Source organism: Streptomyces sp. R302 (assembly GCF_012927245.1).
GTDB lineage: Bacteria > Actinomycetota > Actinomycetes > Streptomycetales > Streptomycetaceae > Streptomyces.
This window is the reverse complement of the sequence record NZ_JABBGE010000001.1, coordinates 808699-921088: the sequence shown is the minus strand read 5'-3', so window position 1 is coordinate 921088 and position 112390 is coordinate 808699. Positions and strand designations below refer to the sequence as shown.

The 112390-nt window shown below is 72.9% G+C and carries 97 protein-coding genes and 2 pseudogenes (2 of these 99 running past the window's edge); 49 read left to right on the top strand and 50 right to left on the bottom strand.

What is annotated here, in order from left to right:
* From HHL19_RS04245 to HHL19_RS04235, 3 genes are all read right to left on the bottom strand, one after another.
* On the bottom strand, nucleotides 1–504 hold the 5' portion of the coding sequence (locus tag HHL19_RS04245; RefSeq protein ID WP_169085601.1) for a Rieske 2Fe-2S domain-containing protein. The gene continues 549 nt to the left of window position 1, outside the view; 504 of the gene's 1053 nt are visible here — the first part of the coding sequence; it begins with the start codon at nucleotides 502–504; the stop codon falls past the left edge of the window.
* Complete coding sequence (locus HHL19_RS04240) at nucleotides 501–1310, bottom strand: c-type cytochrome (RefSeq protein ID WP_169085599.1); 810 nt, start codon at nucleotides 1308–1310, stop codon at nucleotides 501–503. Before HHL19_RS04240 ends, HHL19_RS04245 begins: the two co-directional genes overlap by 4 nt.
* Nucleotides 1311–1384: 74 nt before the next feature.
* Nucleotides 1385–2005 carry a heme-copper oxidase subunit III gene (locus HHL19_RS04235; protein ID WP_169085597.1) on the bottom strand — a complete coding sequence of 207 codons (621 nt, stop codon included), beginning with the start codon at nucleotides 2003–2005 and terminating at the stop codon, nucleotides 1385–1387.
* A gap of 202 nt (nucleotides 2006–2207) precedes the next feature.
* Between HHL19_RS04235 and HHL19_RS04230 the strand changes: the two genes are divergently transcribed.
* Nucleotides 2208–2609: a response regulator transcription factor gene (locus HHL19_RS04230; protein ID WP_169085595.1), complete on the top strand. Its 402-nt coding sequence runs from the start codon at nucleotides 2208–2210 to the stop codon at nucleotides 2607–2609.
* Nucleotides 2610–2615: 6 nt separating this feature from the next.
* On the opposite strand, the gene HHL19_RS04225 is transcribed toward HHL19_RS04230, so the two are convergent.
* The 4 genes from HHL19_RS04225 to coxB all read right to left on the bottom strand — a co-directional run bounded on the left by HHL19_RS04225 (nucleotide 2616) and on the right by coxB (nucleotide 7075).
* The gene (locus HHL19_RS04225; RefSeq protein ID WP_169085593.1) at nucleotides 2616–3869 is read right to left on the bottom strand and encodes an Ig-like domain-containing protein; all 1254 of its coding nucleotides are present in this window, start codon (nucleotides 3867–3869) and stop codon (nucleotides 2616–2618) included.
* 115 nt (nucleotides 3870–3984) lie between these two features.
* Nucleotides 3985–4383 (bottom strand): cytochrome c oxidase subunit 4, encoded by a 399-nt coding sequence (locus HHL19_RS04220; protein ID WP_169085591.1) that lies wholly within the window; start codon nucleotides 4381–4383, stop codon nucleotides 3985–3987.
* On the bottom strand, nucleotides 4380–6113 hold the full coding sequence (gene ctaD / locus HHL19_RS04215) for a cytochrome c oxidase subunit I (protein WP_169085589.1): 1734 nt from the start codon (nucleotides 6111–6113) through the stop codon (nucleotides 4380–4382). Before ctaD ends, HHL19_RS04220 begins: the two co-directional genes overlap by 4 nt.
* Entirely contained in the window at nucleotides 6110–7075 is a 966-nt protein-coding gene (gene coxB, locus HHL19_RS04210; protein WP_169085587.1) for a cytochrome c oxidase subunit II, read from the bottom strand. The genes ctaD and coxB overlap by 4 nt, the downstream gene beginning before the upstream one ends.
* Nucleotides 7076–7409: 334 nt before the next feature.
* On the opposite strand from coxB, the gene HHL19_RS04205 reads away from it, so the two are divergent.
* The gene (locus HHL19_RS04205; protein ID WP_169085585.1) at nucleotides 7410–8792 is read left to right on the top strand and encodes a cysteine desulfurase/sulfurtransferase TusA family protein; all 1383 of its coding nucleotides are present in this window, start codon (nucleotides 7410–7412) and stop codon (nucleotides 8790–8792) included.
* 406 nt (nucleotides 8793–9198) lie between these two features.
* On the opposite strand, the gene HHL19_RS04200 is transcribed toward HHL19_RS04205, so the two are convergent.
* A complete protein-coding gene (locus HHL19_RS04200; protein WP_169085583.1) occupies nucleotides 9199–10173 on the bottom strand; it encodes a carbohydrate kinase family protein in 975 nt (324 codons plus the stop codon).
* Nucleotides 10174–10306: 133 nt separating this feature from the next.
* Here HHL19_RS04200 and HHL19_RS04195 point away from each other — a divergent pair, with 133 nt between their 5' ends.
* Together HHL19_RS04195 and HHL19_RS04190 are read left to right on the top strand one after the other, a co-directional pair.
* Nucleotides 10307–10513 carry a hypothetical protein gene (locus HHL19_RS04195; protein ID WP_169085581.1) on the top strand — a complete coding sequence of 69 codons (207 nt, stop codon included), beginning with the start codon at nucleotides 10307–10309 and terminating at the stop codon, nucleotides 10511–10513.
* Nucleotides 10514–10580: 67 nt separating this feature from the next.
* Nucleotides 10581–12035 carry a hypothetical protein gene (locus HHL19_RS04190; protein ID WP_169085579.1) on the top strand — a complete coding sequence of 485 codons (1455 nt, stop codon included), beginning with the start codon at nucleotides 10581–10583 and terminating at the stop codon, nucleotides 12033–12035.
* A gap of 79 nt (nucleotides 12036–12114) precedes the next feature.
* Here the strand turns inward: HHL19_RS04190 and erpA are convergent, their stop codons facing one another.
* Complete coding sequence (gene erpA, locus HHL19_RS04185; RefSeq protein ID WP_169085577.1) at nucleotides 12115–12471, bottom strand: iron-sulfur cluster insertion protein ErpA; 357 nt, start codon at nucleotides 12469–12471, stop codon at nucleotides 12115–12117.
* A gap of 246 nt (nucleotides 12472–12717) precedes the next feature.
* Between erpA and nadA the strand changes: the two genes are divergently transcribed.
* Complete coding sequence (gene nadA, locus HHL19_RS04180) at nucleotides 12718–13902, top strand: quinolinate synthase NadA (RefSeq protein ID WP_169085574.1); 1185 nt, start codon at nucleotides 12718–12720, stop codon at nucleotides 13900–13902.
* A gap of 67 nt (nucleotides 13903–13969) precedes the next feature.
* On the opposite strand, the gene HHL19_RS04175 is transcribed toward nadA, so the two are convergent.
* The 5 genes from HHL19_RS04175 to HHL19_RS04155 all read right to left on the bottom strand — a co-directional run bounded on the left by HHL19_RS04175 (nucleotide 13970) and on the right by HHL19_RS04155 (nucleotide 20417).
* Nucleotides 13970–17092 (bottom strand): efflux RND transporter permease subunit, encoded by a 3123-nt coding sequence (locus HHL19_RS04175; protein WP_169085572.1) that lies wholly within the window; start codon nucleotides 17090–17092, stop codon nucleotides 13970–13972.
* 157 nt (nucleotides 17093–17249) lie between these two features.
* A complete protein-coding gene (locus HHL19_RS04170) occupies nucleotides 17250–17933 on the bottom strand; it encodes a response regulator transcription factor (RefSeq protein ID WP_169085570.1) in 684 nt (227 codons plus the stop codon).
* The gene (locus tag HHL19_RS04165; RefSeq protein ID WP_346768246.1) at nucleotides 17930–19171 is read right to left on the bottom strand and encodes a sensor histidine kinase; all 1242 of its coding nucleotides are present in this window, start codon (nucleotides 19169–19171) and stop codon (nucleotides 17930–17932) included. Before HHL19_RS04165 ends, HHL19_RS04170 begins: the two co-directional genes overlap by 4 nt.
* 148 nt (nucleotides 19172–19319) lie before the next feature.
* On the bottom strand, nucleotides 19320–19598 hold the full coding sequence (locus tag HHL19_RS04160; protein WP_169085568.1) for a hypothetical protein: 279 nt from the start codon (nucleotides 19596–19598) through the stop codon (nucleotides 19320–19322).
* Nucleotides 19599–19619: 21 nt separating this feature from the next.
* Complete coding sequence (locus HHL19_RS04155) at nucleotides 19620–20417, bottom strand: PspA/IM30 family protein (protein WP_169085566.1); 798 nt, start codon at nucleotides 20415–20417, stop codon at nucleotides 19620–19622.
* Nucleotides 20418–20700: 283 nt separating this feature from the next.
* On the opposite strand from HHL19_RS04155, the gene HHL19_RS04150 reads away from it, so the two are divergent.
* The 3 genes from HHL19_RS04150 to HHL19_RS04140 all read left to right on the top strand — a co-directional run bounded on the left by HHL19_RS04150 (nucleotide 20701) and on the right by HHL19_RS04140 (nucleotide 23409).
* On the top strand, nucleotides 20701–21303 hold the full coding sequence (locus tag HHL19_RS04150; RefSeq protein WP_169085564.1) for a DUF3043 domain-containing protein: 603 nt from the start codon (nucleotides 20701–20703) through the stop codon (nucleotides 21301–21303).
* A gap of 65 nt (nucleotides 21304–21368) precedes the next feature.
* Nucleotides 21369–22145 carry a methyltransferase domain-containing protein gene (locus tag HHL19_RS04145; RefSeq protein ID WP_346768245.1) on the top strand — a complete coding sequence of 259 codons (777 nt, stop codon included), beginning with the start codon at nucleotides 21369–21371 and terminating at the stop codon, nucleotides 22143–22145.
* A gap of 163 nt (nucleotides 22146–22308) precedes the next feature.
* The gene (locus HHL19_RS04140; protein WP_169085562.1) at nucleotides 22309–23409 is read left to right on the top strand and encodes a trypsin-like peptidase domain-containing protein; all 1101 of its coding nucleotides are present in this window, start codon (nucleotides 22309–22311) and stop codon (nucleotides 23407–23409) included.
* A 37-nt stretch (nucleotides 23410–23446) separates the two neighbouring features.
* Here the strand turns inward: HHL19_RS04140 and HHL19_RS04135 are convergent, their stop codons facing one another.
* Nucleotides 23447–23653 carry a hypothetical protein gene (locus HHL19_RS04135; protein ID WP_169085560.1) on the bottom strand — a complete coding sequence of 69 codons (207 nt, stop codon included), beginning with the start codon at nucleotides 23651–23653 and terminating at the stop codon, nucleotides 23447–23449.
* A gap of 91 nt (nucleotides 23654–23744) precedes the next feature.
* On the opposite strand from HHL19_RS04135, the gene HHL19_RS04130 reads away from it, so the two are divergent.
* The 4 genes from HHL19_RS04130 to HHL19_RS36740 all read left to right on the top strand — a co-directional run bounded on the left by HHL19_RS04130 (nucleotide 23745) and on the right by HHL19_RS36740 (nucleotide 28690).
* Nucleotides 23745–24947: a bifunctional adenosylcobinamide kinase/adenosylcobinamide-phosphate guanylyltransferase gene (locus HHL19_RS04130; protein ID WP_169085558.1), complete on the top strand. Its 1203-nt coding sequence runs from the start codon at nucleotides 23745–23747 to the stop codon at nucleotides 24945–24947.
* A gap of 82 nt (nucleotides 24948–25029) precedes the next feature.
* Nucleotides 25030–26109, top strand: a complete 1080-nt coding sequence (gene cobT, locus HHL19_RS04125; RefSeq protein WP_206324652.1) for a nicotinate-nucleotide--dimethylbenzimidazole phosphoribosyltransferase — start codon at nucleotides 25030–25032, stop codon at nucleotides 26107–26109.
* A gap of 113 nt (nucleotides 26110–26222) precedes the next feature.
* Nucleotides 26223–27983, top strand: coding sequence for a phosphatidylglycerol lysyltransferase domain-containing protein (locus tag HHL19_RS04120; protein WP_169085555.1), 1761 nt, complete (start codon nucleotides 26223–26225; stop codon nucleotides 27981–27983).
* Entirely contained in the window at nucleotides 27980–28690 is a 711-nt protein-coding gene (locus HHL19_RS36740) for a hypothetical protein (protein WP_206324502.1), read from the top strand. The genes HHL19_RS04120 and HHL19_RS36740 overlap by 4 nt, the downstream gene beginning before the upstream one ends.
* Here HHL19_RS36740 and HHL19_RS04110 read toward each other — a convergent pair.
* Nucleotides 28630–29394: a hypothetical protein gene (locus HHL19_RS04110; protein ID WP_169085553.1), complete on the bottom strand. Its 765-nt coding sequence runs from the start codon at nucleotides 29392–29394 to the stop codon at nucleotides 28630–28632. The two genes, HHL19_RS36740 and HHL19_RS04110, sit on opposite strands and share 61 nt — an antisense overlap.
* 76 nt (nucleotides 29395–29470) lie before the next feature.
* On the opposite strand from HHL19_RS04110, the gene cobS reads away from it, so the two are divergent.
* On the top strand, nucleotides 29471–30235 hold the full coding sequence (gene cobS / locus HHL19_RS04105) for an adenosylcobinamide-GDP ribazoletransferase (protein ID WP_206324501.1): 765 nt from the start codon (nucleotides 29471–29473) through the stop codon (nucleotides 30233–30235).
* A gap of 67 nt (nucleotides 30236–30302) precedes the next feature.
* Nucleotides 30303–30692, top strand: coding sequence for a hypothetical protein (locus HHL19_RS04100; RefSeq protein ID WP_169085550.1), 390 nt, complete (start codon nucleotides 30303–30305; stop codon nucleotides 30690–30692).
* Here HHL19_RS04100 and HHL19_RS04095 read toward each other — a convergent pair.
* Genes HHL19_RS04095 through HHL19_RS04075 form a run of 5 tightly spaced genes read right to left on the bottom strand, consistent with a single transcriptional unit; the run spans nucleotide 30689 to nucleotide 37222 of the window.
* Nucleotides 30689–31480, bottom strand: a complete 792-nt coding sequence (locus HHL19_RS04095; protein ID WP_169085548.1) for an endo alpha-1,4 polygalactosaminidase — start codon at nucleotides 31478–31480, stop codon at nucleotides 30689–30691. The two genes, HHL19_RS04100 and HHL19_RS04095, sit on opposite strands and share 4 nt — an antisense overlap.
* Nucleotides 31477–32097 (bottom strand): spherulation-specific family 4 protein, encoded by a 621-nt coding sequence (locus tag HHL19_RS04090; protein WP_169085547.1) that lies wholly within the window; start codon nucleotides 32095–32097, stop codon nucleotides 31477–31479. The genes HHL19_RS04095 and HHL19_RS04090 overlap by 4 nt, the downstream gene beginning before the upstream one ends.
* Nucleotides 32098–32110: 13 nt before the next feature.
* Nucleotides 32111–33571 (bottom strand): hypothetical protein, encoded by a 1461-nt coding sequence (locus HHL19_RS04085; RefSeq protein WP_169085546.1) that lies wholly within the window; start codon nucleotides 33569–33571, stop codon nucleotides 32111–32113.
* A complete protein-coding gene (gene pelF, locus HHL19_RS04080) occupies nucleotides 33568–35106 on the bottom strand; it encodes a GT4 family glycosyltransferase PelF (protein WP_169085544.1) in 1539 nt (512 codons plus the stop codon). Before pelF ends, HHL19_RS04085 begins: the two co-directional genes overlap by 4 nt.
* Nucleotides 35107–35134: 28 nt before the next feature.
* A complete protein-coding gene (locus tag HHL19_RS04075; RefSeq protein ID WP_240981388.1) occupies nucleotides 35135–37222 on the bottom strand; it encodes a hypothetical protein in 2088 nt (695 codons plus the stop codon).
* Between the two features lie 294 nt (nucleotides 37223–37516).
* On the opposite strand from HHL19_RS04075, the gene HHL19_RS04070 reads away from it, so the two are divergent.
* The 5 genes from HHL19_RS04070 (at nucleotide 37517) to aceE (ending at nucleotide 46278) form a co-directional block, all read left to right on the top strand.
* Entirely contained in the window at nucleotides 37517–39022 is a 1506-nt protein-coding gene (locus HHL19_RS04070; protein WP_169085542.1) for a leucyl aminopeptidase, read from the top strand.
* Between the two features lie 286 nt (nucleotides 39023–39308).
* The gene (gene lpdA / locus HHL19_RS04065; RefSeq protein ID WP_169085540.1) at nucleotides 39309–40697 is read left to right on the top strand and encodes a dihydrolipoyl dehydrogenase; all 1389 of its coding nucleotides are present in this window, start codon (nucleotides 39309–39311) and stop codon (nucleotides 40695–40697) included.
* A 62-nt stretch (nucleotides 40698–40759) separates the two neighbouring features.
* Entirely contained in the window at nucleotides 40760–42544 is a 1785-nt protein-coding gene (gene sucB, locus HHL19_RS04060) for a 2-oxoglutarate dehydrogenase, E2 component, dihydrolipoamide succinyltransferase (RefSeq protein ID WP_169085538.1), read from the top strand.
* Between the two features lie 133 nt (nucleotides 42545–42677).
* The gene (locus tag HHL19_RS04055; protein WP_169085536.1) at nucleotides 42678–43301 is read left to right on the top strand and encodes a GntR family transcriptional regulator; all 624 of its coding nucleotides are present in this window, start codon (nucleotides 42678–42680) and stop codon (nucleotides 43299–43301) included.
* 274 nt (nucleotides 43302–43575) lie between these two features.
* Nucleotides 43576–46278: a pyruvate dehydrogenase (acetyl-transferring), homodimeric type gene (gene aceE / locus HHL19_RS04050; protein ID WP_169085534.1), complete on the top strand. Its 2703-nt coding sequence runs from the start codon at nucleotides 43576–43578 to the stop codon at nucleotides 46276–46278.
* A gap of 66 nt (nucleotides 46279–46344) precedes the next feature.
* Here the strand turns inward: aceE and HHL19_RS04045 are convergent, their stop codons facing one another.
* A complete protein-coding gene (locus HHL19_RS04045; protein ID WP_169085532.1) occupies nucleotides 46345–46482 on the bottom strand; it encodes a methionine/alanine import family NSS transporter small subunit in 138 nt (45 codons plus the stop codon).
* Nucleotides 46482–48014, bottom strand: a complete 1533-nt coding sequence (locus tag HHL19_RS04040; protein WP_169085530.1) for a sodium-dependent transporter — start codon at nucleotides 48012–48014, stop codon at nucleotides 46482–46484. The genes HHL19_RS04045 and HHL19_RS04040 overlap by 1 nt, the downstream gene beginning before the upstream one ends.
* A gap of 128 nt (nucleotides 48015–48142) precedes the next feature.
* On the opposite strand from HHL19_RS04040, the gene HHL19_RS04035 reads away from it, so the two are divergent.
* The gene (locus tag HHL19_RS04035; protein WP_169085528.1) at nucleotides 48143–49108 is read left to right on the top strand and encodes a WYL domain-containing protein; all 966 of its coding nucleotides are present in this window, start codon (nucleotides 48143–48145) and stop codon (nucleotides 49106–49108) included.
* On the opposite strand, the gene HHL19_RS04030 is transcribed toward HHL19_RS04035, so the two are convergent.
* Entirely contained in the window at nucleotides 49099–50031 is a 933-nt protein-coding gene (locus tag HHL19_RS04030) for an SDR family oxidoreductase (RefSeq protein ID WP_206324499.1), read from the bottom strand. The two genes, HHL19_RS04035 and HHL19_RS04030, sit on opposite strands and share 10 nt — an antisense overlap.
* A gap of 109 nt (nucleotides 50032–50140) precedes the next feature.
* Here HHL19_RS04030 and HHL19_RS04025 point away from each other — a divergent pair, with 109 nt between their 5' ends.
* The gene (locus HHL19_RS04025; protein WP_206324649.1) at nucleotides 50141–50665 is read left to right on the top strand and encodes a DUF4240 domain-containing protein; all 525 of its coding nucleotides are present in this window, start codon (nucleotides 50141–50143) and stop codon (nucleotides 50663–50665) included.
* A 33-nt stretch (nucleotides 50666–50698) separates the two neighbouring features.
* On the opposite strand, the gene HHL19_RS04020 is transcribed toward HHL19_RS04025, so the two are convergent.
* Nucleotides 50699–51493, bottom strand: a complete 795-nt coding sequence (locus HHL19_RS04020; RefSeq protein ID WP_169085525.1) for an SDR family NAD(P)-dependent oxidoreductase — start codon at nucleotides 51491–51493, stop codon at nucleotides 50699–50701.
* Nucleotides 51494–51575: 82 nt separating this feature from the next.
* Here HHL19_RS04020 and HHL19_RS04015 point away from each other — a divergent pair, with 82 nt between their 5' ends.
* Nucleotides 51576–52265, top strand: coding sequence for a TetR family transcriptional regulator (locus tag HHL19_RS04015; RefSeq protein WP_169085523.1), 690 nt, complete (start codon nucleotides 51576–51578; stop codon nucleotides 52263–52265).
* On the opposite strand, the gene HHL19_RS04010 is transcribed toward HHL19_RS04015, so the two are convergent.
* Nucleotides 52258–52758 carry a GNAT family N-acetyltransferase gene (locus HHL19_RS04010; RefSeq protein ID WP_169085521.1) on the bottom strand — a complete coding sequence of 167 codons (501 nt, stop codon included), beginning with the start codon at nucleotides 52756–52758 and terminating at the stop codon, nucleotides 52258–52260. The genes HHL19_RS04015 and HHL19_RS04010 overlap by 8 nt on opposite strands.
* A 47-nt stretch (nucleotides 52759–52805) precedes the next feature.
* Between HHL19_RS04010 and HHL19_RS04005 the strand changes: the two genes are divergently transcribed.
* Nucleotides 52806–53720 carry a TIGR01777 family oxidoreductase gene (locus HHL19_RS04005; protein ID WP_169085519.1) on the top strand — a complete coding sequence of 305 codons (915 nt, stop codon included), beginning with the start codon at nucleotides 52806–52808 and terminating at the stop codon, nucleotides 53718–53720.
* A 186-nt stretch (nucleotides 53721–53906) separates the two neighbouring features.
* Nucleotides 53907–55259, top strand: a complete 1353-nt coding sequence (locus HHL19_RS04000; protein WP_169085518.1) for an NAD(P)/FAD-dependent oxidoreductase — start codon at nucleotides 53907–53909, stop codon at nucleotides 55257–55259.
* Between the two features lie 15 nt (nucleotides 55260–55274).
* On the opposite strand, the gene HHL19_RS03995 is transcribed toward HHL19_RS04000, so the two are convergent.
* The gene (locus tag HHL19_RS03995; protein WP_169085516.1) at nucleotides 55275–56771 is read right to left on the bottom strand and encodes a regulator; all 1497 of its coding nucleotides are present in this window, start codon (nucleotides 56769–56771) and stop codon (nucleotides 55275–55277) included.
* Nucleotides 56772–57090: 319 nt separating this feature from the next.
* Here HHL19_RS03995 and lipB point away from each other — a divergent pair, with 319 nt between their 5' ends.
* From lipB to HHL19_RS03975, 4 genes are all read left to right on the top strand, one after another.
* Nucleotides 57091–57900, top strand: coding sequence for a lipoyl(octanoyl) transferase LipB (lipB, locus tag HHL19_RS03990; protein WP_169085514.1), 810 nt, complete (start codon nucleotides 57091–57093; stop codon nucleotides 57898–57900).
* Nucleotides 57901–58002: 102 nt separating this feature from the next.
* Nucleotides 58003–58971 carry a lipoyl synthase gene (gene lipA, locus HHL19_RS03985; RefSeq protein ID WP_169085512.1) on the top strand — a complete coding sequence of 323 codons (969 nt, stop codon included), beginning with the start codon at nucleotides 58003–58005 and terminating at the stop codon, nucleotides 58969–58971.
* 274 nt (nucleotides 58972–59245) lie between these two features.
* Entirely contained in the window at nucleotides 59246–59461 is a 216-nt protein-coding gene (locus HHL19_RS03980) for a hypothetical protein (RefSeq protein ID WP_169086293.1), read from the top strand.
* 10 nt (nucleotides 59462–59471) lie between these two features.
* Nucleotides 59472–60182 carry a DUF4191 domain-containing protein gene (locus HHL19_RS03975; RefSeq protein WP_169085510.1) on the top strand — a complete coding sequence of 237 codons (711 nt, stop codon included), beginning with the start codon at nucleotides 59472–59474 and terminating at the stop codon, nucleotides 60180–60182.
* Between the two features lie 82 nt (nucleotides 60183–60264).
* On the opposite strand, the gene HHL19_RS03970 is transcribed toward HHL19_RS03975, so the two are convergent.
* Nucleotides 60265–60732 carry an RDD family protein gene (locus tag HHL19_RS03970; RefSeq protein ID WP_169085509.1) on the bottom strand — a complete coding sequence of 156 codons (468 nt, stop codon included), beginning with the start codon at nucleotides 60730–60732 and terminating at the stop codon, nucleotides 60265–60267.
* A gap of 221 nt (nucleotides 60733–60953) precedes the next feature.
* On the opposite strand from HHL19_RS03970, the gene glnA reads away from it, so the two are divergent.
* Nucleotides 60954–62375 (top strand): type I glutamate--ammonia ligase, encoded by a 1422-nt coding sequence (glnA, locus tag HHL19_RS03965; protein WP_169085507.1) that lies wholly within the window; start codon nucleotides 60954–60956, stop codon nucleotides 62373–62375.
* An 83-nt stretch (nucleotides 62376–62458) separates the two neighbouring features.
* Here glnA and HHL19_RS03960 read toward each other — a convergent pair whose 3' ends face one another.
* Entirely contained in the window at nucleotides 62459–62737 is a 279-nt protein-coding gene (locus HHL19_RS03960; RefSeq protein WP_169085505.1) for a hypothetical protein, read from the bottom strand.
* Nucleotides 62738–62860: 123 nt separating this feature from the next.
* On the opposite strand from HHL19_RS03960, the gene HHL19_RS03955 reads away from it, so the two are divergent.
* Nucleotides 62861–63238: an arsenate reductase family protein gene (locus HHL19_RS03955; RefSeq protein WP_169085504.1), complete on the top strand. Its 378-nt coding sequence runs from the start codon at nucleotides 62861–62863 to the stop codon at nucleotides 63236–63238.
* A 7-nt stretch (nucleotides 63239–63245) separates the two neighbouring features.
* Here HHL19_RS03955 and HHL19_RS03950 read toward each other — a convergent pair whose 3' ends face one another.
* On the bottom strand, nucleotides 63246–64160 hold the full coding sequence (locus HHL19_RS03950; RefSeq protein WP_169085502.1) for a Gfo/Idh/MocA family oxidoreductase: 915 nt from the start codon (nucleotides 64158–64160) through the stop codon (nucleotides 63246–63248).
* A 196-nt stretch (nucleotides 64161–64356) separates the two neighbouring features.
* On the opposite strand from HHL19_RS03950, the gene HHL19_RS03945 reads away from it, so the two are divergent.
* The 4 genes and pseudogenes from HHL19_RS03945 to HHL19_RS03930 all read left to right on the top strand — a co-directional run.
* Complete coding sequence (locus HHL19_RS03945; protein ID WP_169085500.1) at nucleotides 64357–65772, top strand: hypothetical protein; 1416 nt, start codon at nucleotides 64357–64359, stop codon at nucleotides 65770–65772.
* Entirely contained in the window at nucleotides 65769–66920 is a 1152-nt protein-coding gene (locus HHL19_RS03940) for a hypothetical protein (protein ID WP_169085498.1), read from the top strand. The genes HHL19_RS03945 and HHL19_RS03940 overlap by 4 nt, the downstream gene beginning before the upstream one ends.
* A gap of 192 nt (nucleotides 66921–67112) precedes the next feature.
* Nucleotides 67113–68144 (top strand): glutamine synthetase, encoded by a 1032-nt coding sequence (gene glnII / locus HHL19_RS03935; protein WP_169085496.1) that lies wholly within the window; start codon nucleotides 67113–67115, stop codon nucleotides 68142–68144.
* 300 nt (nucleotides 68145–68444) lie between these two features.
* Nucleotides 68445–68618, top strand: a pseudogene (locus HHL19_RS03930) (winged helix-turn-helix domain-containing protein); the annotation flags it as partial.
* A 25-nt stretch (nucleotides 68619–68643) separates the two neighbouring features.
* Here HHL19_RS03930 and HHL19_RS03925 read toward each other — a convergent pair.
* Nucleotides 68644–70404 carry a PepSY domain-containing protein gene (locus HHL19_RS03925; RefSeq protein WP_169085494.1) on the bottom strand — a complete coding sequence of 587 codons (1761 nt, stop codon included), beginning with the start codon at nucleotides 70402–70404 and terminating at the stop codon, nucleotides 68644–68646.
* Nucleotides 70405–70477: 73 nt separating this feature from the next.
* Complete coding sequence (locus tag HHL19_RS03920) at nucleotides 70478–71017, bottom strand: hypothetical protein (protein ID WP_240981387.1); 540 nt, start codon at nucleotides 71015–71017, stop codon at nucleotides 70478–70480.
* A 236-nt stretch (nucleotides 71018–71253) separates the two neighbouring features.
* On the opposite strand from HHL19_RS03920, the gene HHL19_RS03915 reads away from it, so the two are divergent.
* From HHL19_RS03915 to HHL19_RS03900, 4 genes are all read left to right on the top strand, one after another.
* A complete protein-coding gene (locus HHL19_RS03915) occupies nucleotides 71254–72054 on the top strand; it encodes a tyrosine-protein phosphatase (RefSeq protein ID WP_169085490.1) in 801 nt (266 codons plus the stop codon).
* Between the two features lie 86 nt (nucleotides 72055–72140).
* Nucleotides 72141–74498, top strand: coding sequence for a hypothetical protein (locus tag HHL19_RS03910; RefSeq protein ID WP_169085488.1), 2358 nt, complete (start codon nucleotides 72141–72143; stop codon nucleotides 74496–74498).
* Nucleotides 74499–74821: 323 nt separating this feature from the next.
* Nucleotides 74822–75706, top strand: coding sequence for a metal-dependent hydrolase (locus HHL19_RS03905; protein WP_169085486.1), 885 nt, complete (start codon nucleotides 74822–74824; stop codon nucleotides 75704–75706).
* Nucleotides 75706–76767, top strand: coding sequence for a PDR/VanB family oxidoreductase (locus HHL19_RS03900; protein ID WP_169085484.1), 1062 nt, complete (start codon nucleotides 75706–75708; stop codon nucleotides 76765–76767). Before HHL19_RS03905 ends, HHL19_RS03900 begins: the two co-directional genes overlap by 1 nt.
* A gap of 86 nt (nucleotides 76768–76853) precedes the next feature.
* On the opposite strand, the gene HHL19_RS03895 is transcribed toward HHL19_RS03900, so the two are convergent.
* The gene (locus tag HHL19_RS03895; RefSeq protein ID WP_169085482.1) at nucleotides 76854–77234 is read right to left on the bottom strand and encodes a hypothetical protein; all 381 of its coding nucleotides are present in this window, start codon (nucleotides 77232–77234) and stop codon (nucleotides 76854–76856) included.
* A 37-nt stretch (nucleotides 77235–77271) separates the two neighbouring features.
* Here HHL19_RS03895 and HHL19_RS03890 point away from each other — a divergent pair, with 37 nt between their 5' ends.
* Complete coding sequence (locus HHL19_RS03890; RefSeq protein WP_169085480.1) at nucleotides 77272–78000, top strand: TetR/AcrR family transcriptional regulator; 729 nt, start codon at nucleotides 77272–77274, stop codon at nucleotides 77998–78000.
* On the opposite strand, the gene HHL19_RS03885 is transcribed toward HHL19_RS03890, so the two are convergent.
* The 8 genes from HHL19_RS03885 to HHL19_RS03850 form a co-directional block, all read right to left on the bottom strand.
* Complete coding sequence (locus tag HHL19_RS03885; RefSeq protein ID WP_169085478.1) at nucleotides 77985–78317, bottom strand: isomerase; 333 nt, start codon at nucleotides 78315–78317, stop codon at nucleotides 77985–77987. The two genes, HHL19_RS03890 and HHL19_RS03885, sit on opposite strands and share 16 nt — an antisense overlap.
* 95 nt (nucleotides 78318–78412) lie before the next feature.
* On the bottom strand, nucleotides 78413–83710 hold the full coding sequence (gene pulA, locus HHL19_RS03880; RefSeq protein ID WP_169085476.1) for a pullulanase-type alpha-1,6-glucosidase: 5298 nt from the start codon (nucleotides 83708–83710) through the stop codon (nucleotides 78413–78415).
* Nucleotides 83711–83798: 88 nt separating this feature from the next.
* Complete coding sequence (locus HHL19_RS03875) at nucleotides 83799–85514, bottom strand: carbohydrate-binding module family 20 domain-containing protein (RefSeq protein WP_169085474.1); 1716 nt, start codon at nucleotides 85512–85514, stop codon at nucleotides 83799–83801.
* Between the two features lie 152 nt (nucleotides 85515–85666).
* A complete protein-coding gene (locus HHL19_RS03870) occupies nucleotides 85667–86734 on the bottom strand; it encodes a LacI family DNA-binding transcriptional regulator (protein ID WP_169085472.1) in 1068 nt (355 codons plus the stop codon).
* Nucleotides 86722–88377 carry an alpha-amylase family glycosyl hydrolase gene (locus tag HHL19_RS03865; RefSeq protein WP_169085470.1) on the bottom strand — a complete coding sequence of 552 codons (1656 nt, stop codon included), beginning with the start codon at nucleotides 88375–88377 and terminating at the stop codon, nucleotides 86722–86724. The genes HHL19_RS03870 and HHL19_RS03865 overlap by 13 nt, the downstream gene beginning before the upstream one ends.
* 48 nt (nucleotides 88378–88425) lie before the next feature.
* Nucleotides 88426–89265 (bottom strand): carbohydrate ABC transporter permease, encoded by an 840-nt coding sequence (locus HHL19_RS03860; protein WP_169086291.1) that lies wholly within the window; start codon nucleotides 89263–89265, stop codon nucleotides 88426–88428.
* A 41-nt stretch (nucleotides 89266–89306) separates the two neighbouring features.
* On the bottom strand, nucleotides 89307–90317 hold the full coding sequence (locus HHL19_RS03855) for a sugar ABC transporter permease (protein ID WP_169085469.1): 1011 nt from the start codon (nucleotides 90315–90317) through the stop codon (nucleotides 89307–89309).
* A 20-nt stretch (nucleotides 90318–90337) separates the two neighbouring features.
* Complete coding sequence (locus HHL19_RS03850; RefSeq protein ID WP_169085467.1) at nucleotides 90338–91615, bottom strand: extracellular solute-binding protein; 1278 nt, start codon at nucleotides 91613–91615, stop codon at nucleotides 90338–90340.
* Nucleotides 91616–92029: 414 nt separating this feature from the next.
* Between HHL19_RS03850 and HHL19_RS03845 the strand changes: the two genes are divergently transcribed.
* Both HHL19_RS03845 and HHL19_RS03840 read left to right on the top strand, forming a co-directional pair.
* A complete protein-coding gene (locus tag HHL19_RS03845) occupies nucleotides 92030–93070 on the top strand; it encodes a LacI family DNA-binding transcriptional regulator (RefSeq protein WP_169085465.1) in 1041 nt (346 codons plus the stop codon).
* Nucleotides 93071–93145: 75 nt separating this feature from the next.
* Entirely contained in the window at nucleotides 93146–94060 is a 915-nt protein-coding gene (locus HHL19_RS03840) for a phosphatase PAP2 family protein (protein WP_169085463.1), read from the top strand.
* A gap of 74 nt (nucleotides 94061–94134) precedes the next feature.
* Here HHL19_RS03840 and HHL19_RS03835 read toward each other — a convergent pair whose 3' ends face one another.
* The 3 genes from HHL19_RS03835 to HHL19_RS03825 form a co-directional block, all read right to left on the bottom strand.
* Complete coding sequence (locus tag HHL19_RS03835) at nucleotides 94135–95331, bottom strand: FAD-dependent oxidoreductase (RefSeq protein WP_169085461.1); 1197 nt, start codon at nucleotides 95329–95331, stop codon at nucleotides 94135–94137.
* Between the two features lie 127 nt (nucleotides 95332–95458).
* Nucleotides 95459–96391 carry an RNA polymerase sigma factor SigJ gene (gene sigJ / locus HHL19_RS03830; RefSeq protein ID WP_240981386.1) on the bottom strand — a complete coding sequence of 311 codons (933 nt, stop codon included), beginning with the start codon at nucleotides 96389–96391 and terminating at the stop codon, nucleotides 95459–95461.
* Between the two features lie 71 nt (nucleotides 96392–96462).
* Nucleotides 96463–99450 carry a bifunctional [glutamine synthetase] adenylyltransferase/[glutamine synthetase]-adenylyl-L-tyrosine phosphorylase gene (locus tag HHL19_RS03825; protein WP_169085458.1) on the bottom strand — a complete coding sequence of 996 codons (2988 nt, stop codon included), beginning with the start codon at nucleotides 99448–99450 and terminating at the stop codon, nucleotides 96463–96465.
* A 351-nt stretch (nucleotides 99451–99801) separates the two neighbouring features.
* Here HHL19_RS03825 and HHL19_RS03820 point away from each other — a divergent pair, with 351 nt between their 5' ends.
* Nucleotides 99802–101877 (top strand): PIG-L family deacetylase, encoded by a 2076-nt coding sequence (locus HHL19_RS03820; protein WP_169085456.1) that lies wholly within the window; start codon nucleotides 99802–99804, stop codon nucleotides 101875–101877.
* 17 nt (nucleotides 101878–101894) lie between these two features.
* Here the strand turns inward: HHL19_RS03820 and HHL19_RS03815 are convergent, their stop codons facing one another.
* Nucleotides 101895–103085 carry a cytochrome P450 gene (locus HHL19_RS03815; RefSeq protein ID WP_169086289.1) on the bottom strand — a complete coding sequence of 397 codons (1191 nt, stop codon included), beginning with the start codon at nucleotides 103083–103085 and terminating at the stop codon, nucleotides 101895–101897.
* A 50-nt stretch (nucleotides 103086–103135) separates the two neighbouring features.
* On the bottom strand, nucleotides 103136–104422 hold the full coding sequence (locus tag HHL19_RS03810) for a cytochrome P450 (RefSeq protein ID WP_169085454.1): 1287 nt from the start codon (nucleotides 104420–104422) through the stop codon (nucleotides 103136–103138).
* Between the two features lie 197 nt (nucleotides 104423–104619).
* Here HHL19_RS03810 and HHL19_RS03805 point away from each other — a divergent pair, with 197 nt between their 5' ends.
* The gene (locus HHL19_RS03805; RefSeq protein WP_169085453.1) at nucleotides 104620–105051 is read left to right on the top strand and encodes a VOC family protein; all 432 of its coding nucleotides are present in this window, start codon (nucleotides 104620–104622) and stop codon (nucleotides 105049–105051) included.
* Nucleotides 105052–105063: 12 nt separating this feature from the next.
* Here the strand turns inward: HHL19_RS03805 and HHL19_RS03800 are convergent, their stop codons facing one another.
* Nucleotides 105064–105564: a GNAT family N-acetyltransferase gene (locus HHL19_RS03800; protein WP_346768244.1), complete on the bottom strand. Its 501-nt coding sequence runs from the start codon at nucleotides 105562–105564 to the stop codon at nucleotides 105064–105066.
* 61 nt (nucleotides 105565–105625) lie between these two features.
* Nucleotides 105626–106987, bottom strand: coding sequence for a glutamine synthetase family protein (locus HHL19_RS03795; protein WP_030755173.1), 1362 nt, complete (start codon nucleotides 106985–106987; stop codon nucleotides 105626–105628).
* Nucleotides 106988–107190: 203 nt separating this feature from the next.
* On the opposite strand from HHL19_RS03795, the gene HHL19_RS03790 reads away from it, so the two are divergent.
* The 4 genes from HHL19_RS03790 to HHL19_RS03775 all read left to right on the top strand — a co-directional run bounded on the left by HHL19_RS03790 (nucleotide 107191) and on the right by HHL19_RS03775 (nucleotide 109528).
* Nucleotides 107191–107604 carry a hypothetical protein gene (locus tag HHL19_RS03790; RefSeq protein ID WP_169085451.1) on the top strand — a complete coding sequence of 138 codons (414 nt, stop codon included), beginning with the start codon at nucleotides 107191–107193 and terminating at the stop codon, nucleotides 107602–107604.
* 68 nt (nucleotides 107605–107672) lie between these two features.
* Complete coding sequence (locus tag HHL19_RS03785; RefSeq protein ID WP_206324497.1) at nucleotides 107673–108350, top strand: DUF3105 domain-containing protein; 678 nt, start codon at nucleotides 107673–107675, stop codon at nucleotides 108348–108350.
* Nucleotides 108347–108982, top strand: a complete 636-nt coding sequence (locus tag HHL19_RS03780; protein ID WP_169085449.1) for a DUF305 domain-containing protein — start codon at nucleotides 108347–108349, stop codon at nucleotides 108980–108982. The genes HHL19_RS03785 and HHL19_RS03780 overlap by 4 nt, the downstream gene beginning before the upstream one ends.
* Nucleotides 108983–109108: 126 nt before the next feature.
* Nucleotides 109109–109528: a CBS domain-containing protein gene (locus HHL19_RS03775; protein WP_169085448.1), complete on the top strand. Its 420-nt coding sequence runs from the start codon at nucleotides 109109–109111 to the stop codon at nucleotides 109526–109528.
* Here the strand turns inward: HHL19_RS03775 and HHL19_RS03770 are convergent.
* Together HHL19_RS03770 and HHL19_RS03765 are read right to left on the bottom strand one after the other, a co-directional pair.
* The gene (locus tag HHL19_RS03770) at nucleotides 109513–110325 is read right to left on the bottom strand and encodes an alpha/beta fold hydrolase (RefSeq protein WP_169085446.1); all 813 of its coding nucleotides are present in this window, start codon (nucleotides 110323–110325) and stop codon (nucleotides 109513–109515) included. The genes HHL19_RS03775 and HHL19_RS03770 overlap by 16 nt on opposite strands.
* Nucleotides 110322–111062 (bottom strand): DUF998 domain-containing protein, encoded by a 741-nt coding sequence (locus tag HHL19_RS03765; RefSeq protein WP_169085444.1) that lies wholly within the window; start codon nucleotides 111060–111062, stop codon nucleotides 110322–110324. Before HHL19_RS03765 ends, HHL19_RS03770 begins: the two co-directional genes overlap by 4 nt.
* A gap of 173 nt (nucleotides 111063–111235) precedes the next feature.
* Here HHL19_RS03765 and HHL19_RS37025 point away from each other — a divergent pair.
* Both HHL19_RS37025 and HHL19_RS03755 read left to right on the top strand, forming a co-directional pair.
* Nucleotides 111236–111582: pseudogene (locus HHL19_RS37025) on the top strand (IS200/IS605 family accessory protein TnpB-related protein); the annotation flags it as partial.
* Between the two features lie 184 nt (nucleotides 111583–111766).
* Nucleotides 111767–112390 carry the beginning of an NAD+ synthase gene (locus HHL19_RS03755; RefSeq protein WP_169085442.1) on the top strand. The gene runs 1152 nt beyond the window's last position, so the window shows 624 of its 1776 coding nt (coding positions 1–624); it begins with the start codon at nucleotides 111767–111769; the stop codon falls past the right edge of the window.

Genomic DNA, 112390 nt, shown 5'->3' with positions numbered 1-112390 from the left:
GCCGAAGAGCGTGTTGCGGATGAGCTTGCGACGGCCGAAGCCGGACTCGGCAGCACCCTGCGCGAAGTCCGCCATGACCTGCGCCTTGACCTCGGGCGTGGCCGCGATCGGGTGACGCTCGTCCGCGATCTCCACGTCGGACATGAGCGTACGGGCCCAGTGGACCGCGCCCGCGCCGATGAAGAAGAGCGCGAGGCCGAGGGTCCAGCCCAGCGCGAAGTTGAGCGCGGACACATGACCGAAGGGCCAGATGTACACGATCTTGTCGACCGGGAAGATCACGTACGAGGCGATGAAGCCGACGGTGGCCAGCATCGACAGCACGAACATGAAGGCGACGGCGCGCTCGGAGCGCCGGGCCGCCTTCTCGTCGATGTCCTGGACACGCGGCTTGTGGGGCGGAAGGCCCGGGTCGGCGAACGGGTTGTCCGCGACCTTCACCGCGCCGTGCGCGGCGTCCTGCCCTGCCGGCAGGTTCTCTTCTGGAATCTCTTGGGTACTCATGACTTCTTGGCCTTAGCGGTGTGGGCCGCGACCCAGATGGCAACTGCGATCAGCGCACCCAGACCGAAGATCCAGGCGAACAGGCCCTCGGAGACGGGGCCGAGGCCACCGAGCGAGAGGCCGCCCGGGCTGGGGGTCTCGTCGCCGTTGACGGCCTTGACGTACGCGATGATGTCCTTCTTCTCCTTCTCCGGCATCGTCGTGTCCGGGAAGGAGGGCATGTTCTGCGGGCCGGTCTGCATGGCCTCGTAGAGGTGCTTCGGGCTGACGCCCTCAAGGCTCGGGGCGTACTTGCCGTGCGTCAGCGCGCCGCCCTCGCCGGTGAAGTTGTGGCACTGCGCGCAGTTGGTGCGGAACAGCTCGCCACCCTTCGCGATGTCGGCGCCCTCGGGGCTGTACTGGCCTTCCTTCGGCGTGGCCGGGCCGGCGCCGAGGGAGGCCACGTACGCCGCGAGCTGGTCGATCTCGGCCTGCGTGTAGATGACCTTCTTCTTCGGGACCTGGGCACCCGGCTGCTGCGCCGGCATACGGCCGGTGCCGACCTGGAAGTCCACGGAGGCGGAGCCCACGCCGACCAGGGACGGGCCGTCAGAGGTGCCCTGACCGCCGGTTCCGTGGCAGCTGGCGCAGCCGACGGAGTAGAGCTTCTTGCCCTCCTCGATGGCGAGGGACTGGGCGGTTTCATCGGCCTTCGCCGTGCCCGCGGGCGCGAACGCGGCGTACAGCCCCCCCGTGGCCGCCAGCGCGAGAAGTAGGACGACGACCGCCGCCAGCGGATGGCGTCGTCGTGCGGAGAGCTTTTTCACGGATTACCCCGGTGTCAGGATCTTCTGCGTCGATGCTTGCTGGATGTCGGTCCGCCGTGACCGGCGGTGACCGACTACTTGATCATGTAGATCGTGGCGAAGAGGCCGATCCAGACGACATCGACGAAGTGCCAGTAGTAGGACACGACGATGGCGGCGGTTGCCTGCTCGTGAGTGAACCTCTTGGCGGCGTACGTCCGGCCGAGGACCAGCAGGAAGGCGATGAGACCGCCCGTCACGTGCAGGCCGTGGAAGCCGGTGGTCAGGTAGAACACCGTGCCGTACGGGTCGGACGAGAGCGAGAGGCCCTCGTGCTTGACCAGCTCGGTGTACTCCAGGACCTGGCCGCCGATGAAGATCGCACCCATCACGAACGTGATGATGAACCACGTCCGGAGCTTCTTCACGTCGCCCCGCTCCGCGGCGAAGACGCCGAGCTGGCAGGTGAGGGAGGAGAGCACCAGGATCGTGGTGTTGGTCGCCGAGAACGGGAAGTTCAAGGCCGCGGCCTTTTCCGCCCAGAACTCGGGACCGGTCACCGATCGCAGGGTGAAGTACATCGCGAAGAGGGCCGCGAAGAACATCAGCTCGGAACTCAGCCAGATGATGGTTCCGACGCTGGTGAGGTTCGGTCGATTGACCGACGGGTGCGCGTGCCCGGTATCTACTGTCGTTACTGTCGCCACGACCGACATTATGTCGGTCGCTTATCCCGCCCTCACTCCGGGGGGTGCCGTTCGGAGTGTCAGAGGGGTGTGTCCAGCCCGAACGGCCCATCGCACGGGCCTCCCGGCACCCTTCGAACAGGTGTTGAACGGGTGTTGACGGGGTGTGGAGCGGAGTAGCATCCCGCGCACCGGTCGAGGACGACCGGCCCGCCTTCCGGACGGAGGAACGATGCAGTTGAGTGCCACGGTCCTGGTCTACAGCGACGACGCGAACACCCGGGAGCAGGTCCGGCTCGCCGCCGGGCGGCGGCCCGCGGCCGACGTGCCGCCCGTGGAGTTCGTGGAGTGCGCCACGCTCCCGGCCGTACTGAAGCGGCTCGACGAGGGCGGGATCGACGTCTGCGTCCTCGACGGCGAGGCCGTCCCGGCGGGCGGCATGGGCGTCTGCCGGCAGATCAAGGACGAGGTCTTCCACTGCCCGCCGGTGCTGGTGCTCATCGGCCGCCCGCAGGACGCCTGGCTGGCCACCTGGAGCCGCGCGGACGCCGCGGTCACCCTTCCGGTGGAACCGGTCGAGTTCGCGGCGTCCCTGGCGGCCCTGCTGCGCTCCCGCCTCTCGATCGAGGCGTAGGCGCGGTCAAAGAGACGGCCTGAGGCGGGCCTTGGCGTCACGGGTGGCCGTCGGGTCGCCCTTCTCGGCGACCAGGGCGCTGCCTCGGCGCCACTTGTCCCAGGGCAGGTTCCAGTCGCCGAAGCCGTTGCCGAAGGGGTCCATCATCTCGCCGTAGCTGTTGACGGTCCTGACGATGTCTCCGGGGCGGACGGTCTCGTAGAACCAGGCGGCGTTGCCGGTGGACATGCCGACGCAGCCGTGGCTGACGTTGGCGACGCCCTGGGAGCCGACGGACCAGGGGGCGGCGTGCACGTACTCGCCGCTCCAGGTGACCCGGGTGGCGTAGTACACCGGCAGGTCGTACGACTCCGAGCTGCCCTCGGAGATGCCGATGCTGGTGCCGCGCATGCGGACGTAGTACTCCTTGCCGAGCACCACTTTGATCCCGTTACGGGTGGAGAAGCCCGGTTTCCCGGTGGTCACCGGAATGGTGTTGATCACTTCTCCGTTGCGCCGCACCGTCATGTAGTGGGACTCGGCGTCGGCGACGGCCTCGATGCGGTCGCCGATCTTCAGCCGGAGCGGCTTGGACGGGCCGCCGTAGAGCTTGTCGCCGACGCGGAGGCCGTCGAGGTTGCCGGTGACCGAGACGAGCGTGCCGGCCGGCCAGTACTCCTTGGGCCGGAAGTGCAGCTTCTTGTCGTCCACCCAGTACCAGGAGCCGTCGACGGCGGGCGTGGAGCGGACCTTGAGGGCCCGTTCGACGACGGCGCGCGCGGCCCGGTCCTTGACGGGGAGGCTGAGGTCGGCGGTGATCGGCTGCCCGACGCCGTACGTGCCCGCCTCCGGCCCGAAGGTGACGATCAGGGCCCCTTTGGCCGGAGCCGTCTCGAAGGTGTACGTACGGGCGCCAGGGGCCCCGTCCTCGTCCTCCGTGGCCACCCTGACGGTGTAACGGGTTCCGGCGGCCAGGGAGCCCGTGGAGCGCCACGTGCGGCCGTCCGCGGTGAGTTCGCCCGCCAGGTGGCGGCCGGCCGCGTCGGTGGCGGTGACGTCGCTGATCCGCCCGTCGTCGCCCTTGGCGGTGATCTCCAGCGGCTTCTCCGGGTCGAGACGGGTGCCGTCGGCCGCCTCGAAGGCGATCTGGTCGGCGGCGTCGTACGGGCTCGCCGACAGCGGATGCCCGTCCGAGCCCGCGCACGCCGTCGCGCCCGCGGTCACGGTGAGGGCCAGCAGCGTGCAGCTCAGAACAGTCCGAATGCGCGGCGTGTCGTTCATGACCTCACGCTAAGGACAGTTCCACCCGCGGGCGCGCCGAGCGGGGCAAAAGAGGGGCCCGGCCGCTTCGCGTACGAAGTGACCGGGCCCCTCGGGGTGTTACAAGGTGGGTGCTCTACTGGTTCTGGTTCTCACCGCGGTAGAACTCGAAGACCCAGCCCCAGATGCCGACCAGGATCAGCGGGGCGGAGAAGTACATGATCCACCAGCCCATCGCGATCGCGAGGAAGGCGAGGGCGCCACCGAGGGCGAGCGAGAGCGGCTGCCAGCTGTGGGGGGCGAAGAAGCCCACCTCGCCGGCCTCGTCCGCGACGTCGGCCTCCTTGTCGTCCTGCGCCATCGCGTCGACCCGCTTGGCCGTGAAGGCCAGGTAGTAGCCGATCATGATGGAGAGGCCGAAGGCCAGGAAGAGCGCCGTCGTGCCGACCGGCTCCTTGGACCAGACGCCGTACAGGATCGCCATGGCAAGGATGAAGACGCTCAGCCAGATGAACATCTTGCCCTGGATCTTCACTTGCCGGCCTCCTTGCTGCCCGTGAGGGCCGCGGCCTCGTGCGGCTTGTTCTCCAGCTGGTCGACAGCCGCGATCTCAGGGTGGTGCAGGTCGAACGCCGGCGATTCCGAACGGATCCGCGGCAGGGTGAGGAAGTTGTGCCGCGGCGGCGGGCAGGACGTCGCCCACTCGAGCGAACGGCCGTAGCCCCACGGGTCGTCGACCTCGATCTTCTTGCCGTACTTGGCGGTCTTCCACACGTTGTACATGAACGGAAGCATCGACAGGCCGAGCAGGAAGGACGAGATCGTCGAGATCGTGTTCAGCGCGGTGAAGCCGTCGGCGTCCAGGTAGTCCGCGTAACGACGCGGCATGCCCTCGGCACCGAGCCAGTGCTGCACCAGGAAGGTGCCGTGGAAGCCCACGAACAGCGTCCAGAACGTGATCTTGCCGAGGCGCTCGTCGAGCATCTTGCCGGTGAACTTCGGCCACCAGAAGTGGAAGCCGGAGAACATCGCGAAGACGACGGTGCCGAAGATGACGTAGTGGAAGTGCGCCACGACGAAGTACGAGTCGGAGACGTGGAAGTCCATCGGGGGCGAGGCCAGGATGACGCCGGTCAGACCACCGAAGGTGAAGGTGATCAGGAAGCCGACGGCCCAGAGCATCGGGGTCTCGAAGGACAGTGAGCCCTTCCACATCGTTCCGATCCAGTTGAAGAACTTCACGCCTGTCGGTACGGCGATGAGGAACGTCATGAAGGAGAAGAACGGGAGGAGCACGCCACCGGTGACGTACATGTGGTGCGCCCACACGGTCACGGAGAGACCGGCGATCGCGATGGTCGCGGCCACCAGACCGATGTAGCCGAACATCGGCTTGCGGCTGAAGACCGGGATGACCTCGGAGATGATGCCGAAGAACGGCAGGGCGATGATGTACACCTCTGGGTGTCCGAAGAACCAGAAGAGGTGCTGCCAGAGCAGGGCACCGCCGTTGGCCGCGTCGAAGACGTGGGCACCGAACTTGCGGTCCGCCTCCAGGGCGAAGAGCGCCGCCGCCAGGACCGGGAAGGCGAGCAGGACCAGGACACCGGTCAGCAGCACGTTCCAGGTGAAGATCGGCATGCGGAACATCGTCATGCCCGGAGCGCGCATGCAGATGATCGTGGTGATGAAGTTGACCGAACCGAGGATCGTGCCGAAGCCGGAGAAGGCCAGACCCATGATCCACATGTCGGCGCCGACACCCGGCGAGCGGACCGCGTCCGACAGCGGGGAGTAGGCGAACCAGCCGAAGTCGGCCGCACCCTGCGGGGTGAGGAAGCCGGCCACCGCGATGATCGAGCCGAAGAGGTACAGCCAGTAGGCGAACATGTTCAGCCGCGGGAACGCCACGTCGGGCGCGCCGATCTGCAGCGGCATGATCCAGTTCGCGAAACCGGCGAACAGCGGCGTCGCGAACATCAGCAGCATGATCGTGCCGTGCATCGTGAACGCCTGGTTGAACTGCTCGTTCGACATGATCTGCGTGCCCGGACGGGCCAGCTCGGCGCGCATGAAGAGCGCCATCAGGCCACCGATGCAGAAGAACACGAACGAGGTGACGAGGTACAGGGTACCGATCGTCTTGTGGTCGGTGGTGGTCAGCCACTTCACCACCACGTTGCCGGGCTGCTTACGGCGGACGGGAACCTCGTTCTCGTACGAGTCCTCAGCCGCGGCACCCTTGGTTTCGTTGGGGATGCTCACAGTTGGTTCTTCTCCGCGTTCCTGGCCGGGTCCGTCTGCTCGATGCCCGACGGGATGTAGCCGGTCTGACCCTTCTCGGCCAGCTCCTTCAGGTGCGCCTGGTAGCGCTCCGGGGAGACCACCTTGACGTTGAAGAGCATCCGGGAGTGGTCGACACCGCACAGCTCGGCGCACTTGCCGAGGAAGGTGCCCTCCTGGGTCGCGGTGACCTCGAAGGCGTTGGTGTGACCCGGGATGACGTCCTGCTTCATGAGGAAGGGGACCACCCAGAAGGAGTGGATCACGTCACGCGAGGAGAGGACGAAGCGGACCTTCTCACCCTTCGGCAGCCACAGGGTCGGGCCCGGGTTGCCGGTCTGCGGGTTCCGGTCGCCGGGGATGCCGGCGTCGTAGACGCCGCCCGCGTTCTCCGGGAACTGCTCGATGAACTTGTCCGGGAGGGACGCGAGGTTCTCGTCCTTCTTCGCGTCACCCTCGACGCCGGGCACGTCCTCGATGTAGTTGAAGCCCCAGCTCCACTGGTAGCCGACCACGTTGATCGTGTGGGCCGGCTTGTCCGAGAGGGCAAGGAGCTTCGACTCGTCGCGCGCGGTGAAGTAGAAGAGCACCGAGACGATGATGAGCGGGGTGACCGTGTACAGCGCCTCGATGGGCATGTTGTAGCGGGTCTGCGGAGGTACCTCGACCTTGGTCCGGCTGCGCCGGTGGAAGATGGTCGCCCACAGGATCAGGCCCCACACCAGGATGCCGGTGAGGAGCGCGGCGGCCCAGGAGCCCTGCCACAGGGAGAGGATCCGAGGCGCCTCTTCCGTGACGGGGGTGGGCATACCAAGGCGGGGGAAGTCTTCCCAGTTGTACGAGCAGCCGGTGGCTGTCGCCAGGATCAGGCCCGCAGTCAGCACCTGCGGCAGCTTCCGCCGCATCGGGCGCCGCGACGAGCGGTCGGAGCCGTTGGGACTCACGTAGCGCCTTCCCGAGAGTCTCGGCCCGCGTTGGTCGGCCACGGCCGTCCGTCTCGCTGGTCGGTCGCCGCCCCGGCCGCGGGCAGGGGTTTGGATGTTTATGCGGACCAAACCCTACTGGACGCTATTTGGGGTCGCGCGGGGAGGGTGCCCAACGCGCCGTCCGAGTCCCCGAAGGGGTGGACGCGAAGGTTCCGGAGAGGGACCGGAAGCGCCCGTTCGGGGGTCTCAGGGCCCACCGGGGCGTACTCCTGACGGGACCTCACCCGCGGCGCCCCGGGGATCCGCGGGAGCGCGGGCGGGCGGACGCCGGGGCAGGCCCTACGGTGGGCGGATGCCGTACTTCGACGCCGCGTCCGCCGCTCCCCTGCACCCCGTCGCCCGTCAGGCGCTGCTGGCCTCCCTCGACGAGGGGTGGGCCGACCCCGCCCGGCTCTACCGGGAGGGCCGGCGGGCCCGGCTGCTGCTCGACGCGGCGCGGGAGGCGGCGGCGGAGGCGGTGGGCTGCCGCCCCGACGAACTCGTCTTCACTCCTTCGGGAACACGCGCGGTCCACTCGGGCGTGTCGGGCGCGCTCGCCGGACGCCGGCGGGTGGGTCGGCGGCTCGTGGTGTCGGCCGTCGAACACTCCTCCGTGCTGCACGCGGGCGAGGCGCACGCGGCGGCCGGCGGCGAGGTGACGGAGGTTCCGGTCGGCCGGACCGGGGCGGTGGACCCGGCGGCCTTCGCGGCGGAGCTGGGCGAGGGGACGGCCCTGGCCTGCCTCCAGTCGGCCAATCACGAGGTCGGCACCGAGCAGCCGGTGGCCGAGGTCGCCGAGGCCTGCCGGGCGGCCGGGGTGCCGCTCCTCGTGGACGCGGCGCAGTCGCTGGGGTGGGGGCCTGTACCGGAGGGCTGGTCGCTGCTGGCGGCGAGCGCGCACAAGTGGGGCGGGCCGGCGGGCGTGGGGCTGCTCGCGGTGCGCAAGGGCGTCCGCTTCGCACCCCAAGGGCCGTCCGACGAACGGGAGTCGGGCCGCGCGCCCGGCTTCGAGAACCTGCCGTCCATCGTCGCCGCGGCGGCCTCCCTGCGGGCGGTGCGGGCCGAGGCGGAGGCGGAGGGCGCGCGGCTGCGGGCCCTGGTGGACCGGATCCGGGCGCGGGTGCCGGAGCTGGTGCCGGACGTCGAGGTCGTCGGCGACCCGGTGCGGCGCCTGCCCCACCTCGTCACCTTCTCCTGCCTGTACGTCGACGGCGAGACGCTGCTCGCGGAGCTGGACCGGGAGGGTTTCTCCGTTTCGTCCGGTTCGTCGTGTACGAGCTCGACGCTGACGCCCAGCCATGTGCTGCGCGCGATGGGCGTCCTGAGCGAGGGGAACGTACGGGTCTCCCTGCCGGCCGGCACGGAGGAGGCGGACGTCGACCGCTTCCTGGCGGTGCTGCCGGGGGTCGTGGCGTCGGTACGGGAACGGCTGGGCGCGGTACCGGCCGACGCCGGGTCCACGCTCGCGGAGGAGCTGGTCGTCGACGCGGTCGGAAGGCGGTGCCCGATCCCGGTGATCGAGCTGGCGAAGGTGATCGGGGCGGTGCGGGTGGGGGGGACGGTGGTGGTCCTCGCCGACGACGAGGCGGCGCGGCTCGACATCCCGGCCTGGTGCGACATGCGGGGCCAGGAGTACGTGGGCGAAGCCCCCGCCCCCGGAGGCGCCCACGCCTACACGATCCGCCGCACGACGTGACCGCCGCCGTTCCGTTGCGGGCCCGCTTCCGCCAGGACGGTGCCCACCCACCGCCGCCGTTCCGTTGTGGGCAGGCGTTCCGCCGGGGCGGCGCCAACCCGCCACCGCCGTTCCGTTGTGGGCAGGCGTTCCGCAAGGGGCGGAACGGGTGGGCACAACGGAACGGCACCCTTTGCGGGTGCCTCCGCACATGCGCCTGAACCCGCACCCGTACGGAGCCGTACATCGTGGTGCGGGTTCAGGCGCCGGAGCCTGGGCGCGGCAGGAGCGCGCCGTCCCGTGTGCCCACCCGTCCCGCCCTGCGGGACGCCTGCCCACACGGGGGGCAGGCCCCGCGCCGGACCCGAGGGTGGGGCACCGCCCCTAGCGGGACGCCTGCCCACACGGGGGGGGTGCCGCCCTGGTGTCAGGAGAGGTGGGTCTGGAGTTCGGTGGTGGCGGTTTCGCCGTAGGCCTTGGTGAAGCGCTCGATGAAGTGGGCGCGGCGCAGCGTGTACTCCTGCGTGCCGAGCGTCTCGATGACCAGCGTCGCCAGCATGCAGCCGATCTGCGCCGCCCGCTCAAGGCCGACGCCCCACGACAGACCCGTGAGGAACCCCGCGCGGAAGGCGTCGCCGACACCCGTGGGGTCGACCTTGGCCTCCTCCTCCGGGCAGGCGACCTCGATCACCGGCTCGCCGACGCGCTCGATGCGGACGCCGCGCGAGCCGAGCGTGGTGACGCGGTGGCCGACGCGGGAGAGGATCTCCTCGTCGGTCCAGCCGGTCTTCGACTCGATGAGGCCCTTCTCGTACTCGTTCGAGAAGAGGTACGTCGCCCCGTCGAGGAGCGTACGGATCTCCTCGCCGTTCATGCGGGCGATCTGCTGCGAGAAGTCCGCGGCGAAGGGGATGTCCCGGGTCCGGCACTCCTCGGTGTGGCGGAGCATCGCCTCGGGGTCGTCCGCGCCGATGAGGACGAGGTCGAGCCCGCCCACCCGGTCCGCGACGGCCTTGAGCTCGATGAGCCGGGCCTCGCTCATGGCACCGGTGTAGAAGGAGCCGATCTGGTTGTGGTCCTTGTCCGTGGTGCAGACGAAGCGCGCGGTGTGCAGGACCTCGGAGATGCGGACCGAGCCGGTGTCGACGCCGTGGCGGTCGAGCCAGGCGCGGTACTCGTCGAAGTCGTAGCCGGCCGCGCCGACGAGGACCGGGTTGCCGCCGAGCTGGCCCATGCCGAAGCAGATGTTGGGGCCGACGCCGCCGCGGCGGACGTCGAGGTTGTCCACGAGGAAGGACAGGGACACCGTGTGGAGCTGGTCGGCCACGAGCTGGTCGGCGAACCGGCCGGGGAAGGTCATGAGGTGGTCGGTGGCGATGGAGCCGGTGACTGCGATACGCACGGCTGGGACGCTCCTGCGGGTGTAAAGGGCGATGACGATCCACGGTAGCCGCTGCGGGGGCCGCTGCCGAACAGTGGAAACTACCCCAGAGTAGGTCTTTTCTCCGGAGCCGGGTGGTGCATACGGTGCGCCCATGACCACGTACCCCGCTCCCCGCGAGCGACACGAGTCCGAACTGAGCCTCGCCGAGCTGCGCGGGGCCAGTGCCCGGATGGTCCCGCACTGGGTGACGCCGGCCGACCCGGCGCCGGTCCCGGTCTCCCCCGCCTCGATCCACGGGGTGGTCGTCCCGGACGCGTCGGCGCGGCTGATCGCCGCCACCGCCGAGTACGGCGGCTGACGGGAGGGAACCGACCGCGCCCCCGCCCCGTCCGACCGGTGTCCGAACGACACGAGGGAGCGTTGCGGTGAGCGGTACGGAGAGCGGACACGGGCGGCGGACCGCGCTCGTCGCCTCGGTGGCGGCGGGTGTGCTGCTGGCCGGTGGCGGTGGGCTGTATCTGACCGCCGCCGGTGACGAGGGCGAAGCGCGGACCGAGGCGAAGAGCGCGGGGGCGGCGGCCCGGCCGCCGCTCCTGCGCCTCGGGGGCGGGAGCGGAGGTACGGCCCCGGGCGCGGGGATCGCGCCGGGCGAGCCCGACCCGGGCGGCGATCCGCGGGGAACGGTCTACAGAGCCGAGGGCCCACTCCCCCAAGGGCCTTCGTCGGCCGCGGTCCACCGGCCGAAGGGCCTGGTCACCTCCGAGGAGGTGGCCAGGCTGGCCGGGGTTCTGGGCGTCGAGGGGCGCCCGGCGCTCGTCGGGGACGTGTGGACGATCCGGCCCGAGAAGGACGGCCGGGGGCCGCGCCTGGACGTGGCGCGGCAGGCGCCGGGGAACTGGACGTACTCCTGGTACGACGGCGGTCCGGCCGGCGACACCTGCCTGAAGGGGAAGGCGTGTCCGCCGCCGGGCGAGACGAAGCCGCCGGCGGGCGGCTCCCCGGTGAGCGAGGCGGCGGCGAAGGCGGCGGCGGCTCCGGTGCTGAAGGCGCTGGGGCAGGACGACGCCAAGGTGTCGGCGACGCAGGTGATGAACGGCTCGGTGCGGGTGGTGAACGCCGATCCGGTGATCGGCGGGCTGCCCACGTACGGCTGGTCGACGGGGCTGCACATCGGCCCGGACGGACGGCCGGTCGCGGGCAGCGGGACGCTGAAGGAGCCGGTGGAGGGCGCGACGTACCCGGTGGTGTCGGCGGACCGGGCGCTGGCGCGGCTGAACGAGGCGTCGAGGCCCGCGGATCCGATCGGCATCGGCGGCTGCGCCACGGATCCGCCGGCCGGGAAGCCCGGGGACGCCGGGGAGGACGTGCCCTGCCAGGCGATCGTGGACCCGGCCCAGCCGCGTCAGGTGCCGGTGACGGGTGCGGTGCTCGGTCTGGCGGCGACGGACACGGCGGACGGCCGGATGCTGGTGCCGACGTGGCTGTTCACCGCGGATCCGGCGGATTCGGCGCCGTACACGGTGACCTCGACGGCGGTGGCGGCGGAGTTCCTGGTGCCGCCGGCGAAGCCGTCGCCCGAGCCCACGCCCGAGCCGTCCGATGGCACGGCGCCGGTGCGGCGGATCGAGTCGTTCACGGCCGGTGGTGACGGGCGGACGCTGGCGGTGACCTTCTGGGGCGGGGTGTGCCACGCGTACACGGCGCACACCGCGGAGGACCCGCGGCAGGTGCGGGTCCGGATCGAGGAGAAGCCGCTGGATCCGGACCGGGCCTGCATCCTGATCGCCAAGGAGATCACCGTGGAGGTGACCCTGGCGGCGCCGCTCGGCGACCGTCCGGTGGTGGACGCGGCGAGCGGCGAGGCGGTGCCGCGCAGGTAGCCGCCGGGTACGCGGAGAGGGCGGTGGCCCGGGAGGTCGGTCTCCCGGGCCACCGCCCTCTTCGGCGCTCCGCGACGGTTTAGCTGAACGAGTCGCCGCAGGCGCAGGAGCCGGTGGCGTTCGGGTTGTCGATCGTGAAGCCCTGCTTCTCGATGGTGTCGACGAAGTCGATGGAGGCACCGCCGAGGTACGGGGCGCTCATGCGGTCGGTGACGACCTTGACGCCGTCGAAGTCCTTGACGACGTCGCCGTCGAGCGTGCGCTCGTCGAAGAACAGCTGGTAGCGGAGGCCGGAGCAGCCACCGGGCTGGACGGCGACGCGCAGCGCGAGGTCGTCACGGCCTTCCTGGTCGAGCAGAGCCTTGACCTTGGCCGCGGCGGCGTCGCTCAGAAGGATGCCGTCGGTGACGGTGCTGGTCTCGTCCGATACGGACATCTACATCTCTCCCGGGTTGTACGGAGACTGCTTGCCGACGGTGACAACCGGCGGTGCCCCGGATTCATTCCGGGTCGGGTGGGATTTCCCTCCTTCATGCTCGCACACCCTGTCCAGAGACGCGGAAGGCGAATTCGTCACATCGACACTATGGCCATCGTCAGAATGACGTGAAGCGGTTATGATAGATAGCGTCATTTAGACGAAAAGGCTTTTGAAGCTCCCCCCGAAGAAAGGGTGCGTGACGTGACCACCGCCCAGAACACCACCCTGGACGTCCAGCCGACGCCGCTCGCCCTGCTGCTGCTCGGCCGCGAGGCCGACCCGAAGAGCGAGCGCGGCGTGGAGTGTCCCGGCGACCTGCCGTCTCCCTCCGACCCGGACCTGGTGGAGCGGGCCCGCGCGGCCAAGGAGAAGCTCGGGGACAAGGTCTTCGTGCTCGGCCACCACTACCAGCGCGACGAGGTCATCCAGTTCGCCGACGTCACCGGAGACTCCTTCAAGCTCGCCCGTGACGCCGCCGCCAAGCCGGAGGCCGAGTACATCGTCTTCTGCGGCGTGCACTTCATGGCCGAGTCGGCCGACATCCTCACCGGCGACGACCAGAAGGTCGTCCTGCCGGACCTGGCGGCCGGCTGCTCGATGGCCGACATGGCCACCGCCGAGCAGGTCGCCGAGTGCTGGGACGTGCTCACCGAGGCCGGGATCGCGGACGTCACCGTGCCCGTCTCGTACATGAACTCCTCGGCGGACATCAAGGCCTTCACCGGCAAGCACGGGGGCACCATCTGCACCTCGTCCAACGCCGAGCGGGCGCTGGACTGGGCCTTCGAGCAGGGCGAGAAGGTGCTCTTCCTGCCGGACCAGCACCTGGGCCGCAACACCGCCGTCCGCGACATGGGCATGTCCCTGGACGACTGCGTGGTCTACAACCCGCACAAGCCGAACGGCGGACTCACCGCCGAGGAGCTGCGGGCCGCCAAGATGATCCTGTGGCGGGGTCACTGCTCGGTGCACGGCCGCTTCTCGCTGGAGTCGGTCGAGGACGTCCGCGCCCGGATCCCCGGCGTGAACGTGCTGGTCCACCCCGAGTGCAAGCACGAGGTGGTCGCCGCCGCGGACTACGTGGGCTCGACCGAGTACATCATCAACACCCTGGAGGCGGCCCCGGCCGGCTCGAAGTGGGCCATCGGCACGGAGCTGAACCTGGTCCGCCGCCTGGCGAACCGCTACGCCGACCAGGGCAAGGAGATCGTCTTCCTCGACAAGACGGTCTGCTTCTGCTCGACCATGAACCGGATCGACCTGCCGCACCTGGTGTGGACGCTGGAGTCGCTGGCAGAGGGCTCACTCGTCAACCGGATCGAGGTCGACAAGGAGACGGAGTCGTTCGCGAAGCTGGCGCTCGAGCGGATGCTGGCACTGCCGTAACGATTCTCCGGCAGGTACGGCGAAGGGGCGCCCCGCGGACTCGCGGGGCGCCCCTTCGCGTGGGCCGCTAGGCGTTCGCGGGTTCCTTCTGCTGCGGCGGGACCCCGGCGTCGCCGCCGGTCCTCGCCGCCCGCTTCGCCGCCTTCTTCGCCGCGCGGCGCTCCTTGCGGAGCTCGACCATCGCGTAGAGCGTCGGGACGAGGAGCAGGGTCAGCAGGGTCGAGCTGATCAGGCCGCCGATGACGACCACGGCGAGCGGCTGGGCGATGAATCCGCCCTCGCCGGTGATGCCGAGGGCCATCGGCAGCAGGGCGAAGATCGTCGCCAGGGCGGTCATCAGGATCGGGCGGAGCCGGTGCCGGCCGCCCTCGACGACCGCTTCGACGACGCCGTAGCCCTGCGCCCGGTACTGGTTGATCAGGTCGATCAGGACGATCGCGTTGGTGACGACGATGCCGATGAGCATCAGCATGCCGATCATCGCCGGGACGCCCATCGCGGTGCCGGTGGCGACGAGCAGGCCGATGGCGCCGGTGGCGGCGAACGGGATGGAGACCAGCAGGATCAGCGGCTGGATCAGCGACCGGAAGGTCGCGACCAGCAGCATGAAGACGATCGCGACGGCCGCGAGCATCGCCAGGAACAGGTTGAGGAAGGCCTCGTTCTGGTCCTCGGAGACGCCGCCGATCGACGCCGAGGCGCCCTCCGGCAGGTCGAGCTCGGCGATCTTCGACTGGAGCGCGGTGCCGACGGCGCCGGTGTTGTCCGTGGTCGGCTTGGCCGTGATCGTCGCCGCGCGGGCGCCGTCGATCCGGGTCATGGAGACCGGGCCGGGCACGAGCTCGACGGTGGCGATGTCACCGAGCCTGACCGGGCCGAGCGGCAGCGCCTTCAGCTGGTCGAGGGTGGTCGCCGGGGTGGCCGAGGTGATGAGGACGTCCCGCTCGGTGTCGTCCAGGGTGGCCTTGGCGGCGGGGGTGCCGCGGACGGCCTGGGCGACGATCATGCCGAGGGTGGCGTCGTCGAAGCCGGCGTCGGCCGCCTTCTCGTCGGCCCGCACGGAGATCCGCGGGACCGACTGGGAGAGGTCGCTCTGGACGTCGGTGACGTCCTCCAGCTCCGCGACGGCCTTCTGGACCTGCTCGGACGCCTTCTGGAGCAGCTCACGGTCGCCGGCCTTCACGACGACGCTCAGGTCCTGGGCGGCGAAGCCGTCGCCGGCCGAGATCGAGGTGTCGCCGACGCCGTCGAGCTTCCCGAGCGCCGACTCGATGGCGTCGCGGGTCCTCTCGTACGAGGCGGACTCCTCCAGGGTCACCTGGAAGGAGGCCTGGTTGGCGCCGGTGCCGCCGCCGAAGGCCGCCATGAAGCCGGAGGAGCCGACGGTGACCTGGTAGTCCTTGACGCCCTCGGTGTCCGCGAGGACCTTCTCGATCTTCTTCGCGGCCTCGTCGGAGGCGTCCAGGGCGGTGCCGGGGGCCAGCTTCTGCTTGACCGTCAGGACCGGCTGGTCGCCCTGGTCGAAGAAGTTGGTCTTCATCAGCGGCGCCATGCCGAAGGTCACGACCAGGACGACGAGGGCGAGGGCCACGCTGGTGAGGCGGCGGCGGGTGGCGAAGCGGAGGACCGGCACGTACGCGCGCTGGAGCCGGCTCTTCGCCTCCTTCTCCTCGGCGAGCCTGCGGGCCTCGTCCGGGTCCTCGGAGGTGCCCTTGGGGGCGCGCAGGAACCAGTACGAGAGCACCGGGACGACCGTCAGGGAGACCAGCAGCGAGGCGAGCAGGGCGGCCGTGACGGTGAGGCTGAAGGAGCCGAACAGCTCGCCGACCATGCCGCCGACCAGGCCGATCGGCAGGAAGACGGCGACCGTGGTGAGGGTCGAGGAGGTGACCGCGCCGGCCACCTCCTTCACGGCCGTGATGATCGCGGACTGGCGGTCCTCGCCGTAGCCGAGGTGGCGCTTGATGTTCTCCAGGACCACGATCGAGTCGTCGACGACCCGGCCGATGGCGATGGTGAGCGCGCCGAGCGTCAGCACGTTGAGCGAGAGGTCGCGGGTCCACAGCACGATCAGCGCGAGGACGACCGAGAGCGGGATGGAGACCGCGGTGACCAGCGTCGAGCGGATCGAGGCGAGGAAGACCAGGATCACCAGGACGGCCATGACGAGGCCGAGGGCGCCCTCGGTGGTGAGGCCGGAGATCGACTTGGCGACGGCCGGGCCCTGGTCGGAGACGACGGTCAGCTGGGCGCCCGCGCCCAGCTGCTTGCGCAGCTCCGGCAGCTTCTCCTCGACGGCCTCGGAGATGGCGACGGCGCTGCCGTCCTTGTCCATGGTGGCCATGACGGCGAGGCTGGGCTTGCCGTTGGTGCGGGTCAGCGAGACCCGGGCGGACTCCTCCTGCTCCACGGTGGCGACGTCGGCGAGCCGGACGGCCTTGCCCTGGGCGGGCTTGATCCGCAGGTCCTGGATCTGCCGGAGCGAGGTGTAGCCGCCGCCGACCTGGACGGTGCGGCTCTTGCCGGCCTCGGAGAAGGAGCCGGCGGGCATGGTGCCGCCGCCGTTGCGGAGCGCCTCGGCGAGGTTCATGGAGGTCAGGCCGGCCGCGGCGAGCTTGCGCTCGTCGGGGGTGACGGAGACCTGGAGTTCCTGGACTCCGTCGATGCTGACCTGGCCGACGCCGTCGATGTCCTCCAGGGCGGGGACGACGGTCCGCTCCAGCTGGTCGGCGAGCGCCTGCTGGTCCTTGTCGGAGGTGGCGGCGAGGACGACGGTCGGGATGTCGTCGGTGGAGCCGGCCACCACCTGCGGGTCGACCTGCTCGGGCAGCACGGCCCGGGCGCGGTTGACGGCCTGCTGGACGTCGGCGACGAGCTGCTTGGTCGACTCGTCCCCGTAGTCGAAGGAGGCCATGATGACGGCGCTGCCCTCGGAGGCGGTCGACGTCAGGCCCTTGATGCCGTCGACGGCCTTGAGGTTGTTCTCCAGCGGCTCGACGACCTGCTTCTCCACCACGTCGGGAGAGGCGCCCTGGTACGGGGCGATGATCGAGACCATCGGAAGCTCGATCGACGGGAACAGCTGCTGCTTCAGCTGGGGTATCGCGATCAGTCCGAAGACGACGGCGACGATGGACATCAGCCCGATCAGGGCCCGTTGCGCGAGGCTGAATCTGGACAGCCAGGACATGGGGTCTCTCTTCTGTGGCGTACGCGTCGGCAGGCGGCGGGCAGCCAGGAGCGCCCCCCAGGCCCCAGGATCGGCCATCCGGGCGACGGATTCCTCGCCCCTCGGGCCCGTTTCCCGGCCGCCGCGTACCGCGTCTGGAGTACGCCGACGGGCCGGGTCAGTCACCCCTCGGGCGTACCAGTCCCGTCTCGTACGCGGTCACCACCAGCTGGGCGCGGTCGCGGGCGCCGAGCTTGGACATGGTGCGGTTCACGTGGGTCTTCACGGTGAGCGGGCTGACGTCGAGCCGCTCGGCGATCTCGTCGTTGGAGAGTCCGCCGCCGACCAGGACGAGGACCTCGCGCTCCCGGGCGGTGAGCGCGGCGAGGCGCTCCGCGTCGACCCCGGCGCCGACCGGGCCGGCGGCGGCGCTCTGGGCGAGGAAGGTGGCGATCAGGCCCTTGGTGGCGGCCGGGGAGAGCAGCGCCTCGCCGGCGTGCGCGATCCGGATGGCGCCGAGCAGCTCCTCCGGTTCGGCGCCCTTGCCGAGGAAGCCGGAGGCGCCGGCACGCAGCGACTCGACGACGTACTCGTCGATCTCGAAGGTGGTGAGCATGACGATGCGGACGTCGGCGAGCTCGGGGTCGGCGGTGATCGCGCGGGTGGCGGCGAGGCCGTCGGTGCCGGGCATCCGGATGTCCATGAGGACGACGTCGGGCCGTTCGCTGCGGGCCAGTGCGGCGGCCTGGGCGCCGTCGGCGGCCTCCCCGACGACCTCCATGTCGGGCTCGGAGTCCACGAGGACCCGGAAGGCGCTGCGCAGCAGGGCCTGGTCGTCGGCGAGCAGTACCCGGATCGTCATCGGTCGTCCTCCCCCGGCTCCCGGGCCGTCCCGGGCGTCAGCGGCAGTATCGCCTGGACGCGGAAGCCGCCGCCGTAGCGGGGTGCGGTGGTGAGGACGCCGCCGAGCGCGGTGACCCGCTCGCGCATGCCGAGCAGTCCGTGGCCGCCGGACGGCTCGGCGGCGGGTCCGGGCTGCGGGGCGCCGTCGTCGAGGACGGTGATCTCGACCGTACGGCCCACGAGGACGACGCTCACCTCGGCGCGGGCGTCGGGACCGGCGTGCTTGCGGACGTTGGTGAGGGCCTCCTGGACGATCCGGTACGCGGCGAGGTCGACGGCCGAGGGGAGCTGGCGGCTGCCGTCGGTGCGGGCCAGTGTGACCGGCAGTCCGGCCTTGCGGAAGCCGGCGAGGAGCCCGTCGAGGAGGGCGAGGCCGGGGGCGGGCTCGGTGGGGGCCTCGGGGTCGCCGGACTGGCGGAGCAGGCCGACGGTGGCGCGGAGCTCGTCGAGGGCGGAGCGGCTGGCCTCGCGGACGTGGGCGAGGGCCTCCTTGGCCTGGTCGGGGCGCTTGTCCATGACGTGCGCGGCGACCCCGGCCTGCACGTTGACCAGGGCGATGTGGTGGGCGACGACGTCGTGGAGGTCGCGGGCGATGCGGAGTCGTTCCTCGGCGACGCGGCGGCGGGCCTCCTCCTCGCGGGTCCGCTCGGCCCGCTCGGCGCGCTCCCGTATCGCGTCGACGAAGGCGCGGCGGCTGCGGACCGCGTCGCCCGCGGCGGCGGCCATGCCGGTCCAGGCGAAGACCCCGAGGTTCTCCTGGGCGTACCAGGGGGTGGGGCCGAAGGCCATGGCGGCGACGGCCAGCACGGTCATGGTGGCCAGGCCGACGCGCCAGGTGGTGGGGCGGTCGGTGCGGGAGGCGACGGTGTAGAGCGCGACGACGACGCCGATGGTGACCGGGGCCGGGCGGGTCTCGCCGAGCAGCTCGACGAGGGCGAGCGCGGAGGTGAAGGCGAGGACCGCGAAGGGTCTGCGGCGGCGGAGGATGAGGGCGACGGCGGCGGCGAGCATCATCCCGACGCCGAGGAGGGTGGGGACGCGGTCGCCGAAGGTGGGGCCGGTGGCGCTGCCGTGGGGGTCGGTGAAGGAGGCGGCGATCATCGCGACGAGTACGCCTCCGGCCAGGGCGGCGTCGAAGGCGAGGGGGTGGTCGCGGAGGTGGTGCCTCAGGCGGGCCGCCAGGCTGGTGCGGGTCACCCGGAAACGGTACGGGGTGCCGAGGGGGCGGGGAACGGTGCGGGTCCGGGGGCCGGGTCGGCGGCTCTGGGCCGCTGAGGGCGCCGTCCGGTGCACCCACCCTCCCCCAAGCTCTCGGCTTCCCTCGCGGAACGCCTGCCCACACCTCCTAGCCCGGGATCAGGCCGTCGTCCGACAGCATGTCCTTGACCTCGTCCAGGGTTGCGTCGGGGGACGGGAGGATGAGTTCCGAGGGTTCCAGGGCGTCGTCCGGGAGGGGGGTGCCCAGGGTGCGGACCGCGTCGAGGAGGGCCGCCAGGGTGCGGCGGAAGCCCTCCTCGTCGCCCGATTGCATCTCGCGCAGCAACTCGTCGTCGAGCTTGTTGAGCTCGGCGAAGTGGCTGTCGGCCAGCTCGCGCTGGCCCTCCCCCATGATCCGTACGATCATGACGCGTCCTCTGCCGGTCGGCTACTGCTTGTCGAAGCGGGGGTGGTTCTGCTGCTGGTTCTGCTGCTGGGCGCCCTGGGCGCCGCCCTCGATGGCCTGCTGCCGGTCGGAGGGGCCTCCGGCCAGTTCGGCCTTCATGCGCTGGAGCTCCAGTTCGACGTCCGTGCCGCCGGAGAGGCGGTCCAGTTCGGCCTGGATGTCGTCCTTGGCGAGGCCCGACTGGTCGTCGAGGGCGCCGGAGGCGAGCAGCTCGTCGATGGCGCCGGCGCGGGCCTGGAGCTGGGCCGTCTTGTCCTCGGCCCGCTGGATGGCGAGGCCGACGTCGCTCATCTCCTCGGAGATGCCGGAGAAGGACTCGGCGATCCGGGTCTGGGCCTGGGCGGCCGTGTAGGTGGCCTTGATGGTCTCCTTCCGGGTGCGGAAGGCGTCGACCTTGGCCTGGAGGCGCTGCGCGGCGAGGGTGAGCTTCTCCTCCTCGCCCTGGAGCGTCTGGTGCTGCACTTCGAGGTCGCTGACCTGCTGCTGGAGCGCGGCCCGGCGGGACAGCGCCTCGCGGGCGAGGTCCTCGCGGCCGAGGGCCAGCGCCTTGCGGCCCTGGTCCTCCAGCTTGGCGGACTGGCCCTGCAGCTGGTTCAGCTGGAGTTCGAGCCGCTTGCGGGAGGTGGCGACGTCGGCGACGCCCCGCCGCACCTTCTGCAGCAGCTCCAGCTGCTTCTGGTAGGAGTAGTCGAGCGTTTCGCGCGGGTCCTCGGCCCGGTCAAGGGCCTTGTTCGCCTTCGCGCGGAAGATCATCCCCATACGCTTCATGACACCGCTCATGGGCTTCGCGCGCCCCCTTCTGACGGACTCGGCACCAGCTCTTCGTCAGGATCCACACTACGGTCCCTGCCTCTATTACCGCACTGTTCGGAGCCGGATGCGCTCCTCCCCAAGGACGACTGGGGCACCTCCCGTATCCGGCGGGAGGAGTAGAAGGGTCTCGGGGAGACCCCTGGCGTGCCCGTGCGTCCTCGTGTGCGTACCGGCTACGACGCCGGCTGTGAGCGGATCGTTCCCTCCCGGACTGGGGTTCCATGCCTGCCACCCCGTACCCTTGGGTTTTGTGTTCCGTAGCCGTTCGAAGGATGAGAAGGCCCCCACCGAGAAGGTGACGGCGGACCTCTCCAAGCAGCCCCGCGACCCCGAGGCCCCCAAGGGCCGCCCGACCCCGAAGCGGAGTGAGGCCCAGACCCAGCGCCGTCGCGCCCAGAGCGCCCCGCTCGACCGCAAGGAGGCCGCCAAGCGCCAGCGTGAGGCTCGGCGGGCCGACCTGACGCGTCAGCGCGAGGCGCTGAACAGCGGTGACGAGCGTTATCTGCCGGCCCGTGACAAGGGTCCGGTGCGCAAGTTCGTGCGTGATTTCGTCGACTCGCGGTTCGCGATCGCCGAGTTCTTCCTGCCGATGGCCGTGGTCATCCTCGTGCTCTCGCTCTTCGGCAACACGAACCGTTCGCTGCAGAACATCTCGCTGCTGCTGTGGCTCGGTGTGATCATCCTGATCATCATCGACTCCATCGGCATCTGGATCCGCCTGCGGAAGCAGCTGAACGAGCGCTTCCCGAACGAGCCGAAGCGCGGCGCGGTCGCGTACGGCCTGATGCGTACGCTCCAGATGCGCCGTCTGCGGCTTCCGAAGCCGCAGGTCAAGCGCGGAGAGCGGCCCTGAGCGCGGACGGCTCGGTCTCCGGCGGCCACGCTCTCGGCGCGGCCGCCACCGGGGCGGGCGGCTCTGTGCTGCCCGTGGTCGTCCACTGGCCCGCCGGTCACGGCGGGCTGCGGGACACCATCCGGCAGGAGATCGTCGCCCGGCAGGTCGACGAGCAGATAACCGGCCGCTACCCGGTGGGGCAGCGGCTGAGGATCCTCGACGCGGGCATGGGGGCCGGTACGCAGGCGCTGCGGCTGGCCCGGGCCGGGCACACCGTCACGGGCCTGGAGGCCGACCCCGAGCTGCTGAAGGCGGCCCGGGAGTCGCTGGCGACCGAGCCGGCCGGGATCCGCGAGCGGGTCCGGCTCATCGAGGGCGACGGCCGCGAGACCGGCGTCCACTTCCTGCCCGGCAGCTTCGACGTGGTGCTGTGCCACGGCGTGCTCATGTACGCCGACGAGCCGGACGCGCTGCTCGCGGGCCTGGCCCGGATGCTGGCGCCCGGCGGTCTGCTCTCCCTGGTGGTACGGAACGCGGACGCCCTCGCCATGCGGCCGGGGCTCGCCGGGGACTGGGCGGGTGCGCTGGCCGGCTTCGACACGGACGTCTACCAGGACGACGACGGCGTGAAGGTGCGGGCCGACCGCCTCGACGCGCTGACGGCGACGCTCGCGGGGATCGCGGCGCCCCTGCACGCCTGGTACGGGGTGCGGGTCTTCACCGACGGCGTCCCGCCGGACGCGGGGCTGCCGGCCGCCGAGGAGCTGGAGCGGCTGCTGGCCGCCGAGGAGCGGGCGGGCCGGACGGATCCGTACCGGCGGGTGGCGGCGCTGCTGCACCTGTGCGGGGTACGGGGCTGAGCCCGTCCCCACGGCCCGAGGGGCCGGTGCGCCGACGCGGCGCGCCGGCCCTTTTCCGTATCGTCTGCTCCCGACCCTTACCCCTGCCCGGTCCGCCGGGTCGTACGCCTGATCGGCGGCGCCCATCGGGACGGGCGAAGGGGGCGGAACGGATACTCCGGACATGGATGCCTCCCGTGCCCGCGCCCGTGGCCGAACCCGCTCCCGTACCCGACGTCTCGTCCTTCCCCTCGCCGCCGGGGTCTGTGCCGCCGCGCTGACGGCCGGGTGCTCGTCCGGTTCCGGTTCCGGGGCGGCCGACGCGCCCGAGCGGACCACCGCGCAGGCGGCGCCGCTCGCCGCGAACGACCTCCAGGACGACTACCAGGCCGTCATCAAGGACGTCCTGCCGTCCGTGGTGCAGATCGACGCCTCGGAGAGCCTCGGCTCCGGTGTCGTCTACGACGACAAGGGGCACATCGTCACCAACGCGCACGTGGTCGGCGAGGAGACGTCCTTCCAGGTCACCGCCGCCACCGGCGGGCAGCCGGTGGCGGCCCGCCTGGTCGCCGCCTATCCGGAGCAGGATCTCGCGGTGATCCGTCTGGAGTCGGTGCCCGACGGGCTCAGGCCGGCCGCGTTCGGCGACTCGTCGACCGTGGAGATGGGCCAGATCGTGCTGGCGATGGGGTCCCCGCTCGGACTGTCGGGGAGCGTCACCCAGGGCATCGTCTCGGCCACCGGCCGCACGGTCAGCGAGGGCAGGACCGGCGGCGGCACCGGGGCGACCATCGGGAACATGGTGCAGACCTCGGCGGCGATCAACCCCGGCAACAGCGGGGGCGCGCTGGTCGACCTGGACAGCCGGGTCATCGGCATCCCGACGCTGGCGGCGAGCGACCCGCAGATGGGCGGCGGCTCGGCGCCCGGGATCGGCTTCGCGATCCCCGCGTCGATGGTGCGGACGGTCGCCGACCAGATCATCGAGGACGGCAAGGTCACCGACTCGGGCCGGGCCGCCCTCGACATCACCGGCCGCACCGTCCTGGACGACGAGTACGAGCCGGCGGGCGTGGCGGTCGTGGAGGCGGAGGCCGGCGGGGCGGCGGCGGACGCGGGCCTGCGGGCGGGGGACGTGATCACCCGGCTCGCCGACGACGACATCACGACGATCACCTCGCTCGCGGAGTCCCTGGCGGACCGCAGGCCGGGAGACGAGGTGGCCGTCACCTACGTGCGGGGCACCGCGACCCGCAAGGCGGAGGTCACGCTCGGCGAGATGTGAGCGGCCCCCGGCCCCGCGGGCGCGTGCGCTGCTGCCGCTACTCCCCCGCGTCCAGGGGCATCGGGCCGTAGATCTTGGCCGCGTCCTCGGAGAGGGTCGCCTGGTCGGCGCCGCCGGCGAGGAGGTCGCGCCAGTGCTCGCCCAGCCAGCTCTCGGCGTCGCCCTGCGTGGTGAAGTCCTCCGGGGTCACCACCGGGGTGACCTCCGTGCCGTCGGACTTCTCGAACCGCCACGTCCATGCCATGTCCGCCTCCTGGGGCTCACCGGATGATCTGTTTCCTGCCCGCAGCGTAGCCGGGCGAGCACCGCGCGCGGGGGCGCGGGAGGATCAGAGCGTGGAACTGACTCTGCTCGGCACCGGCTCCCCGCTCGGCCTGCCCCGCCCCGACTGCCCCTGCGCGGTGTGCGCGTCCTCCCGCGGCGCACGCGCGCGTGCCGCGACCGCGCTGCTCGTGGACGGGGCGCTGCTGCTCGACCTGACCCCGGGGGCGGCGCTCGCCGCGGCCCGTGCGGGGCGTTCGCTGGTGGGGGTGCGGCAGGTGCTCCTGACGTATCCGCACGACGGTCCGCCGGTGGAGCTGCCGGCGGGGCTGCCGACGGCCGGCCGGGTGCCCGACGGACGGGAGCTGACGCTGATCAGCGGGCACCGGGTGCGGGCGGTGCCGATGGACTCGCCGGGGACCGGCTACGAGGTGGTGTCGGCCGAGGGCGAGCGGCTGCTCTACCTGCCGCGCGGCGGGGCGCCGGCCGGGCTCGCGGAGAACCACCAGGAGCCGTACGACCTGGTGGCGGCGGACGTGACGGGCCGTCCCGACGCGCTGGCCCGGCTGCGGGCGAGCGGCGCTGTGGGGCCCGGCACGGAGGTGATCGCCGTCCATCTGGACCATGACGCGCCGGCCGGCGGCGAGCTGGACCGGCGGCTCACGGCGGCCGGGGCGCGGGCGGTGCCGGACGGCACGGTGCTGTACCTGGGCGAGTACCACGAGCTGCCGGAGGTGCCGCGCCGGACGCTGGTGACGGGCGGGGCGCGGTCGGGGAAGTCGGTGGAGGCCGAGCGGCGCCTGGAGACCTTCCCCGAGGTGGTGTACGTGGCGACCGGCGGGACCCGCGAGGGCGACCCGGAGTGGGCGGAGCGGGTGAGCCTGCACCGGGAGCGGCGGCCGGGCTCGTGGCGTACGGCCGAGACCACGGACCTGGTGCCGCTGCTCGCCGAGGAGGGCCCCCCGCTGCTGATCGACTGCCTGTCGCTGTGGCTGACGGACGCCATGGACCGGGTGGGCGCCTGGGACGACGGCGTCTGGGCGGACGGCGGGCAGGCGGCGCTGCGGGAGCGGACGGCGGAGCTGGTGGCGGCGGTGCGGGCGACCCGCAGGACGGTGGTGACGGTGACGAACGAGGTCGGCTCGGGCGTGGTGCCGGCGACGGCGGCGGGGCGGCGGTTCCGGGACGAGCTGGGGCGGCTCAACGCGGCCTTCGGGGACGAGTGCGAGCAGGTGGTCCTCGTGGTCGCCGGTCAGGCCCTGGTGCTGCGCGGGTAGGGTGCTGATCCCGAAGGAGCCGGTCCCGACGGACCTGTGCCGAACCTCGCTGATGTCACAAGGCGGATGACCGATGGACCCCCTGAATCTCGACGACTTCTCCGATCTGATCGAGCGCCCCGACGGCGGGATCCGGCGTGACGCCGAGGAGCGCCGGGAGCGGCTCGCCGTCCGCGCGGGCGCGCTCGGCCGCCTCGACGAGCTGGGCGAGTGGCTGTCGGCCGCCCAGTCGGCGGTGCGGGTGCGGGCGATCGCACAGCCGAAGGTGGTGGTCTTCGCCGGCGACCACGGCATCGCCGCGGCGGAGGTCTCGGGCCGTCCGGCCGGGACCGCGCACGTCCTGGTCCGGGAGCTGCTCGACGGGGAGAGCCCGCTGGCGGTGCTGGCCCGCTCGATGGACGTGCCGGTGCGGGTCGTGGACGCGGGTCTGGACTGCGACCCGGAGCTGCTGCCGGAGGCGGTGACCCGGCACCGGGTGCGGCGCGGCAGCGGCCGGATCGACGTCGAGGACGCGCTGACGCCGGAGGAGACCGAGGCGGCGGTGCGGCTCGGGATGGCGATCGCCGACGAGGAGGCCGACTCGGGCACCGATCTGGTGGTGCTCGGCGATCTGAGCGTGGGCGGTACGACCCCGGCGTCGACGCTGATCGCGGCGCTGTGCGGGACGGACGCCTCGGTGGTGACGGGGCGCGGCGGCGCGGGGATCGACGACCTGGCGTGGATGCGGAAGTGCGCGGCGATCCGGGACTCGCTGCGGCGGGCGCGGCCGGTGCTCGGCGACCAGCTGGCGCTGCTCGGCGTGGTCGGCGGGGCGGATCTGGCGGCGACGACCGGCTTCCTGCTGCAGGCGGCGGTGCGGCGGATGCCGGTGATCCTGGACGGCGTGGTGGGCGCGGCCTGTGCGCTGGTGGCGCAGCGGGCGGCGTTCCGGGCGCCGGACTGGTGGCTGGCGGGCCAGGTGTCCGGGGAGCCGGCGCAGGCGAAGGCGCTGGACCGGATGGCGCTCAACCCTCTGCTCGATCAGGGCGTCCTGGTGGGTGAGGGAACCGGGGCACTGCTCGCGCTTCCCCTCGTCCGGGCCGCGGCGGCGCTCGCCGCCGAGCTGCCCGAGCGTCCCGAGCCGACCGCGGCGGGCGCGACCGTGCCCTTCGGGGCGGTCTGACGGGGGAGCGCACCACCGGATTCGGTGAGGCCCGGAGGCGGCCGTCCGCGACGCGCGGACGGCCGCCTCCGGCGTCGCCGCATGGCAAGCGGTGCCCCATATGATCGCTTTTCATGGGAGAGGTCCGTTTGTCCGCCGAAGGAATGCCGCGGGGCACCGACCGGTCGCGGCGCAGTGCCGCGTTCGCCGTCTGGTACCTCCGCGTCGTCACGTTCGTCAACTTCCTGAGTGCCGTCTGGGTCTCCTTCGGACAGGACCTGCGCCGGCACAACGAGGACGACTACTTCACGCCGTACATGCTGACGGCGGGCTTCGCCTCCGGCGTCTTCACGCTGTTCCTGGCGATCACCATGCGCCGCCGCAAGCGGGCCGCCTGGATCCTCAACACGGTGCTGTGCGGACTGTTCCTGCTGCTCTTCGCGCTGGTGATGATCTTCCCGGAGGTCCGGCAGCACGCCCAGAACTGGATCTCGCTGACCCTGACGGCGGCCTTCTTCCTCGCGCTGCTGCTCGGCCGCAAGGAGTTCTACGCGAAGGGCGACCGCTCCAACCCGCTGCTCGCGGCGATCGTCGCCGTCGGCGGCCTGCTCGTCACCTCGCTGCTCGCCGCCCTCCTGGTGACCGTCACCGACACGGCCGCCGGGCACTCCACCTTCCTGGAGCGCTGGCGGTACGGCGTGATGCGGCTGATCACCCTGGCCGCGGACGACTCCCGCTTCCCGGCGATCTCCACCCCCGGCTGGGTCGACGTGTTCATCAACGTGATGTCCACGCTGCTGCTCTTCGCGGTGCTCTTCGCCGCCTTCCGCTCCCGCCGGGCGGTCGACGCGTTCACCGAGGAGGACGAGGAGCGGCTGCGGGCGCTGCTCGACAAGCACGGGGAGCGGGACTCGCTCGGCTACTTCGCGCTGCGCCGCGAGAAGAGCGTGATCTGGTCGCCGAGCGAGAAGGCCGCCATCGCCTACCGGGTGGTGGGCGGGGTCTCGCTCGCCTCCGGCGACCCGATCGGCGACCCCGAGGCCTGGCCGGGGGCGATCGAGCCGTGGCTCGCCGAGGCGCGGGAGCACGGCTGGATCCCGGCGGTGATGGGCGCGAGCGAGGAGGCCGGGGTGATCTACGCCCGGCACGGACTGGACGCCCTCGAACTGGGCGACGAGGCGATCGTGGAGACCGACGAGTTCACCCTCGACGGGCGGGCCATGCGGACCGTGCGGCAGGCGTACAACCGGGTCAAGCGGGCCGGGTACGAGGTCCGGATCCGGCGGCACGAGTCCATCCCCGCCGAGGAGATGGACGAGCTGCTCCGCAAGGCCGACGACTGGCGGGACGGGGCCACCGAGCGCGGCTTCTCGATGGCGCTCGGCCGGCTCGGGGACCCGCGCGACGGGCGGTGCGTGATGCTGGAGTGCACCGACGGGACGGGCGAGCTGCGGGCGCTGCTCTCCTTCGTGCCGTGGGGGCCGAAGGGCCTCTCGCTCGACCTGATGCGGCGTGACCGGGACTCCGAGAACGGGCTGATGGAGTTCATGGTGATCGAGCTCCTCCAGCGGGCGAAGGAGATCGGGATCACTCAGGTCTCACTGAACTTCGCGATGTTCCGCTCCGTCTTCGAACGCGGCTCGAAGCTCGGCGCCGGACCGGTGCTGAGGCTGTGGCGCTCACTGCTCAGCTTCTTCTCCCGCTGGTGGCAGATCGAGTCGCTGTACCGGGCCAACGCCAAGTACCGACCGATCTGGGAGCCGCGATTCATGCTCTTCGAGAAGAGCGCCGACCTGCCGCGCATCGGCATCGCCGCCGGGCGCGCCGAGGGCTTCCTGGAGGCGCCGGGGCTGCCGAAGTGGATGAACCGCAAGCACCTGGCGGGCAGGCGTTGACCTCCCCCGTACGGCGCTTCGCCCGGCGCGAGTGGGGGCCGCTCTCCGCCACCCTGCGGCGGGAAGCGACGGCCCGGCGGTGGAGGGCGGTGCCGCTGACGCTCACGGCGGTCTGCCTGACGGCCGTCTTCCAGTTCGTGCAGAACCAGGAGTGGGGGTACGGGCCGGTCCAGGCGATCGGCGCCGTACGGGCCGAGGACCCGCTGTGGCTGGCCCTGCTGCGGACCCCGCTCTCGCTCTTCGTCCCCGCGCTCGACCTGCCGGTCTGGGGCGCGCTCGCGCAGGTCCTGCTGGTCTTCGGGATCGCGGAGCTGTGCCTCGGGCGGTGGCGGACGCTGGGGATCGCGTACCTGGCGACGCTCTGCGGCACCCTGTACGCGCGCGTGGGCATCGCCCTGGGCCCCGGCACCCCCTTCGGGCTGCCGGCCTCCGACGCGCAGGTGGTGGACACCGGCCCGTCGGCGGCGGTGGTCGGCCTCGCCGTCTACGTCTGCTGGCGCCAGCGGGCGTACTGGACGGGCGCGGCGGTCGTGGTGGCGATGGTGGTCGAGGTGTTCGTCAAGCCGAACCTCGCGGGCAAGGAGCACCTGGCCGCCATCGCGGGCGTGCTCGTCCTGATGGCCTTCCGGGCGTGGCGGGGGCGGGGTCAGGACGAACCGGTCCCCCGGCCCGGGACCCGCTCCTGGAAGCCGCCGATCAGGTCCTGAACCTTCCGCCGCACCCGGGTCCAGCGCTTGTCGTGCCGGTAGGCGCGGACCGTGCCACGCGCGCGTGCCCGGTGGCGGCGGCGGTAGAGGTGCCGCCACCACCAGGAACCGGGGCGGGCGAGGCGGACGGCGCCGACGAGCGCCACGAACGGCACGAAGACCCCGACGAGCGCCATCCGCAGCTTGCCCTTGACCAGGGTGACCAGGATGAACAGGAAGTTCAGGGCCAGGGTGAGGAGGAAGCCCACCCGGTCCTGGCGCTCCTCCTCGGTGACGTCGTCGACGCCGAGCGGCGAGAAGCCGCTGAGCGGCAGCAGGACGAGCGCGGCGGTGAGCACGACGACCTCGACGCTCTGCCGGCCCTCCTCCGACCAGTACACGTCGTCCAGGTGGAGGATGAGCGCGAACTCGTCCAGGACGAGGCCGGCGCCGATCCCGAAGACGACGGCGAAGGCCGCGGCGCCGAAGCCGTGCCGGCCGCTGGCGACCGCGCCGAAGCCGCCGAGCACGGTGAGAACCACGCCGGGCACGACGTGATGGATGTGGAGCCCGCCCGAGGAGACGTTCCGGAACGGGCCCTTCCCGGCCCGGATCAGCCGGGTGACCGTGCGTGTGAGCAGGAAGGTCAGGACGAACGAGGTCAGCGCGAGGAGCATCGGGAGCTTCCCCGGCTCCAGGATGTTGCGGGAGAACCAGTGACCCATGCCACCCCGTTCCGAAATGCGACCCTTGTCCGATAGGCGCAATCTACCGTCCTGGTCCGGCGATTACTCTGCCCGGATGGACGGCCTGCGTTTCGCCTTCGGCACCCTCACCGTGTTCCCCGCCCGCATCACCCGCTGGGACCGGGACGCGGCGCGCGCCGGCATGGTCTGCGCCCCGCTCGCCGGACTCGTCGTCGGCCTGACCGCCGCGGCGGTCGGCGGCGTCCTCCTCCCCCTCGGCTCGGGCCCCCTGACCGCCGCCGTCGTCACGGTCGCCGTCCCCGCCGTCCTCACCCGGGGCCTCCACCTCGACGGCCTCGCCGACACCGCCGACGGGCTCGGCAGCGCCAAGCCGGCCGAGGACGCGCTGCGCATCATGAAGCAGTCCGACATCGGGCCGTTCGGCGTCATCGCCCTCGTCCTCGTCCTGCTCGCGCAGGTCGCGGCGCTCTACGAGCTGTACGGGGAGGGCTGGGTGCACGGCGCGGTCGCCGCCGTCCTGGCGGCGACGGTCGCCCGGCTCGCGCTCACCCACGCCTCCCGGCACGGCGTCCCGGCGGCCCGGCCCGAGGGCCTCGGCGCGATCGTCGCCGCCACGGTGCCGGTCCGCTCCGCGACCCTCTGCACCGCCGCCGTCCTCCTCCTCGCCGCCGGCACCGGCCTCCTCCTCTCCCCGTACGACGCCGTCCACGCCGTCCTCGCCGCCGGCGCCGGCCTGGCCGCCGCCGCCCTCCTCCTCCGCCGCTGCGTCCGCCGCTTCGGCGGCGTCACCGGCGACGTCTTCGGTGCCCTGGAGGAGACGGCCGCGACGGCGACGCTGGTGGCGCTGACGCTGGGCTGAGCGCCCTTCGACCACTTCGTGACCGCCCGGCGGGCAACCCTCGCCCCCATCCCCGGGTCATGAGGACGTGAACAGAAACCGTCCCGCCCGCAGCTCCGCTGCGCTCGCCGCCGTCGCCCTCCTCCTGAGCGCCTGCACCGGCGGGAGCACCGAGGCCGCCCCCGCCGCCCACCCCGTCTCCTCCGCACCGCCGGCCCGGCAGGTGCTCCTCGCCCTCCGGCACACCCAGGAGTCCGGCGGCGCGGTCCTCCGCCAGACCGCCACCTTCACCGCGGGCCGGACCACGGCCGTCCAGGACGTCACCGGCCGGGTCGATCCGGGCCCGGACGCCGTCAGGGAGCGCGCCCGCCGGGCGTGCGCGGGCGAGGAGGGCCCCCGGAGCCGGACGGCCTGGTCGCCCCCGGCGGAGTGGAGCGACCTCCGCGAAGGCCGGGCCACCTGCTACCGGCTCTCCTAGCAGGTCCGGCGCCAGGCCCCCAGGTCGTACCGCTTCTGCAGGGAGCTGAGGTTCAGTGCGCGGGACTGTGCGCAGAACTGGCGGGGGGTCAGTTCGTACTCGGCGTGGAAGACGGGTTTGTTCTCGGCGGTGAAGGGGGCCAGGCGGTCGCATTCGGCGTATTCGGCGCACTGTTCGTTGACGGCGAAGTCGAAGTCGGGGAGGAGCTGGGGGATCTGGTCGAGGTCGTTCTTGAGGCCGACGGCGAGGCCTCGGTCGTGGGCGAGGCGGGCGATGAGGCGGTTGTAGGCGAGCTGGTCGGCGGCGGTGAGGGGGAAGCCGGTGCGGTTGCGGTAGCCGTCCATGTTGTCGGGTTCGACGGCGTCGAAGCCCTTGGCGCGGCACATGTCGATCCGTTCCGTCATGAGGGGTTCGAGGACGTCGGTGCGGCGGATGTCGAGCCAGCGTTCGCCGGCCCAGCCGTTGCTCCTGCCGAGGACGGACTTCGGGAAGCGGTCCGCGTCGGGGCGGAAGTCCTCCCAGGCGCCGGTGGAGAGGTAGCAGATCACCTTCCGGCCCCGGCGGTGCAGGTCGGCGACGGTCGCGGCGGAGTGGTCGAAGCCGTCGATGTCGTAGACGGGGGCGTCGACGGTCGGGTCGAGCTTTCCGCTGAGCTGCCACTGCCAGGCCAGGCCCGCCGTCGGGCGCCAGCGTTCCGTCTCCTCCGGTTTGGGGTCGGGGGCGGGGGTCGTGGTGCAGGCCGTGGCCAGGAGGAGTACGGCCGCGAGGAGGGCCAGGAGGCGTCTCATCGGGCGGGCTCCGGGAGGCCGTGCGGCAGGGTCCCCCAGGGGTGCGCGCCGGTGCCCGGCACCGCGCAGTGGATCCGGGTCGCGGGGCGGAAGCCGGGCGGGGCCGCGTAGACGAGGTGGCAGTGGTGCGGGGCGGCCGGCGGGTCGAGGGTGCGGTAGGTGTCCCAGGGGCCTTCGAAGGTGACCAGCAGGTCGGCGAGTTCGGCGTACCCGTCGTCGGGGTGGGTGCCGTGGTTGAGGACGAGGGTCGCCGCGCCGGCGGCCCGCGCGGCGACGGTGAGGCGCCGGTAGTGCGGGAGGGCGTCGGGCGCGGTCGCGACCTGGTCGAGGAAGGCCCCGTCGGCGCCGTACCAGTCGCGGTGGCGGAGCAGGTCGGCGACGACCTCGGCGTGCGGACGGCGGCCGTAGGCGGTGTCCGCGTAGCCGAGGATCCGCACCCCGGCGGCGCGCAGCCGCTCGGCGGCCTCGGCGAAGGCCGGGTCGGGGGCCTCGCCGGCGCCGTCCGCCGGGTTGAGGACGACGCCGTGGAGGGCCGGCGCGGCCGCGACCAGGGCCGCCCACTCCTCGGGGCGGTCGGCGGGGTGCTCGTAGAAGGGCACCAGGAGGGAACGTTGCACGTGCGGTGCCCTTCTAGAGGCGGTGGGCGGTCGGTCGTACCAGCAGAGCACGGGTGAGGACGGCCAGCACGGCGGCCGCCGCCCCGGCGGCGAGCGTTCCCGCCGCCGGTTCCAGGGTCTGCGCGGCGGCGGCGAGGAGGCAGACGGCCGCCGCGCCGAGGACGGCGCCGAAGGCCTGGAGGAGCAGCCCCAGCCAGAGCACGGTGCCGAGGAGCAGCAGGAGGAGGAGCCGCTCCGGGGTCGGCCAGGGGGTGTCCGGCCAGAGCAGGGTGGCGGCGAGGAGGAGGCCGAGCAGCGCGGTCAGGTAGCCGCCGAGGCAGCGGACCAGGGTGCCGGTGACGGCGCGGCGGAACGCGCGGGCGGTGGTGAGGGTGCGCAGCCGGGCGAGGCTGCCGCCCCGGAAGCGGTGCAGCAGCCACTCGGCGGGCCCCATGGAGAGGGTGAGCGCGATGACCGCGCCGCTGCCGGTGGCGAGGGCGTCGCCGAGTCCGGCGTACAGCACGAGGACGCCGCTGCCGAGGCCGAAGAGGCCGTACGGGACGGAGGCCGCGAGCGGCGGTCCGCCCCGCCCGGCGGCGCCGCGCGCGGTGCCGGGGCGCAGCGCGCGGGCGGCGACCAGGCAGGCGGCGGTGAGCGAGAGGGCCGGCAGGGCGACGCGCAGCGGTCCCGGCAGGTCCCAGCGGAGGGCGGGGAGGGCGCCGAGGAGCGGCAGCAGGGCGGCGAGCAGGGCCCGTTCGCGGCCGAGGACGAGGAGGACGGTGGCGGCGGCGAGGTAGAGGGACTGGCCGGCGGCGAAGACGGCGGCCGGGAGTTCGCCGTCGCGGGCGGCGGCGAGGGCGACGGCGGTGCCGGCGAGCGCGCCGGCCGGGGCGCCGGTGAGCAGGGCGCGGGCGGCGGCGGCCCGGTCGCCGAGGCCGAGCCAGGTGTGGGCGCGGTGGGAGAGGGCCTGGTTCCAGACCCAGCCGGTGACGGCTCCGGCGAGCAGCGGCACGGTGCCGGCGGGCAGCCCGTACCGCCCCTGCGGTCCGGCGAGCAGCGGTCCCGCGAGGACGTAGGCGAGGCCGGGCAGGGCGAAGACGAGGCCGCGCAGGAGGCAGCCGCCGAGCCCTTCGGCGGGGCCGGGGCCGTCCGGGTCCCGCGCGGGCGGTTCGGGGTGGCGCCGGGCCACGCGCGCGTACAGGTCCTCGGCGAGCGCGAAGGAATCGTTCCGCCCGTAGCCGAGGCGGATGTGATCGTCGGTCATGCCGTCGGATTCGAGCAGCGCGGCTATCTCGTCCGGGTGCACGGCGGCGGCCACGAACGCGTCGAGCCGGTCGGCGAGGTCGTCGAGCGGGTCGGGCGCGGTTCCGGTTGTGGTTCCGGTTGCGGTTGCGGCGGGCGCCGTGCCGGCCGGGGCGGGCTCCCGGCCCGGCCGGGGCAGGACCGGGAGGGACGGGAGGGCGGTCGGGGGTTTCAGCCAGAGGGAGCCGCTCATGCCGGGGTGCCTTCGGGGACTCGGGGCGCGCCTCGGCGCGGGGACGGGATGCTGACGCGCAGCGGCGGGGCGGCGGGGGTGGCCGAGGCGGCGCGGGGCGCGGCGAGTTCGCGGTAGATGCGGCGGAAGCCGTCGACCGAGCGGTGCAGGGTGAACTCGTCGATGACCCGCTGCCTGGCCTGCCGGCCGAGTTCGGCGCGGCGGGCGCCGTCGCGCAGCAGCGCGGAGGCCGCGGCGGCCATGACGGCGGGTTCGCGGGGCGGGACGACGACGCCGGCGTCGCCGACCGCCTCCCGTACCCCTCCGACGTCCGTCGACACGGTGGCCCGGCCGCAGGACATGGCCTCGATGAGGGAGAAGGGGAAGCCCTCGCTGATGGAGGAGAGCATCACCACGCTGCCGGCCGCGTAGGCGGAGGGCACGTCGGAGACGCGGCCCTCGAAGGAGACGCCGTCGGCGACGCCGAGTTCGGCGGCGAGCTTCTCCAGGAGGGTGCGGTAGTCCTCGTTGCCGGAGGGGACGGGGCCGAAGAGGCGGAGCCTCAGCTCGGGGAGTTCGGCGCGGCAGATCGCGTACGCCCGGATGAGGGTCTCCAGGTCCTTGATCGGGTCGACCCGGCCGCACCAGCTGAGCGTGGGGGTCTCGGGTTCGGGTCCGGCCTCGGGGAAGAGGGCGGGGTCGACGCCGTTGTAGACGGTGCGGATGCGGTCGGCGGGGGCGCCGCCGCGCTCCTCCCAGCGCCGGTTGTACTGGTTGCAGGGGGTGATGAGGTCGGCCTGGCGGTAGCCGAGGGAGTTGAGCTCGCGGTAGAAGCCGAGCATGAGGGCCTTGACGGGCCAGCGCTGGGCCTCGGTGCGGTAGCCGAGGTAGCGCTCGCGGAGGTAGATGCCGTGTTCGGTGAGCAGGAAGGGCACCCCTTCGAAGTGCTGCGCGGCGAGCGCGGGCAGGGTGGCGAGGCCGCTGGAGACGGCGTGCGCCACGCTGCCGTCGGCTATCCGGGCGCCGAGCGGCCGCAGGGCGTGTTCCAGCAGGTCGGTGGCGGTGAGGGCGTCGTGGACGGTCGGCCCGGCGGCACGCGTCGGCAGGTGCGGCATGGTCCAGATCCACATGAGGGAGCGCAGGGCCGCCTCGGAGCGCAGGGCCGGGGTGAGCCGGCCCTCGCGGGCGAGGGCGGCCAGCTCGTACAGGGGGCCGGCGAGGTCGTGGCCGGCGGCCGGGTCGAGCAGGGCGAGCAGGAAGTGCTCGTAGGCGGCGAGGAAGCGGCGGCGTGCGCGCCCCCGTGGGGGCCGGCGCGCCCGGGTGGGCGCGGCCGGTCCCCGCGGGTGGCCCCAGAGGGGGAAGGCGGTGTGCCGGGTGATGTTGGGCGGCAGCTCCCAGGTGACGGGTTCGCGGCCGCTGCCGGTGAGGGCGAGGATCTCGAAGGTGACCTCGGGCATGCCCCGGACGAGCTGGTCGCACCAGGTGCTGACGCCGCCGTGGACGTGCGGGTAGGTGCCTTCGGTGAGCATGGTGACGTGACGGCCACTGCTCGGCATGGTGTGTGTTCCCCCCAGAGCGTGCTGGTCAGGCGGTCGGGAGCTGGAGTGTGACGGCGGTCTGGAGCAGCTCGGGCGCGGTCCAGGCGGAGCGGCTTCCGGCGTAGGCGGTGCCGAAGGCGGTGGTGCCGAGGACGAGTCGCTTGCGGGTGCCCTCGGGGGCGGTGAGGGGCACCTGGACGCCGGCGGGCGCCTTGACGGTGACGGTGGTGCCGACGCGGTAGGCGGTGACCTTGCCGGCGGCGAGGGCGGCGTCCCAGGCGTCGCGGCGGGTCAGCTCGGTGCCGACGTCCTTCTGACGGGGGTTCACCAGGGGCGTACTGGCCGCGAAGAGCGACCGGTACTCGGCGAGGATCCGGTCGAGGACCGGGTAGAGGAGGCGTTCCTCGGCCAGGTTCGACTGGTGGACGTAGTGCGGGCGGGGGTCGTTGGCGACGACGTGGCCGAGGGCGATGCGGGCCTCCTGCGGGACGATGTGCTCCGCGTAGCCGGTGGCCGGGTCGAGCGGGGCGGGCAGGCAGGTGGAGGCGGGGTTGGACTCGCAGACGCCGCTGCCGCCGTCGGCGCGGGAGGTGTAGACCCAGTTGTACTCGTCGGCCATCTCGGCGGCGGTGCCGACGTTGTAGTACACGTTCATGGGGTGCCGGGGCACGGTCTTCGCGGCGCCGACGGCGCGCTGGCGGGGTTCGCGGGAGTTGTCGCTGGCCGTCCACTTCACGCCGTTGTCGGCGAGGGCGCCGGCGAGGTTCGGATTGTCGGCGGGCTGCTGGGGCAGGGTCTTCAGACCGGAGTGCTCGCCGGTGACGAGTTCGGAGCGGTCGACGGAGATGCCCTTGCCCACAGCCCAGTTGACGTTGTTCCGGATCTGCGCGGTGAGCTCGGCGCGGCTCACCCAGAGGGTGCTGCCGGAGGCGTCGGTGGCGCACCGCCAGGGGACGGTGGTGTTGTCCTGGACGCAGCCGAGGTAGGGGTGGGTGTAGGTGTGGTTGATCCAGCGGTACTGGGCGCGGTCGGCGATCAGCCGGGCGGCGAGCGGGTCGCTGCCGCCGTGCTCGGTCTTCCACTGCTCGCCCTGGCCGCCGTTGTAGACCATGTCGAGGGTGAAGCCGGAGGCCTTCTGCCAGGCGGCGGCGTAGGTGGCGTCGGCGGCCGTCATCCGGATGGGGTTCTCGGCCTCGGGGTCCCCGCCGACGCAGTCGAGGTCGCCGGGGGTGCAGTTCCGGACGGTGTCCCAGCGGGCGTCGGGGGCGAAGACGTCGTCGACGTGGACGGAGAGGTAGTTCCGGGACTGTCCGAGGTGGACGCCCTGGGTGAGCCATTCGACGATGCCGCGGGAGAGGGCGCGGAACTGCCGCTGGTGCTGGTTGTAGGCGAAGGTGACGACGAGTTCGCGGCGCCCGTCGGAGGCGTACTCGCCGACCAGGCTGGCCCGGCCGCCGCCGTCGACGGGGATGTCCACGAGGCTGGTGAAGCCGGTCCGGGGGCGGCCCGCGTAGCCGTAGCTCTCGGAGACCGCGGGGTCGTTGTCCTCGAAGGTCAGGGCGCCCGCGAGGTAGCCGAAGGGGCCGGCCTTCCCGGCCGGGGTGACGCCGGCGGTGACCCCGTCGAGGACGCCGGACCAGCCGCCGTCGGTGGTGTAGTCGAGGCCGACGCCGGGGTGGGACCAGGTGTACGCGTCGACCTGCGGGACGCCGAAGGTCCGCTCGTACGCCTGGAGGGCGGTGTGCTCGGCGGAGTCGGGGCCGAAGGCGGTCTCGTGGGGCAGGACGACGCCCTGGTACTTGGCGCGGGGCCGGCCGTCGACGGTGTCGCTGAGGAAGGCGGGGGTGAGGACGGGCCGGTTCGGGTCGTTCAGGTCGACGGTGCGGTACGGGACGCCGGAGCCCTTCAGCTCGGCGGTGAGGGCCTCGATGGCGCTGCCGCCGTCGTCGACGACCAGGACGGTGAGGTCGATCCGGGGCACGGGGGCGGCCGCGGCCTGCGCGGACGGGAGCACGGTGGCGAGGAGCGCGGCGGCGGCGAGCGCCCCGGCGGTACGGCCGGCGCGGCGCGGCGCCCCCCGCCTTCCGGACGTCGTCGGCGCGGGCGCGGGCGTGCGGGTTCTGTTTGCGTGCATGGTGTGGTGTCCCCCCTCGGCAGGTCCCCCGGCTCGGGGGGACCCGTGGAGATGAAGCGGAGGCGTGAAGGCCGCGCTTGTGTGAATGAGGCGAGTGTGGCGTCGGCACGACAGCCGGAAGGACAAACATGAAAGAGACACCTCGGATGAGTGAATCGAAGCCGCGGTGAGCGAACCGGGTGAGCGAGCGTAGGCTCGTTCTCGGCGCTCATCGGGCCGAAATACGATGCGGCGGGCTCGGTCGGCCCACCCCTCGACCGCCACAGAACTCAATGGAAGCGAGAATTCACCACCGTGACTGCTCTCACTCTCAGCACTGCCGGAGCGGCGACGCTGCGTGCCGACGCCCTCGTCGTCGGCGTCGCGAAGGCCGGGAAGACGCTGGTCGTCGCCCCGGGCGCGGAGGCCGTCGACAAGGCTTTCGACGGCAGGCTCGCCGCCGTCCTGGAGACCCTGGGCGCCTCGGGTGGAGAGGGTGAGGCGACCAAGCTGCCCGCGCCCGCCGGCCTGAAGGCCCCCGTCGTGCTCGCCGTCGGCCTCGGCTCCGCCCCCGAGGAAGGCGAGTCGTACGACGCCGAGACCCTGCGGCGCGCCGCCGGCACCGCCGCCCGCGCCCTGTCCGGCACGAAGAAGGCCGCGTTCGCGCTGCCGGTCGCCTCGGCCGAGGACGCCGGCGCGATCGCGGAGGGCGCGCTGCTCGGCGCCTACTCCTTCGACGCCTACCAGGAGCAGAAGGACGGCAGGAAGCCGCTCGCCGAGGTGGCGCTGCTCGGCGCCAAGCCGCGTGACAAGGCCCACAAGGCCGCCGCGGACCGCGCCCTGGCCGTGGCCGAGGAGATCAACCGCGCCCGCGACCTGATCAACACCCCGCCGAACGACCTCACCCCCGCCGCCTTCGCCGCCGCCGCCCAGACGGCCGGCAAGGAGCACGGCCTCAAGGTGCAGGTCCTCGACGAGAAGGCGCTCGCCAAGGGCGGCTTCGGCGGCATCCTCGGCGTCGGCGCCGGCTCGGTGAACCCGCCGCGCCTGGTCCGCATCGCCTACACCCACCCGAAGGCGGAGCGGACCCTCGCCCTGGTCGGCAAGGGCATCACCTACGACTCGGGCGGCATCTCCCTCAAGCCGGCCGGCCACAACGAGACGATGAAGTGCGACATGAGCGGCGCCGCCGCCGTCTTCGCCACCGTCGTCGCCGCGGCCCGCCTCGGCCTGGAGGTCAACGTCACGGGCTGGCTCGCCCTCGCCGAGAACATGCCGTCGGGCTCCGCCACCCGCCCGGGTGACGTGCTGCGCATGTACGGCGGCAAGACCGTCGAGGTCCTCAACACCGACGCCGAGGGCCGGCTCGTCCTCGCCGACGCGATCACCAAGGCGTCGGAGGAGCACCCGGACGCGATCATCGACGTGGCGACCCTGACCGGCGCCATGGTCTTCGCCCTCGGCGAGCGCACCTTCGGCATCATGGCCAACGACGACGACTACCGGACCGCGATCCACGAGATCGCCGGCGAGGTCGGCGAGCAGTCCTGGCCGATGCCGCTCCCCGCCGAGCTCCGCAAGACGATGGACTCCCCCACCGCCGACATGGCGAACATGGGCGTCCGGATGGGCGGCGGTCTGATCGCCGGCCTCTTCCTGCAGGAGTTCGTGGGCGAGGGCATCACCTGGGCCCACCTGGACATCGCGGGCCCGGCCTTCCACGAGGGCGCCCCGTTCGGCTACACCCCCAAGGGCGGCACCGGCTCCTCGGTCCGCACCCTGGTCCGTCTCGCCGAGCTGACGGCGGCCGGCGAGCTCTGAGCCGGCCGAGTGACGGAAGGCCCCGGAAGCTGCGGCTCCGGGGCCTTCCGGCGTTGTTCGCCGACGACGAAATCCGTAGCTTCGCACGCCTGCTCGGGCGGCCGGACGGAGGATCGCCCGGTCTCATCCACCGGCCCCGCGTCCCGCCGTCCGCCAACAAGTGCGAAGATGGGTTCTCGGCAGGACAGGGCCCCCACCACAGGGCCGAAATAATGCGGCCGGACACCGGAGCCGCCGCCCGGTCATCGACGACCGGCGACGAGCGCACATGCATGGAGGACGTGACGTGGCGAACGACGCCAGCACCGTTTTCGACCTAGTGATCCTCGGCGGCGGTAGCGGCGGTTACGCCGCGGCGCTGCGCGGAGCGCAGCTGGGCCTGGACGTCGCACTCATCGAGAAGAACAAGCTCGGCGGCACCTGCCTGCACAACGGCTGCATCCCGACGAAGGCCCTGCTGCACGCCGGCGAGGTCGCCGACCAGGCCCGTGAGGCCGAGCAGTTCGGTGTCAAGGCCTCCTTCGACGGCATCGACATCAAGGCCGTGCACAAGTACAAGGACGACGTGATCGCGGGCCTCTACAAGGGTCTGCAGGGTCTCGTCGCCTCCCGCAAGGTGACCTACATCGAGGGCACCGGCCACCTGTCCTCCCCCACCTCGGTCGACGTCGACGGGCGCCGGGTCGAGGGCCGCCACATCCTCCTCGCCACCGGTTCCGTGCCGAAGTCCCTGCCCGGCCTGGAGATCGACGGCAACCGCATCATCACCTCGGACCACGCCCTCACCCTGGACCGTGTGCCGGAGTCCGCCATCATCCTCGGCGGCGGTGTGATCGGCGTCGAGTTCGCCTCCGCGTGGAAGTCCTTCGGCACCGACGTGACGGTGATCGAGGGCATGAAGCACCTCGTTCCGGTCGAGGACGAGAACAGCTCGAAGCTCCTGGAGCGCGCCTTCCGCAAGCGGGGCATCAAGTTCAACCTCGGCACCTTCTTCCAGAGCGCCGAGTACACCGAGAACGGCGTGAAGGTCACCCTCGCCGACGGCAAGACCTTCGAGGCCGAGGTGCTGCTCGTCGCCATCGGCCGCGGCCCGGTCTCGGCCGGCCTCGGGTACGAGGAGCAGGGCGTCGCGATGGACCGCGGCTACGTCCTGGCCGACGAGTACATGCGCACCAACGTGCCCACGATCTCCGCGGTCGGCGACCTGGTCCCGACCCTCCAGCTCGCGCACGTCGGCTTCGCCGAGGGCATCCTCGTCGCGGAGCGGCTGGCCGGCCTGAAGCCCGTCCCGATCGACTACGACGGCGTGCCGCGGGTGACGTACTGCCACCCCGAGGTCGCCTCCGTCGGCATCACCGAGGCCAAGGCCAAGGAGCTGTACGGCGCGGACAAGGTCGTCGCCCTCAAGTACAACCTCGGCGGCAACGGCAAGAGCAAGATCCTGAAGACCGCCGGCGAGATCAAGCTCGTCCAGGTCAAGGACGGTGCCGTGGTCGGCGTCCACATGGTCGGCGACCGCATGGGCGAGCAGGTCGGCGAAGCGCAGCTGATCTACAACTGGGAGGCGCTGCCGTCCGAGGTGGCGCAGCTCATCCACGCCCACCCGACCCAGAACGAGGCGCTCGGCGAGGCCCACCTGGCCCTGGCCGGCAAGCCGCTGCACGCACACGACTGACGCTCACGTCATCACAGGGCGCGACGACAAACTTCCGCAATTCGTTAGGAGCAACTGAAACCATGTCGGTTTCCGTAACCCTGCCGGCGCTCGGCGAGAGCGTCACCGAGGGCACCGTCACCCGCTGGCTCAAGGCCGAGGGCGAGCGCGTCGAGGCTGACGAGCCGCTGCTCGAGGTCTCGACCGACAAGGTCGACACCGAGATCCCCGCCCCCGCCTCCGGCATCCTCGCCTCCATCAAGGTGGCCGAGGACGAGACCGTCGAGGTCGGCGCCGAGCTCGCCATCATCGACGACGGCTCCGGCGCCCCCGAGGCCGCCCCGGCCCCCGCCGCCGAGGCCGCTCCGGCTCCGGCTCCGGCCGCCGCCCCCGCGCCGGCCGCCGAGGCCCCCGCCGCCCCGGCTCCGGCTCCGGCTCCGGCCGCCGAGGCTCCCGCCGCCGCCCCGGCCGGTGGCGCCACCGGTACGGACGTCGTGCTGCCCGCGCTGGGCGAGTCCGTCACCGAGGGCACCGTCACCCGCTGGCTGAAGTCGGTCGGCGAGACCGTCGAGGCCGACGAGCCGCTGCTCGAGGTCTCCACGGACAAGGTCGACACCGAGATCCCCGCCCCCGCCTCCGGCGTTCTCCTGGAGATCGTCGTCGGTGAGGACGAGACCGCCGAGGTCGGCGCCAAGCTCGCCGTCATCGGTGCCGCGGGTGCCGCCCCGGCCGCCGCCCCGGCCCCGGCTCCGGCCGCCCCCGCCGCGGCTCCGGCCCCGGCCGCTCCCGCCGCCCCGGCTCCGGCCCCCGCGCCGGCCGCCCCGGCCGCGCCCGCCGCCGCCCCGGCTCCGGTCGCCCCGGCCGCGCCGTCGATCGCCCCGGCGGTCGTCACCCCGGTCCCGGCCACCCCGGCCCCGGCCGCCGCTCCGGCGGAGGACGGCGCCTACGTCACCCCGCTGGTCCGCAAGCTCGCCACCGAGAACGGTGTCGACCTGGCGGCCGTCAAGGGCTCCGGCGTCGGCGGCCGCATCCGCAAGCAGGACGTCCTCGCGGCCGCCGAGGCCAAGAAGGCCGCCGCTGCCGCCCCCGTCGCCGCTCCGGCCGCCGCCGCCGCCGCGCCGAAGGCCCCCGCCCTTGAGGTCTCCCCGCTGCGTGGCCAGACGGTCAAGATGACCCGCATGCGCAAGGTCATCGGCGACAACATGATGAAGGCGCTGCACTCGCAGGCCCAGCTGACCTCGGTCGTCGAGGTCGACATCACCAAGCTGATGCAGCTGCGCGCCCGCGCCAAGGACGCCTTCGCCGCCCGTGAGGGCGTCAAGCTCTCCCCGATGCCGTTCTTCGTGAAGGCGGCGGCCCAGGCGCTGAAGGCCCACCCGGTCATCAACGCCCGGATCAACGAGGACGAGGGCACGATCACCTACTTCGACTCCGAGAACATCGGGATCGCGGTGGACTCCGAGAAGGGTCTGATGACCCCGGTCATCAAGGGTGCGGGCGACCTCAACATCGCCGGCATCTCCAAGAAGACCGCGGAGCTCGCGGGCGCCGTGCGCGCCGGCAAGATCACGCCGGACGACCTGGCCGGCGCCACCTTCACCATCTCCAACACCGGTTCGCGCGGTGCGCTGTTCGACACCGTCATCGTTCCGCCGAACCAGGTCGCCATCCTGGGCATCGGTGCCACGGTGAAGCGTCCGGCCGTCATCGAGACCGCCGAGGGCACGGTCATCGGCATCCGCGACATGACCTACCTGTCGCTGTCGTACGACCACCGCCTGGTGGACGGCGCCGACGCCGCCCGCTACCTGACCGCCGTCAAGGCGATCCTGGAGGCCGGCGAGTTCGAGGTGGACCTCGGCCTGTAAGGCGCGTGGAGGCGTTCCCGCCTCGGAGGCAACGTAACGAGCCTCACCAGCGGTGTCCCCGTCCGGATGTGGGTCCGGGCGGGGGCACCGCCGTATTGTCTAAGGGTCACGAAACTCCCGGAGGAGCCGCTCCATGACCGTCCCCGTCGTCCACTCGCTGCGCGAGCAGATCCGCGAGCACATCGTGGAGGGGATCGTCAGCGGCCGCTGGAAGCCGGGCGAGCGGATCGTGGAGCGCCGGATCGCGACCGAGCTGGAGGTCTCCCAGACCCCGGTCCGCGAGGCGCTGCGGGAGCTGGAGTCGCTGCGGCTGATCGAGTCGGCGCCGAACAAGGGCGTCCGGGTCCGCAACCTCACCGCGGCCGACCTGGAGGAGAGCTACCCGGTCCGGGCCGGCCTGGAGCAGATCGCGGCCGAGCTGGCCGCGCCCCACCTCTCGGCCGACTGCTCGACCCTGGAGCCGCACGTGGCGGCGCTGTACGAGGCGGACGCGACCTCCGACGGCACGGCGCAGGTCCGGCACACGGTGGCCTTCCACCGCGAGCTGGTGAAGGCGGCCGGGAACAGCGTGCTCCTTCACACCTGGGAGGGACTCGGCATCGAGGTCTTCACGGCGCTGTCGATCCGCTGGCTCGGCACGGTGCAGAAGTCGTACGCGGAGGAGCACCAGGAGCTGGTGGAGGCCTTCCGCCGGGGCGATCCGAACATCGGCGCCCTCGTGAAGGCGCACGTGCTGGGCTGCGCTCCCCGCGCCTGAGACGTTCTCGCAGGTCAGAGCCCCGCTTCGGCGGGGCTTCGCGCGTTTCTGGACTGTTTCCGGACTGTTCGAAAACAAGGCACAGGGTGCCCCTTTTCGCGGCACCCTGTGCCGACTTTCTCGATCTGAAGAGGTTTCCGCCTTCAACCCTTTGATCGATCATCGATCGACGGTTTACAGTCTTCGGCGGGCCGTCACCCGGCCCACAGCCCTGTCCTGCCAGACAAGGCCACCGTTTTTATCTCCACCCCCATCTGTCCGGAAGGCGGCGATCATGACCGATCCCGTAGGCAAGATTCCGAGCGAGCTCGACCAGCTCCCGGACCGTGACACCGAGGAGACCGCCGAGTGGGCGGCCTCCCTGGACGCCGTCACCAAGGCCGCCGGCCCTCACCGGGCCGCCTACCTGATGCGCCGTACGCTCCAGCACGCCGAGGGCGCGGGCCTGGCCCTCCCCAAGCTTCTGGAGACGGACTACCTCAACACCATCCCCACCTCCTCCGAGCCCGTCATCGACGGCGACGAGGAGATGGAGCGGAAGATCACCGCCTGGAACCGCTGGAACGCGGCCGCGATGGTCACCCGCGGCTCCAAGCACGGCGTCGGCGGCCACATCGCCACCTTCGCCTCCGCAGCCTGGCTCTACGAGACCGGCTTCAACCACTTCTTCCAGGGCAAGGAGGGGGACGGCTCCGGCGACCAGCTCTACATCCAGGGCCACGCCTCCCCCGGCATCTACGCCCGCGCCTTCCTCGACGGCCGCCTGGACGAGTCGCACCTCGACAACTTCCGGCAGGAGTCGGGCGGCAACGGCCTGCCCTCCTACCCGCACCCGCGCCGCCTGCCCTGGCTGTGGGAGTTCCCCACCGTCTCCATGGGCCTCGGCCCGCTCTCCGCGATCTACCAGGCGCGCTTCAACCGCTACCTGACGAACCGCGCCATCAAGGACGTCTCCGCCTCGCACGTCTGGGCCTTCCTCGGCGACGGCGAGATGGACGAGCCCGAGTCGACCGCGGCCCTCGCGCTCGCGGCCCGCGAGGGTCTGGACAACCTGACCTTCGTCATCAACTGCAACCTGCAGCGCCTCGACGGCCCGGTCCGCGCCAACTTCAAGATCGTGCAGGAGCTGGAGGCCCAGTTCCGCGGCGCCGGCTGGAACGTCGTGAAGACCCTCTGGGGCAACGCCTGGGACGAGCTGTTCGCGCTCGACACCACCGGCGCCCTGGTCCGCCGCCTCCGCGAGGTGCCGGACGCGCAGGTCCAGACGTACCAGACCCGTGACGCCGCCTACATCCGCCAGGACTTCTTCGGCAAGGACCCGGCGCTCGTCGCGATGGCGCAGCTGCTCTCCGACGACAAGATCCTGGAGTGCTTCCACCTCTCGCGTGGTGGCCACGAGCCGCGCAAGGTGTACGCCGCGTACAAGGCCGCCCTGGAGTTCAAGGGCGCCCCAACCGTGATCCTGGCGCAGACCGTCAAGGGCTTCACCCTGGGTGAGGGCTTCGCGTCGAAGAACGCGAACCACCAGATGAAGAAGCTCACCACGGACGAGTTCAAGAACATGCGTGACCTTCTTGAGCTGCCCATCTCCGACGCGCGGTTCGTCGACGGTGTCGTCCCCTACGGCCACCCGGGCGCCGACTCCCCCGAGGTCCGCTACCTCCAGGAGCGCCGCGCGGCCCTCGGCGGCCCCGCCCCGGCCCGCCGCGTCCACCCGGTCGCCCCGCTCCCGGCCCCGTCCGAGAAGGCCTTCGCCTCCTTCGACAAGGGCTCCGGCTCGCAGTCGGTCGCCACCACGATGGCGTTCGTCCGCCTGGTGAAGGACCTGGTCCGCGACAAGGAGACCGGCAAGCGCTGGGTCCCGATCGTCCCGGACGAGGCCCGCACCTTCGGCATGGAGTCCCTCTTCCCCTCGCTCGGCATCTACTCGCCGAAGGGCCAGACGTACGAGCCGGTCGACCGCGACCAGCTGATGTACTACAAGGAGGCCGTCAACGGCCAGATCCTGAACGAGGGCATCACCGAGGCCGGCTCGATGGCCGACTTCATCGCCGCGTCGACCGCGTACTCCACGCACGGCGAGACGATGATCCCGTTCTACATCTTCTACTCGATGTTCGGCTGGCAGCGGACCGCCGACCAGATGTGGCAGCTCGGCGACCAGCTCGGCCGCGGCTTCCTCGTCGGCGCCACCGCCGGCCGCACCACCCTGACCGGTGAGGGCCTCCAGCACGCCGACGGCCACTCCCCCGTCATCGCGGCCACCAACCCGGCCGCCCTGACCTACGACCCGGCGTTCGCCTACGAGGTCGCGGCCATCGTCAAGGAGGGTCTGCGCCGGATGTACGGCGAGGCCGCGCCGGGCGAGGACCAGGACGTCTTCTACTACCTGACGGTCTACAACGAGCCGATGCAGCAGCCGGCCAAGCCGGGCCACGCGGGCGTCGACGAGGGCATCGTCAAGGGCCTGTACCGCTTCAACACCGCCGAGTCGGCCGGGCTCACCCTGCCCGCCAACGCCCCCCGGATCCAGCTGCTCGGCTCGGGCACCGCGATCCACTGGGCCCTGGAGGCGCAGAAGCTGCTCGCCGAGGAGTGGGGCGTGGGCGCCGACGTGTGGTCCGCCACCTCCTGGACCGAGCTGCGCCGCGACGCCCTGGAGGCGGACGCCGCCCTGCTGCGCGGCGAGGAGCGCGTGCCGTTCGTGCGCCAGGCCCTCGCGGGCGTCGAGTCGCCGGTCCTGGCGGTCTCCGACTACATGCGCCAGGTCCCGGACCAGATCGCGCAGTGGGTCGAGCAGGACTACTCGTCGCTGGGCGCCGACGGCTTCGGCCTCTCGGACACCCGCGCCGCGGCCCGCCGCCACTTCGGCGTCGACGCCCAGTCGATCGTGGCCGCGTCGCTGGCCCGGCTCGCCCGCCGCGGCGAGGTCCCGGCCACCGCGGTGAAGGAGGCGCGCGAGCGCTACGGCCTGTAGGAGCCGAAACGGGTGGGGCCCCGCCGCGACGAAGACTGTCGCGGCGGGGCCCCACCCGTTCGCCGGTCACTCGGCCGGCCGGACTCCCGGCGGCGGGGGCTCGGGCTCGGGGGCGTGCCGTCGCAGCCGGATGATGGCGGCGATCAGACCGCCCCACACGATGGCGATGGCGATGATCATCATGACGATGGCGCCTGCCGACATCAGGGCTCCTTCCTTTCTTCCGGTGCCTCCATGTCGAGGTCGATGTCCTCGCCGCCCGCCTTCCAGGGGATCAGGGCGAGGATCACTCCGATGACCAGGGCACCGAGGGCGACGCCCCAGCCGGCGGTGAGCAGGAAGCCGGTCGAGTAGCCCTCGTAGTTCTCGTCGAACTCCTTGCGCAGGCTGTCGATCATCATCCAGCCGAGCACCAGCGGGGTGATGACGCCGAGACAGATCCGCCACCAGTGGCCGAGGGCGATCGCCGAGGTGGCGTCCGCGTTCCGCTGGAGCGCGGGCAGCTGCCGCAGCAGCCAGACGATGACGACGAGGGCGACCAGGGCGGCCAGCGCGATGCCGTACGCGTTGATGAAGTGGTCGGAGGCGTCGAGCAGGTACAGCCCCTCGTCGGTCGGGAAGAGCAGGATCGAGACGAGCGCCACCAGGCCGCCGATGCCGAACACGGCGGGGATCCGGCGCATTCCGGTGCGGTCCTGCACCGCGGAGACGACCACCTGGACGATGGAGATCAGCGAGGACAGTCCGGCGACCACCAGGGAGCAGAAGAAGAGGACGCCGAACAGGCCGCCCAGCGGCATCTCGGAGATGACGGCGGGGAAGGCGACGAACGCGAGCCCGAGGCCCGCGCTGGCGACCTCGCCCACCGGGACGCCCGAGGCGGTGGCCAGGTAGCCGAGCGTCGCGAAGACGCCGATGCCCGCGAGGATCTCGAAGGAGCTGTTGGCGAAGCCGGCCACCATCGCGGAGCCGGTGATGTCCGCCCTGCGCCCGAGGTAGGAGGCGTACGTCACCATGATGCCGAAGCCGATCGACAGCGAGAAGAAGATCTGCCCGTACGCGGCGACCCACACGCTGCCGTTGCCCAGTTCCGACCAGTCGGGTGAGAAGAGCGCGTCGAGCCCGGCGGCGGCGCCGTCCAGGGTCAGCGCCCGGATCACCAGGGCCGCGAAGAAGACGACGAGCAGCGGGATGAAGATCCGGTTGGCGCGCTCGACGCCGCGCCGGATGCCGAACGCCAGGATGACGAGCACGACGACCCAGACGGCGATCAGGGGCCAGAGCACCCCGGGCACGTAACTCGACACCGCGCCCGGCTTCTCGGCCACCTCCAGGAAGTCGCCGAAGAGGAACGCCTGCGGGTCGTCGCCCCACTGCTGTCCCACCGAGAAGCCGACGTACCGCACGGCCCAGGCGATGATGACCGCGTAGTAGGTGGCGATCACGAACGAGATCACCACCTGCCACCAGCCGATGACCTCGGCGGGCCGGGACATTCGGCGCAGTGCCGCCGGGGGTGACATCCGGTACTTGCGGCCGATCGTGTACTCCATGATCAGCAAGGGGATGCCGGCGGTGAGCAGGGCGATCAGATACGGCAGGAGGAAGGCGCCGCCGCCGTTCTCGTAGGCGACGGCCGGGAATCTCCAGATGTTGCCCAGACCGATGGCGGATCCGATCGCCGCCATCAGGAATCCGGCACGCGTGGTCCACTGCTCACGGGGTTGTACCGTCATACGCCTGTCCTCGGTCGTCGCGGGTGTCCCTGCTCCAGAACTGACCTGAGGGCACGTTAGCCCGGAACCACCCCGTCCGCTCCTCGAAGCGCCGCACCGGCGGAGCGGAAAACGGGAGAATGACGGCCATGCGCGCCGCCCGGCTGATCAAGATGGTCCTGCTGCTCCAGAACCGTGCCTCCATGACGGCGGCCGAGCTCGCCGCCGAGCTGGAGGTGTCGGAGCGGACCGTCACACGGGACGCCCTCGCCCTCTCGGAGGCGGGGGTCCCGGTGTACGCGGACCGGGGCCGGGCGGGCGGGTACCGGCTGGTGGGCGGGTACCGTACGCGGCTGACCGGGCTCGCCCGTGACGAGGCCGAGGCGCTGTTCCTCTCCGGGCTGCCGGGCGCGCTGCGGGACATGGGCCTCCAGGACGCGGCCTCGGCGGCCCGGCTGAAGGTGTCGGCGGCGCTGCTGCCCTCGCTGGCGGACGCACCGGGTTCGGCGGCCCGCCGGTTCTTCCTGGACGCGCCGGGCTGGTACCAGGAGCCGGTGACGCCGGAGCTGCTGCCGGCGGTGGCGGAGGCGGTCTGGGACGACCGGTCGCTGGCGGTGCGCTACCGGCGGCGGGACGGCGAGGAGGTGGAGCGGGAGCTCGCGCCGTACGGGCTCGTGCTCAAGGCGGGGGTCTGGTACGTGTGCGCCCGCGCCGGGAGCGCGTACCGCACCTACCGGGTGGACCGGTTCACGGCGGTGGCGGTGGGCGAGGAGCGGTTCGAGCGCGACCCCGACTTCGATCTGGCGGCCTTCTGGGCGGAGCGCGCGGCGGAGTTCGCGCGCTCGCTGCTGCGGGCCGAGGTGGTGGTGCGGCTGACGCCGGAGGGGGCGCGCCGGCTGCCGTACGTGACGGACCGGGCGGCGGCCGGGGAGGCGCTGGCGGGGGCCGTGCCGGACGCGGAGGGCCGGGTGACGGCGACGCTCCGGGTGGAGAGCGAGGAGGTCGCCTTCGGGCAGCTCTTCGGGCTCGGCCCGGAGGCGGAGCTGGTGGCTCCGGCCTCCTTGCGGGCGCGGTTCGCCGAGGCGGCGCGGGCGGCGGCGGAGCGCTACCGGTAGTCGGCCACGTCCGGCTTCCCCGTCTCGGACGCGACGATGAAGCCCCAGGCGTCGGGGCGGGAGCCGTCCGCGTCGGTGAAGCCGTACTCCTTCGCGAGGCCGCCGCTGGAGAGCGAGCGGCCGGTCCAGCGGTGCCGGTCGGGGTCGGCGGCGAGGGCGGCGACGGCCCGGCCCACGTACACCGGTGATTCGGAGACGGCGAAGTCGGGGACCTTCGCGGTGGCGTCGCGCCAGTTCTCCTCGGTGACGCCGAAGCCGGCGAGCATCTGTTCGGACCTGAGCCAGCCGGGGGTGACGGCGACGGCCGTACCGCCGAACTCCTCCAGTTCCTTCGCGAGGCCGAAGGCCATCCGGATCGGCGCGTTCTTGGTGAGGTCGTAGTAGAGGTTCTCGCGGAAGCGGGTGCCGTTGTAGTCGGCGGTGCCGTCGGTGACCTCGACGACGAGTCCGCCGGGGTTGCGGATCAGCAGCGGGATCGCGAGGTGCGAGGTGATGGCGTGGGTCCGCACGCCGAGTTCGAGCATCCTGAGGCCGCCGTCGAGGTCGTTCTCCCAGGTCTTCTTCCCGAAGACGAGGAGGTGTTCGCCGCCCCAGACGTCGTTGACGAGGACGTCGAGCCGGCCGTGCTCGCGGTCGATCCGGTCGACGAGGGCGCGGACCTGCCCGGGGTCGAGGTGGTCGGTGGGGACGGCGGTGCCCCGGCCGCCGGCGGCGGTCACCAGTTCGGCGGTCTCCTCGATGGTCTCGGTGGCGCGGCCGACCTCGCTGAGCTTCTCGCGGGTGGTGCGGCCGGTGACGTAGACGGTGGCTCCGGCGGCGCCGAGCTGGACGGCGATGGCCCGTCCGGCGCCCCGGGTGGCCCCGGCGACCAGGCAGATCCGTCCGTGCAGCGGCTTCGTTTCGGTGATCTTGTCGGTGCTCATGGCCTCAGGCTCGCAGGAATACCCGACATCTTCTGTCCGGATGGATCGGCGGGGGAATCCGGACTTTCCGGGTGCGTCGGGGTCGGGGAACCAGGATGCTGGTGCCGTGATGGACGAGACCGAGTTCTGGGAGATCATCGACGCCACCCGCGAGGACGCCGAGGGCGATCCCGAGGAGCAGGCGGATCTGCTCGTGGAGCGGCTGACCCGGCTGGATCCGGACACGGTGCTCGACTACGCGCGCCATTTCGAGGCCCGGTTCAACCGCGCGTACCACTGGGACGTGTGGGGTGCGGCGGCGGTGCTGCTCGACGGGGCGGGGGCGGGCGAGGAGGGCTTCGACGCCTTCCGCTGCTGGCTGATCGGGCAGGGCCGGGAGGTGTACGAGGGTGGGGTCGCCGATCCGGACGAACTCGCGGAGCTCCTGGAGGAGTTCGACCCGGAGCTGGACGGGGACGGCGAGGAGCTCGGTTTCGCGGCGGACGAGGCGTACGAGACGCTGACCGGGACGGAGACGCCGGACCTGGGGATCACGATGCCGGACGGCGACCCGGAGGGCGTACCGCTGGATCTGGCGGACGAGGAGGCCCTGGCGGCCCGGCTGCCCCGGCTGTGGGAGCGGTTCAGGCCCTGACCGGCGGGCCGGGCCCGAACCGGGGGGCGGTGCTCAGAAGTGGGTGCCGCCGTCGACGCGGACCTCGGTGCCGGTGATGAAGCGGCCGTCCTCGGAGGCGAGCATCGCGACGACGCCGGCGACGGTCTCGGGGCCGGCGAAGCCCTGGCCGAGGGCGGGGGCGAGCTTCATGAAGAGCGCCATGTCGGCGTCGGCGGGGAGGCCGGGGCCGATCGACTGCCTGCTGGCGCCGGAGCCGTCGGTCATGCCGGAGGAGATGGAGCCGGGCTGGACGGCGGTGAAGCGGATGCCCTGCTTGGCGTACTCGGCGGCGAGCGCGTGGGTCATGGACTGGATGCCGCCCTTGCTGGCCGCGTAGGCCGCCATGTAGGGGTGGGCGAACATCGCGGACGTGGAGGAGAAGTTGACGACGGCGGCGCCGTCGCCCTCCAGGAGCGCCGGGATCGCCTCGCGGATCACGAGGAAGGTGCCGGTGAGGTTGATCCGGAGCACCTGCTCGAAGGAGTCGAGGCTGGTCTCGTGGGTGTGCGAGGAGCGGAGCACGCCGGCCGCGTTGACCAGCACGTCCAGGCCGCCGAGGGCGGTGACGGCGGCGGCGACGCCGGCGCGTACGGACTCCTCGTCGGCGACGTTCACAAGGACGGTGCTCAGCCGGCCGGCGGCGTCGCCGGCCTTGGCCACGGTGTCCTTCAGGCCGTCCTCGCTGATGTCGGCGGCGACGACGCGGCCGCCCTCGGCGAGCATGCGCAGGACGGTGGCCTGGCCGATGCCGGAGCCTCCGCCGGTGACGAGTGCGCGGCGTCCTTCGTAACGGGTGAGCTGGTTCATGGCGGCGACCTCTCGATGTCAAGCTTCCTTGCCTGGCGACCACCGTACGCCGAAGTGGCACGTTTTGCCATCTTTGCATTTCATGCACTCCCACGGCTCCGGGGCGTACCCTCGTACGGTGAGCAACCGAGCCGGGCCGACGACCGCGCCGCCCTCCCTGACCCAGCGCCGCAAGGCCGCCACCCAGCTGGACATCGCCCGCGCGGCGGCCGAGCTGTTCAGCGAGGACGGGCCCGACGGCACCACCGCGGAGTCCATCGCCCAGCGGGCCGGCGTCGCGCTGCGCACCTTCTACCGCTACTTCCGCTCCAAGCAGGACGCCGTCGCCCCCCTCCTCGCCGGCGGCGCCGACCGCTGGCGGGAGTCGCTCGCCGCCACCGCCCCCGGCACGCCCCTGGCGGCCGCCCTGGAGGGCTCGATCGCCGCCTCCCTCACCCCGGCCGACGAGGCCGGGGCCGAGGGCCTGCGCTGGACCCGGGGCCTGCTGCGCGCCTCGGCGGAGGACCCGGCGCTGCGGGCCGTCTGGTACCGGGTCAACCAGGAGTCGGAGGAACGGCTCCGCGAGGTCCTGACCGCCCTCGCCGGCCCCGGGGCCGACCCCCTGGAGGTCCGGCTCACCGCGGCGGCCGCCACCGACGCGATCCGCATCGCCCTGGAGACCTGGTCCGAGTCCGACGCCCCCGCCGAGGGCCCCGACTCCCCCGCCGCCCTCGCCCTGCGCTGCCTGCGCGAGCTGATGGGCGGGGTGGCGCTGTGGAACGGTTCTAGGTGAGCGAGCGGCCCATCAGGACGTCGTCGGCGGGCTCGCCGTCGAGGACGAACTCGCCCGGCAGAACCCCCTCCACCGCAAAGCCCTCGGCCTCGTAGAGGGCGCGGGCCGGCCCGTTGCGGCCGAGGACCCGCAGGGTGATCCGGGTGGCGCCGTCGGCCCGGGCCTTCGCCAGGGCGGCCCGCAGCAGGGCGCGGCCCACCCCCTGGCCCCGGGCCGCGTCGGCGACGGCGAGGCCCTGGATCTGGCGGACGTGGGCGTTGGAGTCGAGCGGGGTCGGCCGCACCACCCGCACGTACCCGAGAAGGATGCCGGACCGCTCGGCGACCAGGAAGTCCTCCGGCCGGTGGCGCTCGTCGAAGAACGGCGGGTACGGCTCCGAGGGCGCGGGCGCCACCGCGTGCAGCGTCGACCAGGTCGCCCGGTCCAGCAGGCCCAGCGGCTCGGCGTCGCCCGGGAGGGCGGCGCGGATCACGAAGCTCTCCGGCTCGGTCATGGCGGCCACTCTCCCACGCCGGGCCGCCCACCGGGCAGGATGGGGGCATGCAGCGTTCCACCCTCCGCAAGCGCGTCGCCGTCACCGGGGCCTCCGGGCTGATCGGCGCCGCCCTCGTCCGCTCCCTGCGCGCCGACGGGCACGACGTCCTGCGGCTCGTCCGCCGCCCGGCCAGGACCGCCGACGAGGTCGAGTGGGACCCGAAGCGGCTGTACGTGGACGGGGCCGGGCTCGTCGGCGTCGACGCGGTCGTGCACCTGGCGGGCGCCGGCGTCGGCGAGCGCCGGTGGACCGAGGCGTACAAGCGGGAGATCCGGGACAGCCGGGTGCTCGGCACCACGGCGATCGCCCGGACCCTCGCCGGGCTCGCCGAGCCGCCCGAGACGCTGGTCTGCGGCACCGCCCTCGGCTGGTACGGCGACACCGGCAGCCGCGCGGTGGACGAGAGCGCCCCGGCCGGCACCGGCTTCCTGCCCTCGGTGTGCGTGGAGTGGGAGGCCGCCGCGGCGCCCGCGGAGGACGCCGGGATCCGGGTGACGTACGCCCGCACCGGACTGGTGGTGGCCCGTCAGGGCGGCGCCTGGGGGCGGCTCTTCCCGGTCTTCCGGGCGGGGATCGGCGGCCGGATGGGCGACGGCCGGCAGTACTGGTCGTTCATCTCGCTCCACGACGAGGTCGCCGCCCTGCGGCATCTGATGGACACTCCGACGCTCTCGGGCCCGGTGAACCTCACCGCCCCCGAGCCGGTCACCAACCGCGAGGTGACCGCCGCCATGGGCCGCGTCCTGCGCCGCCCGACCCCTTTCCCGGTGCCCGCCACCGCCCTGAAGGTCGTCCTCGGGGACTTCGCCGCCGACGTCCTCGGCAGCCAGCGGGTGGTCCCGCGCCGCCTCCTCGACTCCGGTTTCACCTTCGCCTTCCCCACCATCGACGCGTCGATCCGGGCCGCCGCGCCCCGCTGAGCCGCGCCCGAGCGCTCCCTGCGCTCCCCCGTGCTCCGGCAAGCCCGCCGCGCGCGGGCCCTGTGCCGTGGGAGCGCTGCCTACCCTCGGTGCCCACCAGTCGACATGGATCGCGAACTCCGGCATTCCGGGGACCTGTTGGGGGCATAGGCCACCAACAGGCGGCGCAGACCTGGGGAGGGGCACGTGCTCAGTACCGCACGCAGCGCACAGCAGGCACAGCACGCGGACGGCGTCACGGAGGACATCGAGGACGTCGACGTCGTCGTCGTGGGCGCGGGGATCGCCGGGCTCACGGCGGCCCGGCGGCTCACCGGGGCGGGACTCTCGGTCGCCGTCCTGGAGGCCGAGCCGCACATCGGCGGCCGGCACGCCACCGGCTGGGCCGACGGCTTCCGGCTCGACCGGGTGGGCCGGCTGCTCACCCTCGCCCCGGAGGAGCTGCGGGCCCTGCCCGGGCTCGGCGGGGTGGTGCCGCGGCCCTTCGCGCCCGGGGTGCTGGTCCACACCGACGGGCGGTACGCGCGCTGGGGCGCCCCGCACCCGAGGGCCCGCAGGGGCGCGTTCACCGTGGCGCGCGCCCTCGCGAGCGCCCCCCGGCATCCGGCGGCCTCGCTCGACCAGGCGCGGCTCGGCGCCTCCCTGGTACGGCTCGCGGCGACGCCGACGCAGCGGCTGCTCGCCCGGCCCGAGCGGACCGCGCGGGAGGCGCTGACGGGCCGGCTGCCCGCCAGGACCGTGCAGACGGTGCTGCGGCCGCTGCTCGCGGCGCTGCTCGCCGACCCTGACCTGGCGGTGTCGAGCCGGCAGGCGGACCTGGCGCTGCGGGCCTTCGCGCGGGGCCGGGTGTCGGTGCCGGAGGGCGGTGCGGCGGCGGTCCCCGAGCGGCTCGCGGCGCTGCTGCCGCCGGGCACGGTGCGGACCGGCGTCCGGGTCACGGCGGTGTCGGTGGCCCGGGTCGACACGGCGGAGCACGGGCCGGTCGGCTGCCGGGCGGTGGTCCTCGCGACGGGTGCCCGGTCGGCCGCCGCGCTCCTGCCGGGGCTGCGGGTCCCGGCGTACCACCCGGTGACGGTGGTGCACCACACGGCGCCGGTGGCGCCGACGGCGGACCCGACACTGCTCCTGGAGTCGGACCCGGGCGGGCCGGTGGCGCACACGGCGGTGATGAGCGCGGTGGACCCGACGCGGGCGCCGGCCGGCCGGCCGCTGATCACCTCGACGGTCCTCGGGACGCCGCCGGACGACACCGAGCGGCGGGTCCGCAAGCACCTGGCGGCGCTGTACGGGACGTCCACGGACGAATGGGAGCTGCTGGCCCTGCACCACACCCGGGACGCGTTCCTGGCCACTCCCCCGGCGCACGACCCCTGCCGCTCGGTGCGGCTGCTCGCGGGCCTGTACGTCTGCGGCGACCACCGCGCGGCGGGCACCCTGCGCTCCACGCTCGCCTCCGGGGAGCGCGCCGCGGACGCCGTCCTCGCCGACCTGGGGCTGCGCCCCGCGGCCGTGGAGGAGGCCGGGGAGGACGCGGCCTGACCCGCCGGGCCCCGGTCAGCCGAGGGTGGAGACCCGGTCGCGGTAGGTGCGGACGGGCGGGGCGTCGCGGTAGGGCTCCAGGCGGCGCTCGAAGTCGCGGACGTACTCGATCGCGCGGGCCGAGCGCATCTCGGCGGCCTGCTGGGCGGCCTCGGCGCCGAGCGCGCACGCCTGGTCGAGCTCGCCGAGGGCGAGCCGGGCGGTGGCGAGGACGACCCGGCAGAAGAGCCGGCTGCGGGCGTAGCCGGGGGCGCTGAGCTGGAGGGCCCGCTCGGCGTGCTGGGCGGCGGGGCGGTACTGCTGGAGGTCGCGGTGGCAGTGGCCGAGCTCGTCGGCGAGCTGGGCCTCGTCGAAGGCGCGGGCCCAGTAGGGCACCTCGTCGCCGGGCCGGGCCGACTCCAGGGCCCGCTCGGCCCGCACGAGGGCGGCGCTGCACGCCCGGGACTCGGAGAGGACGGCGTGTCCCCGGGCCTCGATGGCGTGCAGCATCGCCTGGACGACCGGGGGCGCGGCGGAGCCGACGCCCTGCTGGGCGACCCGGGCGAGCTGGACGGCCTCGCGCCCGTGGCCGAGGTAGACGGCCTGGCAGCTCATGGTGAGCAGGACGTACGAGCCGTAGGCCCGGTCCCCGGCGGCCTGGGCGAGGCGCAGCGCCTGGACGAAGTAGCGCTGGGCGAGGCCGTGGGCGGCGATGTCGTACGAGGTCCAGCCGGCGAGCCGGGTGAGGTCGGCGGCGGCGGCGAAGAGGCGTCGGCCGGTGTTCTCGCCGTAGGTGCCGCGGAGCATGGGCTCGGCCTCGTGCTCCAGGTAGCGGACGAGGGCCTGGCGGGCGTGGCCGCCGCCGTAGGCGTGGTCGAGGGTGCGGAAGAGGTCGCCGACGGAGCGGAGGGCGGCGACGTCGCCGCCGGTGACGCGCTGGCCGGGGCCGCGTTCCGTACCGCGCTGGCGGGGGACGCTGTAGCGGCCCTGCTGCGGCACCCGGGGGTCCTGGGTGCCGATCGGGCGGACCGGGCCGCCGGGGGCGGCCGGGCGGACCGGAGGCGGGGGCACCGGCTCGCCGCGGGCGACGCGGTCGTCGGCGCGGCCGATGAGCCAGTCGCGGCTGGGCACGACGAGGCCGGCCGGGGTGAAGGCGATCTTGCGGAGTTCGGCGTGGCTGCCGGAGTCCTTGCGCCACAGGCCGCTGACGATGTCGACGGCCTCCTCGGGGGTGGCGGCGAACTCCAGGCCCGCGTAGACCGGGGCGCAGGCGTCGAGGCCGAGGTCCTGCGCGGTGAGGCGGCGGCCGAGGCGGCGGGTGAAGACCTCGGCGATGAGGGCCGGGGTGGTGCCGCGCGGCTGCTGCCCGCGCAGCCAGCGGGTCACGGAGGTCTTGTCGTACCGCAGGTCGAGTCCGTGCTCCAGACCGAGCTGGTCCACCCTTCTGGCGAGCCCGGCGTTGGAGAACCCGGCCTCGGTGATGAGCGCGGCGAGCTGGCGGTTCGGGACGCGCTGCGGTGGTCGTTCCGTCATCGGCTGTGCGGTCTCCTGCCCTCGGGCGCAGGTGGCAGCCCGTTTTCGACCCTCATGGAACGGCGTGAATGTAGCGGTCATCCCGGCCCGTACCGCCAGCTTCGCCCCACATTCATCCGATCGTGTGAGGAACCGGAACCCTCGTTGCCACTTCGCGCTGACAGCGGTCCCGCCCCGCCCCCGTCTCCACCTGCCCGATGGGTTCGCGCCGCGCCGCCGTACAGTGGCAGGGGCGCGAAAGACGCAGGGTGCCGGGCCGGCTCCCGCCCCGGGACGATCCCCGGAACCCGGCCGCGGGCACCCAGGAGGAGGCATGGCCGTGAGTGAGCTGCAATTCGTCCGCCTGGGCTTCGGCACGGACGCCGTCGAGTACCGGACGGCCTGGGACAAGCAGCGCGAGGTGCACGCAGCGCGCTTCGCCGACGAGATCGGCGACACCTGTCTGCTCCTGGAACACCCGCCGGTCTACACGGCGGGCCGGCGCACGCAGGACAGCGAGCGCCCGCTCGACGGGACCCCGGTCGTCGACGTCGACCGCGGCGGCAAGATCACCTGGCACGGCCCCGGCCAGCTGGTCGGCTACCCGATCCTCAAGCTGCCCCGCCCGGTGGACGTCGTCGCGCACGTGCGCCGCCTGGAGGAGGCGCTGATCCGGACCGCCGCCGAGTTCGGCGTGGCGACCACCCGGATCGAGGGGCGCAGCGGCGTCTGGGTCCTCGGCGACCCGGTCGAGCAGCGGCCCTCCCTCGGCGGGCTCTCGCTGGACTTCGACCCGCGCCTGACCGACGAGGAGTTCGACCCGCGGCTGCACGGCCCCGAGTACGCCCCCTCCAACGCCGGCCAGCGCCGCGAGGACCGGAAGCTGGCCGCCATCGGCATCCGCGTCGCCAAGGGCGTCACGATGCACGGCTTCTCCTTGAACGTGAACCCGGACAACGCCTGGTTCGACCGGATCATCCCGTGCGGCATCCGCGACGCGGGCGTCGCCTCGCTCGCCAACGAGCTGGGCCGCGACATCACCGTCGAGGAGGTCCTCCCGGTGGTCGAGCGGCACCTGCGGGACGTGCTGGAGAACGCGGAGCTCAAGCCGCGCGAGATCGAGCGGCCGGTGGAGACGGCGTCCGCCTGAGGAATGCCGGGCTCTGGCCACGGGTTGGCCAGACGTAGCAAGGCATGGAAGCAACGGGCGTACCCTGGTGTGCGCCGAAGAATCGAAGCTACAGGAGCCGATGTGTCCGCAGTCGCCCCCGACGGACGCAAGATGCTGCGCCTGGAGGTCCGGAACGCCCAGACCCCCATCGAGCGCAAGCCCGAGTGGATCAAGACCCGCGCGAAGATGGGTCCGGAGTACACGAAGATGCAGAGCCTCGTGAAGAGCGAGGGCCTGCACACGGTCTGCCAGGAGGCGGGCTGTCCCAACATCTTCGAGTGCTGGGAGGACCGCGAGGCGACCTTCCTCATCGGCGGTGACCAGTGCACCCGGCGCTGCGACTTCTGCCAGATCGACACCGGCAAGCCGGAGGCCCTCGACCGCGACGAGCCGCGCCGCGTGGGCGAGTCCGTCGTCACGATGGACCTGAACTACGCCACCATCACCGGCGTCGCCCGCGACGACCTGGAGGACGGCGGCGCCTGGCTGTACGCCGAGACCGTGCGCCAGATCCACCAGCAGACCGCCGAGCGCGCCACCGGCCGCACCAAGGTCGAGCTGCTCGCCCCCGACTTCAACGCGGTGCCGGAGCTCCTCCAGGAGGTCTTCGACTCCCGCCCCGAGGTCTTCGCGCACAACGTCGAGACGGTCCCGCGGATCTTCAAGCGGATCCGCCCCGGCTTCCGCTACGAGCGCTCCCTGGACGTCATCACCCGGGCCCGTGACTACGGTCTGGTCACGAAGTCCAACTTGATCCTCGGCATGGGCGAGACCCGCGAGGAGGTCGGCGAGGCGCTCCGCCAGCTGCACGACGCGGGCTGCGAGCTCATCACGATCACCCAGTACCTGCGCCCCTCCGTCCGGCACCACCCCGTGGAGCGCTGGGTGAAGCCGCAGGAGTTCGTGGAGCTCAAGGAGGAGGCCGACCAGATCGGCTTCTCCGGTGTGATGTCGGGCCCGCTGGTCCGCTCCTCGTACCGCGCGGGCCGTCTGTACCAGCAGGCGATCGAGAAGCGCGGCGCGGCGGTGGAGGCCGCCCAGGCGGTGTGAGTCCGAGGTGAGTCCGGCGTGAGTCCGGTGTGAGTCCCCGCACACGTTGTTACCCGTCGGTATGAGCGACGGGAGGAGCGGCCCGTACGGCCCCGCAGTTCAGCGGGGCGGTACGGGCCGCTCCGCCGTACGGGGGTCCCACATCAGCGTTTCATCAGGGTTTGACCATCGGGTCATGCGCTGGTAACACCGTTCTGTGAGCATGGTTCCACGCACCGCCACCATCCGCTCGCTCCCCCACCTCGTCTCACCCGCTCCCGAGAGAGGACCCCTCATGCCGGCCGCGTCGACGCACGTCCGCGTCAGTGCCCTCCCGTCCGTCACCGACACCCTGCGGGCCGTCGAGGCCCTGTTCCTGGGCGCCGGCCAGCGCACCGCCCGCCGCAACGCCTGGACGTCCGTCCTGGAGGACCGCCGCCGCGCCAAGGACCGCGTCGAGGCCCAGCACGTGCTGGAGGCCGCGTCTGGCCGGACGTCCCGGGCCACGTAGACTTCAAGGCATGGCGAGGAAGGCAAACACGGGCGGCGCTGACGCCGCGAACCCCGGGCGACTGAAGCAGATCGCCCTCACGTACAAGATGACCCGGAAGGCCGACCCCAAGGTCGGGCTCGTCGTGGCCGGCGTGGGCATCGTCGTACTCGGTGTCCTCCTCGGTATCGGCTTCCTGATCGGACACCCGGTCTACCTGGGCATCCTGGGCTTCGTCCTGGCGCTCCTGGCGATGGCGATCGTCTTCGGCCGGCGCGCCGAGCGGGCGGCCTTCGGACAGATGGAGGGCCAGCCGGGCGCGGCCGCGGCGGTGCTGCAGAACATCGGGCGCGGCTGGACGGTCACCCCGGCGGTCGCGATGAACCGCAGCCAGGACGTGGTGCACCGGGCCGTCGGCCGACAGGGCATCGTCCTGGTCGGCGAGGGCAACCCGAACCGGCTGAAGCCCCTCCTCGTGGCCGAGAAGAAGAAGATGGCCCGCATCCTGGTCGACGTGCCGGTGACGGACATCATCGTCGGCAACGACGAGGAGCAGGGCCAGGTCCCGCTCAAGAAGGTCCGCACCAAGATGCTGAAGCTGCCCCGGCTGCTCAGCGGCCCCCAGGTGACGGCGGCGAACGACCGGCTCCGGGCGATGGGCGACCTCATGAGCAACATGCCGCTGCCGAAGGGCCCGATGCCCAAGGGCATGAAGATGCCGCGCGGCGGAAAGATGCGCTGACGCGCACGAAGACGTGCCGAGAACCGGAAAAGGCGGTGCCCCGGACCTGCGACAGGTCCGGGGCACCGCCTTTCGCCGTGGGTCAGACGCGTACCTGGACGGCCCCGGAGAAGCGGTCGTGGAGGCCGCGGCCGTCCCGGTCCCAGACCAGGGCGGGGATCGCCAGGCAGGTCAGGGCCGCGCGGAGCACGGCGCGGGGCAGCGAGAGCCGGCCGCCCGCGACCGAGACGACCCGCAGGCGGAAGAGGAGCTTGCCCGGGGTGGCGCCGACGGTGCCGACGGTCAGGGCGCTCAGGGCGAAGAGGATGAGCAGGGCCCAGTTGCTGGTCGCCTGCCCGTAGCCGTCGGTGATGAGACCGTATGCGATCAGCAGGCACAGGCCCCAGTCCACGGCGAGCGCGCCGAGCCGCGCCCCGGGGCGGGCGATGGAGCCGGGACCCTCCTCGGGGAGGCCCAGCTGCTGCCCCCGGTAACCGAAGTCCACGCCTGCTTGCTCCGCCGCGGCACGGGGGCCGGAGAGCCACGATCCGAGTGCTTGCCTGTTGTCCACCCGACCACCGTACTGCGCCCGTTTTCGATCACTTCGGTCCGGGTGCGGATGCGACGCGACACGAGCCGGCCGCGGCCGCCCCGGTTAACTTCGACGAAACAAATGGGTCATGCTTGAGAAATCCCGACTGCCTAGGGTCGGGTCCGAGCGTGCGCCACCGCACTGGTGCATCACCGAGCTGCAACCCCGCCCCTCCCCGGGCCGGGAGTAGGAGGAGTTGGATGTCCAAGCACGGGTTCCAGAACGCCGAGGAAGTCGCGAAGTTCATCAAGGACGAGGACGTCAAGATGGTCGACGTCCGCTTCTGCGACCTTCCCGGCGTGATGCAGCACTTCTCGATCCCGGCGACGGCCTTCGACCCGTCCGAGGAGCTGGCCTTCGACGGCTCGTCGATCCGCGGCTTCCAGGCCATCCACGAGTCCGACATGTCGCTGCGCGCCGACCTGTCGACGGCCCGCCTGGACCCGTTCCGCCGCGACAAGACGCTCAACATCAACTTCTTCATCCACGACCCGATCACGGGCGAGCAGTACAGCCGTGACCCGCGGAACATCGCGAAGAAGGCGGAGGCGTACCTGGCCTCCACCGGCATCGCCGACACCGCGTACTTCGGCCCCGAGGCCGAGTTCTACGTCTTCGACTCGGTGCGGTTCGAGACCTCCGCGAACCAGGGCTTCTACCACATCGACTCCGAGGCCGGCGCCTGGAACACCGGCTCCGAGGAGAACAACCGCGGCTACAAGGTCCGCTACAAGGGCGGCTACTTCCCGGCCCCGCCGGTCGACCACTTCGCCGACCTGCGCGCCGAGATGTCCCTGGAGCTGGAGAAGGTCGGCCTGCAGGTCGAGCGCCAGCACCACGAGGTGGGCACCGCCGGCCAGGCCGAGATCAACTACAAGTTCAACACGCTGCTCGCCGCGGCCGACGACCTGATGCTGTTCAAGTACATCATCAAGAACGTCGCCTGGCGGAACGGCAAGTCCGCGACCTTCATGCCGAAGCCGATCTTCGGTGACAACGGCTCGGGCATGCACGTCCACCAGTCGCTGTGGGCCAACGGCGACCCGCTGTTCTACGACGAGGCCGGCTACGCGGGCCTGTCGGACACCGCCCGCTACTACATCGGCGGCATCCTCAAGCACGCCCCGTCGCTGCTCGCCTTCACCAACCCGACGGTGAACTCCTACCACCGCCTGGTCCCGGGCTTCGAGGCGCCGGTCAACCTGGTCTACTCGCAGCGCAACCGCTCCGCCGCCATGCGCATCCCGATCACGGGCTCGAACCCGAAGGCCAAGCGCGTCGAGTTCCGCGCGCCGGACCCGTCCTCGAACCCGTACCTCGCCTTCTCCGCCCTCCTCCTCGCGGGCCTCGACGGCGTCAAGAACAAGATCGAGCCCATGGAGCCGATCGACAAGGACCTGTACGAGCTCGCCCCCGAGGAGCACGCGGGCGTCCCGCAGGTCCCGACCAACCTGGAGGCCGTGCTCAAGGCCCTGGAGGAGGACAACGAGTACCTCCAGGCCGGCGGCGTCTTCACCTCCGACCTGATCGAGACCTGGATCGACTACAAGCGCACCCACGAGATCGCGCCGATCCAGCTCCGCCCGCACCCGCACGAGTTCGAGCTCTACTACGACCTCTAAACCGCGAGGCACCCCGCACCACCACGAAGGCCGCCGCCCCCGGATCCCCGGGGCGGCGGCCTTCGCCGTTCCGGCACGGGCCGTCAGTGCTTCTTGTCGCGGATGAAGGTGCGGACCATGCGGCAGGTGAGGTTGGAGGGCGGGTGGATGCCTATGCGCTCGGCCATGGTGCGGATGGTGGCGTTCGTGGCCTTCCTCGGGACGTAGACGCCGGAGTCGAGGAGTGCGATCGCGAGGCGCATGGCCTTCAGGCGGCGGTTGTGCGTGACGTACCACTCGCGGGGGCGGCCGGCCGGAAGGGCCTTCTTCTCGACGGGCGTGAAGGGTTCGATGGACGGCCTGCGGATCACGGCGACTGCCATGGGCTACCTCCTGGCGAACGGTGGCGGGGGCCCTCCCCGGGGCCCTTGCCTTCGACTCCCATTCTAGTGCGGGGCACTGACAATCGGGCCTGGTCGGACGGGGTTTGGCGGTACCTTGGGGGGATGGAGATCTGGATCAATCCGGCCTGTTCCAAGTGCCGCGGAGCCCTCACCCTGCTCGATGCGGAGGGGGTCGAGTACACCGTCCGGAAGTACCTGGAGGACGTGCCCTCCGTGGACGAGATCCGGGCCGTCCTCGGACGGCTGGGGCTTGAGCCGTGGGACATCACGCGGACCGGCGAGGCCGTCGCCAAGGAGCTCGGCGTGAAGGAGTGGGGGCGGGAGCCGGGTGACCGGGAGCGGTGGATCGAGGCGCTCTCCGCCCACCCGAAGCTCATCCAGCGGCCGATCATCACCGCCGACGACGGCACCGCCGTCGTCGGGCGGTCCGAGGAGGCCGTTCGGGACGCGCTCGGGAGGGGTGGCGGTCCGAGGGGTTAGTGGGCCTTCAGAGGGGCTTCGCCTGGGTCTCCGCTTCCGTGAGGAGTTCGGTGAGGCGGAGGGCGAAGTGGGCGTCGCAGGGGTGGGGGGTGCCGGTGCGGGCCGCGGTGAGGAGGGCGGTGATCGCCTCGGTGTAGGCGGGCCGCGCGCCGTTCCAGGCCGGGAGGGTGGTGCTGCCCGCCGTGCCGTGGAGGGTGAGGGACGCGCCCGCCGCCGCCTTCGGGGCGCTCAGGGTGAGCGTGGCCGTGCTGCTCGCGCCCGTCGAGTGGCCGAGGATCAGGTGGTGGGTGTCGTCCGGGCCCTTCGCCGCCCGCACCCGGGTGACGTCGCCGAGGATCGGGACGAGGACCGAGAGGACGTGGGGGCCGACGTCCCAGAGGCCGCCCCTCTCGCGGCGCCAGGGGCTCGCCGCGTACGGGCTGTCGGCGCCGGGGCCGTACAGGGAGCCGAGCCAGCGGGCCTCGGCCACGTACCAGCCGCCCGTCGCCCGCTGCTCCTCGATCCAGCGGGCCGTCTCCGGGGCGAAGCGCAGGGTGCAGAAGACGATCGAGGCGACGCCCGTCTCCGTCACCGCCTCCGTGACCTCGCGGGCCGCCTCGACCGTGGTCGCCAGCGGCTTGTCGAGGAGGAGGTGGCGGCCGGCCCGGGCGGCGCGGGCGGCGAGCGGGGCCTGGACGTCCGGCGGGAGGGCGAACGCGACGGCGTCGCAGGCGTCGAGGAGGGCGTCCAGGTCGTCGTACGCGCGCGTGCCGTGGGCCGCGGCCAGTTCGGCGGCGGCCTCCGGGCGGCGGCCCCACACCCCGGCGAACTCGACGCCCTCGTGGGCGGCGAGCGCCGGGGCGTGGGTGCGGGCGGCCCAGGGGCCGGTGCCGAGGAGGCCTATGCGGGGACGGTCGGGGAGGGTGGTGCTGTTGTCGGGCATGGGAGCAGTCTGCCGTGGGGGCGGGGGGCCGCGGGAATGCGGTGGCGGTCGGGGGGCCGTGGCGTCTAGCGTGCTCGGGTGCCGGCCGCGGGACTTCGGTACGACTTCCGATACCTGCCTTGTAAAGCAACGTCTTCGCTGATCGTGCTCCCTCTCCCCGGCCGGCACCCCGACACGCGAAAGACAGGGGGGCGCCGTGTCCGAGCTCGTCGCCGCGGAGGACGTGCTGCTGTTCGTCAACGCGGCCGTGACCGCCACCGGACAGCGGGAGTTCCGCTCCTCCGCCGCCGAGCAGCGGCTGTCGCTCGCCTTCCTGCACGAGTACGTACGGGTCAACTACCGGCCGCTGTACGCCGCCTGCCTCGCGCTCGACATCAACGACCACAACGCCGCGCTCGTCGTCGAGCAGCTGCTGCGCACGCCCGGCGAGGCCGGGGACGGCGAGGGGCGGCTCGTCGCGGCCCGGCTGGCGCGGATGGCGCCGCAGCGGGTGTACCGGCTCTTCGGGCGGCTGCGGGAGGCCGGCGTGAACAACCGGCGCACGCGCGCGATCGTGCGGGAGTGGCTGGCCGCCCGGCCCGATCCGGCGCTCGACGCCGTGAAGTACCGGGCCGGGGTGAAGGCCGCCCTCAAGCACGCGCACGTGCCGCCGGCCGACGCCGAGACCGGCGACTTCCTCTTCGCGCCCGGGCGCCGGGTGCGGTACGAGAACCGGACCCTGGAGGCGTACCGGCGGGCCCACTTCGCCGAGGAGGCGCTGTACGAGCTGCCGTTCACGGTCGCCGAGGGGTTCGCGGCGAAGCACGGGGTGGCGCGGGAGGTGTTCCTGGAGCGGATCGCGCCCCGGATGACCCGGCTCGAACGGCTGCGGAGCGAACGGGCCGCCGGCCGGGCCGCCGGCGCCTCCGACCTGGCCGTGATGCCGCTGACCCGGCTCGCGCTGTACGTCCTCGCGCTGCCGTTCGCCGAGCGGGCGGAGCGGCGGGCCGAGCTGACCGGGGTGCTGCGGGCGGCGGCGCGGCGGGCGGCGGGGCCGTACGCGGGGAGCTGGGGGCGGGTCGCGGCCGTCCTCGACGACAGCTTCTCCTCGTCGGGTTCGGCGGTGAAGCGGCGCCGGCCGCTGGCGGTGGCGCTCGGCTGCCACTTCCTCCTGGAGGCGCTGGCGGCCCCGGGGGCGTACACCGGTCTGTGGACCTCGGGCGGTACGGATCCGCTGCTGGTCAGGCCGTACGGGCCCACTCCGCTGGGGCTGCGGATCCTCGACGCGCTGGACGGCCGGCCCGAGCGGCTCGTGATCGTCTCGGACGGCTGGGACAACGCGCCGCCGGGCCTGGCGGGCGAGGTGCTGCGGGTGTGGCGGTCGCGGCTCGACCCGGAGCGGCGGACGGCGGCCGTGCACGTGAACCCCGTATACGACGCCGGGGTGTTCGACGTGCGCCGGCTTGGGCCCTCGGTGCCGGCGGTCGGTATCCGGGACGCGGAGGACCTGCCGGCGCTGGTGGAGATCGCCGGGTTCGCCGAGGGGCGGACCGGGCTGACGGAGCTGCGCGCCTATCTGGACCGGCGGGTGGCGGACTTCCTGGCGGGGCACGAGAAGGGGGTGGGGCGGTGACCCGGATCGATCTCACCGGGCTCGGTGTGCGGGCCGCGCAGGTGTGGGGCGGGATCCGGCTCGTGCCGCTGGTGCGGGAGGAGCCGGTCGAGGGGCTGCGGCTGCGCCGGGAGGTGTACGACGCCGTGGGCGCGCCCGTGGACGTCGGCGACGGCACCGTCTGCACCTCCTACGTCCCGCACGGCTTCGTCGCCGACCGGTCGGGGACGGGGCGGGAGGAGGAGGCGGCGTACGGCACCCGGCTCGGGGACGCGCCGCGGGCCGCCGTGCCGCTGCGCGCCCCGCACCACCGGCTCGCCAAGCGGCGGCGCGGCGAGCGGCGGGTGCGCTTCCTGCCGCTCCACCTCGCCCTGGACGGCTACCTCTCGCTGCACTTCGGCGGGCCGTCGGTGCTGTGGGAGGAGTGGTCGCGGCAGGCGCTGCGGCGCGGTCTCCCGCCGCGGGCGGAGGCGGCGTACGCGGGCGTGGACGTGCCGGGGCTCGCGGAGGCGCTGCGGGTCTTCGAGGTGCACCCGGGCCAGTGCGGGGTGCTGGTGTACGCGGCGGACGCGCTGGCCGCGGCCTTCGTCGTCCCGCATCCGGAGGACTACCGGCTGCTGCATCCGACACTGGTGGAGGACCTGTACGGCGAACTGGTGCACCAGTACGCGCACTACGGGGCGCCGGTGCCCGAATTCACGGCCCGGATCCGGGACGGCGCCGACGGCATCCGGAACCTCGCGGACCTGCGGGCGGCGGCCCGGGAGCAGGAGCGGCGCTGGGCGGTGGCGCACGACGGGCTGATGGCGCGGGACCTCCTGGAGACGCCGTACGCCTTCGAGCGGGCGTACCGGACGGGGTCCTTCTCCCTGTACCGCTTCCTGCCGCCGTTCCTGCGGGACGGGCGGGAGCAGCACATCGGCGAGCTGATCACCGACCACAAGGGGCGGACGGCCTACCTGAAGACCTTCCGCCTCTCGGACGCGCAGGTCAGAAGGGGTTACCTGCTCCGCCGGCTGGCGTCCCGCGACTGGCACCTGGGCCGGACGGCCGAGGAGCTGGGCATCTCGGGCGAGGAGCTGGTCCGCCGGATCCGGGCGGCCGGTTTCGGCCCGCTGCTCGACGCGCACGGGCTCGCACGGGCGGCGCGCGTATCACAGGAAGGCTGAGTAACACGGGGTTCACAAACGGGCAACCGTCGGGAAATCCCGTGTTGCGAAGCTGCGGTCACACGAAAGGCGCCATGGGCGGCGGGCCGGGCCACCGGTTGGTTGTCCGGCGCCGCCCCGCAGCTTCTCGCAGCGCCGCGAGCCGCCGCGGACGACACCCGCAGCAGCACGCCACGCCCTAAGGATGACCCCGTGACCTTCAAGGCTGAGTACATCTGGATCGACGGCACCGAGCCGACCGCGAAGCTTCGTTCCAAGACGAAGATCATCGCGGGCGAGGGCCGGGCGCTGGCGGAGCTGCCGATCTGGGGCTTCGACGGTTCCAGCACCAACCAGGCCGAGGGTCACGCGTCGGACCGCGTCCTCAAGCCGGTCTTCTCCTGCCCGGACCCGATCCGCGGCGGCGACGACATCCTGGTGCTGTGCGAGGTCCTCAACACGGACATGACCCCGCACGCCTCCAACACCCGCGCCGCGCTCGCCGAGGTCGCCACGAAGTACGGCGCGCAGGAGCCGATCTTCGGCATCGAGCAGGAGTACACCTTCTTCGAGGGCACCCGTCCGCTCGGCTTCCCGGTCAACGGCTTCCCGGCCCCGCAGGGCGGCTACTACTGCGGCGTCGGCGTGGACGAGATCCACGGCCGTCCGATCGTCGAGGCGCACCTGGAGAACTGCCTCACGGCCGGTCTCGGCATCTCCGGCATCAACGCCGAGGTCATGCCCGGCCAGTGGGAGTTCCAGGTCGGCCCGCTGTCCCCGCTGGAGGTCTCCGACCAGCTGTGGATCGCCCGCTGGCTGCTCTACCGCACGGCCGAGGACTTCAACGTCGCCGCGACGCTCGACCCGAAGCCGGTGAAGGGCGACTGGAACGGCGCGGGCGCGCACACCAACTTCTCCACGAAGGCGATGCGCGAGGGTTACGACGCGATCATCACCGCCTGCGAGTCGCTGGGCGAGGGCTCGAAGCCGCTCGACCACGTCAAGAACTACGGCGCCGGCATCGACGAGCGCCTGACGGGCCTGCACGAGACCGCCCCGTGGGACGAGTACTCCTACGGCGTCTCGGACCGCGGCGCCTCGGTCCGCATCCCGTGGCAGGTCGAGCAGGACCAGAAGGGCTACATCGAGGACCGCCGCCCGAACGCGAACGTCGACCCGTACGTGGTGACCCGCCTCATCGTGGACACCTGCTGCGAGGCGCTCGCGAAGGCCGGCCAGGTCTGATCGCCCGTCAGTTTCCGTGAGGTGCCCGCCGGTTCGCCCGGCGGGCACCTTTTCGTGTGCCGGGTGCCGGGCGTCTCGTCCCGTGGGCTTCCCTTCGCTCTGGCGTTCCCTCGGAGCGGAACGACAGCGCGCGGGGTCGCCATGGCCTTGAGCCGTTCCGGCCTTCCCGTCAGCACCACGACTACGACCGGTGCTGCCGGCGCGTGAGGAACGCGTCGGCCCTCCGAAACCCCGACCGGAGACCTGTCCGGTCCGCGGCCTTCGGCCGACGCGCGGCGGATCGCCACCGTCGACGGGGGGCATCCGTACCGGGTGCACACCCGCGACCAGCTGGTGCAGACGGTGCGGGGGTACGGGCACGTGGGCGACGGGCGGACGGTCGACGTCCACGTGGCCCGGCTGCGCCGCAAGTTGGGCGCCGAGCACCGCCGCACGATCCAGACCGTGCGGCGGGCCGGCTACAAGTACCTGCCCTGGCCCCGGCTGCCAGGCCCTCGGCCTAGCGCGTCCTCGCCCGCCGGATCCGGATCCGGTTCCGGTTCCGGGTCACCAGGGCGAGGACGAGTTCGGCCGCGAGGAGCACCAGCAGGCTGAGCCCGAGCAGCGGGACGAACCAGCCGAGGAGCGCGGCCGCTGCCGCGAGCGGCAGCAGGAGTGTCACCGGCAGCTTCCGCCAGGCGGCCCGGCCGACCGGGCGGCGGGGGCGGCGCAGCCACCACATGCGGTAGCCCCAGAGGATCATCAGGGCGAGCGCGAGGGCGAGCGCGGCGAGGGCCAGCTGGTTGAACAGGCCCAGGAAGACGCCGGTGTGGGCGTCGATGCCGATCCTGGTCAGCTTCGCGAGGAGCGGGTACTCGGCGAAGTCGAGCCGGTCGAGGACGGTGCCGTCGGCCGGGTCCACGGCGACCTGGTCCAGTTCGACCGGGAACTGCTTGTCGGTCTCCTTGACCACGTAACCGCGGCCGTCGGCGGGCAGCGTGACGGCTATCGAGGCGCTGTCGATCCCGGCGGCGCGGGCGGCGTCGACGGCCCGGTCGACGCCGATGTCGGCGGTGGGCGGCGCCGGGGCGGGGTCGGCCGGCTGGTGGCCGGGGCCGTGACCCGCGTGCTCGCCGCCCGCGACGCCGGCCGTGCCTGCCGAGAGGGTGGGGGTGGCGCCGCCGAGACCGTCCTGGAGGGCGCCGATGTTCTCGCCGGCGTACCGGGACCAGGTCAGGCCGGTCGCGGAGAGCAGCAGCAGGCCGAGGGCGGCCCAGAGGCCGACCGAGCCGTGCCAGGAGAGGGTGCGGCGGCGGGACCTGGGGCCGCGCTCCGGCAGCAGCAGCGCCCGCCGCCTGGTGCGGCGCCGGGCGAACCAGAGGGCGAGGCCGCCGAGGACCAGCACGAAGAGCCAGCTCGCGGCGAGTTCGCTGTAGATCCGGCCGGGTTCGCCGAGGTGGAGGTCGCGGTGCAGGCCGTCGATCCAGGTGCGGAGCGGCAGGGCGCCGCTGCTGCCGTAGCTGGGCAGCCGTCCGCGCACGTCGCCCGTGTACGGGTCGACGAAGACGGCGAGCGAGGTGCCCTCGGGGGCGTCGGGGTCGGCCATCAGGACGCGGGTCGTCGCGCCCGGTTCGGCGCCCGGCCACACGGCGGTGACGGTGCCGTCCGGGTTCGCCGCACGGGCGATGCCGACCTGCCGGTCCAGCGGGAGGACGGTGTCGCCGACCGGCACGGAGAGCTCGTGCGCGTACGCGACCTTCTCCGCCTGGAAGGACAGCGCGTAGAGCAGCCCGCTGAGCGCGGCCACGAGGAGGAAGGGCGCGGTGAGCAGCCCGGCGGTGAAGTGGAGCCGGAGGAGGAGGGGACGGAGGGCCGTCCAGGCGGTGGGGCGCGAGGGCGGGGAGGGCGGGGAGGGCGGGGTGCCGGCCGCACCGGCCGCGCCGAAGGTTTCGGCCGGGTCGATCGCGTCGATCGCGCCAGTCGCGTCGACCGCGCTGGGGCGGGGCGGTGGGGAGGCCGGGTTGACGGCCGCTTCGGCCGCGTCCGCCGCGCCGGGGCGGGACGGTCGGGAGGCCGGGTTGACGGCCGCTTCGGCCGCGTTCACCGCGCCGGGGCGGGACGGTCGGGAGGCCGGGTTGACGGCCGCTTCGGCCGCGTCCGCCGCGCCGGGGCGGGACGGTCGGGAGGCCGGGTTGACGGCCGCGTCCGCCGCGCCGGGGCGGGGCGGTGGGGAGGTTGGCTTCTCGGTCGTGTCGGGGCGTGCGGGGTCGTCGATGGGCATGGGGGTCCTCGGAGGCTCGTGTGGGGCCGGTGGGGGCCTGCTGTCGGGCAGGGGGAAGCGGCCCCCGGCGGTGTCAGACGAGTGGGCCGAGGGCCGTGGCGCGGGTGCGGGGGCGGTGGGGTGGTCCCCGTCGGGAGAGGACGGAGGCGAGGACGACGACGTGCGGCCGCCGGGCGGTCCGGCGCGGCCGGCGCACCGGGCGACGCGGGTCGCCGGGGGCGGCGACGGGCCCGGGCGGGGCGGCGAACAGCCGCCGGAGCGGCCTGGTCGCGCCCTCCGCCAGCGCGAAGAACGCGGCCTCGCCGCGCGCCAGCCACAGGCCGCAGACCAGTGCGGCCAGCAGGTGGGCGGCGAGCATTCCGACGCCTCCGTCGAGGAGTGTGTCGGGGGTGGCGGCTGTGGTGCCGTGCGCCGCGTGCGTCCCGTGGCCCGTCGCCGGCGCCTGGTGGGCGCCCGTCAGGGAGAAGGTGGCGTGCAGGGCGGCCTGGGCGGCCGGCATGCCGGCGGCGCAGGCGAGCGGGCCGCGGCGGCGGCCGGCCGCGCACCAGGCGCCTGCGGTCGTGACGGCGAAGGCGGCGAGGAGGGTGCGCGGGGCGAGTGCATGGACAGACATGGATGAATGCCCTACTGCGGCCAGAATGACGCACACCACCGCGAACAGGGCGGCTCTCAGGGCGCGCAGCGGCGAGTGGGGGTGCGTCATCGGGGACATGCTGTCACCCGTCCGCATCACCGGACAGACCGCCTCCCGGTGGTACGGAACGGACTACTCCGCCTGCTGGTGCCGAGTGGGGATCCGGCCGTTACGGTCGGGAGAGAGTGCCCTGTCCCCTCGGAGGAGTACCGCCCATGCCCGCGATCGCCGCCGCCTCCGTCGCCAACCTCCGGGACCTCGGCGGAGTGCCGCTGGGGGACGGGCGGTCGGTGCGGGGCGGCCTGGTGCTGCGGTCGGCGCAGCTGGACCGGCTGGAGCCGGACGAGGCCGCGGTGGCGGGGCTGAAGCTGCGGACCGTCGTCGACCTGCGGACCGCCGCCGAGCGCGCCGACCGGCCCGACCGGCTGCCGGACGGCGCCCGGCTGCTCGTCGCGGACGTGCTCGCCGACCACCTGGCGGCGAGCGGGCTGCCGCCGGCCGCGCGGCTGAAGACGCTGCTCACCGATCCGGCGCTCGCCGAGCAGCACCTCGGGGGCGGGCGGATCATCGAGGCGATGCGGGGCACCTACCGGGCCTTCGTCGGCAGCCCCTCCGCCCGCGCCTCCTACCGCGCCCTGCTCGTCGAGCTGGCGACGCCGGGCGCCGGGCCGCTGCTCTTCCACTGCACGGCCGGCAAGGACCGTACGGGCTGGGCGGCGACGGTGGTGCTCGCGCTGCTCGGCGCGGACGAGGCGACGGTGCGGGAGGAGTACCTGGCGGTGAATCCGGCGGTGCGGCACGCGTTCGCGCCGCTGATCGAGGGCTTCGTCACCCAGGGCGGCGACCCCGACCTGGCGCTCGCGATGATCGGCGTCCTGCCGGAGTACCTGGACGCGGGCCTTGAGGAGGTCGCGGAGCGGCACGGTTCGATGGAGGCGTACGTACGGGACGGGCTCGGGGTGCCGGACGCGACGATCGCGCTGCTCCGGGAGCGGTTGACGGTGTACGCGGCCTGAAACGGCGCGCGGGAGGCGGCGGCGCGCGCCGCCCGGGCCCGGCCTGCCTGGGGTGACCATCGCAAGAATCGCTCGTTCTGCTGAACGTGAGCACCCAGGATCTCGTTCCCTCGCCCGTGGGCCCCGTCGACGTCGAGCAGGCCGAGGCCGCCCTCGTCGAGCGCTATCCCCGGCTCGTACGCATCGCCTATCTGGTCCTGCCGCCGACGATGGGCCGCAAACGGCGGGTGCTGACCGCGCACGCGCTGGTGCAGCGGGCGCTGCCGCGCCGGCGGGTGCCGGGGCCCGCCGTACCGGAGCCCCGGCGGCCCGAGGACGCGGTGGATCCCGGGTACGCGTACGTGCGGGGCGAAGTGCTGCGGCAGGCGCTTGTCGCCGGGCTGCCGCTGCGGCGGCTCGCCGTGCCGCGCCGGGCGCAGTTGCCGCCGCTGCTGCCGCAGGTGTGGGGGCTGCGGTTGTTCCCCCGGGCCGGCGGGGCGGACGAACTCGCCCTGGACCAGCTGCTCGCCCGGCTCTCCGCCCCGGCCCGCGCCGCGTACGTGCTGCGCGGCCTGGAGCGGCAGGGCGACGCGGAGGTCCTCCGGGTGCTGGCCGTGGCGGGCGCCCGGGATCCGGAGGCGGCCCTCGCCGAACTGGCCGCGCTGGAGGAGACGGAGGCGCCCGAGGAGGGCGAGGGCCTCGCGGCCGGCGGGCCGGAGGGCCGCCCCGAGGGCCCCACCGCCGGCCCGGGTCGCTCCGGCGAGCACTCCGGCAAGCGCCCCGGCGAGCGCCCCGACCGGGTGGGCGGACAGGCCGGGCCCGGTCGCACCCGCGGCGGCGGGCCGCTGGGGGCGGCCGGCACGCCGGCGACGGGGGCCGCGGCGGGGACCGGAGGTACCGGGGCGGGCGCCGTCTCCGGGACCGGCGGGATCGGAGATACCGGGGCGGGAGGTGCCGGGGCGGGCGCCGTCTCCGGGACCGGTGGGACCGGCGGGGCGAGGGCCGGAGACACCGGGGCGAGGGATGCCGGGACCGGCGGGGCCGGCGGCGTGCCGCGCGCGGAATCGCGGCCCGGTGGCGACGGGGTCGGGGACCGGGCGGCGCGCCGGCGTCTCAGTGGGGCCTCGTTGCTCGAATCGGCCGAGTTCGACCCGTGCACGCTGCAGGCGCGGCCCGGGGATCTGTTGCGGCGGCGGCAGCACGGGCGGGCGGTGCTCGTCGGGGTGGTGGCGCTGCTGGTGTGCGGGACGCTGCTCGGGCTGCCGGGTGACGGGTGGGGCAGAAACGGTGCTGCGGCGCCGAGTTACGCCCGTAACCCCGCCGCCGAGGCGGCGCTCGACCCGGCGAAGGTGAAGCGGGTCGCGCCGGCCGTCTGGCCCGGCGCCGTACGGCGGGACTTCTCGGTGTGGCCGGCGCGCGGGGAGCTCGCCGGGGACGCGCCGCTGCTGCGGCGGGCGCTCGCGGTGTGGGCGCGGCCCGGCGGGGCGGTGGCGTCCTCGGCGACGCCGGGCACGCCGGTCGGGCCGCCGATGGGGCCGCCGCAGCTGCTGTTCGCGGGGCGGGTGGACGCGGCCCGGGTGGTGCTGTTCCACGACGGGCTGCGGATCGTGCGGTACGCCGAGCCGGTGGAGGGGACGGCCGGCGCCGCGCTCGACTTCGCCCGTACCGACGGCGCGGAAGGGCCCGGCGCGAGCGCGGTCGTGGTGACGCGGGCGGCGGGCAACGTGCGGTATCTGACCGCGCCGTGGGTGACCGGGACGGCCGTACGGGATCTACTGATGCCCGCCAAGGAGCCGTGGGCGCTGGGGCGGGACGGGCACGGGGTGACCGACGCGGTGCCGAGCCCCGCACTCGCGAAGGAGTGCGCGCGGTGGAACACCCTCCAGGTGACGGACGACTCCGGCGGCCGGCTGCTCGGCGACCTCGGCGAGCTGGTGCCGGCCCGGCTGCTGTGGGGGCCGCCCGGCGCGCCCGTGGACGCCACGGGCCGCGAGGCGCGGGCGGTCTGGGCGCGGACGGCGTGCCAGCTGACGACGGTCCTCGGGCAGGGGGTGGGCTCGGTGCGGGCCTGGCGGTTCGCCCGGCAGCCGCTGCCGGAGGGCGCGGGGCGGGCGGCCTGGGTGTGCACCCGGGCGGAGACCTGGCGGGGCACCGGCAGCCGGGTCCTCGCCCAGTTCCTGCCGCCGGACCCGAAGGTCCCGGCCGCGCTCGCCTCCCGTGCGCAGGACGCGCCCGCGTGCGGGCTGCGGGAGCCGAGGGTGCTGGCCGGGGCGTTGTGGCAGGCGCCGGCCGGCGGCTGGTACGTGCTTGCCGCGGGCGGCCCTGACGTGGCGTCGGTGCGGGTCGAGGGCGGGGTCACGGCCCGGGCCGCGGGGCCGGTCCTGGCGGCGAAGGCGCCGGCGGGCGCCCGCGCGGAGCTGAGCGCGACGTTGAAGGACGGCCGCCGGATGCCCGCCCTCCGCTGAACCCGGACGCCCGGGAGGGGACGAGCTCGCGCTCGCAACCCTTCCGCCGTCCCCCGCCCCCCGGCTGAGCCGAGCGCGACCCTGAAGGACGGCCGCCGGATGCCCGCCCTCCGCTGAACCCGGACGCCCGGGAGGGGACGAGCCCGCGCCCGTACTCCCTCCCCCGTACCCCGGCTGAACCCGGACGCGCGGGAGGGGCAGGCCCGCGCCCGTAGCCCTCCCCGGACGCCCGCGACGGGGCGGGGCCCCACGCCCGTAGCCCTCGCCCAAAAAGCGTCTGCACGAGTCTGTTCCCCGTGCTTACTCCTCAGTACATTGACGTCATGTCTAATACGCAGCCTGCACCGGTGGCGTCGGAGCACGTCGAGCTCAAGGCGCGCAAGGTCGCCTTCGACTGGCGGGAGACACCTCTCCACTGGGTTCCCGGCGACCCCTTCACCACGCACACGATCAACGTGCTGCACCTGCTCCTCCCGGCCGGGGAGCGGTGGTTCGTGCACGTCTACCAGCAGGCGCTGCCGTACATCACCGACGACCGGCTGCGCGAGGACGTCATCGGCTTCATCGGGCAGGAGGCCGTGCACTCGCAGGCGCACGACGACGTGCTGCCGCACCTGCGCGGGCAGGGGCTCGACCCGACGCCGTACACCGCGCAGGTCGACTGGTTCTTCGAGAAGCTGCTCGGCGACCGGACGCTGCCGCCGGGCCGGGCCCGCCGCTGGTGGCTGATGGAGCGGGTCGCGCTGATCGCCGCGATCGAGCACTACACCGCCTTCCTCGGCGACTGGGTGCTCAACGCCGAGGAGCTCGACCGGCGGGGCGCCGACCCGATGATGATGGACCTGCTGCGCTGGCACGGCGCCGAGGAGGTCGAGCACCGGGCGGTCGCCTTCGAGCTGTTCATGCACCTCGACGGCGGCTACCGGCGCCGCGCCCGCACCTGGGCGCTCGCCTTCGGCGCGCTGGTCTTCCTCTGGCAGCGCGGGGTCCGCTTCTTCCTGGAGAACGACCCGAGCCTGCTCGACCCCAAGGCGTCCTGGGCGGACTTCTACCGCAGGGGCCGCGAGGGCGTGCTGCCCGCCACCCCGGACGTGCTGCGCTCGATACCCCGCTACCTGAGCCGCGCCTACCACCCCTCCCAGGAGGGTGACACCGCGCAGGCCGTCGCCTACCTCGCCTCCTCCCCCGGCGCCAACGGAGGCCGCTGATGGCCCGGTTCACCACCGTCGCGCTCGTCGCCGGCGCCGCGCTCCTCGTCCGCCGGGCGGTCCGCTCGCGGATGACGACCGCGCCGCTGTGGCCGATGCCGTCCCTGGAGACGCCGGTCTCCGGGTACGGGCGCGGGGCGACCGTCCCGCGCCGGGTGCTCGTCACCGGCCGGGCCGTCCCCGCCGAGGGCGTCGTCGAACTGCGCCTGGAGGGCGAGCGGTTGCCGTCCTGGGAGCCCGGCGCCCACATCGACGTCGTGCTTCCCTCCGGGCAGGTGCGGCAGTACTCGCTCTGCGGCGACCCGGCCCAGGCCGGCGTCTACCGGATCGCGACCCGGCTCATCGAGGAGGAGCGGGGCGGCCGGGGCGGCTCGCGCGAGGTGCACGAACAGCTCCACGAGGGCGCCGAGATCGAGATCCGGGGACCGCGCAACCGCTTCCCGCTGGTCGACTCCCCCGCGTACGCCTTCGTCGCCGGCGGCATCGGGATCACCCCGGTCCTGCCCATGGTCAGGGCCGCGGAGGCGGCGGGCGCGGACTGGCGGCTCGTGTACTGCGGACGGTCCCGCGCCTCGATGCCGTACCTGGCCGATCTGCTCCGTCTCGGCGGGGACCGGGTGACGGTGGTCGCGGAGGACGAGGACGGGTATCCGGACCTGTCCTTCCTGGCGCAGGTGCCGGCCGAGACGCAGGTCTACTGCTGCGGCCCCGACGGGCTGATGGACGCCGTCTCCGCCGCGCTGCCGGAGGGCCGTACCGCCCGCCTGGAGCGCTTCTCGGCGCTCGCCCCGGCCGGCGGCACCGCCTTCGAGGTCGAACTCCGGCGCTCCGGGCGGACGGTGGCCGTCGCCGCCGACCGGTCGGTGCTCGCGGCCGTACGGGAGGAGGTGCCGGGCCTCATGTACTCCTGCACGCAGGGCTTCTGCGGCACCTGCCGGCAGACCGTTCTGGAGGGCGAGGTCGACCACCGGGACGAGCTGCTCACCGACGCGGAGCGGGCGGACTCGATGCTGATCTGCGTGTCGCGCTGCGCCGGGAAGAAGCTCGTCCTGGATCTCTAGGACGTCCGGGGCTCCGGGGCGTCCGGGGCCCTGGGTGTCCGTGGCTCTGGGCGTCCGTGGCTCTGGGCGTCCGTGGCTCTGGGGCGTCAGGGCAGGATCAGCCAGTCGAAGGCGAGGGCGGCCGCGAGGCCGCCCACGAGCAGCCAGGTGCCGAGCCGGGTACGGCCGTTGCGGGCCAGCTCGATGACGATCCCGCAGAGGATCATCGCGAGGCCGTAGACGCCGACGACCAGCACGGAGGTGCGGCTCGCGAGGCGGATCACCAGGATCACGCCCATCGCCACCAGCAGGACCGAGGCGGCCGCCACGCGCAGCCGTCTCGCCTGCTTGGGCGTCATGCCCTCGCCGGGCGCGGGCTCCTCCGGCTCCTCGTCCGGCTCCTCCGGTTCCCGCTCCTCCGCTGCGGCGTCGGGCTCGGGCTTCTCGGGGTTCTCGGCGGCCGGGGTGTCCTGGTCGGAAGCTGTCATGGACGAGGAGCGTAACGGACCCCGATAGGCTGTTCGTATGACGACCGGTGTGCGGCGCAGGATGGGCGTCGAGGAGCGCAAGCAGCAGCTGATCGGGGTGGCCCTCGAACTCTTCAGCAGCCGCTCCCCCGACGAGGTCTCCATCGACGAGATAGCCGCCGCCGCGGGCATCTCCCGGCCGCTGGTCTACCACTACTTCCCCGGCAAGCAGAGCCTGTACGAGGCGGCGCTGCGGCGCGCGGCCGACGAGCTCGCGGCCCGCTTCCTGGAGCCGCCGCAGGGCCCCCTCGGGGCGCGGCTGCTGCGGGTGATGGGCCGGTTCTTCGACTTCGTCGACGACCACGGGCCCGGTTTCGCGGCGCTGATGCGGGGCGGTCCCGCGGTGGGTTCGTCGACGACCAACGCGATGATCGACGAGGTGCGGCAGGCCGCGTACGAGCAGATCGTGGCCCATCTCGGGGTGGCGGAGCCGTCGCCGCGGCTCGAACTGGTCGTGCGGTCCTGGGTGTCGCTCGCGGAGTCGACGGCGCTGCTGTGGCTGGACGGGCGGCGGGTGCCGCGCGCGGAGCTGGAGCGGAAGCTGGTGCACGACTTCGCGGCGCTGACGGCGGTGAGCGCGGTCCACGACGAGCAGACGGCGAAGGTGCTGACGGCGGTGCTCGCCGAGGAGCCGGCGGACGGTCCGTTCGCCGAGCTGGTGGGCCGGCTGCTCGAACTGGCGCCGCCGGCCCCCCTGCCCGCCGTGCCGGATCAGACCCTGCGGTAGGCCTTCTCCAGGTCGCGGACCTCGACGGCGAGGCGTACCCCTTCGGCGCCCTTGAGGTGCCGGTGCAGCAGGGCGAGCACGCCCTGCGCGAGGTGGGTCTTGAGCGCGTCGGTCCGCCCGGAGGCGAAGGCGATCTCGACGTTGACCATCGCGGCGTCGGTGGTGCCGTCGGCGACGAAGGTCTCCGCGACCTCCCGGAAGCGGGTCTTGCAGTTGCCGACGGAGGTGCTGACGGTCTCCGCGACGAGGCCGTGGAGGTCGAGCGCGAAGGCCCGCCGGTCGAAGGGGACGGAATGGTCGACGGTGATCTGCGGCATGACGGCCTCTCGTGCTCGTACGGGGTGTCCGGCCACAGCGTCACCACGGAGGTCCCGGCCGCACAAGGACGGCCGGGACCTTCGCGACGACTTGGTCAGGTCGTGGCGGCCTTGAAGACGGCGACCGTGCGGGCCGGGACCGTGAAGGTGCCCGAACCGGCCTCGTACGAGGCGGACCTGGTCACGGCGTCGGAGCCGTTCGCCTGGACGGGGTGCAGGCCGTAGGCCGTGCCGGCCAGGGCGGCGACCGTCTGCTCCGCCTCGCCCGGGGTCGCGTTGAAGACGACGACGAGGTCGCCGAGGCGCATGGTGATCACGCCCGGGGTCTCGTCCTTCCCGGAGAGCGGGAAGGAGAGGGCGGACTGCACCTGTCCGGCCGTGGCCAGCGAGAAGCCGGGCTCGGTGGCGCGGATCCTCTGGAGGTCCCGGTAGGCGGCGGAGGCGCCGTCGATCTCGTTGCAGCCGACCGTCAGGTCGGGGTGGGTGAGGAGCGGCTTGGCGTAGCCCCACTTGGCCTTGTTGTCGGCGGCCGGCGGGAGGCCGATGCCGAAGCCGTTGCCGTCGCGGCAGTCCCAGTGGATCGCGTTGAACCAGTCGCCGCTGTCGTAGGAGTTGCGGTCGAGGGACTTGGAGCGGAGCAGGTCGGTGCCGGCCTGGGAGAGCGCCGGGCCCTGGGAGAGGGTGGCGGTGGCCATGGCGAGGACCTGCATGCGGGCCCGGTCGGCGGCGGAGGTGCCGGCCGGGAGCTTGAAGGCGAGGGCGTCGTAGAGGGTCTCGTTGTCGTGGGCGTCGGCGTAGGCGAGGGCGTCGCCGGGGACGGCGGCGTAGCCGGCCGGGGCGCCGTTGTAGTCGACCTCGGAGCCCTTGACCGCGCGCCCGGAGGTGTCGGTGAAGGAGTACGAGGCCAGGTTGCCGCTCAGGCCGACCTTGATGAGGTCCTGGTAGTGCAGGAGGCGGGCCTTCTGCTGCTCCGGGGTGCCGTTGGCGGTGGAGGCGTTGGGGTCGGTGTAGAGGCCGGAGGCGAAGCCCTGGACGCCGGGGTCCTCGTCGAAGGGGCCGCCGCCGCGGACGGCGTCGCGGGCCCGGTCGGAGAAGGTGGCGATGCCGGTGCCGGCCATGTTCTTCTGGGTGGCCTGGACGAAGCGGGCGTCGTCGGCGATCTCGCCGAAGTTCCAGCCCTCGCCGTAGAGGACGATCGCCTTGCCGTCGACGCCGTCCTTCTCGACGGTCAGGGCGTCGAGCGCCGCGCGGACGGCGAGGATGTTCTCCTTGGGGTGGTGGCCCATGAGGTCGAAGCGGAAGCCGTCGACCTTGTACTGCTTCGCCCAGGTGACGACCGAGTCCACGACGAGCTTGCCCATCATGGCGTTCTCGGGCGCGGTGTTGGCGCAGCAGGTGGAGGTGGCGACGGTGCCGTCGTCCTGGAGGCGCTGGTAGTAGCCGGGGACGATCCGGTCGAGGACGGACTTGTCGGACTGTCCGGCGGCGACGGTGTGGTTGTAGACGACGTCCATGACGGTGCGCAGGCCCTGGCCGTTGAGGGCCTGGACCATCCGCCGGAACTCGACCGTGCGGCGGGTGCCGTTCGGGTCGGTGGAGTAGGAGCCCTCGGGGACGGTGTAGTGCAGGGGGTCGTAGCCCCAGTTGTACGCGTCCTTGGCGGCGGCCTCGGCGACGCAGGCCTGCTGCTCCTCGGAGTCGGGGGCGTAGACCTTCAGGTCGCAGGCGGGTTCGGCCTGGTCGGACTTCTTCTCGGGGATGGTGCCGATGTCGAAGGCCGGGAGGAGGTGGACGTAGTTGGTGCCGGAGTCGGCGAGGGCCTTGAGGTGCTTCGAGCCCTTGCTGTCCTTGTCGGTGAAGGCGAGGAAGGTGCCGCGGTGGCCGGCCTCGGCGGTGGGGTCGGCGACGGAGAAGTCGCGGACGTGGAGTTCCTGGATGCGGGCGTCGCGCAGCGGCACGGCGGCCGGCTTCGCCAGGGTCTTCCAGCCGGCGGGGGCGAGCTTCGGGTCGGCGAGGTCGACGACGAGGCTGCGGGCGGAGTCGGCGGTGAGGGCGGTCGAGTAGGGGTCGGTGACGCGGTTCTCGACGAGCTTGCCGACGGTGGGCGCCCAGACCTTCACGACGTACCGGTAGGGCTTGCCGGTCCAGGAGCGGTCGCCGGTGGCGGACCAGACGCCGGTGGTGTGGTCGCGCCGCATGCGGACGGTCCTGCCGTCGAGTTCGAGGGCGACGGACTGGGCGGTGGGGGCCCACACGGAGAGGGTCGGCCGGCCGTGGCGGAAGACCGGGCCGAGGGCCCTGGTGGTGGCCTTCGCCGCGTACAGGTCGTCGAGGACGCCGGCGGTCTGCACGCCGGTGGCGGCGAGCAGGGCGCCGTTGGCGGCCCGCTGGGTGGCGAGGAGCTGGCCGCGCAGGGAGGCGCGGACGCGGTCGGCGTCGCGGGGGTCGACGGTGAAGGCGGGGTAGTCCTTGAGGTGCGGGAACTTCGCCTTCTGGGCGTCGGTGAGGCTGCCCGCGTTCAGCCGGAGCCACTGGCCTTCGCCGCTGAGGGCGCCGTCGGTGACGGTGATGCCGCCGTCGGGGGCGTAGACGAGCTGCTGGCTGGTGGAGTCGTTCGCCTTCACCTTCCAGACGACGGTGTTCCGGTCGATCCACTGGGCCTCGGCCTTGGAGAGGTCGAGGGCGGGGGCGCCGCCGGAGGTCGGCAGGAGGTGCTTGGGCTGTCCGGCGAGGAGCCAGATCTCGTGGCCGGTGGCGGCGAGGTCGAGGGACTGGTCGGTGGGGAGGTCCTTCTCGTCGCCCTTGTGGAGGATGTACGAGAGGGAGGTGGCGCCCTCGGCGAGCGGGACCTCGTAGACGGCGCCGTAGGCGTCGACGCGGGTCGGGAGGAGGGGCTTGGACCAGTCGGTGGGCTGGGCGGCGCCGGTCCACAGGTGGAGGCCCCAGCCGTCGTAGTTCCCGTCCGGGCGCTGGTAGTGGATGACGGCCTTGGTCTTGTCCGGGGCGGTCGGGGCCGGGTTGGTGTCGGACTGGCCGTCCTGGCCCTGGGTGATCCAGACCTCGCCGGTGCGGCCGAGCTGGATGGTGCGCCGGGGGCCGTCGGCGGTGCCCGCCTTCTCGACGGTGTACGCGACGGAGGAGGCGCCCTCGGGGACCTTGACCCAGGCGAAGGCGCCGAAGGCGTCGCGGCCGGTGAACGCGGCCTGCCGGCCCGCGGCGTCGAGGGTCCAGCCGTCGTAGTCGCCGTCCTCGCGCTTGTAGTGGACGATCGCGTACGGGCGCTCGACGGCGACGGGCTTCTCGGGCGCGGGGGGCGCGCCCGCGGTGGTGGCGGCGGTGGTGCTCGCGGTGTGTCCGGCGGCGTCGACGACGACGGCCTTGTAGCGGAGCGGGGTGCCGGCGGGGGCGGTCACGTGCTGGGTGACCTTGTAGGGGGCGTGGTCGGCGGTGCCGAGGGTCTGCCAGCGGCCGTTGCCGACCTGGGCGGCGAAGACGACGCGGCTGAGGGCGTCGCCGGTGACGTCGGCGGTGAGCTCGACGGTGCCGGTGGAGCCGGCGGCGGGGGCCTTGAGCGCGACGGTCGGCTTGCCGGTGACGGCCGGGAGGGGCCGGTCGGCCTTGAGGACGAGGGTGGAGAGGGCGGGGACGGTGACGGTGACCTCGCCGTCCTTCGCCGCGACGGCGCCCTGGCCGCCGTACAGGGTCCGGAAGGAGGCGGAGTCGACGGGGACGGAGACGGTCTTCGCCTCGGTGGAGCCGTTGGCGGCGACGAGGTACTCGACGCGCTGCTTCGCGTCGGTGCGGGAGGCGGCGTAGACGGAGCCTTCGGCGAGGCGCTCGCGCTGGACGCCGTCGCGGAGGGCGGGGTGTTCGCGGGTGAGCTTCGACAGGGCGGCGATCGACCGGTAGAGCGGGTGGCCGGTGTCGTACGCGTCGGTGTCGTGGCCGCGGTCGGTGCCGAGCCGGTCGTCGTCGAGGTAGTCGGCGACCTGAGTGGCGAAGAGGGGCTGGCGGGCGTCCTTGTCGCCGCCGGCGCCGGTGAAGCCCTGCTCGTCGCCGGAGTAGACCACCGGGTTGCCGCGGGAGAGGAACATCAGCTCGTTGGCGAGCGTGGCGCGGCGGACGAGTTCGGCGTCGGAGGCGTTCGGATTGTCCTGCTTCAGGAAGGTGCCGAAGCGGCCCATGTCGTGGTTGCCGAGGAAGGTGACCTGCTCGTAGGCGTTGGCATGGCGAGCGGTGTACTTGTAGTCCTCGGCGAAGACCTTGGCGAGGCGGTCGGCGCCGGAGCCCTGGGAGGCGAAGGCGCGGGCGGCGTCCTGGAAGGGGAAGTCGAGGGTGGCGTCGAGCCGGCCGCGGGTGACGTAGGGGGCGGTGACGGCGGTGTCGGCGGAGTAGACCTCGCCGAACATGAAGAAGTCCTCGCGGCCCTGCTGAGCGGCGTACTTGTCGAGGGCGGTGGCCCACTGGGTCCAGAAGTCGAGGTCGACGTGCTTGACGGTGTCGATGCGGAAGCCGTCGATGTCGAAGTCGCGGACCCACGTCTCGTAGATCTTCCGCATGCCCTCGACGACCTCGGGGCGCTCGGTCCACAGGTCGTCGAGGCCGACGAAGTCGCCGTACTCGGCGGACTCGCCCTGCCAGGTCGAGTCGCCGCGGCTGTGGTACATCGTCGGGTCGTTGAGCCAGGCGGGGACCTTGTCGCCGCTCCGCTCGACGGGGGTGTACGGGAAGGAGTCGGCGTCGACCTTCCCGATGGCGGCGCGGTCGTCGAAGGGGCGGCCGTCCTTGTCGAGGTAGGGGTAGGCGCCCTTGGGGCGGTAGCCGTACTTCTTCTCGGCGTAGTCGACGGTGTCGGCGGTGTGGTTGGTGATGACGTCGAAGAAGACCTTCATGCCCTTGGCGTGGGCGGCGGCGATGAGCTTCCTCAGGTCGTCGTTGGTGCCGAAGTGCGGGTCGACCTGGGTGAAGTCGGTGATCCAGTAGCCGTGGTAGCCGGCGCTGGCGTCCTTGCCCTCGCCCTGCACGGGCCGGTTCTTGAAGATCGGCGCCATCCAGATGGCGGTGGTGCCGAGGCCCTTGATGTAGTCCAGGCGCTGGGTGAGCCCCTTGAGGTCGCCGCCCTGGTAGAAGCCCTTGTCGGTGGGGTCGAAGCCGGTGGAGGTACGGCTGCCGGTGAGGCCGCCCTTGTCGTTGGAGGTGTCGCCGTTGGCGAACCGGTCGGGCAGCACGAAGTAGAACTGCTCGCGGGTGAGGTCCTGGCGGGCCGGTTCCGCGGCGAGGGTCCGGTCCGAGGGCGGGGCCGGCGGGCGGGGCGCGGCGGTCGCGGGCAGGGCCGGGACGAGGGCGGCGACGAGGGCGGCGGCGAGCGCCACGGCCGTTCGCTTGGGTATCACGGGGGCTCCCTGGAGGTACGGGAAGAGGGGGCCGCCCCGGTCGGGGCGGCCCTGCGGAGGGAGGGGGCTCAGCTCAGCTCAGCTCGGCTCAGCTGCGGAAGGTGTCGTTCAGGACGACCTGGCCGGAGGCGGGGACGGTCGCGGTGCGGTTGGCGCCGGACTCCCAGGTGACGTTCCCGGCCGCGTCCTTGCGGATGTACTTGTACTCGAAGGACGTTCCGGCGGGCAGGTTCACCGTCAGCTTCCACACCGGGTAGGTGGCGGGGTCGAGCTTGAGGGCGGCGGCCGGGGCCCAGTTGCCGAGCTCGGCGCGGTTGCCGACCACGTGGATGTTCTGGCCCATCGCGGTGGTGGCGGTGACGTTGAAGGAGGCGCCGGTGGTGGCGGGGGGCGTGGTCGGCGGGGTGGTGGGAGTGGTGCCGCCGCCGCAGCTCATGGCGTTCACGTGCAGGGCGAGGGCGGTGTCGGCGCCCAGGGTGGCGGTGAACTGGCCGGAGGCGTTGACGGTCACGGCGGTGTTCGACTGGACGTCGCAGTAGGTGCCGGCCGGGAGGGAGCTCTGGAAGGTGCGGGTCAGGGCGGAGGACTCGTGGTTGATGGCCACGTACGCCTTGGAGCCGCGGCCGAACGCGATCGCGTTGTTGCCGTTGTCCCACCAGTTCGTGACGGCCTCGCCGCGGGCGGTGTTGCGGAAGGCGACCATGGAGGAGATCTCGCGCCAGGCGTGCTGGCACTTCCAGCCGTCGCTGTAACAGGCGTTCACCTGGCCGCCGTTGGGCGGGCCGGCGTCCTTGTCGGTCCACTCGTAGCCGGAGTGGACGTCCGGGGAGCCGTAGGGCCAGGCGAGCATGAAGACGGAGGCGAGGGTGTAGTTCGCGCCGTCCTTGTAGTTCAGGGTGTCGCCGCCGCGCTCGGTGTCGTGGTTGTCGACGAAGACGGCGGACTGGCCGGAGGGCATGTGGCCCCAGGCCTCGCCGAAGTTCTTCAGGTAGGCGAGCTTCTCGTTCTGCAGGACGCGCTTGAGGTCGCGGGCGTAGCGGAACTCCTGGACGTCGCCGCTGCCGAGGTACTCGCTCGGGGAGACGGCCTCGCCGGCGCCGTGGATGGCCTCCAGCTTCCAGTAGACGGAAGGATTCGTCAGCTTGGCCTTGATGGCGGCGAGGTCGGCGGCCGGCATGTGCTTGGCGGCGTCGACGCGGAAGCCGTCGACGCCCAGCGAGAGCAGGTCGTTGAGGTAGCCGGCGATCTTCCCGCGGACGTACTCCTCGCCCGTGTCGAGGTCGGGGAGGCCGACGAGCTCGCAGTTCTGGACGTCGGCCCGGTCCTGGTAGTTCGAGATGGTGGCCCGGCAGTCGTCCATGTCGGAGCCGGAGTAGAGGCCCGGGTAGTCGTACTTGGAGAACGGGGTCCCGCCCGTTCCCGTGCCGGAGCCGTTGGCCATGTGGTTGATGACCGAGTCCGCGACCACCTTCACGCCGGCGGCGTGGCAGGTGTCGATCATGTTCTTGAAGGCGGTGCGGTCCCCGAGCCGGCCGGCGATCCTGTAGCTGACGGGCTGGTACGAGGTCCACCACTGGCTGCCCTGGAGGTGCTCCTGGGGCGGGGAGACCTGGACGTATCCGTAGCCGGCGGGGCCGAGGCGGTCGGTGCACTCACGGGCCACGGAGGCGAAGTTCCACTCGAACATCACCGCGGTGACGTCCTTGGTTCCCGGCGGGGTGGCCTGGGCCGGGGCGTTCGCCGTGACGGCCGCAGCGGCTCCCGCCACGAGGGCGAGTGCAGCGGCCACGGTCTTTCTTGCCATGCTTCCTCCTGGACGACGTCCCTGTCGTGTCGAGAGCTGTTCGCAAGAAGTTGCCGAAATTCTCAGCAACTGTTTTCAGCCGCGACCGTAGGTGCGTACAGGCGTGCGGTCAATACTTCGCGCACGCCCATCGCAAGAGATTGCGCAAGGAGTTACGGAGCCGTGTGCGGCGGCTGCGCGGTGGACCCGCGCACGACGAGCTCCGGCTGGAAGACGAACTCGGTGCGCTGCACCGGATTGCCCTCGATCTCCTCCAGGAGCGCGCCGACGGCCGCCGTCGCCATGGCCTGCACGGGCTGGCGCACGGTGGTCAGCGGCGGGTCGGTGAAGGCGATCAGCGGGGAGTCGTCGAAGCCGACGACGGAGACGTCCCGGGGCACGTCGAGGCCCCGGGCGCGGGCGGCCCGGACGACGCCGAGCGCCATCAGGTCGGAGCCGCAGACGATGCTGGTGCACCCCTCGTCGAGCAGGATCTCGGCGGCGGCGTGCCCGCCCTCGACGCCGAACAGGGTGGGCCGCACGAAGCGTTCGGCCTCCGCCCGCTCCACGCCGAGGCACTCGTACAGCTCGGCGGCGAAGCCCTCGGCCTTGCGGCGCGAGGGCACGTAACGGGTGGGGCCGATGGCGAGGCCGATCCGCTCGTGCCCCAGCTCGGCCAGGTGCCGCACGGCCATCCGGGCCGCGGCCCGGTCGTCCGGGGAGACGAAGGTGGCGTCGATCCGCTCGTGGTAGCCGTTGATGAGGACGTACGGCACGCCCCGCTCGGTCAGCCGGCCGTACCGCGCCGGGTCGGCGGAGGCGTCCGCGTGCAGCCCGGAGAGGAAGACGATGCCGGCCACCCCGCGCTCGACGAGCTGGTCGACCAGCTCGTCCTCGGTGGCGCCGCCGGGCATCTGGGTGCAGAGCACCGGGGTGTACCCGTGCCCGGCCAGCACCTGCTCGACGACCTGCGCGAAGGCCGGGAAGATCGGGTTGGTCAGCTCGGGCACGACGAGCCCGACGAGGCCCGCGCTGCGGCGTTTGAGCCGTACGGGACGCTCGTAGCCGAGCACGTCGAGCGCCGCGAGCACCTTGTGCCGGGTCGCGCCGGCCACCCCCGCCTTGCCGTTGAGGACCCGGCTGACGGTGGCCTCGCTGACCCCGGACTGGGCCGCAATGTCCGCGAGCCGCGGGGCGCCGTTGCCGGTGCCCCGCGGCGGGGGGATCGTCACACCGCCCACCAGACGGTGGTGTCGGCGGGCACCTCTGCGGCGTCGTCGACGATCCTGATGCCCTCGTTGGAGAGGAGATACCGGCCGGGCAGCGGGACGGTGATGGCCCGGCCGGTGGTGTTGGCGGTGCAGACGAAGCCGTCGCGGCGGAAGGAGAGCACACCCTCGGGTGCCTCCAGCCACTCCACGGCCTCGCCCGCACCGAGTTCGGGGCGCTCGCGGCGCACGGCGAGCGCGCTGCGGTACAGCTCCAGGGTGGAGCCGGGGTCGCCGGTCTGCGCCTCGACGCTGAGCGCGCCCCAGGCCGCCGGCTGCGGCAGCCAGGAGCCGCCGTCGCCGAAGCCGTACGAGGAGCCCTCGACGGTCCACGGGATCGGCACCCGGCAGCCGTCGCGGTAGCCGTCCTGGCCGCTGGCGCGGAAGAAGGACGGGTCCTGGCGCACCTCGTCGGGCAGGTCGGTGACGTCCGGCAGGCCGAGCTCCTCGCCCTGGTAGACGTAGGCGGAGCCGGGCAGCGCCAGCATCAGCAGGGTCGCGGCGCGGGCCCGGCGCAGGCCGAGCTCGCGGTCGCCGGGGGTGCGCAGCTGGGTGCCGAGGCCCGCCGGGTTGGCGAAGCGGGTGGCGTGCCGGGTGACGTCGTGGTTGGACAGCACCCAGGTGGTGGGGGCGCCGACCGGGCGCATCGCCTCCAGCGAGGCGTCGATGACAAGTCGGAGCTCTGCCGCGTCCCAGTGCGTGCCCAGGTACTGGAAGTTGAACGCCTGGTGCATCTCGTCGGGGCGCACGTAGTTGGCGGTGCGCTCGACGGTCGGGGTCCAGGCCTCGGCGACGAGGATGCGCTGTCCGTCGTACTCGGCGAGGATCTGCCGCCAGGAGCGGTAGATCTCGTGGACGCCCTCCTGGTCGAAGAAGGGCATGACGTCGTTGCCGAGCAGCTTCAGCTGGTCGTGGGCGCCGATGTCGGGCAGGCCGGCGGCCTTGACCAGGCCGTGGGCGACGTCGACGCGGAAGCCGTCGACGCCCATGTCGAGCCAGAAGCGCAGGATCGAGCGGAACTCGTCGCGGACCGCCGGGTGCTCCCAGTTGAAGTCCGGCTGCTCGGGCGCGAAGAGGTGGAGGTACCACTCACCGTCGGCCACCCGGGTCCAGGCGGGGCCGCCGAAGATGGACTCCCAGTCGTTGGGCGGGAGTTCGCCGTTCTCGCCCTTGCCGGGGCGGAAGTGGTAGCGCTCGCGCAGCGGGGAGCCGGGGCCCTCGCGGAGGGCGCGCTGGAACCACTCGTGCTGGTCGGAGGAGTGGTTGGGGACCAGGTCGACGATGATGCGCAGGCCCAGGTCGTGGGCCTCGCGGATCAGGGCGTCGGCGTCGAGCAGCGAGCCGAACATCGGGTCGATGGCCCGGTAGTCGGCGACGTCGTACCCGGCGTCGGCCTGCGGGGAGGCGTAGAAGGGGGAGAGCCAGACGGCGTCGACGCCGAGCTCCTTGAGGTACGGCAGCCGGCTGCGGATGCCCTCCAGGTCGCCCATGCCGTCGCCGTTGCCGTCGGCGAAGCTGCGCGGGTAGACCTGGTAGATCACCGCGTCTCTCCACCAGCCGGTGTCGGTGCCGGTGGTGGGGGCGTCGGCGGCGGCGGTGACGAGGTGCTGGGTCATGTCTTCCCTGGGAGGTAAGGAGGGGCGTACAAGTGGGTCGCTCAACCGTCAGCCCTTGACGGCACCGGCGGACATGCCGGTGACGAGGTGGCGCTGGGCGAAGAGGAACACCAGGGCCGCGGGGATGGCGATGAGGACGGAGGCCGCCGTCATCGGACCCCACTGGGCCCCGTACTGGTTGACGAACTTCTGCAGACCGCCGGCGAGCGTCAGGTTCTCGTCGCCGACCATGAAGGCGGAGGCGTAGGCGACCTCGCCCCAGGCGGTGATGAAGGAGTAGAAGGCGGTCACCGCGATGCCCGGCTTGGCGAGCGGCAGGATGAGGCGCCAGAAGGTGCCGAAGGGGGTGAGCCCGTCGACGTACCCCGACTCGTCGATCTCGCGCGGGATGCCGTCGAAGAAGCCCTTCATCATCCAGGCGCAGAAGGGGACGGCGATGGTCAGGTAGGTGATGACCAGGCCGGCCGACTGGTTGAGCAGCCCCAGCGACGCCATGATGTTGTAGATCGGCACGATGAGGACGGCGACCGGGAACATCTGCGTGATGAGCAGGGTCCACATCAGGCCGCGCTTGCCGGGGAACCGGAAGCGGCTGACGGCGTAGCCGGTGGTGGCGGAGATGAAGACGCCGACGACCGTGGTGAGTCCGGCGACGAGGAGCGAGTTCCCGAACCAGGTGAGGAACGGGGTGTCCCTCAGCAGGTTCGTGTAGTTCTCGAACGTCGTCTCCTTGAAGAAGTCCGTCGTGGTGGCGTACTTCGCGGGCTTGAGCGAGGTCAGCAGGACCCACAGCACCGGGAAGACGGCGACCACGGAGGCGACGATCAGGGTGAGGTGCAGCGCCACCGAGGCGAGCGGCGAACGGCGGCCGCGGATCGGGGCGTTCATGGCCGGGGCCGCGGCGTGGCGGGCCGTGGGGGTCGTGGTCGTCACCAGACTTCTCCCTGCTTGCGGAGGACGCGCTGGTAGATCGCGGCGAAGATCATCAGGAGCACCAGGATGAGGACGCCCCACGTGGACGACTGGGCGAAGTCGCGCGGGCTGATCTCGAAGGAGAACTTGTACGCCTGGGTGACGAGGATCTGGGTGGCCTCGCCGGGTCCGCCCCGGGTGAGCAGGAAGATCACCGGGAACATGTTGAAGGTCCAGATGGTGGAGAGCAGCAGGACCGTGGTGGAGACGGAGCGCAGGCCGGGCAGGGTGATGTTGCGGAAGCGCTGCCAGGCGTTGGCGCCGTCCATCTCGGCGGCCTCGTAGAGCTCGCCGGGGATGGACTGGAGGCCGCCGAGGAGGGCGACCATCATGAAGGGGACGCCGAGCCAGACGTTGACGGCGATGACGGCGAACTTGGCCATCAGCGGGTCGTTGAGCCACGGGACGGCGTCGAGGCCGACCCCGGAGAGGATCTGGTTGAGCAGGCCGCGGCGCTCGTCGTAGAGGAAGCGCCAGGCGAAGACCGAGACGAAGCCGGGGACCGCCCAGGGCAGGATGATCATCATCCGGTAGACGGAGCGGCCGGCGATCTTCCGGTTGAGGATGTTGGCGAGGGCCAGGCCGAGGACGAAGGTGATCGCCACACAGGACACGGTCCAGACGACCGTCCAGCCGAGCGTGCCGAGGAACTGGCTGCCGGTGATCGCGTCGGTGTAGTTGTCCAGGCCGATGAACTCGTAGGTGGCCGGGATCTCGTTGACGCCGATCGATCGCGCGACGTTGCGCTCGTTGGCATCGGTGAACGACAGGTAGATGCCGCGGACCAGCGGATAGCCGATGATCACGCCGATCACGATCACCACCGGGGCGACCATCGCCCAGGCGTACCAGTGGGTGGCGAGGGAGCGCTTCGCCGCCCGTCGCGGGGTACCAGTTCCGCGGCTCCGGCCGCGGGCGACATCGCCCGCGGCCTTCGCCACCGACTGGCTGGGAGTGTCCACAGCCATCAGCCGGCCTGCCTTCCTTCTTACTTCCAGTCCTTCAGGAGCTTGCGGTAGGCGTCGCCGACGGCCTTGGCACCGGCCTCCGGGGTGGTCTGACCGGTGAGGACCTTGGTGTACTCGACCTTGACCGGCTCGAAGAGGCTGCCGCCCTCGGGGATCCAGGGGCGCTCGACGGCCTTCTCGACGACCGGCTTGAAGAAGGCGATCATCTGGTTCTGGGCCACCTCCTTCTGCAGGTAGGAGGACTGGCGGGTCGGGAGGAGGCTGAGCTCCTCGGCGACCTTGGCCTGGCTCTCGGCCGAGGTCATGTACTCGGCGAAGGCGTAGGAGGCGTCGAGGTTCTTGGAGCCGGCGTAGACGGCGAGGTTGTGGCCGCCCTGCGGGGCGCCCTGGCCGGCGGTGCCCGCCGGGACGGGGGCGATGCCGAGGTTCGCCTTGTCGGCGAACTCCTTGCCCGCGTAGGTGTCGGCGACGGCCCACGGGCCGTTGATCATCATGGCGACCTTGCCGTCCTTGAAGGCGGCCTGCATGTTGTCCCAGCCGTTGGTCGCGTCGGTGATCGCGGCCTTGGAGTCGACGAGGTCCTTGACCGTCTTGAAGGCGCTGACGCCCGCCGGGTCGTCGAAGGTGACCTTCTTGTTGGCGGCGTCGACCATGTCGCCGCCCTCGCCGTACAGGAAGGAGAGGAACCAGTACGGGTCGTCGCCGCGGAGGTACAGGCCGGTCTTGCCGGTCTTCTCCTTGATGGTGGCGGAGACGGTCTTCAGCTCGGCGATGCTCTTCGGGACCTCGACACCGGCGTCCTTGAAGATCTTCTTGTTGTAGAAGATGCCCATGGAGTCGATGACCTGCGGCACCGCGTAGGTCTTGCCGTTGTACTTGGTGGAGGCGGCGGCCTGCTCCAGGAAGTCGTCCTGGTCCTTCAGCGCGGCGGTGCCGTCCAGCGGGGCGAGGTAGCCGAGGTCGGCGAACTCGGGGGTCCAGGCGACCTCGGAGCGGATCACGTCGGGAGCGCCGGAGCCGGACTGCGCGGCGTTCTTGAACTTGTTCTGCGCCTCGCCGAAGGGCACGTTCACGTACTTGACGGTGACCTTCGGGTGCTTCTTGGTGAAGTCCTCGGCCAGCTTCTTGAAGACCTTGTCCTCGGAACCGACCGTGGAGGTGTCCCACCACGTCACGGTGCCGGAGAGCTCGCCCGAGCCCTTCGAGCCGCCGTTGGAACCGCTGTCGCTCCCGCCGCACGCCGCCAGGGTGACGCCCAGGGCCGCGACCAGCGCGGTGGCCGCTATGCCACGCCGCATGTGAACTCCTTCAACATGATCCCGGGGAGACGAGGGGCTGGAACCTTCCTCATTGCGACCGCTCCCTCGCGGCGCTCCGGGTTGCCAGGAACGTAACAGGGATGAAAACGAGTCGAAAGACCTTGCGTGAAATTTCTGCAAGGACCGGGGATCGTTACATCTGCGTGTCCCGAAGGTTGCCGTAGGGCCGCTTGACAGCAGCGCGGAGGCACCCCTTCCGCCCTTTCGCCCGATACGCCCTGAGCGGCGGAGCCCTCCACCGCGCACGGAACAGTCCGTTCCGCCTCAACCACCCCACGTATCGCACCGCAAGAACTGCAAGACCTTGCGAGCGGTCTTGCGAGCGGTCTTGCATCCATCGGTCACGCCCCCACTGGTGGGCAACACGCGCTGTGACCGGTACAGTCCACTGTCATGACCGCGCGGCTTGCCGACATCGCAGCCCAGGCGGGGGTCAGTGAAGCCACAGTCAGCCGCGTGCTCAACGGCAAGCCCGGTGTGGCCACCGCCACCCGCGAATCCGTCCTTGCCGCGCTCGACGTGCTCGGCTACGAGCGACCGGTACGGCTGCGCCAGCGCAGCGCCGGCCTCGTCGGGCTGATCACCCCCGAACTGGACAACCCCATCTTCCCGGCCCTCGCGCAGGTCATCGGGCAGGCCCTGACCCGCCAGGGCTACACCCCGGTGCTCGCCACCCAGACCCCCGGCGGGTCCACCGAGGACGAGCTCACCGACATGCTGGTGGAGCGCGGCGTCGCCGGCATCATCTTCGTCTCCGGGCTCCACGCGGACACCACCGCGGACACCTCCCGCTACGACCAGCTGCGCGGCAAGGGCGTCCCGTACGTCCTCATCAACGGCTTCTCCCCCAAGGTGCAGGCGCCCTTCGTCTCCCCCGACGACCGGGCCGCCATGCAGCTGGCGGTCACCCACCTCGCCGCCCTCGGCCACACCCGGATCGGCCTCGCCGTCGGACCGAAGCGCTTCGTGCCGGTGCTCCGCAAGATAGAGGGCTTCCAGAAGGGGATGCGGGACCGCCTCGGCCTCACCCCGGAGGAGTCCGAGGACCTGATCCAGCACTCCCTCTACACCCTCGAAGGCGGCCAGGCGGCCACCGCCGCCCTGATCGCCAAGGGGTGCACGGCCGTGGTCTGCGCCTCCGACATGATGGCGCTCGGCGCCATCCGCGCCGCCCGCCAGCAGGGCCTGCACGTGCCCCGCGACGTCTCCGTCGTCGGCTTCGACGACTCCCCGCTCATAGCCTTCACCGACCCGCCGCTCACCACCATCCGGCAGCCGGTCCAGGCGATGGGCCAGGCGGCCGTCCGCGCCCTCCTGGAGGAGGTCGGCGGCACCCCGGCCCCGCACTCCGAGTTCGTCTTCATGCCGGAGCTGGTCGTCCGCGGCTCCACCGCCTCGGCCCCTCCCGCGTCCCAGGCGGCCCCTAGTACCTGAGAGGGAGAGGGTGCGCCGTACACCCGACCGAGGGATGATCGGTCGGGGGGCGTGGATCTGGCAAACTCTCTGCCTATGGGTGAAACGACCGTGAAGAGTTTGGACGACCGGACGACCCCGTCGTCACCCATCGTGGCCGACGGGCGGTGGGCGTGGCTGCGTGCGCGTACGCCTCGGCGTCCCCGCATCTGGTTCGAGCTGCTGCTGATCGGCCTCAGTTACTGGGTGTACTCGCTGATCCGCAACGCGGTGCCGGAGCAGAAGGCCGAGGCGCTGAGGAACGCGGACTGGATCTGGCGGACCGAGGGGTCCCTCGGCCTCGCCTTCGAGCACGCCGTCAACCACGCGGTGAACTCGGTGACGTGGCTCATCGTGACGATGAACTACTACTACGCGACGCTGCACTTCATCGTCACCATCGGTGTGCTCGTGTGGCTGTACCGATGGCAGCCGGGCCGTTACGCGGCGTTCCGCACCGTCCTGTTCGCCACCACCGCCGTGGCCCTGGTCGGCTACTACCTGTACCCGCTCGCGCCGCCGCGGCTGATGGAGAACAAGGACTTCATCGACACGGTCCTGGTGCACCACACCTGGGGCTCGATGGCCTCGGGCGACCTCAAGCACATGTCGAACCAGTACGCGGCGATGCCGTCGATGCACATCGGCTGGTCGCTGTGGTGCGGGCTGACCCTCTTCTTCCTGGCGAAGGCGCCGTGGGCCCGGATCCTGGGCCTGCTCTACCCGGCGGCCACGCTCGTCGTGATCGTCGCGACCGCCAACCACTTCTGGCTGGACGCCGTCGGCGGCGTGATCTGCCTCGCCTTCGGCTTCCTCGTCGCCTACTTCTGGTACGGCACCTGGCCGCACCGCCTCTCGAAGCAGGTGGAGCCGGTGCTCGCCGTCGCGCCCGAGGCGTCCGCCCCCGCGCGGAGGAAGCCCGCGGAGCAGGAGGACCAGGACCAGGAGGAGCCGGTCGGCTCCGGCAGATGAGCCGCCGCCGCCCCTGAGCAGGACCGAGGCCCCCGCCGTTCTCTTCGGCGGGGGCCTCGGCGCTGCCCGGTCCCTCAGGCGGTGGCCTCCGCCGGGGCCGCGTCCCCGGCCCGCCGCCGGGCCAGGGGGCGGCGGCGGGAGGGCATCCCGCCCGTCGGGTTGGCGACGGTCCAGGCGGCGCCCTTGCAGATGATCTCCTTGTAGAGGACGGCGGTGCGGCCGGTGAGGGCCTTCTCCTTGGCCCGGTCGTCGGCGGTGACGAACTGGATCAGCCCGTCCTTGCGGCCGAGCGAGACGCACTGCTGGACGTAGCGGATCGAGACCGCGGGCACCTCGACGCCGGCGAGCCGGGCGGCGAGGGCGTCGGCCGCCTGCCAGGCCATCGGGACGCCCGAGGCGCAGGACATGCGGAGCGGCTTGCCCTTCGGGCCGAGGGCGAAGGCGGCGTCGCCGACCGCGTAGACGTCGGGGTGGGAGACCGAGCGCATCGTCTCGTCGACCCTGATCCGGCCGTCCTCGGCGAGCTCCAGGCCGGTGGCCCCGGCGATCGGGTGGACGGCGAAGCCGGTGGTCCAGACGGTGACGTCGGCCGGGATGGCGGTGCCGTCGGCGGCAGTCACCCGGTCCGCGGTCACGGCGGCGACCGCCGTGTGCTCGTGGACGGTGACGCCGAGCCGCTTCGCGACCTTCCGCACGTGGCCGCGGCCCTTCTCCGAGAGCCAGTCGCCGAGCGCGCCGCGGGCGACGAGGGCCACGTCGAGGTCGGGGCGGGCCTCGGCGATCTCGGTCGCGGCCTCCAGGCCGGTCAGGCCGCCGCCGACCACCACCACGGGCCGTCCGGGCTCCAGGGCGGCGAGCCGCTCGCGGAGCCGGAGGGCGCCGGGGCGGGACGAGACCTCGTGGGCGTGGTCGGCGACGCCGGGGACCCCGCCGTGGTCCCAGCCGCTGCCCAGGGCGTAGACGAGGCTGTCGTAGCCGAGCTCCTCGCGGCCGGCGGCGCCGTCCACCCGGACCGTCCTGCGGTCGACGTCGACGGCGGCGACCTTGCCGAGCTTCAGCTCGACGCCGGTGCCGGCGAACATCTCGGCGAAGGGGCGGGGGGTGAGGTCCTGGCCGGCCGCGAGCTGGTGCAGGCGGACCCGCTCAACGAAGTCGGGCTCGGCGTCGACGAGGGTGAGGGTGACGTCCTCGCGGCGCAGTCGGCGGGCGAGGCGGCCGGCGGTGACGGCTCCGGTGTAGCCGGCTCCGAGGACGACGATGCGGTGCTGCATGACCGAGCTCCTGTCTGCGCGGGGTCCGCGCCGTTTCTCCGGCGTGGTGGCGCACCTTGAACCGGGCGGCCCCGCGTTTCCTGACAGGATTCGCATGTGACCTGGGTCACACGCTCTCGGAGGGGTGTCAGAAGGCGAACAGCGGGGGCTCGTGCCCCTCGGCGGCCCACCGCTCGGTGGCCCGCTCCAGCTTGTCCGGGTTGACCTGGCTGCGGAGGGCGACGATGCCGTCCGGAGTCACCTGCATGCAGGTGATGCCGACGACCCGGCCGCCGACGACGGCGACGATCGCGGGCTCGCCGTTGGCGGTGGAGGCGTAGAAGGAGGGCGAGCCGCCCACCAGGGCCCGCTTGGCGTCGCTCGGCTTGAAGAGGCCGCGCAGGAAGGTGGCGACCGCGCGGGCGCCCTCGAAGGCGCTCGCCCGGGCGGGCACCTTGCCGCCGCCGTCGCCGATGGCGGCCGCGTCCTGGGTCAGGAGCCGGACGAGGGGTTCGGTACGCCCGCTGGTGGCGGCGGCCAGGAACTCCTCGACGATCCTGCGGGCGGCGGCCTCGTCGATGTCGGTGCGGGCGCGGCCGTCGGCGAGGTGCTTCTTGGCGCGGTGGAAGAGCTGCTGGGCGGCGGCCTCGCCGATGTCGAGGATCTCCGCGATCTCGCGGTGGGCGTAGCCGAAGGCCTCGCGCAGCACGTACACGGCCCGCTCGTTCGGGGTCAGCCGCTCCAGGAGGACGAGGACGGCGTACGAGACGGATTCGCGCTGCTCGGCGGTGTCGGCGGGGCCGAGCATCGGGTCTCCGGCGAGCAGCGGCTCGGGGAGCCACTGGCCCACGTAGGTCTCGCGGCGGGCGCGGGCCGAGGTGAGCTGGTTGAGGCAGTAGTTGGTGAGGACCTTGGTGAGCCAGGCCTCGGGCACCTCGATGCGCCCGGTGTCGGCGGCCATCCAGCGCAGATACGTCTCCTGCACGGCGTCCTCCGCCTCGCCCGACGAGCCGAACATCCGGTAGGCGAGGGCCAGCAGGCGGGGGCGTGCCTTCTCGAACCGGTCCACATCGTCAGTCATGAGCGGGGCCATGCCGGGATCGTAACGGCCGGGGCGGGGCGCGGCGGCCCCGGCCGGGCCCGGTCCGACGGTCAGGAGCCGTAGAAGAGTTCGTCGACGACGGCGCGGGCGCGGCGGGTGATCCGGCGGTAGTCGTCGACGAGCTCCCCGACGTGTCCGGGGGCGTACCCCAGATAGCGGCCCACGGCGGCCAGTTCGCGCGGTTCGGAGGGGAAGGTGTCGCCGGGGCGGCCGCGGACGAGCATGACCGCGTTGCGCACCCGGGTGGCGAGCACCCAGGCCTCGTCGAGGGTCTGCGCCTCCTCGGTGGGGATCAGTCCCGCGGCGTGGGCGGCGGAGAGCGCGGCCCGCGTGCGGGTGGTGCGCAGCCCCGGTTCGGCCCAGCCGTGCCGCATCTGGAGGAGCTGGACGGTCCACTCGACGTCGCTGAGGCCGCCGCGGCCCAGCTTGGCGTGGAGGGTGGGGTCGGCGCCGCGCGGCAGCCGCTCGGACTCCATGCGGGCCTTGAGGCGGCGGATCTCGCGGACCGCGTCCTCGCCGAGTCCCTCGGCGGGGTAGCGGAGCGGGTCGATCAGCTCGATGAACCGGCGGCCGAGGTCGGCGTCGCCGGCCATCGGGGCGGCGCGGAGCAGCGCCTGGGACTCCCAGACGAGCGACCAGCGGCGGTAGTACGCCTCGTAGGAGGCGAGGGTGCGGACCATGGGGCCGCTCCTGCCCTCCGGGCGCAGATCGGCGTCGATCAGCAACGGCGGGTCGGTGGTGGGCAGTTGGAGGAGCCTGCGCATCTCGGTGACGACCCGGGCGGCCGCCTTGGCGGCCTCCTGCTCGTCGACGCACTCGCGGGGCTCGTGGACGAAGAGGACGTCGGCGTCGGAGCCGTAGCCCAGCTCGTGGCCGCCGAAGCGGCCCATGCCGATGACCGCGAAACGGGTGGGGAGTTCGTCGCCCCACTCGGCGCGGACGGCGGCGCGCAGGGCGCCGGCGATCGTGGCGGCGTTGAGGTCGGTGACGGCCTCGCCGACCCGGTCGACGAGGGCGCCCGGGTCGGAGGTGCGGGGGCTGTCCTCGGTGCCGTACGAGTCGATGAGGTCGGCGGCGGCGGTGCGGAACAGCTCGCGGCGGCGCACCCCGCGGGCGGCGGCGACGGCCTGCTCGGCGTCGTCCGCGCGGCCCACGGCGGCGACGACCTCCTGCTCCAGGTGGGCCCGGCCGCGCGGCTTCAGCCCCTCGGGGTCGCCCAGTATGGCCACGGCCTCGGGGGCGCGCAGCAGCAGGTCGGGGGCGAGGCGGCCGGCGGACAGGACGCGGGCGAGGTTCTCGGCGGCGGCGCCCTCGTCGCGGAGCAGCCGCAGGTACCAGGGGGTCTTGCCGAGGGCGTCGGAGACCTTCCGGAAGCCGAGGAGGCCGGCGTCCGGGTCGGCGGAGTCGGCGAACCAGCCGAGGAGCACCGGCAGCAGGGTCCGCTGGATGGCGGCCTTGCGGCTGACGCCGGAGGCCAGCGCCTCCAGGTGGCGCAGGGCGGCGGCGGGGTCGGCGTACCCGAGGGCTTCGAGGCGCTGGCCGGCCGCCTTGGTGCTGAGCCGGGTCTCGCCGGGGGCGAGCTGGGCGACGGCGTCGAGCAGCGGCCGGTAGAAGAGCTTCTCGTGGAGGCGGCGGACGACGGAGGCGTGCCGCTTCCACTCCTTGTTCAGCGCGGCGACCGGGTCGGTGCGCAGGCCGAGGGAGCGGCCGAGGCGGCGCAGGTCCTCCTCGCCCTCGGGGACCAGGTGGGTGCGGCGCAGCCGGTACAGCTGGATGCGGTGCTCCATGACGCGCAGGAAGCGGTACGCCTCGTCCATCTGGGCCGCGTCGGCGCGGCCGACGTAGCCGCCGGCGGCGAGGGCGGCGAGCGCGTCGAGGGTGGAGCCGCTGTGCAGGGTGGCGTCGCTGCGGCCGTGCACCAGCTGGAGCAGCTGGACGGCGAACTCGACGTCCCTGAGGCCGCCGGGGCCGAGCTTCAGCTCGCGGTCGACCTGGGCGGCCGGGATGTTCTCGACGACCCGGCGGCGCATGGCCTGCACGTCGGTGACGAAGTTCTCCCGCTCGGCGGCCTGCCAGACCATCGGGGAGAGGGCGTCGACGTACGCGCTCCCCAGCTCCGGGTCGCCGGCCACCGGGCGCGCCTTGAGGAGTGCCTGGAACTCCCAGGTCTTGGCCCAGCGCTGGTAGTAGGCGACGTGGGAGGAGAGGGTGCGCACCAGCGGCCCGTTGCGGCCTTCGGGGCGGAGGTTGGCGTCGACCGGCCAGATGGTGCCCTCGACGGTGGTCTCGGAGCAGATCCGCATGAGATGGGAGGCGAGCCGGGTGGCGGCCTGGAGCGCCTTGGACTCGTCGGCGCCCTCGACCGGCTCGCCGACGAAGATGACGTCGACGTCGGAGACGTAGTTCAGCTCGTGGCCGCCGCACTTGCCCATGGCGATCACGGAGAGCCGGCACATGGCCGCGTCGGCGGGTTCGGCCGCCCGGGCGAGGGCGAGCGCGGCCCGCAGGGTGGCGGTGGCCAGGTCGGCCAGCTCGGCGGCGGTCTGGGCGACGTCGGTGGTGCCGCAGACGTCCCGGGCCGCTATCCCGAGCAGGCAGCGGCGGTAGGCGACCCGCAGGGACACCGGGTCCGTCGCCCCGGCGAGGCCCCGCTCGAACTCGGCGATCCCGGGGTGCAGGTCGACCGCCTCGTAGGTGACCAGGGTCTCCCAGTCGCCCGGATGGCGGGCCAGGTGGTCGGCGAGCGCCTCGGACGCGCCGAGCACCCCGAGCAGCCGGTCCCGGAAGGGCTTGGCGGAGAGCAGCGTGGTGGTGAAGGTCTGCCGCTCGGTCTCGGGCTGCGCCTCGACCAGCCGGACGAGGCCGCGCAGCGCGAGGTCGGGGTCGGCGGTGGCGCCCAGCGCGTCGAGCAGGACGGGGTCGCCGCGGAGCGCGGCGAGCTCGGGCAGGTCGAGCAGCCCCTCGGCCCCGGACGGATCGGTGAACCCGTGCCGCAGCAGACGGGAGAACGTACTGCTCCTGCGCCCCGGCACCGTCATCTCCGCCGCTCCCTCACGCCCGTACACCCCGTACACCCCGTACAACCCCGTACGTCCTACGGCGACGAGCCTATCCGCAGGGAGGGGCGGGGGCGTGCGGGACGACGCGAGGGGGGACGGCGATCCCGCCCGTCCGGAAGCGGCCCCTCCTCCCCGTGCCGACACGGATCACACGTGACCTCGGGCACATCCGCCCGTTTTCGGAACCCGCCGACGGCTCCGGCCCTGTAGCCATGTGAGTCGCCCGTCCCGCTCGCCGCGGTCGCCACGACCGTCGCAGGAGGCTCGCGCACCGCCGCCGTCGCCGTCGACGCGCGCCCCGTCCCCGAGGTAGAGAGCCCTCCCGCGCCCATGTCCGTTCGCCGTCACACCCGCCTCATACGCCCCTTCCGTCACCGGCGGTCCGCCGTGGTCGCCGGGATGGCGACGCTGCTGGCCGGGGGCACCCTCGCGGGCGTGCTCACGGCGACGGCCGCGCAGGAGGAACCGGCGGCCGGCGGTGACGCACCGACGGCGGCGGCTGCACCGGCATCGGCGGACACGGGGACGGAGACGCGGACGGAGACGGCGGGGGCCGGGGCGGCCTCCGTCGTGCAGTTCGTGTCGCATCCGGACGACGACCTGTACTTCATGAACCCGGACACCGCGCAGTCGCTCGCCGACCGGACCCCGCTGACCACCGTGTACCTGACGGCGGGCGAGGCCAACGGCGTGAACGCCCGCGCCGCGCGGGCCGCCGTGACGGCGCCCGACAAGCCCGCGTACGCCGAGGCCCGGCAGAACGGCATCCGCGCCGCGTACGCCGAGCTGGTCACCGGCGACCGCACCAGCCCCTGGGACCGGACGTCGATCCGTACGGCCGGCGGGGGCGCGGCCGAGCTGGACACCCTCCGGGCCCGGCCCGGGGTGCGGCTCGTCTGGCTCCAGCTCCGCGAGGCCGGCTCGCCGTACGGCGACCGCCCGCACAGCCTGCGGGGCCTGTGGCACGGCCGCATACCGGCGCTCGGCTCGCTGCGCTCCTCGGGGACGCCGGTCGCCACCGACTTCGCGTACTCGAAGGAGCAGGTCGTGGCCACCCTGACGGGGCTGCTCGACCGCTTCCGCCCGACCTTCGTCCGCACCCTCGACCCGACGCCCGGCACGCACGCGGCGACGGGGAAGCTGCGGGACCACCAGGACCACGCGTACGGGGCGCGGTTCGCGCAGGCGGCGCTGGCCCGGTACGCGGAGCGGCCCGGGCATCCGCGCGTCGGCGTGCAGAGCTACCTGGGCTACCCGAACACCGAGCTGCCGCAGGCCCTCGACGGCCGCACCGCCGAGGAGAAGCTGCGCAGCCTGAAGACGTACGCCTGGCTGGACGGGACCGACCACTGCGGCAGCCCGGCGGGGTGCGGCGACCTGAAGATGGCGGACCGGCCGCAGGGCCGCGACTGGACGGGCACCGTGCGGTACGCGCGGGGCGCCTCGACCGGCTGGATCCAGCCCGCCGCCGACGGCGGGCTGCTCGCCTTCGGCGTCCAGGACGGGCGGCTCGCGACCTGGCGCCGGGCGCCCGGGGCCGACGCCTGGAAGGGTCCGGAGCTGCTGCCCGGCGGCGGGCTCGACGGCGGCGTCGACACCGTACGGCTGCCGGACGGGCGGATCGCGGTCTTCGGCACCCGGACCACGTTCGCGGGCCCGGCCGGCTACCGGCGCGAGGTCGTCACCGTCGAACAGACCGCGCCGGGCGGGCGGTTCGGTGCCTGGCGCTCGCTCGGCACCCCCGGGAAGCGGGACGAGGCCGACCGGACGCCGGACGTCAGCGCGCCCGCAGTGGCCGTGGACGGCACGGGGCGGGTCTCGCTCTTCCTGCGCGACGGCGACCACCGGCTCGCCGGGCGGGAGCGGACGCCCGACGGCGGCTGGGGTCCGTGGCACTCCCTCGGCGGGGCGGCGCTGCACGGCGACCCGGTGGCGGCGACGGACGCCCGGGGCCGTACGTACGTCTTCGCGGGCACCCGGAGCTCGGTCCTGATGTGGACGGGCGGCCCGGGCGGCGGCCGGGTCTCCGGGCCGCGGCCGACCGGTCTGCCGGCGACCACGCTCGCGCTGAGCGCGGGCCCCTCGCCGGCCGGCGACGGCGTCCGGCTCTGGTCCCGCGAGCCCGGCACCGGCGCGCCGAAGGCCGCCGACTTCGCGGGCACCGTCCGGCTCGCGCCGGTCGCCCCGCCGTCCGGTGGCGTCGCCGGCTTCGGCCCGGTGAGCGCGGCGGACGGCCTGGTGGCGGCCCGGTCCAGGACCGGTCGGCTCGCCGTGGCCCCGCTCGGGGACGGCGCCGCCTGGCGGCTCTCCGGCTTCCCGCTCGCGGGTGCTCCGGCGGCCGGCCCGGGCGGGGTGGCCGCCCTGGGCCAGGACGGCCGGCTGCGCTGGGTGCCGGCGCCGCGCTGACCCGCGTACCCGAGGGGTCAGGCGTCGAGGAGGACCGGGAAGGACTCCAGGTCGTTCTGGGTCATCACCGGGAGGTTGCGCAGCTCCTCGTCCGGGACGGCGAGGCGCAGCCGGGGGAAGCGGGCGAAGAGCGCCGGGAGGGCGATGCCCGCCTCGACGCGGGAGAGCGCCGCGCCGGGGCAGATGTGCGGGCCGTGGCCGAAGGTCATGTGGCGGTGGGGGGCCGGGCGGGTGATGTCGAAGGCGTCGGCGTCCGGGCCGTGCTGCTCGGGGTCGCGGCCGATCACCCGGTAGGAGATGACGACGCCCTCGCCCTTGGGGATCACGGCGTCGCCGACCTCGATGTCCTCGGTGGCGAAGCGCATCAGGAGGTGGGTGGTGGGGGTGTCCCAGCGGAGGGTCTCCTCGATGACCGCCTCCCAGGGGACCTCGCCGGCCAGCACCATGCGCAGCTGCTCGGGGTGGGCGAGCAGGGCGCGGACGGCGTTGAGGACGAGGCCGATGGTGGTCTCGTGGCCGGCGGCGACCATCGCCTTGAGGTTGCCGACGACCTCCTCCTCGGTCAGCGGCTCGCCGCCGTCCTCGGCGAGGATGAGCGCCGAGGTCAGGTCGTCGGTGGGCAGGGCGGTCTTGGCGCGGACCAGGTCCGTGTAGAAGACGTCGAGCTCGGCGAGGAGGGCGAGCCGCTCCTCCTGCGGGGTGAGCATCGAGAAGAACTTCTTGTACTGCCGGGTGAGCATGGCGTTCGCCTGGGGGTCGACGCCCATCAGCATGCCGACGACCCGCATGGGCAGCGGCTGCGCGAAGACGGACTTGAGGTCGGCGACGGCGCCGTCCCGGCCGGCCTCCTCCAGGGCGTCGAGGAGTTCGGCGGTGAACTTCTCTATGTCGGGGCGGATCGCCTCCAGGCGGCGCGGGGTCAGCGCCTGGGAGGTCTTGGCGCGCAGCCTGCGGTGCTCCTCGCCGTCGACGGTGAACATGGAGCGGCCGGCGTCGATCATCCCGATGAGCGGCCAGGCGTGCGTGACGGCTCCGCTGGTCCACAGGTCCCAGGCGGCCATGTCCTTCACGAGCCGGGGGTCGACGAGCAGCCGGCGGGCGTCGGCGTGCCGGGTGACGGCCCAGGCGGGCACGCCGAGCAGGTCGATGCGGGCGAGCGGGCCGGCGGCGCGGATCCGGTCGGTCTCGCCGTCGAGGTCCTGGACCATCGGGTCGACGACGACGGGGGCGGCGTCCCGGGCGGCTGCGTGCGGGCAGGTCACGAGAGGTCTCCAGTGGTGGGTACGGGGGTGAACCGGACGGGCAGGGCGGTGGTGCCGCGCAGGAAGGCGGAGGGGCGGCGGACCAGTTCCTCCACGGGGACGGCGAGTTCGAGGTCGGGCAGCCGGTCGAGGAGGACCTCGATGCCGGTCCTGGCGATGATCTCGGCGATCTCCTGGGCGGGGAAGGGGCAGCGGTACTCGCCGTGGCTGAAGGCGAGATGGGCGCCGGCGCCGCCCCGCTCGGAGGGGGCGCCGCCGGGGGCGCCCTGCCGGATCACCGGGTCGGTGTTGGCGGCGCCGAGGCCGAGGAGCAGCATGTCGCCGGCCTTGATCCGCCGGTCGCCGAGGCGGGTGTCGCGGGACGGCCAGCGGCCGGCGAGGATCTGGGTGGGACCCTCCTCCCACAGCACCTCGGTCATGGCGTCGGCGACGCTGCGGCGGCCGCGGGCCATGGAGTCGGCGAACTCGTCCTCGGTGAGCATCAGCCGGACCGAGCTGCCGATCCAGTCGGCGGTGGTGAGGTGCCCTGCGGCGGTGATCGCCATCAGGTCGAGCATGTACTCCTCGTCCGTGAACTCCTCGGAGTGGGCGAGCATCCGGGAGGTCACGTCGTCGCCGGGTTCGGCGCGCTTGGCGGCGACGAGGCGGGCCATGTGCTCGCCGAACCGCCGGTGGGCGCTCTGCGCCTCGGGGCCGCCGTCGGCGAGGTCCTTCAACACCCGGGCGATATCCGCGCCTTCGTCGTCGGGGAAGCCGACGAGCCGGGCGAGGACGAGGACGGGGAGCGGCTCGCAGAAGGCGGCGACGAGGTCGGCGGTGCCGCGGGAGCAGAACGCGTCGACGAGCCGGTCGGCCAGCTGCTCGCAGTGGCCGCGGATCTCGAAGGGGTCGACGGCCTCCAGGGCGGGGACGACCATCCGGACGTGGCGGCGGTGCTCCTCGCCGGCGGTGAAGTAGATGGAGGGGAGGGGCTGTCCGACCATCGGGAGCAGCGGCCAGTCGGCGGGGACGTGCGGCCACTGGTTCCACAGGCCGACGTCCCGGGGGAAGAGTTCGGGGTCGCTGGTGACCTGGTGGACCTCGCGGTAGCCGATGACCAGCCAGGCGGGGAAGCCGCCGGGGAGTTCGACGGGGACGACGGGGCCGTGCTCGCGGCGCATGGTCCGGTAGAGGGCCTGCGGGTCGGTGTGGAACCCGGGCCCGGAGAGCGGGACGGCCCCCGCGGGGCAGCCGGACGGAGGTGCGGCATCGGAAGCGGGCCCGGCGGTGGGGGAGGGCGTCATCTGTCCTGTCTCCTGCGGTGTGCGGCCAACGCGTGGTCACTATAGGGAGGTTGCGTGACGCCGAAGCGGTCGTTCCTGATCTGTCTCATGCTTCGAGCGAAAGGATCAGATCATTCGACCAAGCACAAGGTGATTTTCCGTCATGTTGCCCGCGCGGAAGGCGTGCACGGCGGAGCCGGATGCGGCACGGTGGTCGCATGAACTGGACACTGGAAGTAGTCCCGATCCCCGTCACCGACATGGACCGGGCGAAGGAGTTCTACGCCGACAAGTGCGGCTTCGCCATCGACCTGGACGACGAGGTCGCCCCCGGGATGCGGATCATCCAGGCGACCCCGCCGGGCTCGCGCTGCTCCGTCGCGCTGCTCTCCGGCATGCCGCCGATGCCCGGCACGAAGGAGATGGCCCCGGGCACCCTGCACGGCCTGCAGCTGTGCGTCACCGACATCGAGGCGGCCCGGAAGACGCTCGTCGAGGCGGGCGTCGACGCCTCCCCCGTGATGCACGTCGGGGCGGCGGGCTGGGAGGAGGGCAAGGGCGAGACCTGGAACTCCTTCCTCACCTTCGAGGACCCCGACGGCAACGGCTGGGTGGTCCAGGAGGCCCCGTCGGAACTCGCGGAGCGCTGAGCGGCAGGACTCCTACGCCTCCAGCTCCACGAGGAACCGCACCAGCCCCTCCCCGCCCCCCACGCGCCGCATCCCCACCCGCTCCATCACCCGGTGCGAGGCGACATTGACGGGATCGGCATCGCCCCGCAGCACGGTCGCCCCGGCGGCCCGGGCGATGCCGATCACCGCCGCGAGCGCCTCGGAGGCGTACCCCTTCCCGCGCTCCCCCGGCACGATCCCGTACCCGACGGTCACGCCGCCGTCCGGCCCCGGCGCCCCGTGGAACCCGATCCCCCCGACGACGACCCCGCTCTCCGCGAGCCGAATCTGATACGTACGGAACGCCCCCGGATCCCCCTCCTCGGCGCACCTCCGCAGAAACGCCCCGACCGAGGCGAGGTCCCCCGCCCCCGGATACCCCTCCCCCCACCGGTCCTCCGGCAGGGGCTCACGGGCAGCGATCCGCTCGCCCTCGACGACGGTCAGGGGATGCAGGAGGAGCCGCCCGGTGGCGACGGATTCGATCTTCACACCGGGCAGTCTGAACACCCCACCCGCCAGGGGCAACACGTTTCCCCTGGCCGCCGGGGGGCTACAGCACCGGCAGGTTCTTCCGCAGCTCGAAGGCGGTGACCTCGGAGCGGTACTCCTCCCACTCCTGCTTCTTGTTGCGGAGGAAGAAGTCGAAGACGTGCTCGCCGAGGGTCTCGGCGACCAGTTCGGACTTCTCCATGAGGGCGATGGCCTCGCCGAGGTTCTGCGGGAGGGGCTCGATGCCCATGGCGCGGCGCTCGGAGTCGGAGAGGGCCCAGACGTCGTCGTCGGCGCCGGCGGGGAGTTCGTAGCCCTCCTCGATGCCCTTGAGGCCGGCGGCGAGGAGGACCGCGTAGGTCAGGTAGGGGTTGGCGCCGGAGTCGATGGAGCGGACCTCGACGCGGGAGGAGCCGGTCTTGCCGGGCTTGTACATGGGGACGCGGATGAGGGCGGAGCGGTTGTTGTGGCCCCAGCAGATGTACGAGGGGGCCTCGCCGCCCGAGCCGGCGGTGCGGGAGGAGCCGCCCCAGATGCGCTTGTACGAGTTGACCCACTGGTTCGTGACGGCGGAGATCTCGCCCGCGTGCTTGAGGAGGCCCGCGATGAAGGAGCGGCCCACCTTGGAGAGCTGGTACTCGGCACCCGACTCGTAGAAGGCGTTCCGGTCGCCCTCGAAGAGGGAGAGGTGGGTGTGCATGCCCGAGCCCGGGTAGTCCGAGAACGGCTTCGGCATGAAGGTGGCCTGCACGCCCTGCTCCAGCGCCACCTGCTTCATGACCAGGCGGAAGGTCATGATGTTGTCGGCGGTGGAGAGCGCGTCGGCGTACCGGAGGTCGATCTCCTGCTGGCCGGGGGCGCCCTCGTGGTGGGAGAACTCGACCGAGATGCCCATCGATTCGAGCATGGTGATGGCCTGGCGGCGGAAGTCCATGCCGACGTTCTGCGGGGTGTGGTCGAAGTAGCCGGAGTTGTCGGCGGGGGTGGGGCGCGAGCCGTCGAGCGGCTTGTCCTTCAGGAGGAAGAACTCGATCTCGGGGTGGGTGTAGAAGGTGAAACCGAGGTCGGACGCCTTGGCGAGGGCCCGCTTGAGGACGAAGCGCGGGTCGGCGAAGGACGGGGAGCCGTCCGGCATGAGGATGTCGCAGAACATCCGCGCGGTACCGGGGGCCTCGGCCCGCCAGGGCAGGATCTGGAAGGTGCCCGGGTCCGGCTTGGCGATCATGTCGGACTCGTAGACGCGGGCGAAGCCCTCGATCGCGGAGCCGTCGAAGCCGATGCCCTCGTCGAAGGCCTGCTCCAGCTCGGCGGGGGCGACGGCGACCGACTTGAGGAAGCCGAGCACATCGGTGAACCACAGGCGCACGAAGCGGATGTCGCGCTCTTCGAGCGTACGGAGCACAAATTCCTGCTGCTTGTCCATTTCCACACCCATCCTCGCTGGTCAGGCCGCCTGCTCCCACCGCCTCGGGCATATCGGGGGGCACCTGAGCATCCCACCACATGGTTTCGCGCACGTTGCACACCCATACTGCCTGTTCGGGTGTGACACAGGTAACCGAGGACCTGGGGAAGTCCTACCCCGTTCGGCCCACGGCGGTCCCTCTCCCACTACGATCTGCGCCCATGGGAGCCCTACGGCTCGAACGCCCGTACCGGCACGCGCGTCCCATGGCACTGGCGAGTGCCGTGGCGACGCTCCTCGCCGCGCTCTTCGTCTGTCTGGGGAGCGGTCCGTCGGGGCCGGGCGGCCATCCGGGGCATGAGCGGGCCGCGGCCCCGGCCGCTGCCGGGCCCTCCGCCACCCCCGTCACCGATACCGGGCGGGCCGCGTACGTCTGCCCGTACGACCGGGGCGACTGCTCCCTCTTCCCGGCCCTCTCCCCCGCGGTGCTCAGCGCCCCGCCCCTCGATCCGCCGCTGCACACCGAGGACCGGCTGCCGCGCGTCGACGCGCTCGCCGGCGAGGGCGCGGGGCGGAATCCGGGGGCCCGGCCGCGCGCCCCGGACCTGCACGTCCTTCAGGTTCTCCGGACCTAGGCCAGCCCGCGCCTTTCCCCGAACGACGACTTCCCGTTTTTCATCTTTCCCAGAAGGACGACATCACCATGGCCGCCAACCGCTCCACCACCGCCGACCGCCGCGCCCGAATAGAGGAGATGCGCCGCGCCGAGCAGGCCCGGGAGCGCCGCAACCGCTTCCTCACCCTCGGCGTCTCCGCCGTCGTCGTGCTGAGCCTCGTCGGCTTCGGCACCTTCGTGCTGATGAAGAAGGCCGACGAGGAGGACGCCAAGGAGGCCGCCGCCAAGGCCCCCATCGCCGGCGAGAAGTCCTGGGACGCGGCGAAGCTGGGCCGCAACCACGTCGAGACGGCCGTGAAGTACGAGATGAAGCCCCCGGTCGGCGGCGACCACCACCCGGTGTGGCTGAACTGCAACGGCGACGTCTACGACAAGGCCGTCCCCGAGGTGAACGCCGTGCACTCCCTGGAGCACGGCGCCGTGTGGGTGACGTACACCAAGAAGGCCGCCGAGGCCGATGTGAAGGCCCTGAAGGAGAAGGTCTCCGACACCCCGTACACGCTGATGAGCCCGGTCGAGGACCAGAGCGGGGCGATCATGCTCTCCGCCTGGGGCAAGCAGGTCACCGTGGACAGCGCGAGCGACCCGCGCGTCGACGCCTTCTTCACCAAGTACGTGCAGGGCAAGCAGACGCCCGAGCCCGGTGCCGCCTGCACCGGCGGCGTCGGCGCCGACGGCATGGGCGGCACCGGGATGGGCCAGTGACCCCCCGCCGCACGCGGTACGCGGCGGTCACCGCGGTCGCCCTGTCGGTGCTGTTCGCCGCGGGTGCCGTCACGGTCGCCTCGGCCGAGCGCGAGGAGGCGCCGCGGACCCCGGACACCGCCTCGGCGGACGCCGGTTTCGCCCGGGACATGTCGGTCCATCACCAGCAGGCCGTCGAGATGTCCTTCATCGTCCGGGACCGGACGACCGACGCGTCGGTGCGCCGGCTCGCGTACGACATCGCCAACACCCAGGCCAACCAGCGCGGCATGATGCTCGGCTGGCTCGACGTGTGGGGCCTGCCGAAGGTCGAGTCGGGCACCGCGCCGATGAGCTGGATGGGCATGCCCGTCACCGGCGACGCCGCCTCGAAGGACGGCGCGCTGATGCCCGGCATGGCGACGGACACGCAGCTCGACGCGTTGCGGAAGGCGTCCGGCAAGGACGCCGAGATCCTGTACCTGCGGCTGATGACCACCCACCACAAGGGCGGGGTGCACATGGCCCAGGGCTGTGTGCAGAAGTGCTCGGTGGACATCCAGCGGGACCTCGCCCAGGGCATGGTCGACGCCCAGGAGTCGGAGATCGCGCTGATGGCGGACATGCTCCGCAAGCGCGGGGCCACCGCCTGACCTGCGCCCGCGAGACCCCGGCCCCCGTGACCCGCTGCGGTCGCGGGGGCCGACGCGTGCCGGGAGAATGAGAGGCGCTCGGGGACGACGTACGTACAACGACGTTCGACGAAAGGTACGCACCCCATGACCACGGCGAAGGACATCATGCACCCGGGAGCCGAGTGGATCCCGGAACACGAGACGCTCGACCGCGCGGCGCAGCGGATGCGCGACCTGAACGTGGGGGCGCTTCCCGTCGCCGACGAGAACGAGCGGCTGTGCGGCATCGTCACCGACCGCGACATCGTGGTCCGCTGTGTGGCCATGGGCCACGACCCGGCGAAGGTGACCTGCGGCGCGATCGTGCAGGGCACGCCGCGCTGGATCGACGCGGGCGCCGACGTGGGCGCGGTCCTGGAGGAGATGCAGAGCCACCAGATCCGGCGGCTCCCGGTGATCGAGAACAAGCGGCTCGTCGGCATGATCAGTGAGGCCGACCTGGCGCAGCAGCTGTCGGACGAGCAGCTGAAGGCCTTCTGCGCGAGCGTCTACGCCGCTTCCTGAAGCGCCTGGAGGACGACCCGGGCGAGCGTGCCGGGGGCGTCCCGCATGACCAGATGGCCCGAGGGTTCGGCCGCCTCGTAGCGGGCGCCGAGCCGTCGGGCCAGCGTGCGCTGGCGGTGTTCCCAGCGGGCGGAGCCGTCGGGGGCGGCGAGGACGGTGACGGGGGCGCCGGGCGGCAGGGGGCGTACGCGGCGCAGGGCGAGGAGTTCGGCGGCGACGGAGCCGTAGGAGGCGTTCTCGCGCAGGGCGCCGCGCCAGACGCGTGAGGCGCGGTAGACGCGGCGGACCTCGGCGGGCGGTGCGGGGTCGGGGCGGACGGCGAGGCGGCGCAGCGCGGGACCGAGGGCGGCGGGCAGGCCGAGGGCGGTGAGCGCGGTCCCGGCGGCTTCCGTGGCGGCGGCGAGGACCGGGCCGCCGGGGCGGGGGTCGTCCTCGACGGAGGAGTCGACGAGCACGAGGGCGGCGGTGCGCCCGGGGTGGAGGCGGGCGAAGCCCTCGGCGTGGAGTCCGGCGATGGAGTGGCCGACGACGGTGGCGCGCCCGGGCAGGGCGAGGGCGTCGAGGAGGGCGGCGATCCGGTCGGCCTCGCCGGCGAGGGTAGGGGGTGCGGTGCCCTCCTGGGTGAGGCCGTGTCCGGGGCGGTCGAAGCGGACGACGGTGCGGTGCGGGGCGAGCAGGGGGACGACCGGGTCCCAGTCGAACCAGCCGAGGCCGAGCCCGGCGGAGAGCACGCAGACGGGTCCTTCGCCGTCGACGGCGACGTGGTGGGCGAGGCCACCGAGGCGTACGAAGCTCATCCGCGCTCCCGGGCGACCGAGACGGCGAGGAGCGTGATCCATCCGGCGACGAGGAGGACCTGGAGGCGCTGGGCGGCGCCGAGGGCGCCGTGGCCGCCGCCGGACTCGAAGGAGGCGACGGCGGCGAGGGTCCAGGCGGTGGCGGCGAGGGCGAGGCCGACGAGGACCGGTCCGGTGCGGGCCAGGAGGGGCCGGTGGCCGTACCGGCGGGCGGCGAGGGTGAGGGCGACCATGGCGGCGAGGGCGGCGGTCATGGCGAGTCCGGAGCTGACGGCGTGGGCCGTATGGGTGGCGGGGACGAGTCCGGCGGCCTCGCGGGCGGCGCACGCGGGGTCGGCGGTGGCGGCGCAGCTGAGCGGGAGGCGGGAGTCGACGGCGGTGGCGGCGCCGAAGAGGGCCAGGGCGGCCCAGCCGGCCGGGAGCCAGGGGCGGCGGGCGGCGGGCCCGGGGGCGGTGCGGGCCCAGCGGGGGACCCCGGGCGCGGGGTCCTCGGGGGCGCGGGCGGCGCGGGCGGCGCGGAGGCCGAGGACGGCGCCGGCGAGGACGAGGAGGCCGGCGGCGAGGTCGGTGGCGCGGAAGAGGCCGCCGAGCGGCTGGTCGGCGGCGGCGAGCTCGGAGACGTACGTACGGACCGGGTCGAGGCCGGTCCGTACGAAGGCTTCGAGGACCCAGGCGGTGTACGCGAGCGCCCCCAGGAACAGCAGGGCGGCGGACGCGCGCGTGACCTTTCCGGGCATACGGGGTCAGACGTCAGGGAGTGCCGGAAGGTTCCCGGTGTTCGGGGTGGACCCCTTCGGGTTTGCGGAACTTGAGGAGGGCGGCGGGGATGAGGATCAGCAGGTGGCGCCAGAGGGGTGGTGAGCGGCCGGCGAGTGGGCGTGCCTGTGTGCGTTCTGGGGGGGGTGTCTCGGTGGGTGCGTTGCGGGAGGCGGCGGCTTCGTTCGTCGCGCCGGGCCTTCGGGGGGCGCGGCTGGTGGGTGAGCATCTCGGTTCGCTCGCCTCCCGTGACCTCAAGGCCCGTTGCGCGGATGGCATGGGTGGGCCGGGTCGTCGACGAAGGCCACGCACGGTCAGTGGGCGCCGGCCCGTCGCGGTCAGGCCGCCCACGTTCAGGGCCCGCGGGCCGGTATCCGCACGATCGCGCGCCGCCTGGCACTGCCTTTCGGCGCGCAGGGCACCGGGCGGGCGCCCGGCGGCTACCGCTCGAAGCACGAGTGGTTCCACGAGACCCGCCGCCTGCACATCCTTGAAGTCCGTGCCGCTCAGGGCAGTCCGGGGCGCCCCCGCGGCCCCGCCGCTCGGTGCCGTCGTGGAGGACCGCCGGGTCCTCCACGACGACGGGGCGGATCTTCTTCGCATGTCGGGGTGAAACGGTTCCTCGGGGCACGGTGGGGCGCGGTTCCCAGGACATAGCGTCGGTTTGACGATTACACTGGGGGGCGTGCATCGACTACGCCTCGCGCTGAATCAGATCGACTCCACCGTCGGGGACATCGCCGGGAACTCCGAGGCGATCGTCCACTGGACCCGGCACGCCGTCGGGCAGGGCGCGCATCTCGTCGCGTTCCCCGAGATGGCGCTGACCGGCTACCCCGTCGAGGACCTGGCCCTGCGGCCGTCCTTCGTCGAGGCCTCCCGCGCGGCGCTCGACGCGCTCGCGGAGCGGCTCGCCGACGAGGGCTTCGGCGAGGTGCCGGTGGTCGTCGGCTACCTGGACCGCACCGAGCGGGCGGTGCCCCGGCTCGGCCGCCCGGCCGGCTCGCCGGAGAACGCGGCCGCGGTGCTGCACCGCGGCCGGGCCGTGCTCCGCCTCGCCAAGCACCACCTGCCGAACTACGGCGTCTTCGACGAGTTCCGCTACTTCGTGCAGGGCGACACCCTGCCGGTGCTGCGCGTGCGCGGGGTCGACGTGGCGCTCGCGATCTGCGAGGACCTGTGGCAGGAGGGCGGCCGGGTGCCGGGTGCGCGCAGCGCCCGCGCCGGGCTGCTGCTCTCGGTGAACGCCTCGCCGTACGAGCGGAACAAGGACGACACCCGGCTCGAACTGGTCCGCAAGCGGGCCCAG

What these genes read in the sequence shown, in the direction of transcription:
- HHL19_RS03955 (WP_169085504.1), top strand. Translation starts at nt 62,861, where the DNA reads ATGGAGATCTGGATCAATCCGGCCTGTTCCAAGTGCCGCGGAGCCCTC.
- HHL19_RS04110 (WP_169085553.1), bottom strand. Translation starts at nt 29,394, where the DNA reads ATGGGTCACTGGTTCTCCCGCAACATCCTGGAGCCGGGGAAGCTCCCG.
- HHL19_RS03895 (WP_169085482.1), bottom strand. Translation starts at nt 77,234, where the DNA reads ATGACAGCTTCCGACCAGGACACCCCGGCCGCCGAGAACCCCGAGAAG.
- HHL19_RS04075 (WP_240981388.1), bottom strand. Translation starts at nt 37,222, where the DNA reads ATGCACGCAAACAGAACCCGCACGCCCGCGCCCGCGCCGACGACGTCC.
- HHL19_RS04095 (WP_169085548.1), bottom strand. Translation starts at nt 31,480, where the DNA reads ATGAGACGCCTCCTGGCCCTCCTCGCGGCCGTACTCCTCCTGGCCACG.
- HHL19_RS03805 (WP_169085453.1), top strand. Translation starts at nt 104,620, where the DNA reads ATGAACTGGACACTGGAAGTAGTCCCGATCCCCGTCACCGACATGGAC.
- HHL19_RS04205 (WP_169085585.1), top strand. Translation starts at nt 7,410, where the DNA reads ATGCCGTACTTCGACGCCGCGTCCGCCGCTCCCCTGCACCCCGTCGCC.
- HHL19_RS04160 (WP_169085568.1), bottom strand. Translation starts at nt 19,598, where the DNA reads ATGATCGTACGGATCATGGGGGAGGGCCAGCGCGAGCTGGCCGACAGC.
- HHL19_RS03950 (WP_169085502.1), bottom strand. Translation starts at nt 64,160, where the DNA reads ATGCCCGACAACAGCACCACCCTCCCCGACCGTCCCCGCATAGGCCTC.
- HHL19_RS03885 (WP_169085478.1), bottom strand. Translation starts at nt 78,317, where the DNA reads ATGCCGCAGATCACCGTCGACCATTCCGTCCCCTTCGACCGGCGGGCC.
- HHL19_RS03765 (WP_169085444.1), bottom strand. Translation starts at nt 111,062, where the DNA reads ATGCCCGGAAAGGTCACGCGCGCGTCCGCCGCCCTGCTGTTCCTGGGG.
- HHL19_RS03860 (WP_169086291.1), bottom strand. Translation starts at nt 89,265, where the DNA reads ATGAACGCCCCGATCCGCGGCCGCCGTTCGCCGCTCGCCTCGGTGGCG.
- HHL19_RS03960 (WP_169085505.1), bottom strand. Translation starts at nt 62,737, where the DNA reads ATGGCAGTCGCCGTGATCCGCAGGCCGTCCATCGAACCCTTCACGCCC.
- HHL19_RS04230 (WP_169085595.1), top strand. Translation starts at nt 2,208, where the DNA reads ATGCAGTTGAGTGCCACGGTCCTGGTCTACAGCGACGACGCGAACACC.
- HHL19_RS04170 (WP_169085570.1), bottom strand. Translation starts at nt 17,933, where the DNA reads ATGACGATCCGGGTACTGCTCGCCGACGACCAGGCCCTGCTGCGCAGC.
- aceE (WP_169085534.1), top strand. Translation starts at nt 43,576, where the DNA reads ATGACCGATCCCGTAGGCAAGATTCCGAGCGAGCTCGACCAGCTCCCG.
- HHL19_RS04135 (WP_169085560.1), bottom strand. Translation starts at nt 23,653, where the DNA reads ATGGCATGGACGTGGCGGTTCGAGAAGTCCGACGGCACGGAGGTCACC.
- HHL19_RS04010 (WP_169085521.1), bottom strand. Translation starts at nt 52,758, where the DNA reads ATGACCGAGCCGGAGAGCTTCGTGATCCGCGCCGCCCTCCCGGGCGAC.
- HHL19_RS04225 (WP_169085593.1), bottom strand. Translation starts at nt 3,869, where the DNA reads ATGAACGACACGCCGCGCATTCGGACTGTTCTGAGCTGCACGCTGCTG.
- HHL19_RS03975 (WP_169085510.1), top strand. Translation starts at nt 59,472, where the DNA reads ATGGCGAGGAAGGCAAACACGGGCGGCGCTGACGCCGCGAACCCCGGG.
- HHL19_RS04175 (WP_169085572.1), bottom strand. Translation starts at nt 17,092, where the DNA reads ATGTCCTGGCTGTCCAGATTCAGCCTCGCGCAACGGGCCCTGATCGGG.
- HHL19_RS04055 (WP_169085536.1), top strand. Translation starts at nt 42,678, where the DNA reads ATGACCGTCCCCGTCGTCCACTCGCTGCGCGAGCAGATCCGCGAGCAC.
- HHL19_RS03995 (WP_169085516.1), bottom strand. Translation starts at nt 56,771, where the DNA reads ATGACGGAACGACCACCGCAGCGCGTCCCGAACCGCCAGCTCGCCGCG.
- HHL19_RS03775 (WP_169085448.1), top strand. Translation starts at nt 109,109, where the DNA reads ATGACCACGGCGAAGGACATCATGCACCCGGGAGCCGAGTGGATCCCG.
- HHL19_RS03925 (WP_169085494.1), bottom strand. Translation starts at nt 70,404, where the DNA reads ATGCCCATCGACGACCCCGCACGCCCCGACACGACCGAGAAGCCAACC.
- sucB (WP_169085538.1), top strand. Translation starts at nt 40,760, where the DNA reads ATGTCGGTTTCCGTAACCCTGCCGGCGCTCGGCGAGAGCGTCACCGAG.
- HHL19_RS04015 (WP_169085523.1), top strand. Translation starts at nt 51,576, where the DNA reads ATGCACTCCCACGGCTCCGGGGCGTACCCTCGTACGGTGAGCAACCGA.
- HHL19_RS03855 (WP_169085469.1), bottom strand. Translation starts at nt 90,317, where the DNA reads ATGGCTGTGGACACTCCCAGCCAGTCGGTGGCGAAGGCCGCGGGCGAT.
- HHL19_RS04235 (WP_169085597.1), bottom strand. Translation starts at nt 2,005, where the DNA reads ATGTCGGTCGTGGCGACAGTAACGACAGTAGATACCGGGCACGCGCAC.
- HHL19_RS03900 (WP_169085484.1), top strand. Translation starts at nt 75,706, where the DNA reads ATGGCCCGGTTCACCACCGTCGCGCTCGTCGCCGGCGCCGCGCTCCTC.
- erpA (WP_169085577.1), bottom strand. Translation starts at nt 12,471, where the DNA reads ATGTCCGTATCGGACGAGACCAGCACCGTCACCGACGGCATCCTTCTG.
- HHL19_RS03840 (WP_169085463.1), top strand. Translation starts at nt 93,146, where the DNA reads ATGGGTGAAACGACCGTGAAGAGTTTGGACGACCGGACGACCCCGTCG.
- HHL19_RS03920 (WP_240981387.1), bottom strand. Translation starts at nt 71,017, where the DNA reads ATGTCTGTCCATGCACTCGCCCCGCGCACCCTCCTCGCCGCCTTCGCC.
- HHL19_RS04120 (WP_169085555.1), top strand. Translation starts at nt 26,223, where the DNA reads ATGGGAGAGGTCCGTTTGTCCGCCGAAGGAATGCCGCGGGGCACCGAC.
- HHL19_RS04035 (WP_169085528.1), top strand. Translation starts at nt 48,143, where the DNA reads ATGCGCGCCGCCCGGCTGATCAAGATGGTCCTGCTGCTCCAGAACCGT.
- HHL19_RS03905 (WP_169085486.1), top strand. Translation starts at nt 74,822, where the DNA reads ATGTCTAATACGCAGCCTGCACCGGTGGCGTCGGAGCACGTCGAGCTC.
- HHL19_RS03820 (WP_169085456.1), top strand. Translation starts at nt 99,802, where the DNA reads ATGTCCGTTCGCCGTCACACCCGCCTCATACGCCCCTTCCGTCACCGG.
- HHL19_RS03915 (WP_169085490.1), top strand. Translation starts at nt 71,254, where the DNA reads ATGCCCGCGATCGCCGCCGCCTCCGTCGCCAACCTCCGGGACCTCGGC.
- HHL19_RS03865 (WP_169085470.1), bottom strand. Translation starts at nt 88,377, where the DNA reads ATGACCCAGCACCTCGTCACCGCCGCCGCCGACGCCCCCACCACCGGC.
- glnA (WP_169085507.1), top strand. Translation starts at nt 60,954, where the DNA reads ATGTCCAAGCACGGGTTCCAGAACGCCGAGGAAGTCGCGAAGTTCATC.
- HHL19_RS04045 (WP_169085532.1), bottom strand. Translation starts at nt 46,482, where the DNA reads ATGTCGGCAGGCGCCATCGTCATGATGATCATCGCCATCGCCATCGTG.
- HHL19_RS03850 (WP_169085467.1), bottom strand. Translation starts at nt 91,615, where the DNA reads ATGCGGCGTGGCATAGCGGCCACCGCGCTGGTCGCGGCCCTGGGCGTC.
- HHL19_RS04025 (WP_206324649.1), top strand. Translation starts at nt 50,141, where the DNA reads ATGGACGAGACCGAGTTCTGGGAGATCATCGACGCCACCCGCGAGGAC.
- HHL19_RS03825 (WP_169085458.1), bottom strand. Translation starts at nt 99,450, where the DNA reads ATGACGGTGCCGGGGCGCAGGAGCAGTACGTTCTCCCGTCTGCTGCGG.
- HHL19_RS03875 (WP_169085474.1), bottom strand. Translation starts at nt 85,514, where the DNA reads ATGGCAAGAAAGACCGTGGCCGCTGCACTCGCCCTCGTGGCGGGAGCC.
- HHL19_RS03810 (WP_169085454.1), bottom strand. Translation starts at nt 104,422, where the DNA reads ATGACGCCCTCCCCCACCGCCGGGCCCGCTTCCGATGCCGCACCTCCG.
- HHL19_RS04030 (WP_206324499.1), bottom strand. Translation starts at nt 50,031, where the DNA reads ATGAGCACCGACAAGATCACCGAAACGAAGCCGCTGCACGGACGGATC.
- HHL19_RS04040 (WP_169085530.1), bottom strand. Translation starts at nt 48,014, where the DNA reads ATGACGGTACAACCCCGTGAGCAGTGGACCACGCGTGCCGGATTCCTG.
- HHL19_RS03790 (WP_169085451.1), top strand. Translation starts at nt 107,191, where the DNA reads ATGGGAGCCCTACGGCTCGAACGCCCGTACCGGCACGCGCGTCCCATG.
- pelF (WP_169085544.1), bottom strand. Translation starts at nt 35,106, where the DNA reads ATGCCGAGCAGTGGCCGTCACGTCACCATGCTCACCGAAGGCACCTAC.
- HHL19_RS04140 (WP_169085562.1), top strand. Translation starts at nt 22,309, where the DNA reads ATGGATGCCTCCCGTGCCCGCGCCCGTGGCCGAACCCGCTCCCGTACC.
- HHL19_RS04155 (WP_169085566.1), bottom strand. Translation starts at nt 20,417, where the DNA reads ATGAGCGGTGTCATGAAGCGTATGGGGATGATCTTCCGCGCGAAGGCG.
- HHL19_RS03845 (WP_169085465.1), top strand. Translation starts at nt 92,030, where the DNA reads ATGACCGCGCGGCTTGCCGACATCGCAGCCCAGGCGGGGGTCAGTGAA.
- HHL19_RS04020 (WP_169085525.1), bottom strand. Translation starts at nt 51,493, where the DNA reads ATGAACCAGCTCACCCGTTACGAAGGACGCCGCGCACTCGTCACCGGC.
- HHL19_RS03815 (WP_169086289.1), bottom strand. Translation starts at nt 103,085, where the DNA reads ATGGTCCAGGACCTCGACGGCGAGACCGACCGGATCCGCGCCGCCGGC.
- HHL19_RS03980 (WP_169086293.1), top strand. Translation starts at nt 59,246, where the DNA reads ATGCCGGCCGCGTCGACGCACGTCCGCGTCAGTGCCCTCCCGTCCGTC.
- sigJ (WP_240981386.1), bottom strand. Translation starts at nt 96,391, where the DNA reads ATGACTGACGATGTGGACCGGTTCGAGAAGGCACGCCCCCGCCTGCTG.
- HHL19_RS04195 (WP_169085581.1), top strand. Translation starts at nt 10,307, where the DNA reads ATGACCACGTACCCCGCTCCCCGCGAGCGACACGAGTCCGAACTGAGC.
- HHL19_RS03890 (WP_169085480.1), top strand. Translation starts at nt 77,272, where the DNA reads ATGACGACCGGTGTGCGGCGCAGGATGGGCGTCGAGGAGCGCAAGCAG.
- HHL19_RS03835 (WP_169085461.1), bottom strand. Translation starts at nt 95,331, where the DNA reads ATGCAGCACCGCATCGTCGTCCTCGGAGCCGGCTACACCGGAGCCGTC.
- HHL19_RS03770 (WP_169085446.1), bottom strand. Translation starts at nt 110,325, where the DNA reads ATGAGCTTCGTACGCCTCGGTGGCCTCGCCCACCACGTCGCCGTCGAC.
- HHL19_RS04085 (WP_169085546.1), bottom strand. Translation starts at nt 33,571, where the DNA reads ATGAGCGGCTCCCTCTGGCTGAAACCCCCGACCGCCCTCCCGTCCCTC.
- HHL19_RS03785 (WP_206324497.1), top strand. Translation starts at nt 107,673, where the DNA reads ATGGCCGCCAACCGCTCCACCACCGCCGACCGCCGCGCCCGAATAGAG.
- HHL19_RS03795 (WP_030755173.1), bottom strand. Translation starts at nt 106,987, where the DNA reads ATGGACAAGCAGCAGGAATTTGTGCTCCGTACGCTCGAAGAGCGCGAC.
- cobS (WP_206324501.1), top strand. Translation starts at nt 29,471, where the DNA reads ATGGACGGCCTGCGTTTCGCCTTCGGCACCCTCACCGTGTTCCCCGCC.
- HHL19_RS04005 (WP_169085519.1), top strand. Translation starts at nt 52,806, where the DNA reads ATGCAGCGTTCCACCCTCCGCAAGCGCGTCGCCGTCACCGGGGCCTCC.